Origin of the sequence: Paracoccus sp. PARArs4 (assembly GCF_947311865.1) — a bacterium.
Classification (GTDB): domain Bacteria; phylum Pseudomonadota; class Alphaproteobacteria; order Rhodobacterales; family Rhodobacteraceae; genus Paracoccus; species Paracoccus zeaxanthinifaciens.
The window spans coordinates 56772-166391 of the sequence record NZ_CAMZMW010000002.1 but is presented as its reverse complement, the minus strand read 5'-3'; the positions used below and the strand labels follow the sequence as shown (position 1 = coordinate 166391).

115 protein-coding genes, 1 tRNA gene and 1 pseudogene (2 of these 117 running past the window's edge) are annotated in these 109620 nt (G+C 68.1%); 49 read left to right on the top strand and 68 right to left on the bottom strand.

The annotated features are described in order from the left end of the window. Positions 1 to 298: the 3' portion of an NAD+ synthase gene (locus QMZ16_RS02315; protein ID WP_282601962.1), read on the top strand. Its footprint begins 1361 nt before the window's first position; the window shows 298 of its 1659 coding nt (coding positions 1362–1659); the start codon falls outside the window, past its left edge; its stop codon occupies positions 296 to 298. A 45-nt stretch (positions 299 to 343) separates the two neighbouring features. Beyond that, on the top strand, positions 344 to 1267 hold the full coding sequence (locus QMZ16_RS02310; protein ID WP_282601961.1) for an HNH endonuclease: 924 nt from the start codon (positions 344 to 346) through the stop codon (positions 1265 to 1267). A 4-nt stretch (positions 1268 to 1271) separates the two neighbouring features. On the opposite strand, the gene QMZ16_RS02305 is transcribed toward QMZ16_RS02310, so the two are convergent. Further along, a complete protein-coding gene (locus tag QMZ16_RS02305; RefSeq protein WP_282601960.1) occupies positions 1272 to 2915 on the bottom strand; it encodes an MFS transporter in 1644 nt (547 codons plus the stop codon). A gap of 384 nt (positions 2916 to 3299) precedes the next feature. Here QMZ16_RS02305 and QMZ16_RS02300 point away from each other — a divergent pair. The 3 genes and pseudogenes from QMZ16_RS02300 to QMZ16_RS02290 form a co-directional block, all read left to right on the top strand. Then, positions 3300 to 3980 (top strand): annotated as a pseudogene (locus QMZ16_RS02300) (L,D-transpeptidase); the annotation flags it as partial. A gap of 413 nt (positions 3981 to 4393) precedes the next feature. Next, positions 4394 to 5248 (top strand): hypothetical protein, encoded by an 855-nt coding sequence (locus QMZ16_RS02295; RefSeq protein WP_282601959.1) that lies wholly within the window; start codon positions 4394 to 4396, stop codon positions 5246 to 5248. A gap of 31 nt (positions 5249 to 5279) precedes the next feature. Next, a complete protein-coding gene (locus QMZ16_RS02290; protein WP_022705890.1) occupies positions 5280 to 6218 on the top strand; it encodes a lytic transglycosylase domain-containing protein in 939 nt (312 codons plus the stop codon). Positions 6219 to 6234: 16 nt separating this feature from the next. Here the strand turns inward: QMZ16_RS02290 and QMZ16_RS02285 are convergent, their stop codons facing one another. Continuing rightward, positions 6235 to 8436: a primosomal protein N' gene (locus tag QMZ16_RS02285; RefSeq protein ID WP_282601958.1), complete on the bottom strand. Its 2202-nt coding sequence runs from the start codon at positions 8434 to 8436 to the stop codon at positions 6235 to 6237. A gap of 111 nt (positions 8437 to 8547) precedes the next feature. Between QMZ16_RS02285 and fsa the strand changes: the two genes are divergently transcribed. The 5 genes from fsa to QMZ16_RS02260 all read left to right on the top strand — a co-directional run bounded on the left by fsa (position 8548) and on the right by QMZ16_RS02260 (position 12374). Continuing rightward, positions 8548 to 9201, top strand: coding sequence for a fructose-6-phosphate aldolase (gene fsa / locus QMZ16_RS02280; protein ID WP_028725463.1), 654 nt, complete (start codon positions 8548 to 8550; stop codon positions 9199 to 9201). A gap of 66 nt (positions 9202 to 9267) precedes the next feature. Continuing rightward, complete coding sequence (locus QMZ16_RS02275) at positions 9268 to 9951, top strand: DUF484 family protein (protein ID WP_282601957.1); 684 nt, start codon at positions 9268 to 9270, stop codon at positions 9949 to 9951. Then, on the top strand, positions 9948 to 10877 hold the full coding sequence (locus QMZ16_RS02270) for a tyrosine recombinase XerC (RefSeq protein ID WP_282601956.1): 930 nt from the start codon (positions 9948 to 9950) through the stop codon (positions 10875 to 10877). Before QMZ16_RS02275 ends, QMZ16_RS02270 begins: the two co-directional genes overlap by 4 nt. Before the next feature lie 55 nt (positions 10878 to 10932). Next, a complete protein-coding gene (gene msrA, locus QMZ16_RS02265; protein WP_282601955.1) occupies positions 10933 to 11508 on the top strand; it encodes a peptide-methionine (S)-S-oxide reductase MsrA in 576 nt (191 codons plus the stop codon). After that, positions 11508 to 12374 (top strand): 50S ribosomal protein L11 methyltransferase, encoded by an 867-nt coding sequence (locus tag QMZ16_RS02260; protein ID WP_022705896.1) that lies wholly within the window; start codon positions 11508 to 11510, stop codon positions 12372 to 12374. Before msrA (QMZ16_RS02265) ends, QMZ16_RS02260 begins: the two co-directional genes overlap by 1 nt. Positions 12375 to 12456: 82 nt before the next feature. Here the strand turns inward: QMZ16_RS02260 and QMZ16_RS02255 are convergent, their stop codons facing one another. Both QMZ16_RS02255 and QMZ16_RS02250 read right to left on the bottom strand, forming a co-directional pair. Then, positions 12457 to 12663 (bottom strand): DUF1127 domain-containing protein, encoded by a 207-nt coding sequence (locus tag QMZ16_RS02255; RefSeq protein ID WP_022705897.1) that lies wholly within the window; start codon positions 12661 to 12663, stop codon positions 12457 to 12459. A 177-nt stretch (positions 12664 to 12840) separates the two neighbouring features. Then, positions 12841 to 13566 carry a 16S rRNA (uracil(1498)-N(3))-methyltransferase gene (locus QMZ16_RS02250; RefSeq protein WP_282601954.1) on the bottom strand — a complete coding sequence of 242 codons (726 nt, stop codon included), beginning with the start codon at positions 13564 to 13566 and terminating at the stop codon, positions 12841 to 12843. A gap of 14 nt (positions 13567 to 13580) precedes the next feature. Between QMZ16_RS02250 and ubiA the strand changes: the two genes are divergently transcribed. Genes ubiA through QMZ16_RS02235 form a run of 3 tightly spaced genes read left to right on the top strand, consistent with a single transcriptional unit; the run spans position 13581 to position 17098 of the window. Beyond that, positions 13581 to 14519: a 4-hydroxybenzoate octaprenyltransferase gene (ubiA, locus tag QMZ16_RS02245; protein WP_282601953.1), complete on the top strand. Its 939-nt coding sequence runs from the start codon at positions 13581 to 13583 to the stop codon at positions 14517 to 14519. Between the two features lie 60 nt (positions 14520 to 14579). After that, complete coding sequence (locus QMZ16_RS02240) at positions 14580 to 16772, top strand: OmpA family protein (RefSeq protein WP_282601952.1); 2193 nt, start codon at positions 14580 to 14582, stop codon at positions 16770 to 16772. Then, positions 16769 to 17098, top strand: coding sequence for a hypothetical protein (locus QMZ16_RS02235; RefSeq protein ID WP_022705901.1), 330 nt, complete (start codon positions 16769 to 16771; stop codon positions 17096 to 17098). The genes QMZ16_RS02240 and QMZ16_RS02235 overlap by 4 nt, the downstream gene beginning before the upstream one ends. A gap of 58 nt (positions 17099 to 17156) precedes the next feature. On the opposite strand, the gene QMZ16_RS02230 is transcribed toward QMZ16_RS02235, so the two are convergent. The 3 genes from QMZ16_RS02230 to smpB form a co-directional block, all read right to left on the bottom strand. Continuing rightward, a complete protein-coding gene (locus QMZ16_RS02230) occupies positions 17157 to 18338 on the bottom strand; it encodes an amino acid aminotransferase (RefSeq protein ID WP_282601951.1) in 1182 nt (393 codons plus the stop codon). A gap of 1 nt (position 18339) precedes the next feature. Beyond that, positions 18340 to 19194, bottom strand: coding sequence for a 3-mercaptopyruvate sulfurtransferase (gene sseA, locus QMZ16_RS02225; protein WP_282601950.1), 855 nt, complete (start codon positions 19192 to 19194; stop codon positions 18340 to 18342). Between the two features lie 68 nt (positions 19195 to 19262). Beyond that, positions 19263 to 19736, bottom strand: coding sequence for an SsrA-binding protein SmpB (gene smpB, locus QMZ16_RS02220; protein WP_022705904.1), 474 nt, complete (start codon positions 19734 to 19736; stop codon positions 19263 to 19265). A 72-nt stretch (positions 19737 to 19808) separates the two neighbouring features. Here smpB and QMZ16_RS02215 point away from each other — a divergent pair, with 72 nt between their 5' ends. Both QMZ16_RS02215 and QMZ16_RS02210 read left to right on the top strand, forming a co-directional pair. Next, positions 19809 to 20252, top strand: coding sequence for an ion channel (locus tag QMZ16_RS02215; protein WP_282601949.1), 444 nt, complete (start codon positions 19809 to 19811; stop codon positions 20250 to 20252). After that, positions 20249 to 21238: a P1 family peptidase gene (locus QMZ16_RS02210; RefSeq protein ID WP_282601948.1), complete on the top strand. Its 990-nt coding sequence runs from the start codon at positions 20249 to 20251 to the stop codon at positions 21236 to 21238. The genes QMZ16_RS02215 and QMZ16_RS02210 overlap by 4 nt, the downstream gene beginning before the upstream one ends. 58 nt (positions 21239 to 21296) lie before the next feature. Here QMZ16_RS02210 and QMZ16_RS02205 read toward each other — a convergent pair whose 3' ends face one another. Then, entirely contained in the window at positions 21297 to 21971 is a 675-nt protein-coding gene (locus QMZ16_RS02205) for a DUF1236 domain-containing protein (protein WP_282601947.1), read from the bottom strand. A 184-nt stretch (positions 21972 to 22155) separates the two neighbouring features. Here QMZ16_RS02205 and QMZ16_RS02200 point away from each other — a divergent pair, with 184 nt between their 5' ends. After that, positions 22156 to 23628 (top strand): NAD-dependent succinate-semialdehyde dehydrogenase, encoded by a 1473-nt coding sequence (locus QMZ16_RS02200; RefSeq protein ID WP_282601946.1) that lies wholly within the window; start codon positions 22156 to 22158, stop codon positions 23626 to 23628. Positions 23629 to 23720: 92 nt separating this feature from the next. Next, positions 23721 to 23975, top strand: a complete 255-nt coding sequence (locus QMZ16_RS02195; protein WP_022705909.1) for a GlsB/YeaQ/YmgE family stress response membrane protein — start codon at positions 23721 to 23723, stop codon at positions 23973 to 23975. Positions 23976 to 24053: 78 nt separating this feature from the next. Here the strand turns inward: QMZ16_RS02195 and QMZ16_RS02190 are convergent, their stop codons facing one another. Further along, positions 24054 to 24800, bottom strand: a complete 747-nt coding sequence (locus QMZ16_RS02190) for a cell cycle transcriptional regulator TrcR (RefSeq protein ID WP_022705910.1) — start codon at positions 24798 to 24800, stop codon at positions 24054 to 24056. A gap of 196 nt (positions 24801 to 24996) precedes the next feature. On the opposite strand from QMZ16_RS02190, the gene QMZ16_RS02185 reads away from it, so the two are divergent. Beyond that, positions 24997 to 25620 carry a ribonuclease T2 gene (locus QMZ16_RS02185; RefSeq protein ID WP_348984648.1) on the top strand — a complete coding sequence of 208 codons (624 nt, stop codon included), beginning with the start codon at positions 24997 to 24999 and terminating at the stop codon, positions 25618 to 25620. Here the strand turns inward: QMZ16_RS02185 and QMZ16_RS02180 are convergent. Both QMZ16_RS02180 and QMZ16_RS02175 read right to left on the bottom strand, forming a co-directional pair. Next, entirely contained in the window at positions 25617 to 26603 is a 987-nt protein-coding gene (locus tag QMZ16_RS02180) for an NAD(P)H-quinone oxidoreductase (RefSeq protein ID WP_282601944.1), read from the bottom strand. The two genes, QMZ16_RS02185 and QMZ16_RS02180, sit on opposite strands and share 4 nt — an antisense overlap. Positions 26604 to 26629: 26 nt before the next feature. Continuing rightward, positions 26630 to 27283: a COQ9 family protein gene (locus QMZ16_RS02175; protein WP_282601943.1), complete on the bottom strand. Its 654-nt coding sequence runs from the start codon at positions 27281 to 27283 to the stop codon at positions 26630 to 26632. A 105-nt stretch (positions 27284 to 27388) separates the two neighbouring features. Between QMZ16_RS02175 and rpsU the strand changes: the two genes are divergently transcribed. Continuing rightward, on the top strand, positions 27389 to 27595 hold the full coding sequence (gene rpsU / locus QMZ16_RS02170) for a 30S ribosomal protein S21 (protein ID WP_022705914.1): 207 nt from the start codon (positions 27389 to 27391) through the stop codon (positions 27593 to 27595). A 73-nt stretch (positions 27596 to 27668) separates the two neighbouring features. Here rpsU and QMZ16_RS02165 read toward each other — a convergent pair whose 3' ends face one another. Both QMZ16_RS02165 and QMZ16_RS02160 read right to left on the bottom strand, forming a co-directional pair. After that, positions 27669 to 28424: a hypothetical protein gene (locus tag QMZ16_RS02165; protein ID WP_282601942.1), complete on the bottom strand. Its 756-nt coding sequence runs from the start codon at positions 28422 to 28424 to the stop codon at positions 27669 to 27671. Positions 28425 to 28526: 102 nt separating this feature from the next. Next, positions 28527 to 28988 (bottom strand): Lrp/AsnC family transcriptional regulator, encoded by a 462-nt coding sequence (locus tag QMZ16_RS02160; protein WP_028725467.1) that lies wholly within the window; start codon positions 28986 to 28988, stop codon positions 28527 to 28529. Here QMZ16_RS02160 and QMZ16_RS02155 point away from each other — a divergent pair. Then, the gene (locus QMZ16_RS02155) at positions 28896 to 29129 is read left to right on the top strand and encodes a hypothetical protein (RefSeq protein ID WP_282602053.1); all 234 of its coding nucleotides are present in this window, start codon (positions 28896 to 28898) and stop codon (positions 29127 to 29129) included. The two genes, QMZ16_RS02160 and QMZ16_RS02155, sit on opposite strands and share 93 nt — an antisense overlap. After that, positions 29126 to 30244, top strand: a complete 1119-nt coding sequence (gene ald, locus QMZ16_RS02150; protein ID WP_282601941.1) for an alanine dehydrogenase — start codon at positions 29126 to 29128, stop codon at positions 30242 to 30244. The genes QMZ16_RS02155 and ald overlap by 4 nt, the downstream gene beginning before the upstream one ends. A gap of 36 nt (positions 30245 to 30280) precedes the next feature. Here ald and mscL read toward each other — a convergent pair whose 3' ends face one another. From mscL to QMZ16_RS02135, 3 genes are all read right to left on the bottom strand, one after another. Then, positions 30281 to 30712, bottom strand: a complete 432-nt coding sequence (gene mscL, locus QMZ16_RS02145) for a large conductance mechanosensitive channel protein MscL (protein WP_022705918.1) — start codon at positions 30710 to 30712, stop codon at positions 30281 to 30283. A gap of 112 nt (positions 30713 to 30824) precedes the next feature. Then, a complete protein-coding gene (locus QMZ16_RS02140; protein ID WP_282601940.1) occupies positions 30825 to 31427 on the bottom strand; it encodes a DsbA family protein in 603 nt (200 codons plus the stop codon). A 13-nt stretch (positions 31428 to 31440) separates the two neighbouring features. Next, entirely contained in the window at positions 31441 to 31968 is a 528-nt protein-coding gene (locus QMZ16_RS02135; protein ID WP_022705919.1) for a DUF721 domain-containing protein, read from the bottom strand. Positions 31969 to 32053: 85 nt separating this feature from the next. On the opposite strand from QMZ16_RS02135, the gene mutY reads away from it, so the two are divergent. Then, complete coding sequence (gene mutY / locus QMZ16_RS02130; RefSeq protein WP_282601939.1) at positions 32054 to 33079, top strand: A/G-specific adenine glycosylase; 1026 nt, start codon at positions 32054 to 32056, stop codon at positions 33077 to 33079. 10 nt (positions 33080 to 33089) lie between these two features. Beyond that, positions 33090 to 34226, top strand: coding sequence for an alkane 1-monooxygenase (locus tag QMZ16_RS02125; protein WP_282601938.1), 1137 nt, complete (start codon positions 33090 to 33092; stop codon positions 34224 to 34226). Between the two features lie 93 nt (positions 34227 to 34319). Here the strand turns inward: QMZ16_RS02125 and QMZ16_RS02120 are convergent, their stop codons facing one another. From QMZ16_RS02120 to QMZ16_RS02100, 5 genes are all read right to left on the bottom strand, one after another. Then, positions 34320 to 35450: a site-specific DNA-methyltransferase gene (locus tag QMZ16_RS02120; RefSeq protein WP_282601937.1), complete on the bottom strand. Its 1131-nt coding sequence runs from the start codon at positions 35448 to 35450 to the stop codon at positions 34320 to 34322. Between the two features lie 107 nt (positions 35451 to 35557). Then, on the bottom strand, positions 35558 to 36172 hold the full coding sequence (locus QMZ16_RS02115) for a ribonuclease HII (RefSeq protein WP_282601936.1): 615 nt from the start codon (positions 36170 to 36172) through the stop codon (positions 35558 to 35560). Next, the gene (locus tag QMZ16_RS02110) at positions 36169 to 36648 is read right to left on the bottom strand and encodes an ureidoglycolate lyase (RefSeq protein ID WP_282601935.1); all 480 of its coding nucleotides are present in this window, start codon (positions 36646 to 36648) and stop codon (positions 36169 to 36171) included. The genes QMZ16_RS02115 and QMZ16_RS02110 overlap by 4 nt, the downstream gene beginning before the upstream one ends. 9 nt (positions 36649 to 36657) lie before the next feature. Next, entirely contained in the window at positions 36658 to 38343 is a 1686-nt protein-coding gene (locus QMZ16_RS02105) for a glycosyl transferase family 90 (protein WP_282601934.1), read from the bottom strand. 3 nt (positions 38344 to 38346) lie between these two features. Further along, positions 38347 to 39534: an MFS transporter gene (locus tag QMZ16_RS02100; protein WP_282602047.1), complete on the bottom strand. Its 1188-nt coding sequence runs from the start codon at positions 39532 to 39534 to the stop codon at positions 38347 to 38349. A gap of 197 nt (positions 39535 to 39731) precedes the next feature. Here QMZ16_RS02100 and QMZ16_RS02095 point away from each other — a divergent pair, with 197 nt between their 5' ends. Further along, positions 39732 to 40436 (top strand): GntR family transcriptional regulator, encoded by a 705-nt coding sequence (locus tag QMZ16_RS02095; protein ID WP_022705927.1) that lies wholly within the window; start codon positions 39732 to 39734, stop codon positions 40434 to 40436. A gap of 4 nt (positions 40437 to 40440) precedes the next feature. Here QMZ16_RS02095 and QMZ16_RS02090 read toward each other — a convergent pair whose 3' ends face one another. Genes QMZ16_RS02090 through QMZ16_RS02040 form a run of 11 tightly spaced genes read right to left on the bottom strand, consistent with a single transcriptional unit; the run spans position 40441 to position 52340 of the window. Beyond that, positions 40441 to 41958 (bottom strand): class I adenylate-forming enzyme family protein, encoded by a 1518-nt coding sequence (locus tag QMZ16_RS02090; RefSeq protein WP_282601933.1) that lies wholly within the window; start codon positions 41956 to 41958, stop codon positions 40441 to 40443. Continuing rightward, positions 41955 to 42767, bottom strand: a complete 813-nt coding sequence (locus tag QMZ16_RS02085) for an enoyl-CoA hydratase family protein (RefSeq protein ID WP_282601932.1) — start codon at positions 42765 to 42767, stop codon at positions 41955 to 41957. The genes QMZ16_RS02090 and QMZ16_RS02085 overlap by 4 nt, the downstream gene beginning before the upstream one ends. Further along, complete coding sequence (locus QMZ16_RS02080) at positions 42767 to 43168, bottom strand: PaaI family thioesterase (protein WP_282601931.1); 402 nt, start codon at positions 43166 to 43168, stop codon at positions 42767 to 42769. The genes QMZ16_RS02085 and QMZ16_RS02080 overlap by 1 nt, the downstream gene beginning before the upstream one ends. Continuing rightward, a complete protein-coding gene (locus QMZ16_RS02075) occupies positions 43159 to 44154 on the bottom strand; it encodes an acyl-CoA dehydrogenase (RefSeq protein WP_282601930.1) in 996 nt (331 codons plus the stop codon). Before QMZ16_RS02075 ends, QMZ16_RS02080 begins: the two co-directional genes overlap by 10 nt. A 4-nt stretch (positions 44155 to 44158) precedes the next feature. Next, positions 44159 to 45346: an acyl-CoA dehydrogenase family protein gene (locus tag QMZ16_RS02070; protein ID WP_282601929.1), complete on the bottom strand. Its 1188-nt coding sequence runs from the start codon at positions 45344 to 45346 to the stop codon at positions 44159 to 44161. Next, positions 45346 to 46521, bottom strand: coding sequence for an acetyl-CoA C-acyltransferase (locus QMZ16_RS02065; RefSeq protein WP_282601928.1), 1176 nt, complete (start codon positions 46519 to 46521; stop codon positions 45346 to 45348). The genes QMZ16_RS02070 and QMZ16_RS02065 overlap by 1 nt, the downstream gene beginning before the upstream one ends. Next, positions 46518 to 48602, bottom strand: coding sequence for a 3-hydroxyacyl-CoA dehydrogenase NAD-binding domain-containing protein (locus tag QMZ16_RS02060; protein WP_282601927.1), 2085 nt, complete (start codon positions 48600 to 48602; stop codon positions 46518 to 46520). Before QMZ16_RS02060 ends, QMZ16_RS02065 begins: the two co-directional genes overlap by 4 nt. A gap of 10 nt (positions 48603 to 48612) precedes the next feature. Further along, positions 48613 to 49443, bottom strand: coding sequence for an IclR family transcriptional regulator (locus QMZ16_RS02055; protein WP_022705935.1), 831 nt, complete (start codon positions 49441 to 49443; stop codon positions 48613 to 48615). Continuing rightward, positions 49443 to 50771, bottom strand: a complete 1329-nt coding sequence (locus QMZ16_RS02050; RefSeq protein ID WP_282601926.1) for a TRAP transporter large permease — start codon at positions 50769 to 50771, stop codon at positions 49443 to 49445. Before QMZ16_RS02050 ends, QMZ16_RS02055 begins: the two co-directional genes overlap by 1 nt. Then, positions 50771 to 51277: a TRAP transporter small permease gene (locus tag QMZ16_RS02045; RefSeq protein WP_022705937.1), complete on the bottom strand. Its 507-nt coding sequence runs from the start codon at positions 51275 to 51277 to the stop codon at positions 50771 to 50773. The genes QMZ16_RS02050 and QMZ16_RS02045 overlap by 1 nt, the downstream gene beginning before the upstream one ends. A 4-nt stretch (positions 51278 to 51281) precedes the next feature. Next, positions 51282 to 52340, bottom strand: a complete 1059-nt coding sequence (locus QMZ16_RS02040) for a C4-dicarboxylate TRAP transporter substrate-binding protein (RefSeq protein ID WP_282601925.1) — start codon at positions 52338 to 52340, stop codon at positions 51282 to 51284. 184 nt (positions 52341 to 52524) lie between these two features. Between QMZ16_RS02040 and QMZ16_RS02035 the strand changes: the two genes are divergently transcribed. Next, the gene (locus QMZ16_RS02035) at positions 52525 to 53787 is read left to right on the top strand and encodes a L,D-transpeptidase (protein WP_282601924.1); all 1263 of its coding nucleotides are present in this window, start codon (positions 52525 to 52527) and stop codon (positions 53785 to 53787) included. After that, positions 53784 to 54386 (top strand): extensin family protein, encoded by a 603-nt coding sequence (locus QMZ16_RS02030; RefSeq protein WP_282601923.1) that lies wholly within the window; start codon positions 53784 to 53786, stop codon positions 54384 to 54386. The genes QMZ16_RS02035 and QMZ16_RS02030 overlap by 4 nt, the downstream gene beginning before the upstream one ends. Here QMZ16_RS02030 and QMZ16_RS02025 read toward each other — a convergent pair whose 3' ends face one another. Further along, positions 54387 to 55118 (bottom strand): Crp/Fnr family transcriptional regulator, encoded by a 732-nt coding sequence (locus QMZ16_RS02025; protein WP_282601922.1) that lies wholly within the window; start codon positions 55116 to 55118, stop codon positions 54387 to 54389. An 87-nt stretch (positions 55119 to 55205) separates the two neighbouring features. Next, entirely contained in the window at positions 55206 to 56528 is a 1323-nt protein-coding gene (locus QMZ16_RS02020; RefSeq protein ID WP_282601921.1) for a FliI/YscN family ATPase, read from the bottom strand. An 89-nt stretch (positions 56529 to 56617) separates the two neighbouring features. Between QMZ16_RS02020 and QMZ16_RS02015 the strand changes: the two genes are divergently transcribed. From QMZ16_RS02015 to QMZ16_RS01970, 10 genes are read left to right on the top strand one after another with little or no spacing between them, the layout of a single operon-like run. After that, complete coding sequence (locus tag QMZ16_RS02015; RefSeq protein WP_022705943.1) at positions 56618 to 56998, top strand: FlgB family protein; 381 nt, start codon at positions 56618 to 56620, stop codon at positions 56996 to 56998. A gap of 17 nt (positions 56999 to 57015) precedes the next feature. After that, positions 57016 to 57408 (top strand): flagellar basal body rod protein FlgC, encoded by a 393-nt coding sequence (flgC, locus tag QMZ16_RS02010; protein WP_282601920.1) that lies wholly within the window; start codon positions 57016 to 57018, stop codon positions 57406 to 57408. A gap of 10 nt (positions 57409 to 57418) precedes the next feature. Continuing rightward, positions 57419 to 57703: a flagellar hook-basal body complex protein FliE gene (locus QMZ16_RS02005; RefSeq protein WP_282601919.1), complete on the top strand. Its 285-nt coding sequence runs from the start codon at positions 57419 to 57421 to the stop codon at positions 57701 to 57703. Further along, entirely contained in the window at positions 57703 to 57969 is a 267-nt protein-coding gene (locus QMZ16_RS02000; RefSeq protein WP_022705946.1) for a flagellar biosynthetic protein FliQ, read from the top strand. Before QMZ16_RS02005 ends, QMZ16_RS02000 begins: the two co-directional genes overlap by 1 nt. Positions 57970 to 57972: 3 nt before the next feature. Further along, positions 57973 to 58689: a flagellar hook-basal body complex protein gene (locus QMZ16_RS01995; protein ID WP_282601918.1), complete on the top strand. Its 717-nt coding sequence runs from the start codon at positions 57973 to 57975 to the stop codon at positions 58687 to 58689. 9 nt (positions 58690 to 58698) lie between these two features. Then, positions 58699 to 59484, top strand: coding sequence for a flagellar basal-body rod protein FlgG (flgG, locus tag QMZ16_RS01990; protein ID WP_282601917.1), 786 nt, complete (start codon positions 58699 to 58701; stop codon positions 59482 to 59484). Further along, positions 59484 to 59897 (top strand): flagellar basal body P-ring formation chaperone FlgA, encoded by a 414-nt coding sequence (flgA, locus tag QMZ16_RS01985; RefSeq protein ID WP_022705949.1) that lies wholly within the window; start codon positions 59484 to 59486, stop codon positions 59895 to 59897. Before flgG ends, flgA begins: the two co-directional genes overlap by 1 nt. A gap of 21 nt (positions 59898 to 59918) precedes the next feature. After that, positions 59919 to 60650, top strand: a complete 732-nt coding sequence (gene flgH, locus QMZ16_RS01980) for a flagellar basal body L-ring protein FlgH (protein ID WP_022705950.1) — start codon at positions 59919 to 59921, stop codon at positions 60648 to 60650. A gap of 9 nt (positions 60651 to 60659) precedes the next feature. Continuing rightward, the gene (locus QMZ16_RS01975) at positions 60660 to 61121 is read left to right on the top strand and encodes a flagellar basal body-associated FliL family protein (RefSeq protein WP_282601916.1); all 462 of its coding nucleotides are present in this window, start codon (positions 60660 to 60662) and stop codon (positions 61119 to 61121) included. An 11-nt stretch (positions 61122 to 61132) separates the two neighbouring features. Then, positions 61133 to 62152 (top strand): glycosyltransferase, encoded by a 1020-nt coding sequence (locus QMZ16_RS01970; RefSeq protein ID WP_282601915.1) that lies wholly within the window; start codon positions 61133 to 61135, stop codon positions 62150 to 62152. Positions 62153 to 62155: 3 nt separating this feature from the next. Here QMZ16_RS01970 and QMZ16_RS01965 read toward each other — a convergent pair whose 3' ends face one another. The 12 genes from QMZ16_RS01965 to QMZ16_RS01910 form a co-directional block, all read right to left on the bottom strand. Further along, complete coding sequence (locus tag QMZ16_RS01965) at positions 62156 to 63250, bottom strand: flagellar basal body P-ring protein FlgI (RefSeq protein ID WP_282602046.1); 1095 nt, start codon at positions 63248 to 63250, stop codon at positions 62156 to 62158. Between the two features lie 5 nt (positions 63251 to 63255). Then, positions 63256 to 64263 (bottom strand): hypothetical protein, encoded by a 1008-nt coding sequence (locus tag QMZ16_RS01960; protein ID WP_282601914.1) that lies wholly within the window; start codon positions 64261 to 64263, stop codon positions 63256 to 63258. 2 nt (positions 64264 to 64265) lie between these two features. Then, positions 64266 to 65681: a flagellar hook-associated protein FlgK gene (flgK, locus tag QMZ16_RS01955; protein WP_282601913.1), complete on the bottom strand. Its 1416-nt coding sequence runs from the start codon at positions 65679 to 65681 to the stop codon at positions 64266 to 64268. A 25-nt stretch (positions 65682 to 65706) separates the two neighbouring features. Then, positions 65707 to 67008 (bottom strand): flagellar hook-basal body complex protein, encoded by a 1302-nt coding sequence (locus QMZ16_RS01950; protein ID WP_282601912.1) that lies wholly within the window; start codon positions 67006 to 67008, stop codon positions 65707 to 65709. A gap of 84 nt (positions 67009 to 67092) precedes the next feature. Continuing rightward, entirely contained in the window at positions 67093 to 67863 is a 771-nt protein-coding gene (locus QMZ16_RS01945; RefSeq protein WP_282601911.1) for a flagellar motor protein MotB, read from the bottom strand. An 84-nt stretch (positions 67864 to 67947) separates the two neighbouring features. Beyond that, positions 67948 to 69162 (bottom strand): phenylacetate--CoA ligase family protein, encoded by a 1215-nt coding sequence (locus tag QMZ16_RS01940; protein ID WP_282601910.1) that lies wholly within the window; start codon positions 69160 to 69162, stop codon positions 67948 to 67950. Positions 69163 to 69173: 11 nt separating this feature from the next. Beyond that, complete coding sequence (locus QMZ16_RS01935; protein ID WP_022705959.1) at positions 69174 to 69995, bottom strand: ABC transporter ATP-binding protein; 822 nt, start codon at positions 69993 to 69995, stop codon at positions 69174 to 69176. A 56-nt stretch (positions 69996 to 70051) separates the two neighbouring features. After that, positions 70052 to 71335 carry an ABC transporter substrate-binding protein gene (locus tag QMZ16_RS01930; RefSeq protein WP_282601909.1) on the bottom strand — a complete coding sequence of 428 codons (1284 nt, stop codon included), beginning with the start codon at positions 71333 to 71335 and terminating at the stop codon, positions 70052 to 70054. A 57-nt stretch (positions 71336 to 71392) separates the two neighbouring features. After that, positions 71393 to 72469 (bottom strand): branched-chain amino acid ABC transporter permease, encoded by a 1077-nt coding sequence (locus tag QMZ16_RS01925; protein ID WP_282601908.1) that lies wholly within the window; start codon positions 72467 to 72469, stop codon positions 71393 to 71395. 46 nt (positions 72470 to 72515) lie between these two features. Then, on the bottom strand, positions 72516 to 73502 hold the full coding sequence (locus QMZ16_RS01920) for a branched-chain amino acid ABC transporter permease (protein ID WP_028725479.1): 987 nt from the start codon (positions 73500 to 73502) through the stop codon (positions 72516 to 72518). 30 nt (positions 73503 to 73532) lie between these two features. Further along, positions 73533 to 74351: an ABC transporter ATP-binding protein gene (locus QMZ16_RS01915; protein ID WP_022705963.1), complete on the bottom strand. Its 819-nt coding sequence runs from the start codon at positions 74349 to 74351 to the stop codon at positions 73533 to 73535. After that, positions 74348 to 76324, bottom strand: coding sequence for an AMP-binding protein (locus tag QMZ16_RS01910; protein WP_282601907.1), 1977 nt, complete (start codon positions 76322 to 76324; stop codon positions 74348 to 74350). The genes QMZ16_RS01915 and QMZ16_RS01910 overlap by 4 nt, the downstream gene beginning before the upstream one ends. 223 nt (positions 76325 to 76547) lie before the next feature. On the opposite strand from QMZ16_RS01910, the gene QMZ16_RS01905 reads away from it, so the two are divergent. Together QMZ16_RS01905 and QMZ16_RS01900 are read left to right on the top strand one after the other, a co-directional pair. Further along, complete coding sequence (locus tag QMZ16_RS01905; protein ID WP_282602045.1) at positions 76548 to 78413, top strand: PAS-domain containing protein; 1866 nt, start codon at positions 76548 to 76550, stop codon at positions 78411 to 78413. Next, the gene (locus QMZ16_RS01900) at positions 78410 to 79111 is read left to right on the top strand and encodes a response regulator transcription factor (RefSeq protein ID WP_282601906.1); all 702 of its coding nucleotides are present in this window, start codon (positions 78410 to 78412) and stop codon (positions 79109 to 79111) included. Before QMZ16_RS01905 ends, QMZ16_RS01900 begins: the two co-directional genes overlap by 4 nt. A 6-nt stretch (positions 79112 to 79117) precedes the next feature. Here QMZ16_RS01900 and QMZ16_RS01895 read toward each other — a convergent pair whose 3' ends face one another. The 10 genes from QMZ16_RS01895 to QMZ16_RS01850 all read right to left on the bottom strand — a co-directional run bounded on the left by QMZ16_RS01895 (position 79118) and on the right by QMZ16_RS01850 (position 87257). Further along, complete coding sequence (locus tag QMZ16_RS01895) at positions 79118 to 80560, bottom strand: aldehyde dehydrogenase family protein (protein ID WP_282602044.1); 1443 nt, start codon at positions 80558 to 80560, stop codon at positions 79118 to 79120. A 74-nt stretch (positions 80561 to 80634) separates the two neighbouring features. Continuing rightward, positions 80635 to 81468, bottom strand: a complete 834-nt coding sequence (locus tag QMZ16_RS01890) for a glycosyltransferase family 2 protein (RefSeq protein ID WP_282601905.1) — start codon at positions 81466 to 81468, stop codon at positions 80635 to 80637. Further along, positions 81465 to 82247 carry a hypothetical protein gene (locus QMZ16_RS01885; protein ID WP_282601904.1) on the bottom strand — a complete coding sequence of 261 codons (783 nt, stop codon included), beginning with the start codon at positions 82245 to 82247 and terminating at the stop codon, positions 81465 to 81467. Before QMZ16_RS01885 ends, QMZ16_RS01890 begins: the two co-directional genes overlap by 4 nt. A 34-nt stretch (positions 82248 to 82281) precedes the next feature. Next, positions 82282 to 83127: a hypothetical protein gene (locus tag QMZ16_RS01880; protein ID WP_282601903.1), complete on the bottom strand. Its 846-nt coding sequence runs from the start codon at positions 83125 to 83127 to the stop codon at positions 82282 to 82284. 109 nt (positions 83128 to 83236) lie between these two features. Continuing rightward, on the bottom strand, positions 83237 to 85375 hold the full coding sequence (gene pnp, locus QMZ16_RS01875; protein WP_282601902.1) for a polyribonucleotide nucleotidyltransferase: 2139 nt from the start codon (positions 85373 to 85375) through the stop codon (positions 83237 to 83239). Positions 85376 to 85605: 230 nt separating this feature from the next. After that, on the bottom strand, positions 85606 to 85875 hold the full coding sequence (gene rpsO / locus QMZ16_RS01870; protein WP_022705972.1) for a 30S ribosomal protein S15: 270 nt from the start codon (positions 85873 to 85875) through the stop codon (positions 85606 to 85608). A gap of 141 nt (positions 85876 to 86016) precedes the next feature. Then, complete coding sequence (locus QMZ16_RS01865; protein WP_282601901.1) at positions 86017 to 86616, bottom strand: calcium-binding protein; 600 nt, start codon at positions 86614 to 86616, stop codon at positions 86017 to 86019. Between the two features lie 26 nt (positions 86617 to 86642). Next, positions 86643 to 86786, bottom strand: coding sequence for a hypothetical protein (locus QMZ16_RS01860; protein WP_282601900.1), 144 nt, complete (start codon positions 86784 to 86786; stop codon positions 86643 to 86645). 188 nt (positions 86787 to 86974) lie between these two features. Further along, complete coding sequence (gene ykgO, locus QMZ16_RS01855; protein ID WP_028725484.1) at positions 86975 to 87100, bottom strand: type B 50S ribosomal protein L36; 126 nt, start codon at positions 87098 to 87100, stop codon at positions 86975 to 86977. Positions 87101 to 87182: 82 nt separating this feature from the next. Next, positions 87183 to 87257: transfer RNA gene (locus QMZ16_RS01850), tRNA-Val, on the bottom strand. Positions 87258 to 87390: 133 nt separating this feature from the next. Between QMZ16_RS01850 and QMZ16_RS01845 the strand changes: the two genes are divergently transcribed. Next, complete coding sequence (locus tag QMZ16_RS01845) at positions 87391 to 88254, top strand: N-formylglutamate amidohydrolase (RefSeq protein ID WP_282601899.1); 864 nt, start codon at positions 87391 to 87393, stop codon at positions 88252 to 88254. Further along, positions 88232 to 88696 (top strand): NUDIX hydrolase, encoded by a 465-nt coding sequence (locus QMZ16_RS01840; RefSeq protein WP_282601898.1) that lies wholly within the window; start codon positions 88232 to 88234, stop codon positions 88694 to 88696. The genes QMZ16_RS01845 and QMZ16_RS01840 overlap by 23 nt, the downstream gene beginning before the upstream one ends. On the opposite strand, the gene QMZ16_RS01835 is transcribed toward QMZ16_RS01840, so the two are convergent. Then, positions 88635 to 89342 carry a hypothetical protein gene (locus QMZ16_RS01835; protein ID WP_282601897.1) on the bottom strand — a complete coding sequence of 236 codons (708 nt, stop codon included), beginning with the start codon at positions 89340 to 89342 and terminating at the stop codon, positions 88635 to 88637. The genes QMZ16_RS01840 and QMZ16_RS01835 overlap by 62 nt on opposite strands. A gap of 48 nt (positions 89343 to 89390) precedes the next feature. Continuing rightward, a complete protein-coding gene (gene pyrF, locus QMZ16_RS01830) occupies positions 89391 to 90077 on the bottom strand; it encodes an orotidine-5'-phosphate decarboxylase (protein ID WP_282601896.1) in 687 nt (228 codons plus the stop codon). 160 nt (positions 90078 to 90237) lie between these two features. On the opposite strand from pyrF, the gene clpB reads away from it, so the two are divergent. From clpB to msrA (QMZ16_RS01810), 4 genes are all read left to right on the top strand, one after another. Next, positions 90238 to 92871 (top strand): ATP-dependent chaperone ClpB, encoded by a 2634-nt coding sequence (gene clpB / locus QMZ16_RS01825; protein ID WP_282601895.1) that lies wholly within the window; start codon positions 90238 to 90240, stop codon positions 92869 to 92871. Between the two features lie 120 nt (positions 92872 to 92991). Continuing rightward, on the top strand, positions 92992 to 93957 hold the full coding sequence (locus QMZ16_RS01820) for a nitronate monooxygenase family protein (RefSeq protein ID WP_282601894.1): 966 nt from the start codon (positions 92992 to 92994) through the stop codon (positions 93955 to 93957). Between the two features lie 69 nt (positions 93958 to 94026). Continuing rightward, positions 94027 to 94476: a peptide-methionine (R)-S-oxide reductase MsrB gene (gene msrB / locus QMZ16_RS01815; RefSeq protein WP_282601893.1), complete on the top strand. Its 450-nt coding sequence runs from the start codon at positions 94027 to 94029 to the stop codon at positions 94474 to 94476. Then, positions 94469 to 94975: a peptide-methionine (S)-S-oxide reductase MsrA gene (gene msrA / locus QMZ16_RS01810; protein ID WP_282601892.1), complete on the top strand. Its 507-nt coding sequence runs from the start codon at positions 94469 to 94471 to the stop codon at positions 94973 to 94975. The genes msrB and msrA (QMZ16_RS01810) overlap by 8 nt, the downstream gene beginning before the upstream one ends. 58 nt (positions 94976 to 95033) lie before the next feature. Here the strand turns inward: msrA (QMZ16_RS01810) and QMZ16_RS01805 are convergent, their stop codons facing one another. The 6 genes from QMZ16_RS01805 to kynU all read right to left on the bottom strand — a co-directional run bounded on the left by QMZ16_RS01805 (position 95034) and on the right by kynU (position 103130). Then, positions 95034 to 95723: a hypothetical protein gene (locus QMZ16_RS01805; protein WP_282601891.1), complete on the bottom strand. Its 690-nt coding sequence runs from the start codon at positions 95721 to 95723 to the stop codon at positions 95034 to 95036. 143 nt (positions 95724 to 95866) lie between these two features. Continuing rightward, the gene (locus QMZ16_RS01800) at positions 95867 to 96259 is read right to left on the bottom strand and encodes a hypothetical protein (protein WP_282601890.1); all 393 of its coding nucleotides are present in this window, start codon (positions 96257 to 96259) and stop codon (positions 95867 to 95869) included. Between the two features lie 411 nt (positions 96260 to 96670). Then, the gene (locus QMZ16_RS01795; RefSeq protein ID WP_282601889.1) at positions 96671 to 99709 is read right to left on the bottom strand and encodes an efflux RND transporter permease subunit; all 3039 of its coding nucleotides are present in this window, start codon (positions 99707 to 99709) and stop codon (positions 96671 to 96673) included. Further along, positions 99706 to 100803: an efflux RND transporter periplasmic adaptor subunit gene (locus QMZ16_RS01790; RefSeq protein ID WP_282601888.1), complete on the bottom strand. Its 1098-nt coding sequence runs from the start codon at positions 100801 to 100803 to the stop codon at positions 99706 to 99708. The genes QMZ16_RS01795 and QMZ16_RS01790 overlap by 4 nt, the downstream gene beginning before the upstream one ends. Then, positions 100800 to 101870, bottom strand: coding sequence for an efflux RND transporter periplasmic adaptor subunit (locus QMZ16_RS01785; RefSeq protein ID WP_282601887.1), 1071 nt, complete (start codon positions 101868 to 101870; stop codon positions 100800 to 100802). The genes QMZ16_RS01790 and QMZ16_RS01785 overlap by 4 nt, the downstream gene beginning before the upstream one ends. A gap of 72 nt (positions 101871 to 101942) precedes the next feature. Further along, a complete protein-coding gene (gene kynU / locus QMZ16_RS01780) occupies positions 101943 to 103130 on the bottom strand; it encodes a kynureninase (protein ID WP_282601886.1) in 1188 nt (395 codons plus the stop codon). A gap of 65 nt (positions 103131 to 103195) precedes the next feature. On the opposite strand from kynU, the gene QMZ16_RS01775 reads away from it, so the two are divergent. Further along, positions 103196 to 103981, top strand: a complete 786-nt coding sequence (locus QMZ16_RS01775; RefSeq protein WP_282601885.1) for an alpha/beta hydrolase — start codon at positions 103196 to 103198, stop codon at positions 103979 to 103981. On the opposite strand, the gene QMZ16_RS01770 is transcribed toward QMZ16_RS01775, so the two are convergent. Then, a complete protein-coding gene (locus QMZ16_RS01770; protein ID WP_282601884.1) occupies positions 103963 to 104799 on the bottom strand; it encodes an aldo/keto reductase in 837 nt (278 codons plus the stop codon). The two genes, QMZ16_RS01775 and QMZ16_RS01770, sit on opposite strands and share 19 nt — an antisense overlap. A gap of 139 nt (positions 104800 to 104938) precedes the next feature. Between QMZ16_RS01770 and QMZ16_RS01765 the strand changes: the two genes are divergently transcribed. From QMZ16_RS01765 to QMZ16_RS01750, 4 genes are all read left to right on the top strand, one after another. Continuing rightward, the gene (locus QMZ16_RS01765) at positions 104939 to 105268 is read left to right on the top strand and encodes a hypothetical protein (protein WP_040595457.1); all 330 of its coding nucleotides are present in this window, start codon (positions 104939 to 104941) and stop codon (positions 105266 to 105268) included. A gap of 87 nt (positions 105269 to 105355) precedes the next feature. Further along, a complete protein-coding gene (locus tag QMZ16_RS01760; RefSeq protein ID WP_282601883.1) occupies positions 105356 to 106615 on the top strand; it encodes a lytic murein transglycosylase in 1260 nt (419 codons plus the stop codon). Further along, entirely contained in the window at positions 106612 to 107298 is a 687-nt protein-coding gene (gene bluB / locus QMZ16_RS01755; protein WP_282601882.1) for a 5,6-dimethylbenzimidazole synthase, read from the top strand. The genes QMZ16_RS01760 and bluB overlap by 4 nt, the downstream gene beginning before the upstream one ends. 114 nt (positions 107299 to 107412) lie before the next feature. Next, the gene (locus QMZ16_RS01750) at positions 107413 to 107649 is read left to right on the top strand and encodes a hypothetical protein (protein ID WP_282601881.1); all 237 of its coding nucleotides are present in this window, start codon (positions 107413 to 107415) and stop codon (positions 107647 to 107649) included. A gap of 42 nt (positions 107650 to 107691) precedes the next feature. On the opposite strand, the gene QMZ16_RS01745 is transcribed toward QMZ16_RS01750, so the two are convergent. The 3 genes in view from QMZ16_RS01745 to QMZ16_RS01735 are tightly spaced (at most 16 nt apart) and all read right to left on the bottom strand, a layout consistent with a single transcriptional unit that may run on beyond the window. Continuing rightward, positions 107692 to 108180 carry an RNA pyrophosphohydrolase gene (locus QMZ16_RS01745; protein WP_028725489.1) on the bottom strand — a complete coding sequence of 163 codons (489 nt, stop codon included), beginning with the start codon at positions 108178 to 108180 and terminating at the stop codon, positions 107692 to 107694. Position 108181: 1 nt separating this feature from the next. Then, entirely contained in the window at positions 108182 to 109579 is a 1398-nt protein-coding gene (locus QMZ16_RS01740) for a S41 family peptidase (protein WP_022705994.1), read from the bottom strand. Between the two features lie 16 nt (positions 109580 to 109595). Next, a protein-coding gene (locus tag QMZ16_RS01735) for a peptidoglycan DD-metalloendopeptidase family protein (protein WP_282601880.1) crosses the window boundary here: on the bottom strand, positions 109596 to 109620 show its 3' portion. The gene runs 1145 nt beyond the window's last position; the window shows 25 of its 1170 coding nt (coding positions 1146–1170); its start codon lies off the right edge, out of view; its stop codon occupies positions 109596 to 109598.

Sequence of the window (109620 nt, the reverse complement as noted above, 5' to 3'; positions counted from 1 at the left end):
GCGCATCATCTCGAAGCCCCCCTCGGCCGAGCTGCGCCCCGACCAGAAGGACGAGGACAGCCTGCCCCCCTACGAGGTGCTGGACGCGATCCTGGAGGGGCTGGTCGAGAAGGATCTGGCCCTTGCGGACCTCGTCGCGCAGGGCTTCGACGAGGAGACCGTCCGGCGCGTCGAGAAGCTGCTGTATATCAGCGAATGGAAACGGTACCAGGCCGCGCCCGGTCCCCGCATCTCGACCCGCGCCTTCTGGCTGGACCGCCGCTATCCCCTGGTGAACCGCTGGCGCGACAAGATCTAGGGGGATCGCGCTTGCATTTTCCGGCGCCCGGGGTTTCCTGGGCGCATGGTGAAACTGGTTCTGCTGCACAAAGCCTGCTCGATCTATGACGACATCCCCGATGTCGAATACGATTTCCCGCGCAGTTACCTGAAGGCCGTGACCGAGGCCGTGGGCGACTGGATCGTCTATTACGAACCGGTCAAGGCGGGGCCGCGCGGCTATCATGCCGTGGCGCGCATCGAAGGGGTGGTTCCCAACCCCCGCGCCCCCGGCAGGTATCTGGCACGGATCGCACCGGACAGTTTCCTGCGCTTCGTGGACGATGTCCCCCGCCTTCGGGATGGCAGGCCGCTGGAATCGGCGCTGACCCATCCTGACGGCACACCCCGCAGCGGCGGTATCGTGCAATCCGCCGTGCGCCGCCTGCCCGACCGCGAATTCGCCCGCATCGTCAATCTTGGCCTGCCGCAGGACCTGGAACGGATCGAGGCCACCCGCTATGACCCCGCGACCCGGCAGCTGGACGAGGGTGCGGCCCTGTTCGAACGTCCCGTGCTGGAGCGCCTGACCCGCCGCCCCTATCGCGACGCGGCCTTCCGCCGGAAGGTGCGCGAGGCATATGGCTATCGCTGCGCGATGTCGGGCCTGCGGCTGCGAAATGGCGGCGGCCGCCCCGAGGTTCAGGCCGCCCATATCCGCCCCGTGGAACATCGGGGCAGCGATTCCGTGCGGAACGGGCTTGCCTTGTCAGGGACCCTTCACTGGATGTTCGACCGGGGCCTGATCTCGGTCGCCGACGACAACAGTACCATCCTGATATCGCACAACAAGGTGCCCGGCGACGTGGTCGGACGCCTGATCGCTCCGGGCGGCAGACTGATTGCGCCGGACGACCCGAGGGACTGCCCCCATCCCGAGAACCTGCGCTGGCACCGTGAAAACGTTTTCGGGCGATCGCTCGGGGACGAGGTCGCGCCCTGGGACTAGACCGTCACGGCACCTCGATCTTGCCGACCAGCGGCACGTCGTCCTGCGGGGTGACGTTGTGGCGCTCGATCATGCGGTGGACGGCGGGATCGCCCTCGCCTCGGTGAAGCGCGTGCAGGGCGGTCGTCACCTCGGCGTCGGATTTCGTGCGGCGCAGGTTGTGGCGGACATATTCGTCCCAGGTCGCGATGTGATAGCTTTCGCTCCAGCGGTCGGGATGTTCCAGATCGCGCAGCAGCGCCCAGTTGCGCGCCCCGTCGCGGCGGCGGATCGCGCGGCGCTGGCGCATCAGGCGCAGGAACTCGGGGACATCGGCTTGGTCGATCTGATAGTCCACCATGACCATGATCGGGCCCGACCGCCCCCTCAGGTCCAGCCGCAGCGCCGGTTCGCGAAAGCGGTTCACCGGGTCCAGATCGGCCGTGCCGAATTCCGGCGCGCGCAGCCAGGCGCCGATCGCCGCGCCGAACAGCAGCAGCAGCCCCGCCGCGATCAGCGCGCGATCCAGCCCGTGCTGCCCCGCGACCCCGCCCCAGGCCCAGGACCCCGCGGCCATCCCCCCGAACGTCGCTGTCTGATACAGCGCGAGCGCCCGCGCCACGACCCAACGCGGCGTCGACAGCTGCACCGTCACGTTGAACAGCGACAGCGCCATCACCCAGGACGCGCCCGCAGGCAGCAGGGCCAGCGCCTGCAGCCAGACGATATCGGTCAGCCCCAGGGCCAGCGCCGCGACGGCGAACCCCGTGAAGGCCAGCCGCACGACCTGCTCGTTGTCGAAGCGGGCGCGGATGCGCGGGTTCAGCAGCGCCCCCGCGATCGCGCCGATGCCGTAACAACCCAGCAGCAACCCGAACAGGAACGAGCCCCCCTCGGGGTGGCTCTTGGCGACCAGCGGCAGCAGGGCCAGCACGGCGATCGCGGCAAAGCCGAACAGCGCGCCGCGCAGGATCACCCGCATCAGGTTCGGCGACAGCGCGACATAGCGCAGGCCCGCGCCGATCGCGGGCAGGAAGGGCTCGGGGGTGGTCGTGCGGGGCGCGATCCGGGGACGCCAGCGCGCCATGGCCCCCATCAGCGGCAGATAGCTGAGCGCGTTGACGGCGAAGGCCGCCGCCGCACCGAAGGCCGCCACGATCAGGCCGCCCGCGGCGGGGCCCACGCTGCGCATCATGTTGAACCCGACCGAGTTCAGGCTGACCGCCGCGGGCAGGTCGCGCCGTTCGACCAGATCGCCCATGCTGGCCTGCCAAGGCGGGTTGTAGACCGCCTGCCCCGCCCCCAGCAGGAAGGTGAAGGCCAGGAGCATCCAGGGCGTCAGCCAACCCGCGAAGGCCGCGCCCGCCAGCAGAAGCGACATCACCGACATGAAGCACAGCGCCCCGATCAGCAGGGTCTTGCGGTCGAAGATGTCGGCCAGTGCGCCCGAGGCCAGGGCCAGCAGCATGATCGGCAGGGTGTTCGACGCCTGCACCAGCGCGATCAGCGTCGCGCTGTCGGTCAGCTGCGTCATCAGCCAGGCCGCACCCACCGCCTGCACCAGCCCGCCGAAATTCGACACCAGCGTCGCGGCCCACAACCTGCGGAAATCGGGATAGCCGAAGGGCGCTAGCGCCCCCTCGCGGCGGTTCGTCCTGCCCTGTGTCACGTCCAGCCGTCCCCGTCCCTTGCGCCCTGCGGGGCCACGCTAGGCCCGCCCGCGATCACGTGCAACGCAACAGGGCATTTCCGGCACGAAGATGCCGCAAGACGGCACATTCGCGCGATTGCCATGAAACCGAAACACACGCCAAGTTGTTCCATCGACGCGGAAAGTTGATGACGTTGAAGCGCCCATGCCACATGAGCGGCGCGGGGCGGGGCGATATCTCGGCGATCCGCGGCTAAGCCTTGACGCCGCGCGCCGACAGGCCTCATGCAATCAGGTACGAATCGCGCACGGACCCTTCGGGACCGGCGTGCGACAGACGAAATGCTGCCTCGGTTCGCGCCGCCTCAGGCCGGTCCGAAGATGAACAAGGAATGTGACAAGATGCGCCTCGCTCCCCTCTTCGCGGCGGTTGCCCTTGGGCTGGCGGCCTGCGCGCCGACCGAACAGGCCACCGCCCCCGCCGTGCAACAGCCGACCACGATCCCCGACATCTACCGCGCCCGCACCGATGCCGGCCCGAACGGCGGCACGATCGAGATCCCGGCCGTCCGCGCCGCATATCTGACCGAACGCAACCGCCGCCAGCTGGTCCCCTATAACGGGTCGGAACCGGCAGGCACGATCGTCGTCGATCCCTATGCGCGCGTGCTGTACCACGTCCAGGAAGGCGGTCAGGCGATGCGTTACGGCGTGGCCGTTGGCCGTGCCGGCACCGGCTTCGAGGGTCGCGCGACCATCGCCCGCAAGGCGGCATGGCCCAGCTGGCGCCCGACCGACAACATGCTGCGCACCCAGCCCGAGCTGTACGGCCAGTTCGCCGGCGGCCTGCAGGGCGGCCCGAACAACCCGCTCGGGTCGCGCGCGCTCTATCTCTATCAGGGCAGCCGCGACACCTATTACCGCATCCACGGCACGATGGACCCCAGCTCGATCGGCAAGGCGACCTCGGCGGGCTGCATCCGCCTGTTCAACCAGGACGTCATCGACCTGTTCGAAAGCGTGCCGACCGGGACCGAGGTGATCGTGCGCTCGCCCTCGGACAGCCTGCGCATGGAAGGCCGCCTGGTCGAGACGCCGGAAGGCTATGTCGTGCCGGCAGCCGAACTGCAGCAGGCCGCCGATCCGGCGGCTGCGGGCGCCGTCTCGACCGCGGTCGCGGCCGGGGCCGAGCCTGTGGCCCAAGCCCCTGCACCCACGCAGGTCGCCGCCGCGACGACCGCCGCCAGCCTGCCGAACGACCCCTATTCGGGCTTCGGCCAGCCCGCGCAGACCACCACGGTCACCGACCCCTTCGCGACCGAAGCCAGCTTCGTCTCGCCCGTCGAAAGCGCGGTGCCGGGCTATTGATCGTCCGCGTACGAACCTGACGCACCCATGGGGGCCGGAGCGATCCGGCCCCCTTTCCGTTTGCAAAAGCGCTGGAAACCGCGCCATTCTGCTGCCAGAACGTCGCTGTCCGCTGTAAGGGTGCTTCGATGCCGAACTATGCCAAGCAGGAACGCGAACTGCTGACGCCCGACCAGCTTGCGCTGGCCGAGGAGAGCCGCCAGCCCCGGCTGGGCAAGCTGAGCGCCACGCGACTGCGCCAGCTGATCGCCGCGATCGAGAAGGCCCGCCTGACCGCATCCGACGAGGTCGCGGAGACCGGGGCCAGCCCCGCCAGCCTGCTGCGTGCCGCCGGTCGCCGCGCCGAGGCCGAGCGCCGCAAGCGCGGCGCAGCCGCAGCCGCGCCCGTCGCGGCCCCCGCCCCCCGCAGCGCCAAGACCTCCAAGGCGCGCCCCGTCAATGGTCGCACGCCCGCCAAGCCGCGCAAGACCGACCAGCGGACGGAACCGCATCGGATCCCGCGCCCGGCCTCGAAGCCGGCAAGCTCGCCGGGGCATGCGCCGGAAACCACAACCAAGGCCGATACAGGAACAGACGCGATGCAGACCACCGAAGCCGAGAAGCAGGCACGCCAGGCAGCCCGCAAGGCCGAGAAGGAAGCGGCGAAGGAAGCCGAGAAGAACATCGCCCGCGAAGCCCGCCGGGCCGAGCGTCAGGCGCAGAAGCAGGCCGAGAAGGACGCCGCCCGCGAGGAACGCCGCGCCGCCCGCAAGGCCGCCAACCAGGCCGAGAAGGATGCAGCCAAGGCGGCCCGCAAGGCCGAGAACAAGGCCGCCCGCAAGGCCGAGCGCAAGTCGAACAGCGCCGAGGAACTGGCCGCCGAGGCCCGTGAACTGGCCGCCGCAGCCGAGGCGAAGGCGCCCGAGGCGCTGGCCGCTGCGGCAGCCGTTCTGGGTGGCGATGCCGACAAGCCGCGCAAGAAGAAAAAGAAGAAGGACGCCTGACCGGGCGCAAGGGGACGGAAGGCGCGATCAGATGAACGCAATTCGGACGATCCGCCGGGTGGCCGCGCTGGCATTCGCCACGCTGATGGCCGCCCAGCCCGCGCTGTCCTATCCCGCGATCGACGCGGTGGCGGGTCGCCGACCGCCCCCGCAATCCGACGATATCCGCTGTTCTGCAGACGGGCGCGACTGCATCCGCAAGGACCACTATGTCGCGGATGTCTGCAAGCTGATCGAACGCAGCGCGACCGAGCAGGACCTCGACCCCGCCTTCCTTGCGCGCCTTCTGTGGAAGGAAAGCCGGTTCGAACCGTCCGCCGTCAGCCCCGCCGGTGCGCTTGGCATCGCGCAGTTCATGCCGGGGACGGCGGACCTGTACTGGCTGGACGACCCGTTCAACCCCGCGCAGGCGATCCGCAAGGCGGCGTGGTACCTGGCCCAGCTGTCCGACCGCTTCGGCAATATCGGCATGGCCGCCGTCGCCTATAACGGCGGCGAGAACCGCGCCGCCCGGTTCCGCGCGCAGCAGACGACCCTGCCCTACGAGACCGTCGATTACGTCGAGGCCATCACCGGCTTCAGCGCGCATCGCTGGCGCGACAACCCGCCCGGCGCGGATGAACTGAAGCTGGCCCTGGCCGAGGATACCGCCTTCCGCCCCGCCTGCGAGGAGATGGCCGGGAACCGCAGCCTGCGCGAATTCTCGACCCAGCCGCCGGTCATGCCCTGGGGCGTGATCGTGGCCAGCCATCCCAGCCAGGCAGGCGCGGCGCAGCAGGTCGCGCGGCTGAACCGCACGCTGCGCCCGATCCTGAACGGCGCGCAGGTCGGATATGTCCGCAAGCGCCTGAACGGGATGCCGCGCGCGGTCTATACCGCGCAGGTGGGCTATGGCAGCCGGGCCGAGGCCGCGCGCTTCTGCACCCAGTTCAAGCGCCTTGGCGGGCGCTGCATCGTCCTGCGGAACTGATCCCTCACAGGAATAGTCACAGAAAGCTCTGCGGGTCGATATCGACCGACAGGCGCATGTTCGTCGGCAGCTTGATCCCCTCCAGCCAATCCGCGATGGCCTGCTGCAACGGGGCCTGTCGCGGCGCGCGGATCAGCATGCGCATGCGGAACCGGCCCCGCACGCGGGCGATGGGCGCGGGCGCGGGCCCCCACAGATCGGCGCCGATCTGCCCCAGGGGCAGCGCGCGTTCCGCCAGGTGCCGCGCGAAATCCGCGACGGCCGCCTGGTCGGGATGGGACAGGATGATCCCCGCCAGCCTTGCGAAGGGCGGCATGCCCGCCGCCTGGCGGCCCGCGGCCTCGGCATCCCAGAAGGTCTCGTCCTGGCCCGACAGGATCGCGCGGATCACGGCGTGATCGGGCTGGTGGGTCTGCAGCAGCGCCACCCCCGGCGCGGCCCCCGATTGCCGTCCGGCACGGCCCGCGACCTGCCGCATCAGCTGAAAGCTGCGTTCCGCCGCGCGCAGGTCGGCCCCCTGCAGCCCCAGATCCGCGTCGATCACGCCGACCAGCGTCAGCTTCGGGAAATTGTGCCCCTTGGCCACGATCTGCGTGCCGATGATGATGTCGGCAGCCCCGTCCGAGATGCGCGCGATGCTTTCCTTCAGCGCGCGGGCCGACTGGAACAGGTCCGAGGACAGGATCTCGGCCCGCGCATCGGGAAAGCGGGCGGCGACCTCTTCGGCGATGCGTTCCACGCCGGGGCCGACGGGGGCCAGCTTGCCCTCGACCCCGCAGGACGGGCATGCGGGGGGGATGGGGCGGGTCTCGCCGCATTGGTGGCAGACGAGGCGGTTCTGGAAGCGATGTTCCACCATGCGTGCATCGCATTGGTGGCAGCCGATCTGTTCGCCGCAGGCACGGCAGACGGTGACGGGCGCGAAGCCGCGCCGGTTGAGGAACAGCAGCGACTGCTCCCCCTTTGCCAGCCGCTCCTCGACCGCGCGGGCCAGCGTGGGCGAGATCCAGCGCCCCTGCTCCATCGCCTCGGAGCGCAGGTCGATCGCGGCCATGTCGGGCAGCTCGGCCGCGCCGTATCGCGACCGCAGGTCCAGTCGGGCGTATTTGCCCGCCCCCGCGTTCACCCAGCTTTCCAGGCTTGGCGTCGCCGAGGCCAGCACCACCTGCGCCTTGTTCATTGACGCGCGCAGCACCGCCATGTCGCGGGCGCTGTAGAAGACGACATCCTCCTGCTTGTAGCTGCCGTCATGTTCCTCGTCGACGACGATCAGGCCAAGGTCGCGGAAGGGCAGGAACAGCGCCGATCTGGCGCCGACGACCAGCCCGACCTCTCCTCGGCCGGCCATGTGCCACAGGCGCCTGCGTTCGGTGCGGGTGATGCCGCTGTGCCATTCGCCGGGGCGCGCGCCGAAGCGGGCCTCGACCCGGTCGAGGAATTCGGATGACAGCGCGATCTCGGGCAGCAGGACCAGCGCCTGCCGACCGGCGCGCAGGGTCTCGGCCACGGCCTCGAGGTAGACCTCGGTCTTGCCGGATCCGGTGACGCCGCGCAGCAGGGTCGTGCCGTATCCGCCCGCCCGGATGCGAGCGCACAGATCGTCCGCCGCGACCTGCTGGTCGGCGCCCAGTTCCTTGCCCGGAAGGTCGGGGTCCAGCCGCGGATAGGGCAGATCGCGCGGGGCCTCGATTTCCGCAAGCGCGCCCTGGGCCACCAGCCCCTTGACCACCGACGTGCCCACGCCCGCCAGCTGCGCCAGTTCGGACGGCGCGAAGCTGGCCCCTCCGTGATCGGCCACGACCTGCATCACGCGGGTTCGGGCCTCGGTCATGCGCTGCGGCTGCGCATCGCCCGGCACGATCACGCGCCGCGCCGCGGGCGGCTGGTCCAGGTCGGGCGCGCGCGTCGCCATGCGCAGCATCAGGGGCGGCGGCGTCAGGGTGTAATCGGCGGCGCGGGTCAGGAATTCCAGGAATCCCGGATCGAAGGGCTGGGCGTCCAGCACCCGCACGACCTGCCGCAGCTTGGCCAGGTCGAAATCGCCCATGCCCGGGCCCCACACCACCCCGAGCGTCCGGCGCGGCCCGAGCGGCACGAGGACCAGCGCGCCCAAGCGCACGCCTTCGTCCGGGGCAAGGTAATCCAGCACCCCCACCGGTTCGGTCGTCAGGACCGCGATGCGCGCGCGTGGCGGAAGGAATTCGGGAAGCTTCGACATTGCACCTGCATGAATACCCGCACGGGGTCGGCTGACAAGACCATCCCGACCCTTTCGGGCGGGATGCTTCTGCGCTATCACCATGCCGAACCGCATCTGAGGGAGCAGGTCATGAAATTCTTCGTCGATACCGCCGATGTCGCCGCCATCAAGGAACTCAACGATCTGGGCATGGTGGACGGCGTCACCACGAACCCGTCGCTGATCCTGAAATCGGGCCGCGACATCGCGGAAGTCACCAAGGAGATCTGCGATCTGGTCGACGGCCCCGTCAGCGCCGAGGTCGTCGCCGAGAAGGCCGAGGACATGATCCGCGAAGGCCGTCACCTTGCCAAGATCGCCGAGAACATCACCGTCAAGGTCCCGCTGACCTGGGACGGCCTGAAGGCCTGCCGCGTGCTGTCGGACGAAGGCCACATGGTCAACGTCACGCTGTGCTTCAGCGCGGCGCAGGCGCTGCTGGCCGCCAAGGCGGGCGCGACCTTCATCAGCCCGTTCATCGGCCGCCTGGACGACATCAACCTGGACGGCATGGACCTGATCGCCGACATCCGCGAGATCTATGACAATTACGGCTTCGAGACCGAGATCCTCGCGGCCTCGATCCGCAGCGTCAGCCACATCACCGATGCCGCCAAGATCGGCGCGGACGTGATCACCGCGCCCCCCGCCGTCATCAAGGCGATGGCGAACCACGTCTTGACCGACAAGGGTCTGGCACAGTTCAATGCCGACTGGGCGCAGACCGGTCAGAAGATCGTCTGAGCCTTCGCGAACACGGCCCGCGCCCCGCATGACGGGGCCGGGCGACACAGGCGCAAGGGGGCCGCGATGGAGGCAGGGCTGGATCCGGAAACGAAGGCGAAGCTGATCGCCAGCCCCGAGGCCATCCTGTCCGACCGCGACCTGATGCGCGCCCTGGTCGACGCCCGAGAGGCCGATCTGGGCGACAACGTCATTGACATCCGAGGCCGCGCCATGGAGGCGCTGGAATCCCGGCTGGACCGCCTGGAATCCGCGCACGAGACCGTCATCGCCGCCGCCTATGACAACCAGTCCGGCACCGCGGTCGTGCATCGCGCCGTGCTGGGCCTGCTGGAATGCACCGACCTGTCCGATCTTGTCGGCGCGCTGCAATCCCACATCGCCCCCCTTCTGCGCATCGAGACGCTGCGCCTGCTGGTCGAACACGGCCCCGGCCTGCCCCGCATGCCCGAGGATGTGATCGTCCTGCCCGAAGGCGCGGTCGAGCTGGCCCTGGCCGCGGGCCGACGCGCGCCGCGGGGCGAGGATATCCAGCTGCGCCGCGCCGCCATCGTCACCGAACCCGCCCATGGCCGCCGCGTCGCCTCCGAGGCGCTGATTCCGCTGGACCTGGGCCAGGGCCGTCCGCCCGCGCTGATCCTGATGGGCAGCGCCGACCCCTCGCGGTTCCAGCCCGCCCATGGCACCGACTTGCTGCGGTTCTTCGCGCAGGTCTTCCGGCTGGTCCTGCTGGACCGGCTGCGGGCATGACCGGCCAGCCCCTCGCGCTGTCGCCCGCGACCAGCGACGCGCTGAAACGCTGGCTGGAAACCGAGGCCTCGACCCGCGACCGCTCGGACCATACCATCACCGCCTATCGCGGCGACCTGCTGACCTTCTTGCAGTTCATCGGCAGCCATTGGGGCGAGGCTCCGGCGCCCCGCGCGCTGGAACGCCTGACGCAATCGGACATGCGCGCCTTCGCGGCCTCGGAACGGGCGCGGGGCCTGGGGGCGCGGTCGCTGGCGCGCAGGCAGTCGGCGGTGCGCAGCTTCCTGCGCTGGATCTCGGACCGAGAGGAGATGGACCTGTCCCCCGCGCTGTCGGCCCGCAGCCCGAAATACGCGCGATCCCTGCCCCGCCCGCTGACGCCCGAACAGGCCCAGGCCACGCTGGACCGCGCGTCGCTGCACGAGGTGGACTGGATCGCCGCGCGCGACACCGCCGTGCTGACGCTGATGTGGGGGTCCGGCCTGCGCGTGGGCGAGGTGCTGGCCATGACCGGGCGCGACTGGCCCATGGGCGATGCGCTGACGATCCGCGGCAAGGGCAACAAGGAACGCCGCGTGCCGATCCTTCCGGTGACGCAGCAGGCCGTCGCGGAATACGTGCGGCTGTGCCCGTGGCAGGTGGCGCCCGACCTGCCGCTGTTCCGCGCCGTGCGCGGCGGCGCGCTGTCCCATGCGGCGGTGTCCAAGGTGATGCGGGATGCGCGCGCCTCGCTCGGGCTGCCCGCCAGCGCCACGCCCCACGCGATGCGCCACAGCTTCGCCACGCATCTGCTGGCCGAAGGCGGCGATCTGCGCACCATCCAGGAATTGCTGGGCCATTCCAGCCTGTCGACCACGCAGGTCTATACCGGGGTGGATGACGCCCGGCTGATGGCGGTCTATCGTGCCGCCCATCCGCGCGGCTGAACCGCGACCCCGCCCCATGCGTTCCGGACCGAAAACAGCACGAACAGGCAGATCCATGACCGAACACGCGATATTCCACCGCCCCCTTGGCGCCAACCCGCCCGCCGGCCACGAACAGGCGATCTTCGGCATGGGCTGCTACTGGGGGGTCGAGCGGCTGTTCTGGAAGCAGGAAGGCGTCTGGCTGACCGAGGTCGGCTTTGCCGGCGGTGACGTCCAGAACCCGACCTATGACCAGGTCAAGCGCGGCGATACCGGCCATGCCGAGGTCGTGCGCATCGTCTTTGACCCGGCGCTGATCAGCTATGACCACCTGCTGCAGCTGTTCTGGGAAAACCACGACCCGACGCAGGGCGACCGGCAGGGCAACGACGTGGGCCCCCAGTATCGCAGCCTGATCATGACCTTCAGCGATCACCAGCGCGCCGCCGCCGAGGCCGCGAAGGTCGATTTCGACAACCGCCTTGCCGTGCAGGGCTTCGGTGCCATCACCACGCAGATCGTCGATGCCGGCCCCTTCTGGCCCGCCCACGAGGCCCATCAGCAGTATCTGCACAAGAACCCCGAAGGTTATTGCGGGCTCAAGGGCACCGGAGTAGAGGCAAGCCTTCCCAACCCGGACGCGATCTGATGCCCACCTATACCGCACTGACCCACACCAAGGGCCGCGAGGCCGCCGAGGCGCTGGCCGAGGCCTGCGAGGACCTGACCCCCGAACCCGTCGGCACCGGCGTCTTCGAGATCGAGGACGGGTCCGACCGGTGGGAGGTCGGTGCCTATTTCACCGAGACCCCGGACGAGATCTCGCTGGCGCTGCTGGCGGCGGCGCATGGGGCCAACCCCTTCGTCGTGTCGGAACTGCCCGAGGTGGACTGGGTGGCCCATGTGCGCCGCGAACTGACACCGGTCAGCGCGGGGCGCTTCTACGTCCATGGCAGCCACGACGCCGAGAACGTCCCCGAAGGCGTCGAGGCCCTGTGCATCGAGGCCGCTATGGCCTTCGGCACCGGTCACCACAACACCACCAAGGGCTGCCTCGAGGCCGTGGACCGGCTGGCGAATGACGGGTTCGCGCCGCACCGCATCGCCGATATCGGCTGCGGCACCGCCGTTCTGGCCATGGGCGCCGCGCGTGTCTGGCCGGTGACCGTGCTTGCCAGCGACATCGACCCGGTCGCCGTGGACACCGCCGCGGCGAACGTGATCGCGAACGGGCTGGACGGTCGCGTCGTCTGCCTGGAGGCCGCGGGCTTCGATCACCCGACCCTGCACGAGGCCGCGCCCTATGACCTGGTGCTTGCCAACATCCTGAAGCAGCCGCTGATCGATCTGTCTGGCGACATGGCGAAACATGTGGCCGAAGGCGGGCGCATCGTCATGTCGGGCATCCTGACCACGCAGGCCGACGAGGTCGTCGCCGCCTACGAGGCTGCGGGCTTTGCACTGATCCGCCGCGACGACCTGGTGGAATGGTCCACGCTGGTGATGGGCCGCTGAAGGCCCTCACCGTATCGCCGGACATGAAAAAACCCCCGCGCAATCCTGCCGGGGGTTTCGTTCATCCGTCGGGTCGATGGGCTCAGTGGCCGCGTGCAATGCGCTCGATGTCGCCGCGGGACAGGCCGATATCGTCCAGCTCGCGGTCGGACAGGCGGCTCAGCTCCTTGCGGGTCTGGCGGGTTTCGCGCCAGCCGACAAAGGCCGAGACAATCGACGCGACGACATTGCCCACGCCCCAGCCAGCCACGCCAGCGGTCATGCTGCGGTTCGTTTCGATCGTCGCCATCTGTATCACCTGTTTTCAGACTGCCCCTTCCTGGGGCAATGTTGCGGATGCCGGGGATATATTTCGGGCAGTCCGAAAACAGTAGGCGTCAAAGCCTCAACCCCGCCATGCAGTTTTTGCAGGCGAAAATGACGGATCGGCCATCATTTTGTCATGAAGGATCGGCGAACCGACCGATCAGCCCCCGCCCCAGTCCCCAAGCGCCGCCTGCCACAGGGCCATCGCGGCCACCGCTGCCGTGTCGGCGCGCAGGATGCGCGGCCCCAGGCTGACCGGAACGACGTGCGCAAGATCCGCCAGCTGCCGACGCTCGTTCCCCGAGAACCCGCCTTCGGGGCCGATCAGGATGGCCCAGGGGCCCGCCGGCAGGCCCGCCAGCGTCTCGGCCACCCCCACGCGCGATTCGTCGGCCCAGAGGATGCGCCGCGACGGATCCCAGTCCGACAGCATGCGCTGCAGGGGCTGGAGGTCGGTCACCTCGGGGACGAAGGTGCCGCCGCATTGCTCGGCGGCCTCGACGGCATGGGCCTGAAGCCGGTCCTGCCGGATGCGTTCGGAATTGGTGTGATCGGTCTGGACCGGCATGATGCGGGCGGCGCCCATCTCGGCGGCCTTCTCGACGATGAAGTCGGTGCGGGCCTTCTTGATCGGCGCGAAGACCAGCCACAGGTCGGGTGGGTCCTGCTGCGGGGCCGATTGCGCGACGGGCATCAGCGTGCCCTCGCGCTTGGCCAGCCGGTCGATGCGCGCGGTCCATTCGCCGTCGCGCCCGTTGAAGACGGCGACCTCGGCCCCTTCGCGCTGGCGCATGACGCCCGACAGGTAATGCGCCTGACCCTGATCCAGCGGGACGGGTTGTCCCGCGGCAAGGGGGTGATCTATGAACAATCGTATCTTCGCCATGATGGGCAGACGCTATGCAAAGCAGCACGGAAAGACCAGACGCGGTCGTCGACGCGCCGAAGGGAAACTGGGTCGATGAGATCGCCCCGCCATGGTCGCGCCCCTGGTTGCGGCTCAGCCGCGCGGACCGGCCCATCGGGACATGGCTGCTGCTGCTGCCCTGCTGGTGGGGGATCGGGCTGGCGATGATGGCCGACGGGCCGCGCTGGTTCGATGCGTGGATCGCGCTGGCCTGCACCATCGGCGCCTTCGTCATGCGGGGCGCGGGCTGCACCTGGAACGACATCACCGACCGCCGGATCGACGCGCAGGTCGCGCGCACGCGGTCGCGTCCGCTGCCAAGCGGACAGGTCACGCTGAGGGGCGCCTATGGCTGGCTGATCGCGCAAGGGCTGATCGGGCTGGCGATCCTGCTGACCCTGGGGCAGGCGGCGATCTGGATGGGCGTCGCCTCGCTGGCGCTGGTCGCGATCTATCCCTTCGCGAAACGCTTCACCTGGTGGCCGCAGATCTTCCTGGGGCTGGCCTTCAACTGGGGCGTCATGCTGGCCTATGCCGCACATGCGGGCCGTGTCGATGCGGCCCCTGTCGTGGCATGGGTGGCGGCCATCGCCTGGACGATCTTCTACGACACCATCTATGCCCACCAGGACGCCGAGGACGACGCCCTGATCGGGGTGAAATCCACCGCGCGGCTGTTCGGCGACAAAAGCCCGCGCATCCTTGCGGGATTCGCCCTGAGCGCGGTCCTGGTGCTGATGTTGGCCACCGCGCTGCCCGGTCGCAATCTGTTGATTGCCTGGGCGGGCGTCGCGGGTTTTGGCCTGCACCTGGGCTGGCAGCTTCGCAAATTCCAGCCGGATCAGGGCGATACCTGCCTGCGCCTGTTCCGCTCCAACCGCGATGCGGGGCTGATCCTTGCGCTGTTTCTTGCCGTGGCGGGCCTCGCATGATTGCGTGACGGGGTTCGCGTGGCTATCGGTTCGACGCTGGAAACAAGTCAAGGCTGAGCAATGGCGCGCAAGCGATCCCGCATATCGACCTCTATGGCCACCGTCCTGCTGCTGGGGGCGGCCGGGGGGCTTGCATGGGCGGGGGCCGAGGCCGCTTCCAGCTTCATCGAGAAACGCTCGGCCCAGGACGTGACCCGCGCGCTGCAGCTGTCCGGCCACGACTGGGCCGACGTCACCACCGACGGGCTGCAGGTGCGCCTGACCGGCACCGCCCCGACCGAGGTGGACCGCTTCCGCGCGATGACCGACGCCTCGACCGCGGTGGATGCCAGCCGCGTCATCGACGACATGACCGTCGCCGCCATCGACGCGCTCAGCCCCCCCGAATTCGAGATCGAGCTGCTTCGCAACGACCAGGGCCTGTCGCTGATCGGGCTGGTGCCCGCCGCGCTGGACCGTGCCTCGCTGCTGGCGGGTCTGGAGACGGGCGGCCTGCCGGTCACCGACCTTCTGGAGAGCGCGGACTATCCGGTGCCCGACGGCTGGGACGCCGCGCTGCGCTTCGGGATCGAGGCCGCGCGCCTTGCGCCCCAGGCCAAGATCTCGATCGCGCCGGGCAAGGTCGCGGTCGCGGCGCTTGCCGACAGCCGCCAGGACAAGGGCCGGATGGAGACCGCGCTGCAGCGCGCGCGACCGCAGGGCGTGACGCTGGACGCCACCATCTCGGCCCCGCGCCCGGTCATCGCGCCCTTCACGCTGCGCTATGTCATGGACGGCACCGGCCCGCGCTTCGACGCCTGCGCCGCCGAGACCGAGGATGCGCGCACGCTGATCACCGATGCCGCGCGCAAGGCGGGTCTTGCGGGGCCTGCGAACTGCACCCTGGGGCTGGGTGCGCCCACCCCGGAATGGGGCGAGGCCGCCGCCGCCGCGATCGAGACGGTCGCAGCCCTCGGACAGGGCGATGTCACGCTGTCGGATGCCGATGTCGCGCTGGTCGCGCCCGCGGGCGTGGACCCCGCCCTGTTCGAGCAGGCGGTCGCGCGGCTGGAACAGCGCCTGCCCGCCGTCTTCTCGCTGGATGCGACGCTGGAACAGGCCGAGCCGCGCGCCGCCGCCCCGATCGAGTTCCTGGCGACCCTGACCGACCAGGGCACGCTGTCGATGCGTGGCCGCATGGCCGACGAACAGATGCGGCAGGCCGTCTCCAGCTTCGCCGCCAGCCGCTTCGACATCGCCGAAAGCGGCCTTCGCGACGACGAGACCGTGCCGGGCGGCTGGACCGTCCGCGTGATCGCCGCGCTCGAGGCGATGGACGCGCTGGAATCGGGCAGCACCCGCGTCACCCCCGACATGGTCGCGCTGACCGGCATGTCCGGCGACCCGAGCGCGACCGATCGCGCCGCCGCCATCCTGTCGCGAAGGCTGGGCGCGGGTGCGCGCTATCAGCTGGCCATCCGCTATGACCGCAGGCTTGACCCGGCACTGGGCCTGCCCGACGGCGAGGAATGCGTGGCCCAGCTGAACCGCATCATGAGCGAGAGCGAGATCGGCTTCGAGCCAAGCAAGTCCACCATCGCGGGCGATCCCGCCTCCACGCTGGCGCTGCTGTCGGACGTGATGGCCGATTGCGCCGACTTCCAGATCGAGGCGGGCGGGCATACCGACAGCCAGGGGTCCGAGGGCTTCAACGCCGAACTGTCGCGGGGCCGCGCGCAGGCCATCGTGCAGGCCATGTCGGATGCCGGGATCAACACCGCCAATATGACTTCTCGCGGCTATGGCGAAAGCCAGCCCATCGACACGAACGAGACCGAGGCCGGCCGCGAGGCGAACCGCCGGATCGAGTTCCGCCTACTGACCCCGCGCCCCGTGCAGACCGACGCGCTGGAACCGCCCGTCACCATCTCGGGCGTGACCTCGGCGCCCGACGAACCCGACGATGCGCCTGCGGACGATGCCGCGATGCAGGGACCGCAGCTGCCGCCCGTCTTCGGCCCCGACCTGCCCCGCCACGGCATGATGCCCCCGCAGATGCAGGGCCCCCAGCTGCCCCATGCCTCCGAGGCGGCGGGCATGGTCCCCATGACCGTCGGCGTCAGCGAAGAGTTCGAGACGCTGGACGAACGCGAGGAAAACATTAGGGTGCCGGTGCTGACCCCGGACGAGGACACGCCGCGCCCCGGCGCGCGCCCTGCAAGCGTCTCGGACCGGGCGGATGCGGAACCGACCGACGAGACCCCTGCCGAATGAACCGATCCGAATTCATCGCCGTAACCGCCATCATCCTGTTCGGGGCCTTTCTTCTGGGCTGGCTCTGCAGTTGGCTGGTCCATCGCTTCACCCGCCCCGCGCAGGCCGACATGTCCGACCTGGACCGCATGGCCCAGTCCCTGCACGAGGCCGAGGAAGAGCGCGACGCGGCCATCGCCCTGCTGGAGGAACGCGAGGCCGTGCTGGCATCCCGCGTCGCCGGGGCCGAGGCCGAGCTGCGCGCCGCGATGGAGGGCCTGCGCGACAGCCGCTCCGAGGTCGAGGAGCTGCGCGACTATATCGAACAGCGGCTGGCCACGCGCTGAGCCATGAAAAAAGGGGGGCGCCGCGGCACCCCCCTTTCGACATTCGCGTCACAGGCGTTCAGACGCCGGCGTCGATGATCGCGCGCGCCAGGACCGGCACGGTGTCGCTGTTCAGGCCCGCGATGTTCAGGCGCGAATCGCCCACCATGTAGATGCCGGCCTCGCGCTTCATCGTCTCGACCTGTTCCTGCGAGGCGCCCAGCCGCGAGAACATCCCGCGATGGCGCGCGATGAAGTCGAAGCGGTCGCTGCCCGAAAGGTCGCGCAGTTCGGATGCCAGCTGATCGCGCAGACCCAGCATGGTGTTGCGCACCTCTTCCAGTTCGGCCTGCCAGTCGGCCCGCAGCGCCTGATCGTCGAGGATGGTCGAAACGATCCGCGCGCCATGATCGGGCGGGAAGCTGTAGGTCTGGCGGTTCAGATAGGCCATCGAGCCCTGCGCCAGGTCGCGCGCCGCGCCGTTCTCGGCCAGCGCCATCAGGATGCCGGTGCGTTCGCGATAGATGCCGAAATTCTTGCTGCAGGATGCCGCGATCAGCACCTCGGGCAGGCTGCGGGCGACAAGACGCGTGGCCTGCGCATCGGCGTCCAGACCGTCGCCGAAGCCCTGATAGGCAAGGTCGATCAGCGGGATGGCCCCGGTCTTCTCCAGGATCGCCACGACCTCGGCCCACTGGTCCATGGTCAGGTTCGCGCCGGTCGGGTTGTGGCAGCAGCCGTGCAGCAGCACCACGTCGCCCTTCTTGGCGCGCGCGATGTCTTCCTTCATGGCGTCGAAATCGACGCCGCGGCTGTCATTGTCGAAATAGCGGTATTCGACGAAGGGCAGGCCCATGAACTTCATGATCGACAGGTGGTTCGGCCAGGTCGGGTCCGAGACATGCACCGTCAGGTCCGGGTTCGCCATGCGGGCCAGTTCCAGCGCCTGGCGCACGGCACCCGTGCCGCCGACCGTGGCAACCGATGCCAGGCGGTCGGTCGGAACCTCGTCCAGAACCAGGCGGGCCATGGCGGCGCGGTATTCGGGTTCGCCCGCCAGACCGGTATAGGTCTTGGTGGTCTGGGTTTCCCAGATGCGGCTCTCGGCGGCCTTGACGGCGCGCATGACCGGGGTGACGCCCTGCGGGTCCTTGTAGACGCCGACGCCCAGGTCGACCTTGCCCTGTCGGGTGTCGGCCTTGTATTCCTCGATCAGCATCAGGATCTTGTCGGCGGCTTGCGGTTTGAGGTTGGACAGCATCTCAGGCGTCTCCGGTTGCGATGTTCAGGTCGGCGAAGCTGCCCCATTCGGACCAGCTGCCGTCATAGAGCGAATGGTTGCGATGGCCGATCCGCTCCAGCGCCAGCGACAGGATCGCGGCGGTCACGCCGCTGCCGCAGGTGGTGATCGCGGGCTTGGACAGGTCCACGCCCGCATCCTCGAAGGCGGCGCGCAGGGCGCCCTCGTCCTTCATGGTTCCGTCGTCGTTCAACAGCCGCGCGAAGGGCAGGTTCCGCGATCCGGGAATATGGCCGCTGCGCATGCCGGGGCGCGGCTCGTCCGCCTCGCCGCGGAAACGCCCGGGGGCGCGGGCGTCGATGATCTCGTGGTCGCGCAGCTTCGAGGCCGATGCGACCTGCGTCACGTCGCGCACCAGCCCGGCCTGCCGCTGCACCGTGATGTGGCGGTCGCGCATGACGGGGGGCATGTCCTCGGTCGGGCGCCCCTCGGCCAGCCATTTGGGCAGGCCGCCATCCAGGACGGCCACGTCCTTCTTGCCCATCAGGCGGAAGGTCCACCAGACGCGGGCGGCGCTGTGCACGTCGGAATTGTCGTAGATGACCACCTGGTGCCCGTCGCCCACGCCCATCGCGCGCATGCGGCTGATGAACATCTCGGGCGGGGGGGCCATGTGGGGCAGCGCGCTGCGGCGATCGCTGATCGCGTCGATGTCGAAGAACCGCGCGCCGGTGATGTGGGCGCCGTCATATTCGGCACGCGCATCGCGCCCCGATGCGGGCATGTGCCAGCTGGCATCGATGATGCGAAGGTCGGGGTCGCCCAGATGGGCGGCCAGCCAATCGGTCGAGACAAGCGTCCTCGGGTCGTCCTGCATGTGCCCCCCTTCGCTGATGCAGTCCTGACTTACAGACCGCGGCGCGGGGGCGCAATGGCGCAGCCGCGTCAGCCCTGCTTGAGCAGGCGCTGTTTCTGGCGGTTCCAGTCGCGCTTGGCGCTGGTTTCGCGCTTGTCGGCGACCTTCTTGCCCTTGGCGACGCCGATCTTCAGCTTCACCAGGCCCTTGTGGTTGAAATACATGACCAGCGGCACGAGGGTCATCCCCTCGCGGCCGACGGCCTGCCACAGGCGGGCCAGTTCGCGGCGATTGACCAGCAGCTTGCGCCTGCGGCGTTCGTCATGCCCGAAGACGCCCGCATTCAGCAGCGTGGCGATATAGCCGTTGATCAGCCACAATTCGCCATCCTCGATGCTGGCATAGCTTTCGGCGATGTTCGACTGCCCCGTGCGAAGGGACTTCACCTCGGAGCCGGTCAGCACGATGCCCACCTCGAGATCGCTCTCGATGAAATAGTCGAAGCGTGCGCGCCGGTTCTCGGCGATCACCTTGTAGTTCTTGTTTTCCGGTTCCTTGGCCATGACGATGTCAGATAGGTGCGCGCGCGGGTCCTGTAAAGATGCGCCGCGCTGTTGCGGATCGGGAGGGCGGTCATGACGGGACAGATCGCGTTGGGCTCGATGCTGATGCTGGGCAGCATCGCCATCGCGGGCCTGTGGATGTGGCTTCTGGAATGGGCCTATGCCCGCTACGAGGGTTGGCTGCTGCGCGCGCCCCATCGGCCCAAGCTGATCCTGATCGTCGGCGCGTCCAGCCTTGCCGTGCTTGCGATGGTGACCATTTCGGTCTGGCTCTGGGCGGTGGCGTTCCATCTTCTGGGCATCTTCGCGGGCTTCGAGGAGGCGATGTACTTCACGCTGGTGAGCTTCACGACCCTTGGCTACGGTGACGTGCTGATGCCGCGCGAATGGCGCATCCTGGGCGGGCTGGCGGCGGCGAACGGGCTGCTCAGCTTCGGGCTGATGACCGCGCTGATGGTCGAATCGCTGCGCCATGTGCGGGTCAGGCAGATCGCATTCACGAAGGAACGCAGATGAGACCCGGCCCCCTGAACCTGATCACCGACGTCGCGGGCCTGAAGGTCGGGCAGGCGCATGATCACGCGCTGAAATCGGGCGTCAGCGTGCTGACCGCAGATGCGCCCTTCGCCGCCGCCGTCCACGTCATGGGCGGCGCCCCCGGATCGCGAGAGACCGAGCTTCTGGCCCCCGACAAGCTGGTCCCCGCCGTCGATGCGCTGGTCCTGTCGGGCGGCTCGGCCTTCGGGCTGGCGGCCTGCGACGGCGTGATGGAGGCCGCGCGCGCGGCGGGGCGCGGCTTTGCCATCGGCCCTGCCCGTGTGCCCATCGTGCCGGGGGCGATCCTGTTCGACCTGATCAACGGGGGCGACAAGGACTGGGATGCCAACCCCTATCCCGCGCTTGGGGCGCAGGCATGGCGGGCGGCGGATACGCGCTTCGACCTGGGCACGGCGGGTGCGGGATATGGCGCGATGACGGGCAACCTGCGCGGGGGCCTGGGATCCGCCAGCGCGGTCCTGGAAAACGGCGCGACGGTGGGCGCGCTGGTGGCGGTCAACGCGCTCGGGTCCGCGACGGTGGGCGACGGGCGGCAGTTCTGGGCGGCGCCGTGGGAACTGGACGGCGAATTCGGCGGCATGGGCCTGCCCCGCGACTTTCCCGCAGCACACGAACCGCCTCCGGCGAAGCGCATGGGCGAGGCCACGACCATCGCCATCGTCGCGACCGACATGGCGCTGGACAAGGCGGGCCTGACCCGGATGGCGACGGTCGCGCATGACGGCATGGCCCGCGCGCTGGTGCCCAGCCATACGCCGCTGGACGGGGACCTGGTCTTCGCGGCCTCGACCGGGCGCGTGCCTGTGGGCGATCCGCTGGCCGATGCCTATGCGCTGTCCCATGCCGCGGCCTGCGTGCTTGCGCGCGCCATCGCGCGGGGGGTCCATGCCGCGACCGCCCTGCCCGGCGACCTGCAACCAGCCTGGCAAACCCGCTTCGCATAAGGAAAAGGCGGTGCGCACATGACGCACCGCCCCATCAGAGATCGCCAAGAGGGACAGCTTAGCGATAGATGTAAACGATCTGGCGGTCGTTTGGATCCACAAGAACCGTCTGCCCGTTGATCTGGGCATAGCGATATTCCGGTGCCTCGGGGATGTCGTAGATGTTCACCGTCTCGGGGACGCCCGCCCCGACGACGACCTCGCCCTCCAGATAGACCGGATCGACGCTGTTCGAGGTGACATAGGTCGTGACCTCGGCCTCGGGTTCCACGCTGGCCGCGGCACCCGCGCCGCCACCGATCGCGGCACCTGCCACCGCACCGACCGGACCGCCGATCAGCGCGCCCATCGCCGCGCCGCCGACGCCGCCGACGGCGGTGTTCTGGCCGCTGTTGTCGGGCTGGGCCGGGGCCTCGATCACCGTCACGCCGATATCCTGCCGGTTCGGATAGAGGCTGACGATCTCGTCGCCTGCGGTGACGTTCAGGTAATCGCCATAGGCCCAGCCGTCGATCGTGTCGGAATTGACCTCGCACCAGTTGGCGCTGTCGATGCAGCCGACGACGTTCACCTCGTCGCCCGCGGGGATCGAGCCGATCACCTCGTGTTGTACGCCGGGCCCTTGGCGCACGTTCAGATCGGTAGCGGCGGTCGCGGTGGTCGCCTGCGCGAATGCGGCACCCGACAGGCCCAGCAGGGCCACGGCACTGGTCGTCATGATCTTCGTCATCATCGCGTTCATCCTTGTCCAAGCGGCCCTTGGCGGGGCCGGAATGGGCAGGAAACATTCCGCCCGACCTCCGCGTTCCACACGGGTCCATCACTTAAGATTTTCCCTTGGGCACGGAACCCGAACCCAGTTTTGACAAGCGACCGGCGCCGTGCTCAGGTGACGCCACGTCCCCGAAGGAGCGACCATGACCAAGCAATCCACCGATCTGAAATCCCTGCTGCGCGACCCCTCGCTGCTGGAGACACGCGCCTTCGTGGCGGGCGAATGGGTCGATGCCGATGACGGCGCGACCTTCGAGGTCACGAACCCCGCGCGGGGCGACGTGATCGCGCATGTGGCGGACGTGTCGCGCGCCGAATGCGCCCGCGCCATCGACGCCGCCGAGGCCGCGATGAACGGCTGGGCCGCCCGCACCGCCAAGAAACGCGCGCAGGTCATGCGCAAGTGGTACGACCTGATGATCGAGGCCCAGGACGACCTCGGCACCATCCTGACCGCCGAACAGGGCAAGCCGCTGGCCGAGGCCAAGGGCGAGATCGCCTATGGCGCCAGCTTCATCGAGTGGTTCGGCGAAGAGGCCAAGCGCGTCTATGGCGAGACGATCCCCGGCCACCAGCCCGACAAGCGCATCAGCGTGATCCGCCAGCCGATCGGGGTCGTGGGCTCCATCACGCCGTGGAACTTCCCGAACGCGATGATCGCGCGCAAGGCCGGTCCCGCGCTGGCCGTGGGCTGCGGCTTCGTCGCGCGCCCTGCCGCCGAAACGCCCCTGTCGGCGCTGGCGATGGCGGTCCTGGGCGAACGCGCGGGCCTGCCCAAGGGCATCCTGTCGGTCATCCCCTCGACCCGCAGCAGCGATATCGGCAAGGAATTCTGCGAGAACCACAAGGTCCGCAAGCTGACCTTCACCGGCTCGACCGAGGTGGGGCGCATCCTGCTGCGCCAGGCCGCCGACCAGGTGATGAAATGCAGCATGGAACTGGGCGGCAACGCGCCCTTCATCGTCTTCGACGACGCCGATCTGGATGCCGCGGTCGAGGGCGCGATGGCCTCGAAATTCCGCAACAACGGCCAGACCTGCGTCTGCGCGAACCGCATCTATGTCCAATCCGGGGTCTATGACGCCTTCGCCGAGAAGCTGGCCGCTGCCGTGTCCAAGCTGAAGGTCGGTGACGGGCTGGAGGACGGAACCACCACCGGCCCCCTGATCAACGAGGACGCCGTCGGCAAGGTGCAGGAACATATCCGCGACGTGACCGAGAATGGCGGGCAGGTCCTGACCGGCGGCAAGGCCAAGGACGGGCTGTTCTTCGAGCCGACGGTCGTCACGGGCGTCACCTCGGACATGAAGGTCGCCACCGAGGAAACCTTCGGCCCGCTGGCCCCGCTGTTCCGCTTCGAGACCGAGGACGAGGCCGTCGAAGCCGCGAATGCCACGATCTTCGGGCTGGCATCCTATTTCTATGCCCGCGACGTGGGCCGCATCACCCGCGTCCAGGAGGGGCTGGAATACGGCATCGTCGGCGTGAACACGGGGATCATCTCGACCGAGGTGGCGCCCTTCGGCGGCGTCAAGCAGTCGGGCCTGGGCCGCGAGGGCAGCCATCACGGCCTGGATGACTATCTGGAGATGAAATACATCTGCCTGTCGGTCTGATCGACAGCTGCGGAACCCCTGCCCGCGACCCACGTTCACCCTGCAGCGGTCGCGGGCGCTTCCAGCCCGCGACATCACACTAGGAGGCTGATATGGGCTGGCTTGCAGCAATCATCGTGGGCGGCATCGCAGGATGGCTTGCCGAGAAATTCATGAAGTCCGACATGGGCCTGTTGATGAACATCCTTCTGGGGATCATCGGCGCGGTCCTGTTCAATTTCATCTTCGGCTCGGTTCTGGGCCTCTATGCGGCGGGGGCCAGCTTCAGCCTGGGCTACCTGCTGGCGGGCTTCGTGGGCGCGTGCATCCTGATCTTCATTGCGCGGGCCGTCCGCGGACGCACCTGAGCGGCACATGCCACGACACGAACGGGAAAGGCCGGCGTCACCGCCGGCCTTTTCGTTTCTTCGCGGTCGGGGACGGGATCAGCGATCCTCGTCCTCGTCGTCATCCGAGCTGTCGGGCAGGTTGAAGAAGCTGTCCGCGTCGATCTCGGGCTCGGGCTTCTCGTCCTCGTCGCGGCTGAGCGAGAAGTTCTCGAGGCCCGCGATCGAGCTGGGCAGGCGCGGCTCGTCCGTCATCGACAGCGAGGTCTCGGTGCTGACCAGCTTGCGACGTTCGTCATCCGACATCACGCCGCCTTCCGCGCCGCCCTTCTTGGCGGCCTTCTGCACGGCCGCGTCCAGTTCGGTCTGGCGGCACAGGCCAAGCGCGACCGGGTCGATCGGCTGCATGTTCTGGATGTTCCAGTGCGTGCGCTCGCGGATCGAGTTGATCGTGGGCTTGGTGGTGCCGACCAGCTTGGCGATCTGCGCGTCGGCCAGTTCCGGGTGGAACTTGACCAGCCACAGGATCGCGTTCGGACGGTCCTGGCGCTTGGACAGCGGGGTGTAGCGCGGGCCACGGCGCTTTTCCTCGCCATCGGCGGCGGGGTTGTGCTTCAGGCGCAGCTTGTAGGTGGGGCTGCCCTCGGCGCGCTTGATCTCCTCGGCGTCCAGCTGGTTCGAGGCGACGGGGTCGTAACCCTTCACGCCCGCGGCCACGTCGCCATCGGCGATGCCCTGAACCTCCAGCTCGTGCAGACCGCAGAAATCGCCGATCTGCTTGAAGCTGAGCGTGGTGTTGTCCACCAGCCAGACGGCGGTGGCCTTGGCCATCAGCGGCTTGCTCATGTCAGTCTCCTTCGCAACTTGGTCCCGAACATGGGGGGCTTGGCCGGAAAAACGGCTTTCGGCTCGCGCCATTCCTCGTTTTCGGGGGGGAATTGCGGTGGGATATAGCGTTTTCGGGGGCCGGGGAAAAGAGGATTCGCGCGGCATGGGGCATGGACAGGCGCGCGGGTGCGGCTAATCTGTTCCCATGCGCAAGATGATGACCCTGCTTGCGGCCCTTGCCGCGCCCCTTCCCGCCACGGCAGACGTGGCCGGCGATTTCGATTACTACGTGCTGGCGGTGTCCTGGCAGCCGACATGGTGTTCGACCACCGGCGACGATCGCGACGCCCCCGAATGCAGGGGCGGAACGGGCCGCGATTTCAGCGTCCACGGGCTCTGGCCGCAATACGAGGATGGCTGGCCGGAATATTGCAACACCCGCGAACGCGACCCGTCCCGGCGCGAAAGCCAGGCGATGGCCGACGTGATGGGGTCCGGCGGCCTTGCCTGGTACCAGTGGCAGAAGCACGGGCGCTGCACGGGGCTGTCCTCTCGCGATTACTATGACGCGACACGGCAGGCCTACGAATCGCTGACCATCCCCGAGGTGTTCGACGATCTGGGCCGCGACATCACCCTGCCCCCCGCCGTCGTCGAAGAGGCGTTCCTGGAGGTCAATCCGGATATCGGCCCCGACGGGCTGACCGTGGCCTGCCGCGACGGTGCCCTGACCGAGCTGAAGATCTGCATGACCAAGGACCTGCAGTTCCGCGACTGCGCCCCGGATGTCCGGCGCGACTGCAGCCGCGCCAGCATCCTGATGGAGGCCGTGCGTTAAGCGCCGACCTTCAGGACGATCTTGCCGATATGCTCGCTCGTCTCCATCCGGCGATGGGCCTCGGCGGCATCGGCCAGGGCGAATTCTCTGTCGATGGTCACGCCGACCGAACCCGCCGCGATCATCGGCCACAGCTGCTTGCGCAGCTGGTCCGCGATCTCGGCCTTGGCGACATCGGATTGCGGGCGCAGGGTCGAGCCGGTGACGGTCAGGCGGTTCACCATGATCTGCGCGAAGTTCAGATCGACCTTGGGACCTTCGAGGAAGGCGATCATCACCAGCCGCCCGTCCTGCGCCAACGCCTTGATGTTGCGCGGGATATAGCTGCCGCCGACCATGTCGAGGATCAGGTCCGCGCCGCCCGCCTCGCGCAGGATCTTGACGAAATCCTGTTCGCGGTAATTGATCGCCGTCGCGCCCAGGGCCTCGATCGCGCGGCACTTGTCATCGCTGCCTGCCGTCGCGAAGACCCGCGCCCCAAGTGCGCGCGCCGTCTGGATCGCCATCATGCCGATCCCCGAGGTGCCGCCATGCACCAGGAACCGCTCGCCCCCGGTCAGGCCGCCGCGCTGGACGACGTTCGACCAGACGGTGAAGGCGGTTTCGGGGATGGCCGCGGCCTCGGCCATGGACAGTCCTTCGGGAATGCGCAGCGCGTGATCGGCATGGCAGACGGCATATTCGGCATAGCCGCCGCCGGGCAGAAGCGCACAGACCTTCTCGCCCTTGCGCCAGCGCGTGACGCCCGCGCCGACGGCCACGATCTCGCCGGAACATTCCAGTCCCGGCAGGTCGGATGCGCCCGCGGGCGGATCATAGGCGCCTGCCCGCTGCAGCACGTCGGGACGGTTCACGCCCGCATGGTCGATGCGGATCAGGATCTGGTCATGGGTCGGCACGGGCACCGGACGCGTCGTCACGCGAAGCTGGTCGGCCGCGCCGGGGGACGCGATCTCGACCGCGGTCATGCTGTCAGGGAACATCTTCTCTCCTTGGCTTCTGGCGGGGCTCAGCGGGTCTTGCCGGGCAGCGGATGGTTGCGCGGCGCACGGACCCAGCCGAAGGCACCGCGCGTCACGGCGGAAACGCCCGGCAGCCGCGACAGTTTCGCCTTCACCCCCTCGAAGCGCATCACGCCTTCGATCCGACGGTTCAGGAATTCGCGCGTGTCGGCCCGCCCCTCGGATTCGTCGCCCAGCCAGAACAGCACCGTGGCCGAGATCACCGCCGACAGCGTTGCCCGCTTGGAATACCAGTTCACATCGTCCGAGCTGTCGCCGAGCCCCGTCCAGATCGCATCGGCGGTTTCCCAGACCAGTCGCGCGGCCAGCCCCGCGTTCTGCGGCATGGCCAGCGTCGCGGCCCCTGCCCTGACCAGTTCGGGATCGACCAGATCCAGCCGCGCCCAGACCGAATCGGCCACGCGGTCGCGGAAACGCCCCTGCGGCGGGTCCGTCGCCAGCCTGTCGCGCAGCGCCGCATCAGCCCGCCGGTGATAAGCCGCTGCAAGATCCGCGCCCCCACGCGGGAAATGCACCGCGATCAGGTCGGCAGCCATGCCGATGTCGCGCGCGCCCGCACGCAGGGCGGCGTCGTTCATCCCCTCGAAGGGGACGTGGATGAGCGCGGCATCCAGCAGCGCATCGCGGTCGGTCTGGGTCATCATTCGCCTCGTCTGCCGCCAGTCTGGACAAGAAGCCGCCCGTCTGGTATCGGGACGCTTCCTGCAATTCTATCAACTCTAACCTAGGAAGGTGGTGACAACCACATGCAGGTCAATGTTCGCGACAACAACGTCGAACAGGCGCTCCGTGCTCTGAAGAAGAAACTTCAGCGCGAAGGTGTCTTCCGCGAAATGAAGCTTCGGCAGCATTTCGAGAAGCCGTCGGTCAAGAAAGCCCGTGAAAAGGCCGAGGCCGTCCGTCGTGCCCGCAAGCTGGCCCGTAAAAAGGCACAGCGCGAAGGCGCACTGTAAGACGACGCGAGCCCGCGTTGAAAAAGGCCCCGCGACGCCATGTCGCGGGGCCTTTCCTTTTGCAGGGACGGGATCAGCTGTTGCTGTCGCCCCCATCCGAACCGCCGTCCGAACCGCCATCGGACCCACCGTCCGATCCGCTGTCCGAGCCGCTGTCCGATTCGCCGCCCGCATCGCTGCCGGTGTCGCCACCGGAATCACTACCGCCATCGGCGTCCGAGCCGTCCTGGCTGCCCGTATCGCTGCCGGTATCGCCCGCATCGCCACCATCCGTGGCATCGGTGCCCTCGGTCGTGTCGCCCATGTCGCCCGCGTCGGGGGTCGCGTCCGCGTCATCGGTCATCGAGTCATCGGTCGCACCATCCGTCACCGCATCGTCGGCGCTTTCATCATCCGGCGTGCCTTCGGTCAGGCCCGGCTGCATCGTGTCGTTATTGGCCGAGCTGGGATCCGCATCCGCCCGCGTCTCGACCCCGTCGACCGAGACGAGGCGACCGTTCGCGGTGCTGTAGACCAGCTCGATCGGGACGCCCGCGCGCTGTGCCGTGACCGTCAGCATCGGGCCTTCGCGGCTGATCAGCACGTCGCTGTAGCCCTGGGCGATCAGCGTCTCGGCGATCAGTTCGTTGTTCTCGACGCTTTCCAGCATGGGATAGTCGCTCTCGACGACGAACCCTTCCGAGGGCGAGGTCTCCAGCGCGGCCTCGGGGACAATGACCGTGCGGCCCTCGGGGGTGTCGATCTCGGCCGTCTGCGCGATCGCGCCGGTGGCCAGCAGCGTCGCGGTCGCAACGCCCGTCATCAGTGTCTTGAGAGGATTGTTCAGCATGTCTTCTCTCCGCAATCAGATTGCGGCGACAACGTCCGGCAGTGCCATACGGGTTCCGTCGATGCCGATCACATTGCCATCACGCGGCGACCAGAAGTGGCATCAGACCGGGATCGCGGTAGTGCGGAACACGGTGCGCAGCGCGAAGCTGGAATGCATCTGCGCCACGCCCGGCAGGCGCGACAGGTGCTGGCGATGGATGCGCGCGAAATCGTCGGTATCCTCGACCACGATCTTCAGCAGGTAATCCGCCGTCCCCGCCATCAGGTGACATTCGAGCACGTCAGGGATCTGGGCCACGCCACGCTCGAACGCGTCCAGAACCTCGTCCGCCTGGCCCGACAGCGTGATCTCGACGAAGACCGTGGTCTGGCGGCGCAGCGCGCGTGCGTCCAGCAGCGCGACATAGCCCGAGATGACGCCCGCCTCTTCCAGCCGCTGCACGCGGCGGTGACAGGCCGAGGGCGACAGATGCACCCGCAGCGCCAGCTCGGCATTGCTGATTCGGCCCTCTTTCTGAAGAAGGCCAAGGATACGGCGGTCTATTGCGTCAAGGTCCTGCATGGCCGCAGATTCTTCGAAAACATGCGCCCGCGCCAGCGCTTTCTGCACCGCCCGCCCAAGCGCGGCCTGCATCTTCGCAGCACCTTCGCGCGTTCGGCTGGCATCATCGAAACATCAAGCATTCTGGGAGGAGCGCGATGAAGATCGGATGCCCAAAAGAGATCAAGCCGCAGGAATTCCGCGTGGGCCTGACACCCGCCGCCGCGACCGAGGCCATCGGACGCGGCCACGAGGTCATGGTCGAGACCGGCGCGGGCTTGGGCGCGGGATATGACGACGACGATTATGCCGCCGCGGGCGCAAGGATCGCCCCGGACGCGGCCAGCCTGTTCGACTGGGCGGAACTGGTGATCAAGGTCAAGGAACCGCAGGCCGCCGAACGCAAGATGCTGCGCAAGGGGCAGGTGCTGTTCACCTATCTGCACCTTGCGCCCGATCCCGACCAGACGCGCGACCTGCTGGCATCGGGCGTCACCGCCATCGCCTACGAGACCGTGACGGATGCGCGGGGCGGCCTGCCCCTGCTGGCCCCCATGTCCGAGGTCGCGGGCCGGCTTGCCCCGCAGGTCGGGTCATGGGCGCTGCAGAAGGCCAATGGCGGGCGCGGCGTGCTGATGGGCGGCGTGCCGGGCGTGCGTCCGGCGAATGTCGTGGTGATCGGCGGCGGGGTCGTGGGAACGGCGGCCGCGCGGGTCGCGGTCGGCATGGGCGCGAACGTGACCGTGCTGGACCGCTCCATCCCGCGGCTGTCCTATCTGGACGACGTGTTCATGGGGCGCCTGACGACGCAATTCGCCAGCGCCGCCGCGACGGCAGAGCTAATCCGCAGCGCGGACATGGTGATCGGCGCGGTGCTGATCCCGGGCGCGGCGGCCCCGAAGCTTGTCAGCCGCGAACAGCTGTCCACCATGCCGCAGGGGTCGGTCCTCGTGGATGTGGCCATCGACCAGGGCGGCTGCTTCGAGACCTCGAAGGCCACGACGCATCAGGACCCGATCTACGAGGTGGACGGCATCGTGCATTACTGCGTGGCGAACATGCCGGGCGCGGTCGCGCGCAGTTCGACCCAGGCGCTGTCGAACGCGACCATGCCGCATCTGCTGGCACTGGCGGACAAGGGCTGGCGCAGGGCCGTCACCGAGGATGCGCATCTGCGCGCGGGGCTGTCGGTGCATGAAGGGCAGCTGACCTCGCCCCCGGTGGGCGAGGCGCTGAGCCTGGACGCCGTCACCCCCGAGGTCCTGCTGGGCCTGTGACGGCAAGGGCCCCGGCGCGATGCCGGGGCCGTATCGTCAGACGGTCGGGCTGCGATCGGCCAGCAGATCGCGGATCTGGGCCAGAAGCTCTTCCTGGCTGGGGCCGGCGGGGGCCTCTTCCTTGGCTTCTTCCTTGGGCTTCATGTGGTTGACGGCCTTGACCAGCATGAAGACGACCCACGCGATGATGAGGAAGTTGATCACCGCCATCACGAACGACCCATAGGCAAAGATCGCCGCCCCGGATTCGCGCGCAACCTCCAGGCTGACACCTTCGGGCACGTCGCCCGACAGGACGAAATACTTGTCCGTGAAATCGACGCCGCCGGTGGCCAGGCCGATGATCGGGTTGATCAGGTCGGCCACGAGCGAGTTGACGATCGCGGTGAAGGCCGCGCCGATGATGATGCCGACGGCAAGATCGATCACGTTGCCGCGCTGGATGAATGTCTTGAATTCCTGAATCATTGAACCTGTCCCTTGCTGAATGCGGCACGCCGCTTGGGGGACAGGTTGCGCCGTCCGGGCACGAAGTTCAACATTTCGTGTTCACCGGACGGCGACGGTCGCGAAGTGCCGCTTACTCGGCCGCTTCCAGCTTGGCGTCGATGACCTCCTTCAGGTCCTCCCACGGCTGGTTGGCCACCTTCTCGCCCTCGATGACGAAGGTGGGCGTCGCGTCGATGCCATCGGCGGTGGCGTTCGCCTGGAAGGTGGCGATCAGCTGTTCGACCTTGGCGGTGTCGTTCCAGCAGGCGGTCATCTGTTCCTCGGTCATGCCGGCCTTCAGGCCGATGCGGCGCAGCTGGGCCGCGATCTCGTCGCCCGAACCGCCCGAGAGCCATTCCGACTGCTCGTCGAAGAGCATGTCCGCCACGGGATAGAATTTCTCGTCGCCGGTGCAGCGCGCCAGCACCCCGGCCCACAGGCCCGGCTGGTCGAAATAGATGTCGCGCTGGACGAACTTGACCTTGCCGGTGTCGATATATTCGGCCTTCAGGTCCGGAAAGACGTTCTCGTGGAAATTGGCGCAATGCCCGCAGGTGAAGCTGGCATATTCGATCACGGTGACGGGCGCGTCAGCGTCGCCCAGCACGACATCGGGAAGGGTCTCGGCCTCTTGCGCGGCGGCGGGGACGGCAAGGCTCAGCGCGAAGGCGGTCGCGGCGGAACGAAGAAACATGGGACGGATCCTTTCAGGTCTTGCGTGTGGCAATGTTGAGGGCAAGCCGCTGGATCGCGGCGGCCAATGTCGGGTCCTCGAACCCCTGGGCCGCGCGCGTCGCCGCGCGTTCAGCCTCGGGCGAGGGGGGCACGGGTGCGGCCTTGGGCGCCCCCGCGAAGCTGGCCTGCCCCTCGGCGAAGCCGGTCGCGGCGGTCTGGGTCAGGCTGATCCGCTGCACGGCGTTGTAGCCATAGCAGGCGTTCACCCTGTCGCGCAGTTGCGGCAGCTGCATTTCCACCATCGGGGCCATGGGGCCGGTCGTCAGCAGCGTCAACGTCGCACCGAAGGCCCCGCGCGAATGGCTGATGCGCACGGGCCGCGTTACGGCGGCCAACTGGGGGCCCGCGATCTCGGGCCAGTTGGTCAGCAGGCGCGACACCGCGAATCCGCGCCCTTCGGCGGCCTTCTGCACCCGCTGCGTCAGCAGCAGCGACGCCGCCTGAAAGCCGCGGCTGCGACGACGGGGACGTGCCTTGGTGCTGTCGGACGGCTGGGACATCTCGGCCTTTGCTGGTAACACGTCCCAATCCTTAGCCAGCCACCGCCCCGGATGAAAGCGGGCCAGTCAGTAGAAGGCCACATAATTGCGTGACAATGGGGTGATCGCCCGCGACCTGCTGCAATGGTACGACCGCCATGCCCGCGACCTGCCCTGGCGCATGCCGCCGGGCGGCGCGACCGCCGATCCCTATCGCGTCTGGCTGTCCGAGGTGATGCTGCAGCAGACCACCGTGGCGGCGGTGAAGGCCTATTTCCTGCGCTTCACCGAATTGTGGCCCACGGTCGGGGAGCTTGCCGCGGCCGAGGACGCCCGCGTCATGGCCGAATGGGCGGGGCTTGGATATTATGCCCGCGCGCGCAACCTGCTGGCCTGCGCCCGCGCCGTCGCTGAAATGGGCGGATTCCCCGACACGCGCGAGGGGCTGGCCGCGCTGCCGGGGATCGGGCCCTATACTTCGGCTGCGATCGCATCCATCGCGTTCCAGCGCCCCGAGACCGTGGTGGACGGCAACGTGGAACGCGTCGTCTCGCGGCTGTTCGCGGTGGAAACGCCCCTGCCCCGCGCCAAGCCCGAGCTGACGGCCCTTGCGGGCACGATCACCCCGCAGGAACGCCCCGGCGATTACGCGCAGGCGATGATGGACCTGGGCGCGACGATCTGCACCCCGCGCAAGCCCGCCTGCGCGATCTGCCCGCTGGTGGACCACTGCGCCGCGCGTAAGGCGGGCATCGCGGCGGACCTGCCCCGCAAGACGCCCAAGGCCCCCAAGCCCGAACGCCGCGGCACGGCATGGGTCGCGCGATCCGGCGATGCGGTGCTGCTGGAACATCGCCCCGCCAAGGGGCTGCTGGGGGGTACGCTGGCCTTTCCCTCGGCCGGGTGGGACGGGCGCGACCTGCCCCCGCCGGGGCCCGCCGAATGGCGCGATGTCGGCACCGTGCGCCATGTCTTCACGCATTTCACGCTGGAGCTGACGGTCATGACCGGCGAGCTGACCGGCAACCCCGAACGCGGCGAACTGATCCCCCTGCGGCAGATCGACCGGGACGCCCTGCCGGGGCTGATGCGCAAGGTCTGGGATGTGGCGCGGCCGATCCTGACGGCGTAAGCTTCGGGGCATGAGCGACTCGTCCCATGCCCGCATCCCCGCCGCAGCGCCCTTCTGGCTGTCGGTCGCACTGATCCCGCTGGTCGCGCTGGCCGCGTGGCTGGGCGGCTGGTGGTGGGCGATCGTGCCGTTCTATGCCTGGTACCTGTCCACTGCGCTGGACGGCATCCTGGGCCTGAACGAGGACAATCCCGACCCCGAGACCGCGACCGAGCAGCTGTTCTGGCACCGCGCCGTCACCATCGTCTGGTTCCCGCTGCAATTCGCGATGATCTTCGGCGCGATCTGGTGGACCGGCGCGGGGCAGCTGTCGGGCTGGGAAGGTCTGGGGCTGTTCTTCGCCATCGGCATCGTGTCGGGGACCATCGGCATCGTCTATGCCCACGAGCTGCTGCACCAGAAATCGCCGCTGGAACGCTGGCTGGGCGACCTTCTGCTGGCCAGCGTCATGTATTCGCATTTCCGGACCGAGCATCTGCTGGTCCATCATTCCTGGGTCTCGACCCCGCGCGACGCCGTTTCCGCGCGATATAACGAGGGGTTCCACCGCTTCTTCTGGCGCGTCCTGACCGATGGCCCGCGCAGCGCGTGGCGGGCCGAGACCGGGTTCCTGAAACGCGCGCGCCGCGGGCCGTTCGACCGGCGCAACCCCTTCTGGCGCTATGCGGCGCTGCAAGGCGGGATGCTGGCGCTGGCGGCGCTGCTGGGCGGCTGGGCCGGGATCGGCCTGTTCCTGTTCCAGGCCTTCGTCGCCGTGTGGCAGCTGGAACTGGTGAACTATGTCGAGCACTACGGCCTGTCGCGCAAACATCTGGGCGAGGGTCGGTACGAGCCCGTGCGCCCGCGCCACAGCTGGAACGCCAGCCACAAGGCCACGAACTGGCTGCTGATCAACCTGCAGCGTCATTCGGACCACCACACCAAACCCGACCGCCGCTTTCCCCTGCTGCAGACCTATGGCGCCGACGAGGCCCCGCAGCTGCCGATGGGATACCCGGCGATGACCTTCCTTGCGATGGTGCCGCCCTTGTGGCGTCGCCGGATGAACCCGCGCGTCCGCGCCTGGCGCAAGCAGTTCTATCCCGAGATCACGGACTGGGCGCCCTATAACAAGGGCCAGCTGCCCATGCCCCGCAACGCGCTGTGACGCCATGAAAAAGCCCCGCCATGCAAGGATGGCGGGGCAAGGTGCCCTTCGGCGGCCATGCGGCCTGCCGGTTCGGGTGAAGCAGGGCGGAATTCAGTTCGGACGGGCGTTCTCGCCCTCCATCTCGGCGCGGATCTGCTGGCGCAGGATGTCCAGCGGGATCATCTTGCCCTCGCGGCGGAAATGCCAATAGGTCCATCCGTTGCACGAGGGCGCACCTTCAAGCGCAGCCCCCACCTGGTGGATGCTGCCCTTGACGTCGCGGCCGATCAGGCTGCCATCGGCGCGGACCTTGGCCTTGTGGCGGTTGCCGATGGAATACAGCTCCTCTCCGGGGCGCAGCATGCCGCGTTCGATGACCTGCCCGAAGGGGATGCGCGGCTCGGCCCGCTTGGGGCGCGTCGTGGCGATGGCATCGGCGTCCAGCCTGCGCACCCGCGCCAGCCTGCGCGTCGCCACCTCGCGATAGGCTTCCTCGCGCTCGATCCCGATATAGTCGCGGCCCAGCATCTTGGCGACCGCGCCCGTCGTGCCGGTCCCGAAGAACGGGTCAAGGATCACGTCGCCGGGATTGGTCGTGCCCACGATCACGCGATGCAGCAGGGATTCCGGCTTCTGCGTGGGATGGGCCTTGTCGCCGGCCGCGTCCTTCAGGCGCTCGCCTCCGGTGCAGATCGGCAGCACCCAGTCGCTGCGCATCTGCGTGCCCTCGTTCAGCGACTTCAGCGCCTCGTAGTTGAAGGTCGTCTTGCTGGCTTCGGATTTCGCGGCCCAGATCAGCGTCTCGTGGGCGTTGGTCAGCCGCTTGCCGCGAAAGTTCGGCATCGGGTTCGACTTGCGCCAGATCACGTCGTTCATGATCCAGAAACCCTGGTTCTGCAGTTCGCTGCCCACGCGGAAGATGTTGTGATAGCTGCCGATGACCCAGATCGCGCCGTTCGGCTTCAGAATCCGGCGCGCAGCCCCCAGCCATGCGCGCGTGAATTCGTCATAGGCCGCAAAGCCCGCGAACTGGTCCCAGTGATCGTCCACCGCATCGACGCGACTGTTGTCGGGCCGGTGCAGGTCGCCGCGCAGTTGCAGGTTGTAGGGCGGATCCGCGAAGACCAGATCCACGCTGCCTTCCGGCAGGCCGTTCATCAGATCGATGCAGTCGCCCGCAAGGATCTGGTTCAACGGCAATGGGCGCGCGGAATCCGCGCGTGGTTCCTTGGTCTTCGTCATTATCTGCCTCTGGGGAGAGCCGGCTTCGGCCGGTCTGGTATCCCCTAAAAATGATTCAGACCCGATTCGTCGTCAATTCGTTTTTTGGAACAATCCCTTGTCAAGTGCTATTTACACAACATCTTGTGGACGGGGGCGAAGCTTTTCCGATGATGTGGTGTCACCCCAAGGCGCTGCAACGCCTCCTTGTGGGCGGGGGTGGGGTATCCCGCATTGCCGTCCCAGCCATAGCCCGGATGCTGTTGCGCCAAATCCACCATCACGCGGTCGCGTTCGACCTTGGCCAGGATGGACGCCGCCGCGATCGAGACGCTGCGCGCGTCGCCCTTGACCACGGCCTCGGCGGGGCAATCCAGGCCCTGCGGGATCAGGTTTCCGTCGATCAGCGCGTGGCAGGGACGCTGGCGCAATGCGGCGACCGCGCGGACCATCGCAAGCTGGCTGGCGCGCAGGATGTTCAGGCGGTCGATCTCGTCCACGTCCACATGGATGACGGCCCAGTCGCAATTCGCGCGGATCCATTCGTCCAGCGCCTCGCGCCGCCTGGCCGTCAGCTTCTTGCTGTCGTTCAGGCCGGGCGGCAGGTCGCCCTGCGGCAGGATCACGGCGGCGGCGGTGACGGGACCGGCCAGCGGACCGCGCCCGACCTCGTCCACGCCCGCGACCAATTTCGCACCGCGCGCCTGTGCCGCCAGTTCGAAGGACAGGTCAGGCCCGCTCATCGTGCGATCCTGACAGTCGGGATGGTAACCTCCTGCAGGTTCGTGCCCTGCCCCTCGCGGTCGATCACCAGAAAATCGGCCGCGCGATCCAGCGGCGTCAGCACCCCGTGCCACACGCCTGCGCGCAGGTTCAGCCCCACCCCCGGCGGCACGAGGAACGCCAGCGGCCGCCCCGGCACCCCGTCCACGTCATGCGCCACGACCGACAGCCACGCATCGGGGCCAAGCGGCATGAAGGCCTGGCTGCCGAAGGGGTGGCGCTCCAGAAGGTCGCAATCATACGGCAGCGCGACCGGTTCGGACCGGAAGATCGAGATGATCGCCTCGCCCCCGCCGCGCTCGACCGTGGCCAGAGCGTGATGGCGTTCGCAGCGACCGCGATTGATCATGCGGTCGGGGGCGGGTTTCGGGGTCAGCACCTCGCCGAAGGGGGCGAAGGCTTCGGGCGTCAGGGGCGCGATGCGAATGGTGTCCATGCCCCTGCCTTATCGCGCCCTTGCGATCCCGTCGAGGATCAGGCGCATGATCTGCTGCCGCGCCTCGGGGTCGCGCAGGCTGCGCAATTCGGTCCGGGCGGCGCGCGACATCTCGCGGCAGCGGTCGGGATTGGCCCGCGCCCAGTCCAGCTTCTGCCGGATGTCGGTCATGTTCCGAGCGACCGGGATGAAGTGTCGCCAGGGCCGGAACCTGCCGGAATAGAACACCTCCCAGCCGTCATCCTCGGCCAGAAGGACGCCGTTGCCGTCCAGCGCCTGGATGAAGTTCGACCCGTGGTCATAGCCGGTCATGCACAGCTGGTACCGGAAGCGGCGGAAATCGTGCAGGTCCATCCGGGGGCGCAGGAAGGGCGCGATCAGCGGGTCCGAGGCGAATTGCCGGAACCCCCAGGCCAGCACGACGCCGATATCGAAATCCGGATCGTCGATGAAGCGCGTGACGAAGCTCAGCCGGTTGGTGTTGCGCAGCCGCTCCCATGCCTCGTCGCGCAGCGCCGGATCGGCCAGCTGCGACAGCAGCACATGCGCGGCGGCACCGGGCTTCACGCCTTCGGTCATCTCGGACCCCGAGATCATGCCCCGCCAGACGAGGCGATCCTCCTTGGCGTCCCAGGGGATGTCGTCGGGCGGCGTTTCGGGATCGAAGCCCGGCAGGCCGATCGCATGCTGGTCGGGCAAGGGCCACAGGACCGCGTTCACGGCCCCCACGCGGCGGTTGTGGCAGATGACGGGCCGGTCCAGCGCATCGCCCTGCGGACTGCCGAACCAGCGCGAATCCTCCATGTCGATGCGGACGGGATCGCGGCGGTCCAGTGCAAGGATGTCGTTCACCACGCCCTCGGCGCGGAGCAGCTTGAAATGGCGGTCGGGTTCCGGAACGGCGACCGCGCCGTCCGGCCCCTGCGCCACGGCCAGCCTGCGCCCGCGCCCCTCGGGCGTCGCAAAGCCCTGGCCGTCCCAGTCGCAGGCATGCCGCGAAAGGCCCGCATTACCGCCCTGCCCCCGGCGCAGATCGCCCAGGCAGAAACGGGCCACGTCCTCGGCCCAGCCGGGCGGGGCCACGGGCGGCTCGGGTCGCGCCATCAGGCGGGCGGCACCGATCGCGGGCCGCGACGGGGCGGGCCATTCCGCGAAGGGCGGCGGCCCCATCGGCAGGATCGCCCCCAGCCTTTGCGCGAATTCGGCAGGCCCCTCGGCTGTGGGGTCCAGCCGGATCAGGCGGGGATCGTCACCGAACAGGTCCTCCAGCCGCGCGCGGTGTTCCTCGAGCTGTTCGTCCCACAGGCCCGGCAGCGTGGCGTCGGGCAGCCCCGTCCGCCGTCGCCAGCATGCCAGCGCATCGCCCCGCCCCGCCCGCCACAGCGACCAGCGGGGGTCCGGCTCGATCATCAGGAAATGCGCATGGGGCAGGCTGTCACGCAGGAACCGCAGACAGCGCCACGCCTCCAGCGGGGGGCGCCAGATCGGCGCATGACGATAGAGGCCCGCGAAGAACCGCGCATCCGGCCAGCGGCGCAGCGGCGGGCGATTTCGCGCCATGGCATGGAACACATCCTCGGCCAGGGCGCCCTTCTGATGCAGCAGCGCCTGATGGCCGCTTTCGCGGAACATCCGCACCACCGCGTACTCGAGCGGACCCTCGGGGCCGACATGGATCACGACGGGCTGCGTCATGGATCAGCCCGCGACCGGCCTGCGCGGCAGGAAGATCGCCAGCACCCCAAGCACGGGCAGCACCGAACACAGCCCGAAGACCCACTCGATCCCCTGGCTGTCGGCCAGCACGCCAAGCGCCGCGGCGGCGATCCCGCCCATGCCGAAGGCAAAGCCGAAGAACAGCCCCGCGATCATGCCGGTCCGCCCCGGCACCAGTTCCTGCGCGAAGACCACGATGGCCGGAAACGCCGATGCCAGGATCAGCCCGATGGCGAAAGCCAGCGCGCCCGTCGGCACCAGCCCCACATGCGGCAGCGCCAGCGTCAGCGGCAGCACCCCCAGGATCGAGAACCAGATCACCCGCAGCGGTCCGATCCGGTCGCCGATGACGCCGCCCATCATCACGCCCCCCGCCATGCCCAGCATGAACAGGAACAGCATGATCTGCGCGCCCTGCGCCCCCAGGCCGAACTTCTCGATGGTGAAGAAGGTGAAATAGCTCGCCATCGAGGCGGTATAGATGTTCTTGGTGAAGGTCAGCACGGCCAAGACCGCGATGGCGCGGATGATGGTGGCGCGCGGGAACGGCAGGCTGCGGTCGGGCATCGCGGCCCCCGCGCGGCGGCGCGTCTCGGCCCAGGCGCCGACCCGCCACAGGATCGCCACCCCAAGCGCCGCCGCCACCGCGAACCACGCGACCGCGGGCCGCCCGAGCGGGACGACGATGAAGGCCGCCAGCAGCGGGCCCATCGACTGGCCGAAATTCCCGCCCAGCTGGAACAGCGACTGCGCCGTCCCGAACCGCCCGCCCGATGCCAGCCGCGCCACGCGCGAGCTTTCGGGATGGAACACCGCCGAGCCGACGCCGATCATCATCGCCCCCGCCAGCAGCATCGCGTAATGCTGCGCGGTGGCCAGCATCAGCACCCCGCCCAGGGTCGAGATCATCCCGAAGGGCAGCGAACGGGGCTGCGGATGACGGTCCGTCGCCATCCCGATCAGCGGTTGCAGCAGCGATGCCGTGACCTGGAACGCGAAGGTCATCACCCCGATCTGGGCATAGCTCAGCGCGAATTCCGCGCGCAGCAGCGGATAGATCGCCGACAGCAGCGACTGCATCACGTCGTTGACCATGTGGCACAGGCTGATGGCCGTCAGCACCCCCCACGAGGTGGCCATTCCGCGCGTCGCCGCGCCTGCGGGGTTCATCGCCAGGTTGATCGACACGCCAGTCCCTCGCTTCGAAATCTTGCACATCGTGCACTTATGACATTGGAAAGTAAAGGAAAACGTCGTGATTCAGCCATTTTTGTCCATTCCGACAGGTGCGCCTTCGGGTTAAACTTACCTAACCTGAACCAAAGCATCGGAGGTGCGGACGGGTGAAGATCGGGAATGAAGGCGGAATGGTGACGCGACCTCGGGTCCACAGCTGGCAGTCGATCCGGGAGCATGTGCTCGACCGGATCCGATCCGGCGAATGGGCCCCCGGCGATCTCATCCCGACCGAGCAGGAGCTTGCGCAGCAGATGGGCTGCGCAAGGGCGACGGTGAACCGCGCGCTGCGCGAACTGGCCGAAAGCGGCATCGTGCAACGCCGCCGCAAGGTCGGCACGCGCGTCGCCGCCACACCGGTCCGCCGGATGACCCTGCGCATGCCCCTCATCCGCGACGAGGTCGAGGCCATGCGCGCCGCCTATCGCTACGAGATGACCGGCTGCGAGCATCGCGTCGCCACGCCCCGCGCCGCAGCCGCCCTGTGCCACGGCATGCCCGAGGAACTGGTGATGGTCCGCACCCGTCACTTGGCGGATGACAAGCCGCATTGTTGCGAGGCCGTCTGGCTGCATCCGGGCCATCTGGACCTGCCCGATCCGCAGCATTTCGGCGACGAGGCCCCGCATGACTGGCTGAACCGCAGCCATGCCGTCACCCAGACGCGCTTTGCCATCCTGTCGGAAGGCGCCAGCGGATCCTGCGCGGTCAACCTGGGGCTGCCCGACGGCACGCCGGTGCTGGCGATCGAACGGACCAGCCTGGTCGATGGCGTGCCGGTTTCGTTCGCGCGCCAGTTCTATCCCCCGGACCACAGGCTGGTCTTCGACGACTAGGCCCTCAGGCGGGGCTGTTCAGCAGGTCCGCGAAATGCTCGATCAGGCGGTGCTTCAGGATCTTGCCCGTCGCCGCCGCCGGCAGCGGGCCGCAGATCACGATGCGACCGGGCCGCTTGTAGGGCGACAGGCGCTCGGCCGCGTGACGGGCCAGCTCGTCGCAAGTGACCTCCGCATGGCCGGACAGTTGGCAGAAGGCCAGGATCTCCTCGTCGCCGCCCTCCAGCTTGCGCCCGATGACGGCTGCCTGCAGCACGGCGGGATGGTCGTTCAGCGCGGCCTCGACCTCGGGCGGATAGACGTTGAAGCCGCCACGGATGATCAGCTCCTTGCTGCGGCCGACGATATGCAGCCGCCCCTGCGGGTCCAGCCGCCCCAGATCGCCCGTGCGCAGCCACCCATCGGCGGACAGCACCTGCGCGGTGGCCTGTTCGTTGCGGAAATATCCGCGCATGACATGCGGGCCGCGGGTCAGCACCTCGCCGGTGCCGGGTTCGCGTCCGACGGATTCGTCCAGCGCGATCTCTGCCCCCGGCAGCGGAATCCCCGCCGAGGGGTCGGGATCGCCCTTCTCGTTCACCGTGATGGTCACGCCCGCCGTCGTCTCGGTCATGCCGTATCCGTTCTGCAGGGCGATGCCGTAGAATTCCTCGGCGCGGCGCTTCCAGTCGGGGTCCAGCGGCGCGGCACCGCTGCTGACATAGCGCAACGGCCCCTCCAGCCGCGTCATGCCGCGCGAGCGGGCCTCGGCCATGATGGCGGCGTGCATCTGCGGAACGGCGGGCAGGACGGTCACGCCCCCCACCAGCGCATCCAGCACCGCGCCCGCGCTGAAGCGCGGCACCAGCATCAGATGCGCCCCCGAGGACAGCCCCGCGCAGGCCATCGAGGTCAGCCCGAACACATGCGTCATCGGCAGCGCGCCATAGATCCGGTCCTCGGGCACGATGCCGCGCAGCCTGGCCGAGGAGCCGCCCCCGAAGATCAGGTTGCCATGGGTCAGCATGACGCCCTTGGGCGTGCCCGTCGTCCCGGTGGTATAGAGGATCACCGCCGTCATGCCGGCATCATCCTCGACCGTCTCGGGGTCGACATCGAACGGGCCCTCGACGTGAAGCGACGCATCGGCCAGGTCGACCGGGCGCGCGCCCGCGGCGGCTGCATGGTCGCGGGCGGGCTCGCTGACATCGGACAGGTACAGCGTCAGCCGGGGACGGGTATGGTCCGCGATCTTGCGCAGCTCGGGGCCGGTCATGCGCGCGTTCACGGGAACGGCCACCGCGTCCATGCGGCTGGCGGCCAGCAGCAGGACGGGCACCGTCGCCGCGTTCTCGGACAGGACCAGCAGGCGGTCGCCCGCGCGCAGGCCCAGCCCCCGAAGGTCATCGACCGTCCGCAGCACCAGCTGCTGCAATTCATGGTAATCGAACGTCCGACCCGTCCAGTCGGTGATGGCGGGCCGGTGCGGATGCGCATGGGCCGCGCGATCGAACAGCTGATGGATGCGGACGTCTTCGGTCATGATTCCTCGCGCAATCTTCGGAAGTCGGGTTTGCGTTTTTCCAGGAAGGCGCCGATCCCCTCGGCGGCTTCGGGTGCGGCAAGCGCATGGGCCATCGCGTCGCGTTCGGCGACCAGCTGCGCCTCGAAGGCGATCTCTCGCCAGCCGGTCAGCAGGCGCTTGATCGCGGCCTGGGCCTCGGCAGGGCCGGCGGCCAGACGGTCCGCCAAGGCCATCGCGGCCATGATCGCCTCGCCCGGTTCGGTCAGCTCGTTGACGACGCCAAGCGCGTGCAGCCGCTCGGCCCCCAGGGGCAGGCCCGTCAGCGCCATCTGCGCCGCGACCTGCGGCGGCAGGGCGGCGCCCATCGCGGCGGTCAGCCCCCCGTCGGGCACCAGGCCCGCATTCACATAGGCCGCCGTGAACTGCGCGTTCCGCGCGGCGATCACCATGTCGCAGGCCAGCGCAAGGGACATGCCCGCCCCTGCCGCGCCACCTTCCACCACGGCGATGACCGGACGGGGGCAGTTCACGACCGCGCGGATCAGCGCGTTCAGCGCGTCGATGCGGGCGCGGCGTTCCTCGTCGGACAGGTGCTGCGCGGTGATGAGCGAGTTGAGATCGCCCCCCGCGCAGAAGAAATCCCCCTCGCCCATCAGGATGACCGAGCCGATGCGGGGGTTGTCCGCGGCCAGCGTCAGCGCGTGGTGCAGCCCCTCGTAGAATTCGGGCGTCAGGGCGTTGCGGCGACCGGCGTTGCGGTTCTCGACCACGAGGCGATCGCCAAGATCGCTGATCTCGCAATGGGGGTTGGTGAGGGGCGTGGACATCAGGGCTCCTGTCGGGACTTGCGGAAGACGCCGGTCGCCGTGGCGATCAGCGTTCCGTCCTGATGCCGCAACGCGCCCTCGATGAACAGGGTGCTGCGACCGCCGCCGGTGATGCGGCCCCGCGCCTCGACGATGCCGGGGCGACCGGGCGCGACATAGTTCACCGTCAGCGACAGCGTGGTGAAGGGATGGCGCCCCGACGGATCGACCGTCAGGCTGCCGGTCGTGCCCATCGCGCTGTCCAGCAGCGTCGCGGCCAGCCCGCCATGCAGCATCCCCTGCCGGTTCAGGTGCCGGTCGTCCAGGTCCAGGCGGCAGGCGGCGGTGCCGTCGCCCGCGCCGATATCGACGACATAGCCGATCAGCCGCTGCGTCCCGGTCTCGTCCAGGATCAGGTCCATGCGGCCTCGCCATTGGCAAAGCGTTCGAGGTGGTAATCCGCATCCCCCATCGCGGTATCGCCCGCGATCAGGCGGCGGATCATGCCCGCCAGCGCGTATTCCTCGGTCATGCCGATGCCGCCATGCAGCTGGACGGATTCCTCGGCGACCAGACGGGCGACGCGGCCCACGGTGACCTTGCAGGCCTGGACATGGCGGTCGCGCAGATGCGGTTTGGCATCCAGATGCGCGGCAAGGTTCACGACGGCGGATCGCGCCTGTTCGCGTTCGACCGTCAGCTCGGCCGCACGATGGGCCAGCGCCTGGAAGTCGAACAGCGCACGCCCGAACTGCTTGCGGGTGCGCAGATAGTCCAGCGTCAGATCGACCGCGGCCTCGATCTCGCCCAGGGTGCGGGCGGCATGGGCCAGCGCGGCGCGGGACAGGACCGCGCCGAAATCGGACAGGCTGCCCAGCCGCTGCGCAGGGGTTTCCGCGAATTCCAGGTCGGCGCCGCGCTGGCCGTCCATCATCGGGAACGCGGTCAGGGCCAGACCCTCGGCGCGGGCGGCGACCAGCCACAGCGCGTCGGCGGTGGTGACGATCAGGTGGGTCGCATCCTCGGCCCCCGCCACCATCGTCTTGCGGCCCGTCAGGCGGTCGCCATCGGCGCGGATGGCCACCCCGCGATCGGCGCGCGTGCCGGGTTCGGCATCGGCAAAGGCCGCGCGGGCCTCATCGTCGGGCATGCCCGCCTGCGCCAGCGCGGCGCGCCCGATCATGGTGCCGATCAGCGGCAGCGCGGCGCCCGCGCGGCCCAGCTCCTCGAAGACCAGGGCCACGGCGGCACCCGATCCGTCGAAGCCGCCCTCGTCCTCGGTCAGCAGGGCCTCGATGACGCCGGCCTCCAGCAGGGGGGCCATCGCGTCGTCGCCCGTGTGGCGGTTCAGGATGCCGCGCAGGCTGTCCTGCAGCATGCGGTGTTCGTCCGAAAGGCTGAAATCCATGCCCTTACCCCCGTGCCAATGCGCCGGCGATGATGCCGCGCTGGATCTCGTTCGAGCCGCCATAGATCGACAGCTTGCGGTTGTTCAGCCAGGTCGCGCTGGCGGCCAGCGCCTCGTCGGCGCCAAGGGGCTGCCCCTCGTTGCCGCCCTCGGACGGCAGCGCCATCGCCCAGCCGCCATAGGCGCGGCGCGTCAGCGCATCCAGCCGCTGGCGGATCTGCGTGCCCTTGATCTTGAGCATGCTGCTCTCGATGCCCGGAGCCTGGCCCTGGGCCGCGGCGGACAGCATGCGCAGGTTGGTGGTGGACATGGCCATCAGCTCGATCTCGACCTCGGCCATCTGCGCGGCAAAGACGGGGTCCTGCGACAGCGGGCGGCCACGGTGGATCTGGGCCCCCGCCACGCGGCGCAGGTTGTCCAGCGCGGCGGTCGCGAAGCCCACCCCCGCGATGTTGGTGCGTTCATGCGTCAGCAGGTATTTCGCATAGGTCCAGCCCTTGTTCTCCTCTCCGACCAGGTTCTCGGCGGGGACCTTCACCTCGTCGAAGAAGACCTCGTTCACCTCGGCGGTGCCATCCAGCAGGACGATGGGGCGGACGGTGACGCCGGGCGTCTCCATGTCGATCAGAAGGAAGCTGATCCCCTCCTGCTTCTTGCCCTCGGACGAGGTGCGCACGAGGCAGAAGATCATGTTCGCGTGCTGCCCGAGCGTGGTCCAGGTCTTCTGGCCGTTCACGACGTAATGGTCGCCCTGCCGTTCGGCGCGGCAGCGCAGGCCCGCAAGGTCGCTGCCCGCGCCCGGTTCGGAATAGCCCTGGCACCACCAGTCGTCGCCGTTCAGGATGCGCGGCAGCCAGTGGTCCTGCTGCGCCTTCGACCCGAACTGCTGCAGCACCGGACCCAGCATGGCGATGCCGAAGGGCACGACGCGGGGCGCATGGGCGCGGGCGGATTCCTCTTCGAAGATATGGCGCTGGATCGCGGTCCAGCCCGCGCCGCCGAATTCGACGGGCCAGTTCCCCGCCAGCCAGCCGCGCGAGTTCAGCTTGGCGTGCCAGCCCTCCATCTCGGCCTTGGTCAGGGGCTGGTGCAGGCGCACCTTGTCTGCCAGCTCGGGCGACAGCTCGGATTGCAGGAAGCCCCGCACGTCGTCGCGAAAGGCATTTTCCTCGGGGGTGAAACGCATATCCATCAGAAGATCTCCAGAAGTCCGGCAGCGCCCTGGCCGCCGCCCACGCACATGGTGACGACGCCCCATTTCGCGCCGCGCCTGCGGCCCTCGCGCAGCAGGTGCCCCGCCGCGCGCGCCCCGGTCATCCCGAACGGATGCCCGATGGAAATGGCGCCGCCATTGACGTTGTACTTGGCGGGATCGATCCCGAGCGTGTCGCGGCAATAGAGACACTGGCTGGCGAAGGCCTCGTTCAGTTCCCACAGGTCGATATCGTCCACCGTCAGGCCCGCGCGTTCCAGAAGGCGCGGCACCGCGAAGACGGGGCCGATGCCCATCTCGTCGGGGCCGCAGCCCGCGACCGCAAAGCCGCGGAACGCCCCGAGCGGGCTCAGCCCCTCGGATGCGGCGATATCGGCATCCATGACCAGCAGCGCCGCCGCGCCGTCCGACAACTGCGAGGCGTTGCCGGCGGTGACGAACTGGCCCTGCCCGCGCACGGGCTCCAGCCGGGACAGCGCCTCCAGCGTGGTGCCGGGGCGGTTGCCCTCGTCGCCCGCGATGGTCGTCTCGCGTTCGGATGTCTCGCCGGTGGCCTTGTCGGTCACGGACATGGTGACGGTCATCGGGATGATCTCGTCCGAGAACAGCCCCGCATCCTGCGCGGCGGCGGTCCGGGCCTGGGACTGGACGGCATATTCGTCCTGCGCCTCGCGGGTGACGCCATAGCGGGCGGCGACGATGTCGGCGGTCTCGATCATGGGCAGGTACAGGTCGGGGCGGTTGGCCTCGATCCAGGCCTCGCGGGAATGGCGGACGGGCGGCTGCACCATCGAGATGCTTTCCACCCCGCCGACCAGCACGGCGCGCGCGCCGTCATGGGCCACCATCTGCGCCCCCATCGCCAGCGCCTGCAGGCCCGATGCGCAGAAGCGGTTCACCGTGGCGCCCGCGATGCTGTCGGGCAGGCCCGCACGGATCACCGTCTGGCGGGCGATGTTCCCGCCCGTGACGTATTCGGGATAACCGCAGCCCCAGATGCTGTCCTCGATCAGGGAGGGGTCGATGCCGGAACGGTCGATGACGGCGCGGGCGGTGGCGGCGGTCATGACCGCGCCATGGGTCATGTTGAACGCGCCGCGCTTGGCCTTGCCGATGCCGGTGCGTGCGGCCTCCACGATGACAGCCTGTCTCATGCGCGGGTCTCCTTGTTCAGTTCGGCAAGCGGCGATCCGATGGCCGCCATGCGGCACAAGAGCGCTGCGGGTTGCCAGAAATGGTCGTCGTCCTTGGAAAAGCGGTGGATGTCGTCCAGGACCGATTTCACCCCGACCGTGTCGGCCCAGTGCATCGGCCCGCCCCGCCAGCGCGGAAAGCCATAGCCGTTGAGCATCACCACATCGACATCCAGCGGGCGCAGGGCGGTGCCGTCCTCGACCGTGCGGGCGGCCTCGTTGACCATCGCGGCCATGGTGCGGGCGACGATCTCGTCATCGGTGAAGTCGCGCGGCACGATGCCCAGATCGGCGCGGACCTGCGCCAGCAGGGGGGCCAGCTCGGGATCCTCCTGCGGGCCGTCATCGCCATAGATATAATAGCCGCGCCCCGTCTTGCGGCCCAGGCGGCCCAGTTCGTACAGCCTGTCGGCAAAGACCGGGACGCGGTCGCGCGGGTGACGGTCCGCGGCCTTGCGCTGCCGCGTCATGTAGCCGATGTCCAGCCCCGCAAGGTCGCTGACCGCATAAGGCCCCATCGCGAAGCCGAAACCGGTCAACGCGCGATCCACCTGATAGGGCGAGGCCCCGTCCAGCACCATCGCATCCACCGCCGCGCGGTAATGCGACAGGATGCGGTTGCCGATGAACCCGTCGCAGACCCCTGCCCTGACGGCAATCTTCTTCAGCCGCCGCGCCAGCGCGAAGCCGGTCGCGGTGACCTCGGGGGCGGTGCGGTCGGCCACGACCACCTCCAGCAGGCGCATCACATGCGCGGGCGAGAAGAAGTGCAGCCCGATCACGTCGCCCGGACGACCGGTGGCCTGCGCGATGCGGTTCACGTCCAGATAGGAGGTGTTCGTCGCCAGCACGCAGCCGGGCTTGGCCACGCGGTCCAGTTCGGCGAAGACCTGTTCCTTGACCTCCATGGATTCGAAGACGGCCTCGATCACCATGTCGGCCTGCGACAGCGCGTCATAGGCGGTGTCGGTGCGGAAGGCATCCGACAGGATCGCGTCGCGACGCTCGGCCTTCAGCTTGCCGCGCTTGACCGCGCCCCCCAGCAGCTTGGCGACGGTGGCGCGGGCCTTGTCGGCGGCCGCGTCGTCACGCTCGATCAGGGTCACGTCCAGCCCCGCGATCAACGAGGCGACCGCGATGCCCGCGCCCATCGTGCCGCCGCCGATCACGCCCAGCCGGTCCAGGGGACGCGGATCGACGCCCGCGATCTCGGGCAGGTGCCCGACCGCGCGTTCGGCGAAGAAGGCGTGGATCAGCGCCGCGCGTTGCGGGCTGTCCATCAGGTCCATGAAGGCGCGGCGTTCCAGCGCCATGCCGTCCGCGAAGGGCAGCGCCATCCCCTGCACCACCGTATCCACCGCGCGGGCCTGCGCGATCTGGCCGGGGACGCGGCGCGCAAGATCGGCCTTCATCGCCTCGGCCAGGTCCACGCCCTGCTCGGGGGCGGGCAGATCGCCGGTGCGGCGGGGGGCGTGTCCCGCCAGCTCCGCGGCCAGCGCCATGGCGGCATCGGTCAGGTCGCCCTCCGCAAGGCGGTCGATCAGGCCCAGATCCGCGGCCTCGGGGGCGGGCATCTGGCGGGCCGAGGTGATCATCTTCAGCGCGGGCTCCAGCCCGATCAGGCGCGGCAGGCGCTGCGTGCCGCCCGCGCCCGGCAGCAGGCCGAGCGTCACCTCGGGCAGGCCCATCCGGGCCGAGGGCGCGGCGACGCGGGCATGGGCGCCCATCGCCAGTTCCAGCCCGCCGCCAAGCGCGGTGCCGTGGATCGCGGCGACGACCGGCTTATCCAGCGCCTCGATCCGGGCGATCACGTCGGGCAGGAAGGGTTCGCGCGGCGGCTTGCCGAATTCCGAGATGTCGGCCCCCGCGACCCAGGTGCGGCCCGCCGCCAGCATGACGCAGGCGCGCGCGCCGTCATCGGCGGCGAATTCGTCGGCGGCGCGGACCAGCCCGTCGCGCACGGCATGTGACAGGGCGTTCACGGGCGGGTTGTCGATGGTGATGACGCCGATCTCGCCCTCGCGGCGATAGGTGACGGTCATGATGTCTCCTTCAATCGTTCGGGCTGCCGGGCCAGGCGGGATTGCCTTGCTGCCCGATCAGGATCTGCAGGCGGGCCACGGTCTGTTGCAGACGCGGGCCGACCTCGGAATGGATGCGGTCCAGCGGCAGCACGTCGTCCAGCGCACCGCAGGAAAAGGCCACCGGCCCCGCCAGCCGCGACGACCGGAACGGCACCGACACGGCCGAGATATTGCGCGAATAGCGCTGTTCCTTGCGCACGACGGTATAGCCATTGGCCATCAGCTGGTCGCGCGCCTCGAGGCGCAGCGTCTCGTAGTCGGATCCGTCCAGCGGGCTGTCGGGGCGGTCGCCCAGAAGCCAGCCGAATTCCTCGCGCGTGGTGGCGCCCAGCACCGCCATCCCCGAGGACGACGCGCCGATGGGCAGGCGGTGCCCGACCTCCAGCCAGATCGAGGCCGCCTGCTGCGGACGCCAGGTCCGCATCAGCGCGACCTTGTCGCGGTCGCGCACCGCGAACAGCACCAGCGTTCCGGTCAGGTCCGCCAACTGCTGCATCATCTCCTCGGCCGGGTCGAGGAAGGCCAGCGAGGACGCCGCCACATGGCCCATCGCCAGCAGCGTGGGCCCCGGGCGATAGCGGTCGTTGCGCTGCGGCTGGGTCAGGTACCCAAGGCAGCCCAGGGTGAATGTCAGCCGCGACACGGTGGATTTCGGCAGCCCCGTCCGTTCCGCGATCTGCGCGTTGGTCAGCCCGTCATCGCCCGTCCGGAAGGCGCGCAGCACCGACAGGCCCCGCGCAAGCGTCGTCGCGAAGTTGCGGTCGGCTTCGTAATCCGGACGGGGTGCGTTCAGGTCCATCACATCGATCCCGGTATCAGGGTCGAGATGATCGGGAACAGGATCAGCAGCACCAGCACCAGCAGGTCCACGAACAGGAACCGACTGACCCCCGAGAAGATCTGCCCGATGCCGACATCGCGCGTCACGTTGCCGACCACGAAGACGTTCAGCCCGACGGGCGGCGTGATCAGACCGATCTCCAGCAGCTTGACCACGATGACGCCGAACCAGATCAGGTTCAGGCCATAACCCTCGATCAGCGGCACCATGAAGGGCAGCGTCAGCACCATGATCCCGATCGGATCGAGGAACATCCCCAGCACCAGGTAGATCAGCACCAGGACCAGCATCAGCGTCAGGAAGGACAGCTGCGCATCCTCGACCATGCCGACGACGGCACCGGCGATGCCGGTCAGCGCGACGAAGCTGACGAAGATCTTGGCGGCCCCCGCGATCAGGAAGATGGCGGCGGTCTGGGTCAGGCTCTCGCGGATGGCCATGATGAAATGGGTGAAGGTCAGGCGGCGCTGGACGACGCCGATCAGCGTGGTCAGCACGACGCAGACGGCGGCGGCCTCGGTCGCGGTGAAGATGCCGCCATAGATGCCGCCGACGATGACGACGAACAGCAGGACGGCGGGCCATGCGGCGATCGCGGCCTCGGTCCGGCTGGCGCCGTCGCGGGCGGCCTTGGGCGCGGCTGCGGGATCGCGACCCACCCACCAGGCGATGACCAGCAGCATCCCCGCCAGCGACAGCAGCCCCGGCAGGATGCCCGCAAGGAACAGCTGCGCGATCGAGGTCTCGGTGAAGATGCCATAGAGGATGAACAGGACCGAGGGCGGGATCAGCGACCCCAGCGTGCCGCCCACCGCGACCGATGCGGTCGCAAGGCGCGGGTCGTAGCCCATGCGCATCATCTCGGGGACGCAGATGCGGCCCATGGTCGATGCACAGGCGATGGACGACCCCGAGATCGCGCTGAAGCCGCCGCAGCCCATGACCGAGGCCATCGCGACGCCGCCGGGCAGCGGGCGCAGCCAGACCGCCGCCGCATCATAGATGCGCGTGGTGATCCCGGCATAGAAGGCGATGTTGCCCAGTGCCACGAACAGCGGGACCATCGACAGGTCGTAGCTGTGCACCAGGTCGAAGAAATTCGCGAACACGACCGAGCTGGTCGGGTTCAGCGCCCGTTCCGGCATCCAGCCCCCGGTCCGGGTCGCATAGACGAGGAAGGTGCCGACGCTGGCCACCGCCGCCAGCGTGAAGGCGATGGGCACGCGCATGGCCAGCAGCACCAGCACCACCGCCAGCGCCACGAGGCCGATCGTCATCGGGTCCATCAGCTCACCTCGCTTCCGTTGTCGTCGCGGATCACACCGCCCCGTGCCAGCTGGCCGATATCGCCCAGCAGCATCACGACCAGCCGCAGCCACATCAGCGCCAGTCCCAGCAGGAACAGCGCGACGCCCGGCCAGCGCGGCAGGTTCAGATCGCCATAGTAGAACTCGCCCGAGGTCCAGACCTGCGAGGTCACGCGCCAGGCGGCGAAGATCAGCGGGATCAGCGCCAGGACACCGACCAGGTGTCCCAGCACGACCAGCCTGCCCCGCAGGGCGACGGGCATCCGGTCGCTGAAGAAGGTGACGGCGACATGGCCTCGCGCGGCCGTCGCCGCCGCCATCGGCAGGATCACGGCGGCGACCATCAGCTCGCGCACCAGGATGATGGCATCGGGCAGCCCCGAGCCGCCCAGCCAGCGCATTCCGACATTGACGAAGATCACGCCGGCAAGCGCGATCAGCGCCAGGACCGCAAGGTCCAGCAGGGTCCGCTCGATCACCCGCATCGGATCAGCCGCGTTCCCAGGGATAGCCCTGCGTCTCGGCCTCGTCCGCATAGCGCGAGATCAGCCCGCGATATTCGTCCAGCAGCGCCGCGCCATCCAGCCCCGAGGCATTCGCGCGTTCGACCCATTCGTCCAGGTATTTCTGCCCGGCCTCGGCCATCTTGGCGCGATCCTCGTCGGACATGCGGACGATCTCCTTGCCCTGCTCTTCCAGCATGGCGACGGATTCCTCGTTCGCGGCCTCGATGATGCGGCCGAACTCGTCGGCAAGGCCCTCGCCCGCGGTCATGATGGCGTCCTGCTGCGCAGGCTCCAGCGCGTCGAACATCGACTTGTTCATCATGATGCCCAGGGCACCGATCTGCCCCCAGTCGATGAAGGTGTAGCTGTCGAAGACCTCGTCGAACTTCAGCGACTTGACCAGGTAGGAATAGGTCTGCGTGCAGTCGATCAGCCCGCTTTCCAGGCCCTGGTAGGCCTCGTAGACGGTCATGTCGACCAGCGTGGCGCCCAGGTCGCGGAAGGTCTGGCCATAGGCCCCGACGCCCCGGACCTTCTTGCCCGCGATGTCGTCCACCGATGCGACCGCATCGCCCTTGCAGCCCATCTGCACCGCCGAGGTCGTGTAGGTGCCGACATAGACCAGGTTCTGCTGCGCGAGATTCGCCTGGATCTGCTCGTTCGTGCGCATCAGCGTGTCGGTGGCCTTCATGCCCACCCAGGGGTCGGGGTTGTTCACCGGCAGATCGGCGATGCCATAGGCGACCATCTCTTGCGGGAAATAGACGCCGATGACGCTGCCCAGATCCGCGACCCCGTCGCGCAGCGACTGGACGGCGGCCTTTTCCGAGAACAGCGCCCCCCCCCAGGTGATATCGAGCTTCAGGTCACCCTCGGTCAGGCGCTCGACCTCCTGGGCGAACCATTGGGTCGCCTCGGATCTTGCGCCGCGATTGGGGCCGGGTTCTCCGTAGATCAGCGTGGTCTGCGACAGCGCAGGCGCGGCCACAAGGCTGCAAAGCCCCGCCGCAACCAGCGCAGTCCGGTAAGACTGCGTGGACATGAATGAAACCTCCTCCGTTTCAACTGGCAGGATTGCATTCCGCATAGTGGAAATCAACGGTGAAAATTTGCAGATCGTGCAGGACATTAATGTTTCATTGACCGGATCGTGACCGGCGGGGTATCTGGCGGATTTCCGCCCAACCGCCATAATCGCCCCGCCCGATACCGGAGTTTTCCACCCCATGCCGACCAAGCTGGCCCCCGCCCTTCTTGCGCTTGCCCTGACCGCGACCATGGTCCAGGCGCAGGACGCCCCCCTGACCGCCGAGGCCATCGAGGCCGCACAGTTCGGTGGCGGCGACCTGCCCGGCGGGCGCTCTGCGCTGACGGCCAAGGTGCAGATCCTGCTGGACCGCTCGGGCACCTCGCCCGGCGTCATCGACGGCTACAAGGGAGAGATGAGCCGCAGCGCGCTGATGGCGTTCGAGCGTCGCGCCAGCCTGCCCATGGACGGGGTGCTGGACCCGCATGTCTGGAACCTGCTGCAGGCCTATGCCGAACGTCCGGCGACGCAGGACTATACCATCACCGAAGCCGACGCGCAGGGGCTGGTCGATGCCATCCCCACCGATTACGCCGAGAAGGCGCAGATGACGGCCATGGCCCATACCAGCGTGGCCGAACGCCTGGCCGAGCGTTTCCACATGGACGAACGCTTCATCGCGATCCTGAACCCCGGCGCGACCTTCACCCCCGGAGAGGTGATCCGCGTCATGGCCCCCAACCCGCCGATCCGCGGGCGCGTGGCGCGCATCCTGATCGACAAGGCGACCCGCCGCGTCGCGGGATACGATGCGAACGGCAACATGGTCGTGGACTATCCCGCCACCATCGGCTCGTCGGCGACGCCCTCGCCCGAAGGGGCGCATGACGTGCGGACGGTGGCGGTGAACCCGAACTATACCTACAACCCGAACGTCAACTTCCGGCAGGGCGACAACGACAAGCCGCTGATCGTGCCGCCGGGGCCGAACGGTCCGGTCGGCTCGGTCTGGATCGGGCTGTCGAAGCCGACCTACGGGATCCACGGCACGCCGACGCCGTCGCAGCTGTTCCACAACGCCTCGAACGGGTGCGTGCGGCTGACGAACTGGGATGCCGAGGAACTGGCCAAGCTGGTCTCCATCGGCGGCACCTCGGTCGAGTTCCTGCCCACGGGCACCACCATCGCCGATGCGCTGAACCGGGGCGTGCCCGCCACCGACATGCCGGTGGACACGCCCCTGAGCCTGCCCGCCGAGACGCAGCCGACCCCGGCCGCACCCGTGCCCGCGCAGCCGCTGACCCTGCCCGCCGATCCGGTCCAGCCTCAGCAGATCCACGAGGACACGCGCGAGGAACTGGCACCCCAGCCGGATCCCCAGGCCGATCCGCTGACCGATGCGCTGGACAGCGTGCTGCCCGAGGGCTTCGTCGTGCCGCCGCTGGATCAGGCCACCGAATGAGGGTCCTGCCGGTCATCGTCGCCATCTGGTCGGCGCTGGCCGGCGCCGCTGCCGCTGGCGATGCCTGCGACCTGGCCCTGCTGTATTTCGGGGCGCGATACGAAAAGCTGGAACCGCAGGGCGAAGGCGACTGCGCGGTTCCCGACCCCGTCCGCCTGATGCGCCTGTCCCCCGAGATCGCGCTGCCCGCCAAGCCCGTCCTGCAATGCGACACGGCCCGCGCGCTTGCGCTGTGGGCAGACCGCGCGCTGAAGCCCGCCGCCGCCGCGCTGCCCGGCGCGCCCCGCCTGACGCAGCTGGACACCGGCCCCGGCCATGTCTGCCGCGACCGCGTCGGTACCGGCAAGGACGACCCCAAACCCTCGGAACACTCGACCGGCAGCGCGATCGACATCACCCGCTTCGTCTTCGACGACGGCACCGCGATCGACATCGAACCACGAGAGGGGGACCTGGCGATGGCCTTCCAGCGCAGCGCGCGGGCCTCGGCCTGCCTGTATTTCACGACCGTTCTGGGTCCGGGCGCGAACGCGGCGCATGACGATCACCTGCACCTGGATCTGGCGCGGCGCAACGGCGACTGGCGGCTGTGCCAGTGATCAGCGCCCGTGGCGTTCGAGGTCCAGGTAGGTCGGATCGAACCGCGCCAGCGCCGCCAGCCCCGGCCAGTCGAGGATCGTGATCTCGGTCCCGGTCCAGCGGATCAGCCCCCGGTCGCGCAGGTCGCGCACGGCCCGGTTCACATGGATCGGGGAATATCCCAGGATCTCGGCCAGTTCGCGCTGCAGAAGCGGCAGGAAGAACTGGTTCTGCGATGCCGCGCCGACGGCGTTCAGGCGGGTGTAGATCTCGCACAGAAGATGCGCCAGATGCGCGCTGGACCGCAGGCTGGCCGCCGCGACCAGCCATTGGCGGTGGATCGCCGCGTCGATCAGCGTGGCCATCCACAGAAGGCGGGTCAGGTGCGGGAAATTCTCGGTGATCTCGGACAGCTCGGCATGGTCGATGAACTCGACCTCGGCATGGCCCACGGCCACGACCGAATGTTCCAGCCCCGCAAGGACGAACCCGTGCAGGTCCACGAAATCGCCCGGCACGTGCAGCGCCGTGATCACGCGGTCGTCGGGACGCCCGACCAGCTGATGGGACCGCGCGGACATGCCGCGCAGCATCATGCAGCTGCGATGGGCGTTCCGTTCGCGCGGAACGATCACCTCTCCGGGGCCATAGCTGACATGGGTGGTCTGGATCGCCCTCAGGCGTTCCAGATCACGTTCGCTCAGGATGTCGCGCCGCTGGAGAAAGCGGATGAAGTACTCTGTTATCGCCATGTCTGCCGCTCCTTTCCGCGACGGCGGAAAACTGGCAAATCAAGTTGTTAGGTTCAATGCTTCGACAGCCTTTCTAACATTCATCAATCAGCCGCGGTTCCGTGGTCCTGGGGAAATTCGCAGCGCCCGGTCCAGCGCGGCAAAGCTTTCGTCGATGCCCGCGCTGCGCATCGCGGCGAATTCGTCCAGCTGCGGTTGCAGCTTCACCGCCTCGTCCAGCCGCGGATCCGAGCCGGGCGCATGCAGGCCCGCGCGAATCATCAGCTCGGATTCGGCGAATGACCCGAGCGCGGCGCGCGCCCGCGCGATCCGGGCGTTCTGTTCGGCCGTCGCCGCATCCGGCAGCGACCGAGAGACCGATCGCACGATGTCGATGGCCGGAAAGCGCCCCCGTTCGGCGATGGCCCGGTCCAGCACGACGTGACCGTCCAGCGTGCCGCGCAGGATGTCGGCCACCGGCTCCTCCATGTCCGAACCGGCGACGAGGACGCTGAAGATGGCGGTGATGTCGCCCGCCCCTTCCGGCCCCGGCCCCGCGCGTTCGGCCAGCGCCATGATCAGGTTCGAGACCGAGGGCGGAAAGCCGCGATAGCTGGCAGGCTCTCCGGCGGCCAGCGCGATCTCGCGATGCGCCTCGGCGAAGCGGGTGATGGAATCGGCCAGGAACAGGACGTGCCGGCCCTGGTCGCGGAAATGTTCGGCCACAGCCATAGCGGCCCAGGCGCAGCGACGGCGCAGCAGCGGCGAGCGGTCCGACGTGGCCGCGACGATCACGGCACGGGCCATCCCCTCGGGGCCGAGCGTGCGTTCGACAAATTCGCGCAGCTCGCGCCCGCGTTCGCCGATCATCGCGATCACCACGACATCGGCCTGCACGCCCCGCGCCATCTGCGACAGCAGCGTGGACTTGCCCACACCCGACCCCGCGAACAGGCCGATCCGCTGCCCCGCGACCAGGGGCAGCAGCGTGTCGAAGACCGCAAGCCCCGTCGCCAGCCGCCCGCCAAGGCGCTTGCGGCCCGCAGCCGGGGGCGGATCGGCGCGAAATTCGCGGGTCGAGCCGCCCTGCATCAGCGGGCGCCCGTCCAGCGGCAGCCCGAACGGGTCGATGATCCGCCCGATCCAGGCATCGCAGGGCGCGATCCGGGGCGCGGGCAGCAGTTCCGCATCCGCCCCCACGGCCAGCCCCTCGGTCGGGCCTTCGGGCAGCACATGGGCGTGGCGCGGCCCAAGGCCCACCACCTCGCCCTCCAGCGGGCGCGAGTCGCGCGCCATCGCCACGCGATCCCCGACCGAGGCGCGCAGCCCCTCGACCGAGACGAGGCCGCCATGCACCTGCCTGACGCGCCCGTGATGCCGCAGCACCGGCATCTGCGCGATGCGCGCGGCGATCGAGTGAAGTCTGTCCATTCCGTCCCCGCCGATTTTCCCGGTTCACGAAACGTTTTCTAAACGACTCGGGGTTAAGACCGGGTTTATCGAGACAGAGGAGAAGCCTCATGTTTGAGAATATCCAGATGATGCGGATGGCCCGCGCCCTGACCGCCCATGCGGCGGACCGGCATGTCGCCACCGCCCGCAACATCGCCAATGCGGACACGCCCGGATACCGCGCGACGGACCTGGGCGAGTTCGAGGAAAGCTTCGCGCAGGGAACCGCGCTGCGCGTCAGCGATCCGCGCCACCTGCCCGCGCCCGACTGGACGCCCGGCGCCGCGCGCCTTGCCGAAACCGCGACGCCCATGTCGCCCAACGGCAATTCCGTCTCGCTCGAGGAGGAGCTGGTCCGCGCGGCCGACGTGAAGCGTCAGCACGACCTGTCGCTGGCCGTCTATCGGTCGGGCCTGGACCTGATGCGCAGCGGCCTCGGCCGGAACTGAACCAAGGGAAGATCAGAATGAGCGAACCCATCTCGCCCCTGCGCCTTGCGGCCTCGGGGATGCGGGCGCAGTCCGAACGTCTGCGTCACAGCGCCGAAAACATCGCGAATGCCGACACGCCGGGTTACCGCCGCAAGCTGGTCGCATTCGAACAGGCCGTCGCCATGGGCCGCCCCACGGGCGAGGTCGCGGCAGGCCGGGTCCAGTTGGACCGCAGCGCCCTGCCCCGCATCCACGACCCCGCACATCCGATGGCCGATGCCCAGGGCTATTACGACGGCTCGAACGTGGACCTCGTGATCGAGCTGGCCGACGCCCGCGAAGCCGGGCGCAGCTACGAAGCCAACCTGCGCATGTTCGAGCAGAGCCGCGAGATGAGCGGCGCACTTCTGGACCTGATCCGCCGCTGAGGAGAACCCCATGATCACCGCAATGAATGCCGCCAGCGCCTACAGCGCCGCCCGCGCCGCCGTCGCCCCCGACGCGACCGCGGCGCCCCTTGCCCGCGCCGGACAGGCCGCCGAGGAATTCGCCGCCCAGATGGCGCAGGTCGACCAGGCCGCGACCGCCGCGATGACCGGCCAGGGCAGCACGCACCAGCTGGTCCAGACCATCGCCGAGGCCGAGCTGGCGATGCAGACCGTCACCGCCATCCGCGACAAGGTCGTCGAGGCCTATCAGGAAATCCTGAGGATGCCGGTCTGATGGGCGACGCGATCCTGTTCGACATGCTGCGCCAGGCGCTGCTGATCGCGGTGCGCATCTCGGCCCCGCTGCTGGGCGTCGCGCTGGTCGCGGGCGTCGTCATCGGCCTGTTCCAGGCGCTGACCTCGGTCCAGGAGATGACGCTAACCTTCGTGCCCAAGGTGGGCCTGATGCTGGTCGTCTTCTGGGTTTCGATGAGCTTCATGACCACCGCACTTGCCGATTTCTACCTGGGCGAGGTCATCCCCTTGGTCGCGGGAAGCTGAGCCATGGACAACGCGATCTATGCCGGGCTGACGCGCCAATCGGGACTTCTGGCCGAAATGCGGGTGGTGGCCAACAACATCGCGAATGCGAACACCGCGGGTTTCCGCCGCGAGGGCGTGATCTTCGCGGAACATCTGTCCGCCGTGGACGGGCGCGGCGACACGCTGTCGATGGCCCATGCGCGCGGCAGGCTTCTGGACCTGCAGCAGGGCGTCCTGACGCAGACCGGCAACAAGATGGACCTTGCGATAGAAGGTGACGGCTTCTTCATGGTCGAAACCCCCGAGGGGCTGCGCCTGACGCGCGCGGGCGCCTTCACCCCCTCGCCCGAGGGAGAGCTGATGACCTCGGACGGGCACCGCCTGATGGACGAGGGGCAGGCCCCGATCATCCTGCCCGCCGGGGCCGCGAATGTCGTGGTGGGTGCGGACGGAACGCTGTCCTCGAACGGGGTGCCCTTCGGCCGCGTGGGCGTCTTCGCCGCGCCCGATCCGCAGGACCTGACACGCCAGGGCGGCACGTCCTTCGCCTTCGCAGGCAACCCCGAACCCGCCGAGGATGCCCGCATCCGCCAGGGCTTCCTCGAGGAATCGAACGTCGATCCCGTCTTCGAGATCACCCGCATGATCGAGGTCCAGCGCGCCTACGAGCTGGGCCAGAGCCTTCTGGACCGCGAGGATCAGCGCATCCGCGGCGCGATCACCGCCATGACCCGTTAAGGAACCCCCATGAGAGCCCTTCAGATCGCCGCCACCGGCATGAGCGCGCAGCAGACCCGCGTCGAGGTCATCTCGAACAACCTCGCGAACATGTCCACCACCGGCTACAACGCCCGCCGCGCCGAATTCGCGGACCTGCATTACCAGCAGGCGGCCCGCCCCGGCAGCGTGACCGCCGCCGACGGGACCGTGATCCCCGTGGGCGTCCAGCTGGGCCTGGGCGTGCGCGCCACCGCCGTCAGCGTCAATTTGCAACAGGGCGGGCTGGCCCAGACCGGCGGCGATCTGGACGTCGCCATCGAGGGCGGCGGATACCTCGAGGTGACGCTGCCGTCCGGCATCTCGGGCTATACCCGCGACGGGGGGCTGAAGCGGTCCGCGGACGGGCTGATCGTCACCTCGGACGGCTATCCCCTCGTGCCGAACATCACGATACCGGACGACGCGCGCGCCGTCGCGATCAATGCCGGGGGCGAGGTGCATGCCTATTTCGCCGACCGGGTCGAACCCGAACTTCTGGGCCAGATCACCCTTGCGGGGTTTTCCAACGAGAAGGGCCTCGAGGCGATCGGATCGAACCTGTTCATCGAGACCGCGGCATCCGGCGGCGCGCAGGTCGTCAATCCGGGCGAGGAGGGCCTGGGCACCCTGCGGCAGGGCTATCTGGAAGAAAGCTCGGTCGATGCGGTGCGCGAGATCACCGAACTGATCAAGGCGCAGCGCGGATACGAGCTGAACGCCAAGGTCATCACCGCCGCCGACCAGATGCTGGGCGCCACGGTGCAGGTGCGCTGATGCGGGGCCTGTTCATCGCATTGGCGCTGATGCCCGGCATCGCCTGCGCGGGGGGCCTGGGCGCGGCGCGCACCCTGCCCGCCGGCACCGTCGTCACCGCGGCCGATTTGCGCGTGATCGACACAGACCGCCCGGGGCTGACCGATCCCTCGGCCGCGATCGGGATGCAGACGCGCATCACCGTCTACGAGGGACGCCCGCTGCATGCCAACATGCTGCAGGCACCCCGCCTGATCGGGCGCAACCAGATCGTCCGGCTCAGCTTCCAGCGCGGATCGCTGCGCATCGACACCGAGGCCCGCGCCCTGTCCGACGGCGCCGAGGGAGAGCTGATCCGCGCCATGAACCTTGCCTCGAAAACCCAGATCACCGCGCAGGTCATGCCCGACGGCAGCCTGTCCGTCCCGCGCTGACCCCATCCGAAGGAAGACAGAATGTCCGTGAAACCCGCCCATTTCCTTGCGCTGGCCCTGACGCTGACCGCCTGCGGTCGCGCGGCCCAGGTCGGCCAGGCACCCGAACTGACCCCGATCCACCAGACCGAGGAATTCATGGCGATGACGAACCCGCCGCTGGACCTGCCGGTCGATTCCGGCCGCCCCGAGGCTGCGGCCTCGTTGTGGGCGGGGGGCGGGTCGTCGCTGATCAGCGACCGGCGCGCGGCGATCCGCGGCGACATCCTGACCGTCGTGATCGAGATCGACGACAGCGCCGAGCTGTCCAACAGCAGCGGTCGCAACCGGACCTCGAAGGACAGCGTGTCGATCCCGCAGATGGCCGGCATCCCGCAGCGCCTGGACCGCAAGCTGCCCGAGGGGGCCAGCATGGACGAACTGGCCGATGCGTCCTCGTCCTCGACCTATCGCGGCAGCGGCAACATCTCGCGGCGCGATCGGCTGACGCTGCGGGTCGCCGCGACCGTCATCGACACGCTGCCCAACGGCACCCTGCAGATCGAGGGCACCCAGGAGGTGCGCGTGAACTTCGAGTTGCGCGAGCTGACCGTCAGCGGCTTCGTCCGGCCCGGCGACATCGACCGCCAGAACGAGATCGCCTATGACCGCATCGCGGGCGCGCGCATCAGCTATGGCGGGCGCGGGCAGATCACCGACGTGCAGCAGCCGCGCTACGGCCAGCAGATCGCCGACATCCTGCTTCCCTATTGAGGTGACCCGATGATCAAGAAGCTTCTGCCGATCGCCTTGCCGCTGATCGCCCTTGTGGGGGGGGCGATGGCGGGCGACATGCTGCGCCCCGCCCCGCCCGAGGGCGACCCGCCCCATGCCGAGGCCAAGCCGAGCGAGGACCCGAAGGCCGAGACCTATTTCACCTTCCCCTCGCAGTTCTTCGTGCCGCTGGTGCGTCGCGGGACCATGAACGACATCATGGTGCTGACGCTGACGCTGCGGACCGGGGCCGAGACGATCGAGGCCGTCGAGAAGAAGGAACATTCGCTGCGCGACGCGCTTCTGCGGCAGCTGATGATCCATGCGAATACCGGCGGGTTCGACGGCAACTACACGGTGGATCGCAACCTCGCGCAGCTTCGCGACGACCTGCTGAAGGCCGCCCGGGGCGTGACCGACCTGCCCATCGACGCCGTCCTGATCGAGGACATCGCCCGCCAGCAGGGCTGATCCCGACCGGCATGATGCCGCGCCCCACCACGGGGCGCGGCCTTGTCATGTCCAGCCGCCCGCGCCACAAGCGATGCAACCAGCGCATCCGGTCGGGACACATGCCGCAGCACATCACCATCCTACTTGCCACCTATCGCGGGGCCGAGCATCTGCCGCGGCAGCTTGCCAGCATCGCGGCGCAGACGCATTGCGACTGGTCGCTGGTCATCTCGGATGACGGATCGACCGATGCGACGCCGCGCATCGCCGCCGACTTTGCCGCTTCGCGTCCAGCGGGCCAGGTCCGCATCCGGCGCGGGCCGCGCCAGGGCGCAACGATGAACTTCCTGTCGATGATCGACGAGGTTCCCCAAGGCGCCGCGATGGCCTTCTGCGATCAGGACGATCACTGGTTTCCGGACAAGCTGGCGCGCGCGGCAACCCATGTGGCGACCGATGCGCCCGTCCATTACGCCGCGCGCACGATCATCGCGGACCAGGACCTGCATCCGCTGACGGGATCGCGGTATTTCCGCAGGCCGCTCGGGTTCCGGAACGCGCTGGTGCAGGCGATCATGGCGGGGAACGCCTCGGTCTTCTCGGCGGATGCAGTCCGCCTGCTGCGCATTGCCGCGCCTTCGGCCATCCGCGCGCAGGTTCCCTCGCATGACTGGTGGGCGTATCAGGTCACCTCGGGTGCAGGCGCTCGGCTGATCCATGATCCGAAGCCCTGCCTTCTATATCGCCAGCATGGCCGGTCCGAGGTCGGCCGGAACGATACGGCGCTGGCGATGGCATTGCGGTTGCGCAAGCTGATGTCGGGAGATTACGGCGACTGGCTTCGGGCCAACCGCGACGCGATCGCCCCTGTCGCGGATCTTCTGACCCCTGCGAACCGGCGCGTGTTCGAAACCTTCTGCGATGCCCTGACGGCCAACGGCCCGCGCTGCGCGACATTGCTGCGGCAGGCGGGCCTCTATCGACAAACGAGGGCGGGGACGACCGCGCTCTATGCCTCGGCGGTGGCGGGGGCCTGGCGCCCCCGCTAGGGGTCACTCGACGATCAGGTCGGCATGAAGCGCGCCGGCGGCATGGATCGACTTGAGGATGTCGATCATGTCCCGCGGACGGACCCCCAACGCGTTCAGCCCCGCGACCAGGTCCGACAGGTTCGTCTCGCCCGCGACCTCGACGAAGCCGAGGCCCGGTTCCTGCTGCAGATCGACGGCGGTGCGGGGCACCGTCACGGTTTCGCCCTGCGCGAACGGGTTCGGCTGCGAGACGACGGGTGCCTCGGCCACGCGCAGCGTCAGGTTCCCCTGCGACACCGCCACCCTGGAAATCCGCACGCGTTCGCCCACGACGATGGTGCCCGACTTGTGGTCGATGACGACCTTGGCGCGATCCTCGGGCTCGATCGTCAGGTTCTCGATCCGCCCGAGGACGCGCGCCGGGTTCACATCGCCCAGGTTGCGGAAGTTCACGACGATCGTCCCGCTGTCCTGGGTGATCGCAAGTTGCCGGTCGAAATCGCGGTTGATCGCGTCCTCGACCCGCGTGGCGGTCGTGAAATCCGCGTTGCGCAGCGCGATGCGGATGTTGTCGATACCGGCAAAGTCGAACTCGACCTCACGCTCGACCCGGCCGCCGACGGGGATCTTGCCGGTGGTCGGCACCCCCTCGACCACGCGCGCCGCGTCGCCCGCAGCCGCAGCGCCCCCGGCAATGATCGACCCCTGCGCCACGGCATAGATGTTGCCATCCGCGGCCTTCAGCGGGGTCATCACCAGCGTTCCGCCCAGCAGGCTGCCCGCATCTCCGATGGCCGACACGTTCACGTCGATCCGGCTGCCCGACCGCGCGAAGGGCGGAAGGGTCGCCGTGACGATCACCGCAGCGACGTTCTTGGACCGCAACGCGTCATCGGTCACGTTCACGCCCAGCCGCTCCAGCAGGCCGGCCAGCATCTCTTCGGTGAAGGGGGCGTTGCGGAAGCCGTCGCCCGTCCCGTCGAGGCCCACCACAAGGCCGTAGCCGACCAGGTCGTTGCCGCGCACCCCGTCGAAATCCGCCAGATCCTTGATGCGGACCGGCACCGCCGCGACGGAGCCGGCCAGCGTCAGCCAGATCAGGATCGCCGAAACCAGCCCCCTCACCGCAGGTAGTCCACAAGGCTGAGGCGCGACAGCCGTGCCGTCACCGCATAGAGCGCCTCGAGCTGGCCCTCGACCTCGGTCAGGGCGGCGGCGGTCTCGAAGGCGTCGGCGCCACGGATATCGGTGCGCGCGATCTCGAATGTGGAAATTGCCGCGGTATTCGTCACGCGGGCGCGTTCGACGACCTCCTGCTTCAGGCCGATGCTGCCCATCTCGGTCAGGATGGCGGTGTCGGCGGCGATCATCGCCTGCCCACCCGCGCGCACCAGTTCGCCCTGTGCGGCCCTGTCGCCCGCCAGCACGCCGCGATCCATCAGCGCGATCATGGCAAGGCCCTTCAGCAGGTCGCGAACCCCCTGGCTGGCCGCATTCGTCGTGATCGCGACCTCGACCCCTTCGGATACCGGGATCGTCCGCGCATCCGTATTCCCGCGATAGGCGCTGTCGCTGAACCCGCCCGCGGGCGCGTCGAACCAGCCCGACACCGCCGCCTGCACCGAGGCCGCATCCGTCGCGCCGCCGACCACGATCATCAGCTGGTCCAGCATTTCCTGCGCAGAGGCCAGCGGCCGCGTGTCCGTTGCGGTCCCCGACATCTGGAAACGGCCCGCATTCATGCCGTTCAGCTGCTGGACGACGGTCTCGAAGGTGGTCGCCACCTGCCCGATCCGCGTCTGCAACGAGAAGCCTCCCTCCAGCAGCGGATCCGAGACCAGCTCGATCCCCAGGTTGCCCGTGCCAAGCCGCACGGCCTCGAAGATGTTCTGCAGCCCCTCCAGCTGGTTCGCGGCCTCGCTGGCGTTCTGCTGCAGCTGCCGCGTCCCCGCCAGCCGGGTCTCGATATCGTTCAGCGTGCGCGTATTGCCCTGGACGCGCTGCCCCAGATCCGCGACCTGCCCCGAGGCCACCTCCTGGGTCAGGGTGTTCATCGTCGCCTTCAGCCGGTTCGTCGACAGCTGCAATGCATAGGCGCGGGCCTGATCGCCGGTTCCCGTCACGGTCATGGTCACATCCTCAGGATCTGGTCGAGCATTTCGTCGATGGCCACGAGGACGCGGGCATTGGCGGCATAGCTCTGTTCGTATTGAAGCAGTTTCTGCATTTCGGCATCGGTATCGACCCCATCGGCCAGCAGGCTGCCCGAGATCGTCTCGACCCGGCTCTGCCGGATCGCGAGATCGCCCTCGGCCTCGATCCGGCGGGTCGAGACGCGGGCCTCGACCGTGCCGAAGCGATCGGCCAGCGTCGCCCGCCCCGACAGGCCAGCGCTGCCTGCGGGATCCGCGGCATCCTCCAGCGCGGCGATCATGCCGCCGATGCGGCTGCCATCGCCTGCCGCATTGGCAGGACCACCGCCGAAGCCGTCGCGCAGCCATGCCGGATTTCCGCTGGCACGCGTGTCCGCCAGCGGGTTCAGCGCGATCCGGCCCGCCATCCCGACCGGATCGCCGCCGATCGGATCGACGAAGACCTCGTCGCCATTCGCCGCCTGCAACCGGTCGCGCAGGTCCATCGCAAGCGCATCCAGTTCGGCCTGCATCTGGGGGGCAAGCTGGTCGCGGATCTCGAACTGCGCCGAAAGCGAGCCGCCCGCGAACAGCTTCATCTGACCCTCTTCCAGCGGCTTGCCGTTGAAGGTCGGAAGGTTCAGCCCTGCCCCCAACGACTGGTCGGCCGTGACCTGACCGTCGCCCTGGAAGCCGAAGGTGGCGGGCAGGTTCCCGTCCAGCAGCACCGCACCGCCCGCCGTGAACAATGCGACCTTGCCGCCCTCGCGCGCGACCTCCTGCACGGGGACGATCCCCGCGATGCGATCGATCGCAACCTGCCGTTCGTCCCGCAGGGTCGAGGCATCGGTCCCGTCGGCGTCCAGCGCAGCGATCCGCGTGTTCAGATAGGCCACCCGCGAAAGGGACGCGTTCAGCGTCTCGATATCGGCGGCGATCGCGGTCTGCGCGGCCCCGCGCGCCGCCTGCACCGCATCCGATGCGCCGTTCAGCCGCCCCGCCAGGGCCGAGGCCGCGCTGGCCAGCTGCGTCAGCCGGATCTCGTCATCCGGGCGCGTCGCGGCCGAGGCCAGCGCCGTCTGGAAATCGCTTAGCGCGGTGCTTAGGGCCGCAGGCTCTCCGGGCAGGCCGATGCGGGTTTCCATCGCGCCCTGGAAGGCCGAGATGACGCGCGCCTCGTTGCTGGCCGACGACGCGATCCGGCTTTCGTTCAGCAGGGTCGCGTTCACGATCCGCGCGATGCCGTCCACGCGCACCCCGCCCGCGCCGCCCTGCGTCTGCGCGCTGACGACGGTCTCGCGCCGGGCATAGCCGGGCGTCATGGCGTTGGCCAGGTTGGCGGCCACCGTCTCGGTTCCACGTGCGGTGGCGGTCAAACCCGACATCGCGCTGGAAATGGCCTGTGCAATGCTCATCCCGTATCTCCTGCGCGGGTTGCGGTCAGCGTTTGATGTTCGTGGTTTCCTGCAGCATCTCGTCCACGGTCTGGATGATCTTCGCGTTCGAGGAATAGGCCCGCTGCGTGGTGATCAGATAGGTCAGTTCCTGCGCGATATCCGTGGTCGAGCTTTCGCGTGCATAGCCGGTGATCGTGCCGGTCGGCCCGTCGCCGCTGTCCCACAGGTAGAAGCCGCCGGATTCGGGCGATGCGATGAACGCCTGCCCTTCCTGCGCCACCAGCCCGTTGGGGTTCGGCACATCCACCACCGGCACCTTGTAGAGCGACTTGACCGCGCCGGTGTCATAGGTCGCCATCAGGAAGCCCTGCTCGTCCAGTTCGACATTCACCAGCTTGCCCACGGGTGATCCGTTCTTCGCGATATTCGAGGGCGAGAACCCTGCCGCCAACTGCTTCAGCCCGCCGCTGCTGGTCGGGGTGCCGACGAACAGGTCGATCTGGCCGCCGCCGACCGTCAGCGGGATCGTCCCCGAAGCCGCGTCGTATGCCGCGCCCGAGGTCGCGACGACCGACTGGATCGCGCCGCCATTCGCCTGGCTGGAATCGAAGGTGACGGTGAAGGTCGCGATCGGGTTGGTGGCGGATTGGCTGTCGTCGATCTCGACGGTCCAGGTGTTCGACATGCCGTCGGGATTGGACTGGACGGGGGTGAAGCGGATGTCCAGCGACTCGGTCGTGCCGAGATTGCCGAAATACTCGACCCTCAGCGGAAGGGCGGCGGTGCTGCCATCGGGGCGGGTCTCGGTCGCGGGCAGGTTCAGGCCCAGGGACACCTCGGTCGTCGGGTCGCCGACGGGCGTGTTCGCGTCGATGCGGATCGGCTGCAGCGTCGCTGCCGTGTCGCGCGACACGGCCCCGGTATCGCCATCCGCAGTCGTGGGCCATCCCATCAGCACCAGCCCGTTCGCGGTCCGCAGGACGCCGTTCGCATCGGGCGCGAAGGATCCCGTGCGCGTCATCATCATGCCGGGCGTGCCGCCATTGGTCACGTCCGTGATGCTGGTCACGGGCAGCATGCCCCGCCCCGACATCGCAAGATCCAGCGCGCTGGAGGAGGTGACGATCGCACCTTCCTGATCGACGATGCGCTGCGTGCTGGCCCTGACGCCGCCCGCCGTGTACTGCCCCGCGCCGCTGCCCACGACCATCGAGTCGAATTCGGTCGTGACCCGCTTGTAGCCGAAGGTGGAGGCATTCGCGATATTGTCGGAAATCGTTCCCAGGCGGGACGAGTTCGCCGACAGGCCCGCGACGCTGGCATTCATGGCAGAGGACATGGACATGGACGGCAATCCTTATGAAACGCTGTTGCCGTCAGCTTGCCGTCCAAGATTCAAGATTCGGTTAATCCCGGGGCGCCCGCAGGTTCATCTCAGTAAAATCACCTCGATCCGGTTGTTCCCGGGGTCCATCGGGTTCGACGACCGGTTCCGCCGGTCGGCATAGCCGGTGACCCGCTCGAACCGGTCGGGATCGAAGCCGCGCCCCTCCATCAGGTTGCGCATCGCGTGCGCGCGCGCGTCAGACAGCGCCCAGACGGGCGACGCGACAAGCATCTCGGGATAGGAACGGACATGCCCCGCAACACCCAGCTGGTTGCGCGTATGGTCCAGCACCCGCGACAGAACGCCCGCCAGCGCCATCAGCGTGGGCGTGGGCTGGGCCGTATCCTCGATGAACAGCGGCGCGGCGGTCAGGTCGCCGACCTCGATCACCAGCCCCTCGTCGGTCATGCGGGTCACGACATGCTTCAGCAGGTTCGCCATCTGCATGGATTCCGCGCCCGTTCCGGTCAGCGCATCCTGCACCGCCTTCGCCGTCTCCTCGAAATCGCCCGCCTTCTCGCTGTCGGGCAGCGGGGCCTCGACCGCGTGGCGGACGCCGTGCTCGGTCCCCTCGCCCGACATGCCGCTGCCCGCGCCCGGCGTCTTCGTCACCGAGGGCGAGAAATACTGCGCCAGCCCGTTGCGCTGTTCCTCGGTCGTGGCGTTCAGCAGCCACATCAGCAGGAAGAAGGCCATCATCGCTGTCACGAAATCGGCATAGGCCACCTTCCATGCGCCGCCGTGATGGCCCGCCTCGGCCGCGCCCTCGACGCGCTTGATGATGATGGACGACGCTTTCCGTCCCGCAGCCATGACACACCCCGATCTGATCCGATGCCCCAGATTGGCCGAAGGGACGCATCGCGCAAGGCGGTCGGTCAAATGCCCCGCATTCGGTCAGTCGTAGTTGCGCCGATCCTCGATGACGCGGCCGTCATTGGGCAGGCTGCCGGGGGCCATCAGCTGGACCTGGCCGCGCAGCTTCAGCGTGTCCATGATCGTGGCGTCGTAATCGCCCCCCTGCGCGGCGGTCTCGAGCTGCACGGTCATCACGTCCATCTCTCCTTGCCGGTCGGCGATGACGCGGGCGCGCGCGATCTCGGGGTGGCGGGCGACAAGCGCCGCGACCTGCTCGGGGCGCACGAACATGCCCTTGATCTTGGTCGTCTGGTCGGCGCGACCCATCCACCCCTTGATGCGCATGTTTGTCCGCCCGCAGGGGCTGTCGCCCGGCATCACCGCCGACAGATCGCCCGTCGCGAAGCGGATCAGCGGATAGTCGGGGTTCAGCGTCGTGACCACGACCTCGCCCACCTCGCCATCGGGGACGGGATCGCCGGTGCCGGGGCGCACGATCTCGACGATGACGCCCTCGTCCACGATCATCCCCTCGAGCGCCTCGGATTCGTAGGCGATGTTGCCCAGATCGGCCGTGGCATAGCATTGCCGCGTGACGATCCCCCGGTCCGCGTAAAGCTCGCGCAGCGACGGGAACAGCGCACCGCCCCCGACCACGGCACGGGTGAAGGACAGGCGCTCGTTCATCTGGTCGGCACGGTCCAGGATCACCTTCAGGAAATCGGGCGTGCCCGCATAGCAGGTCGTTCCGATATCGACGGCGGCGCGGACCTGCAGCTCGGTCTGGCCGACGCCCGCGGGCAGGACCGCGGCATCGACCGCACGCGCGCCGCTCTCGAACATCATGCCGGCAGGCGTCAGGTGGTACCCGAAGCAGTTCTGCACGATGTCGCCGCGCCCCACGCCCGATGCGTGCAGGAACCGGCCCAGCCGCCACCAGTCGCCGTCGCGCCTGCCCGGTTCATAGATGGGGCCGGGGCTCTGGAAGACATGGTCGAATTCCGACGGCAACCGCGTGGTGAAGCCGCCGAAGGGGGGCTGGCGCTTCTGCGCGGCCGACAGCTCGGACTTGCGGATGACCGGCAGGCGGGCCAGCGCGTCGCGATCCGTCACCTGGGCCGGATCGACATCGCGCAGCAGCCGCGCAAGCGCCGGAGCGGTCCTGGCACGCCCGATCGCGGCCGGCAAAACGGTCGCAAGGGCCTCGGCCCGTGCCGCATGGTCACGGGTCTCCTGGTCGTCGTAATGGCTCATGGCTTCGTCCTTCAGGCCAGCCAGCGCTTGCGCCGGCGATAGCTGCGCACGTCGCGGAAGGACTTTCGCCCCTCGTCCGACATGCCCAGGTAGAATTCCTTGACGTCGGGGTTCTCGCGCAACTGGGCGGCGGGGCCGTCCATGACGATGCGCCCGTTTTCCAGGATGTATCCGTAATGGGCGTATCGCAGCGCGACGTTGGTGTTCTGCTCGGCCAGAAGGAAGGTCGTCCCCTCGCCTTCGTTCACGGCCTTCACGATCTCGAAGATCTGCTCGACCAGCTGCGGGGCCAGCCCCATCGAGGGCTCGTCCAGCAGGATCATCTCGGGGCGCGACATCAGCGCGCGACCCATCGCGCACATCTGCTGTTCCCCGCCCGAGGTGTATCCCGCCTGGCTGCGCCGCCTTTCGCGCAGGCGCGGGAAATAGTCGTAGACCATCTCGAGGTCGCGCTTGACCGCCGCCGCCCCGTCGCTGCGGGTATAGGCGCCGGTCAGCAGGTTCTCCTCGACGGTCAGGTGCTCGAAGCAGTGGCGGCCCTCCATCACCTGGATGACGCCGCGCTTGACCAGCGCCGCCGGGTTCAGGTCGGACACGCGATCCCCGCGATAGCTGATCGACCCCTTCGTCACCTCGCCGCGTTCGCTGGCCAGAAGGTTCGAGATGGCCTTGAGCGTGGTCGTCTTGCCCGCCCCGTTGCCGCCCAGCAGCGCGGTGATCCCGCCCTTGGGGACCGACAGGCTGACGCCCTTCAGCACCAGGATGACGTGGTTGTAGATGACCTCGACGTTGTTCACCTCGAGCAGGCTCTCTTGTGGTTCGGCGTCGAACATGGGCGTCCCTTTCCCGCGTGGCGGACCGGCGGATCGACCGCCGGCCCGGTGTCGCATCAGTTGCAGCGCGGCTCGATGCCGGCTTCCTGGGCATAGGCGGTGCTGTCCTCGTCGATCAGCGGCTGCAGGATCTCGGCATCCGGCTCGATCCAGTCGGTGATCAGGCTCCATTCGCCCGCGCCCGCATCCCATTGCTGGATGCGCGCAAGGCCCGCCCCGCCGTGGTTGTCGCAGCTCAGCGCGATGGGCTGGCCGAAATCGGGCAGGCCCAGCTCGGCCATGCGCTCGGGGGTGATCTCCAGCGCCTCGAAGCCGTCGCGCAGCTGTGCGCCGTCGATCTCGGGGGTGCCGGCAAGTTCCTGCGCCTTGGCGATGGCCTCGGCGATCACGAGGGCCGCATAGACGCCGCGGGAATAGATCACATTGCCCATCTGGTCGCCCGCGCCCGCGGCCTTGCCCGCGTCGATCACATGCGTGCGCAGATCGTCATAGAGCGGATAGTCCTGCCCCACGCCGTGGAAGGTCAGCGACTTGTAGCCGTCGGCCCCCGCGCCCGCAGGCGTCACGTCGTTCTCGGACCCCGACCACCAGATGCCGATGAACTTGTCCATCGGAAAGCGGATGTTCACGGCCTCCTGGATGGCGACCTGGTTCATGACGCCCCAGGCATACATGATGACGTAATCCGGCTTCTCGCGGCGGATCTGCAGCCATTGCGACTTCTGTTCCTGGCCGGGCGCGTCGACCGGGATCTCCAGCAGGTCGAAGCCGTGCTTCTCGGACAGGCCCTGCAGGGTGCGGATCGGCTCCTTGCCATAGGCGCTGTTGTGATAGACCAGCGCGACCTTCTTGCCGGACAGGTCGCCGCCTTCCTGGTCCAGGATGTGGCTGACCGCGACCGAGGCCCCGTCCCAGTAGTTCGCGGGCGCGTTGAAGACCCATTCGAACACCTCGCCGTTCTTGGCCGAGGTCCGCCCGTAGCCCGGCGTGTACAGCACGATGTCATCGACCGAGACCTTCGGGATCAGCTGGTAGGTGATGCCCGTGGACAGCGGGTTCAGCACCAGCGGGTCCTGCGATTTCAGCGACTCGTAGCACTCGACCCCCTTCTCGGTGTTGTAGGCCGTCTCGCATTCGGGGACCTGGATCAGCTGCCCGCCGATGCCGCCGTCGCGTTCGTTCAGCAGCGTGAAGTAATCCGCGAACCCGTCGGCATAGGGGATGCCGTTCGCCGCATAGGGCCCGGTGCGATAGGACATGTTCGGCACCACCAGGTCGGCCATGACCGGGCTTGCGGCCATCAGCATCGCGGCGGCCAGTGCGGGGACAGTCGTCTTCATCGGTTTTCTCCTCCCAGAGATGTTCTGCCGGTTGCCCGGTCTTCGAAGGCGGTCGGTTCAGTGCGGGAACGGCCAGAGACGCAGCTTCTCCTTGGCCAGCTGCCACAGCCGCGCAAGGCCGTGGGGTTCGACGATGAGGAAGGTCACGATCAGCGCCCCCACCACCATCAGCTCGATATGGGCGGCAAGGTCGGTGGGCCATCCGAAGCCGCCGACCAGCGTGTTCTTCAGCAGCACCGGCAGCAGCACCAGGAAGGCCGCGCCCGCGAAGCTGCCGAAGATGCTGCCCAGCCCCCCGATGATGATCATGAACAGCACGAGGAAGCTCTTGTTGATGCCGAAGGCCTCTCCGACCTCGGCCGCGCCCAGGTAGACGGCGAACAGAAGCGCGCCCGCGATGCCGATGAAGAAGCTGCTGACCGCGAAGGCCGACAGTTTCGCGGCCAGGGGGTTCACGCCGATGATCTCGGCGGCGATGTCCATGTCGCGGATGGCCATCCACTTGCGCCCGATGGTGCCGCGCGTCAGGTTCCGCGCGACCCATGCCAGCGCCACCACGAAGACGAGGCAGGTCAGGTATTTCGCGGGCGCCGTCGCCGTCGGGCCGGTCACCGCGATGTCCAGGACCGTGCGCGTCGGCGCCGTGATCTGCCCCGAGGCCGAGTTGTTGTAGAACCACGGCACCTTGTTGAACAGCCACACCAGGAAGAACTGCGCGGCCAGCGTCGCCACCGCAAGATAGAAGCCCTTGATGCGCAGGCTGGGCAGGCCGAACAGCACGCCGACCCCCGCGGTGATCCCCCCCGCCAGCAGGATGTGGATCATGACGTTGATGTCGGGAAATGCCGTCATCAGCTTGTAGACCGCATAGGCGCCGACGGCCATGAAGCCCCCGGTCCCCAGGCTGACCTGACCCGCATATCCGGTCAGGATGTTTAGCCCCAGTGCCGCGATCGCATAAATCAGGAACGGCACGAAGACCGCGTTCGCCCAGTAGTCGTCGATGACGAAGGGAAGCACCCCGAAGGCCACCGCCAGCACCGCGTAATATCCCCACCGGTCCAGCCGGATCGGGAAGGTCTGCCCGTCCGAGCGGTAGCTCGTCTTGAAGTCGCCAGCCTCGCGATAGATCATGCCGATGCCCCTTCGATCATCCGGGTTTCGTTGATGTCAGCCATTGTCACACCCGCTCGATGATGCGTTCGCCGAACAGGCCCTGCGGACGGAAGACCAGGAACAGCAGTGCCAGCACATAGGCGAACCAGTTCTCGGTCGCGCCGCCCACCATGGGGCCGATCAGGAACTCGAACAGTTTCTCGCCCACGCCGATGATCAGCCCGCCGACGATGGCGCCGGGGATCGAGGTGAAGCCCCCCAGCATCAGCACCGGCAGCGCCTTGAGCGCGATCAGCGACAGGCTGAACTGCACCCCCGACTTGGTGCCCCACATGATGCCCGCGACCAGCGCCACGAAGCCCGCGATGGACCAGACCATCACCCAGATGAAGCGCAGGCTGATGCCGACCGACAGCGCGGCCTGGTGGTCGTCGGCCACCGCCCGCATCGCGCGCCCCTGCTTGGTGTATTGCGAGAAGGCCACCAGCGCCGCGACCAGCGCCGCCGCGATGACCGTGGCCCAGATGTCCAGCCGGTCGATGAAGAAGCCATAGCCGAACCAGTTCGCGGTCGTGGACTCGATGGCGTCGGAAATGCCCTGCGGCAGCCCCACGTCCAGCGTCTTGATGTCCGCGCCCCACATCACGTCGCCCAGGCCTTCCAGGAAATAGGCAAGCCCGATCGTCGCCATGAACAGGATGATGGGTTCCTGGCCCACCAGATGCTTCAGGACCAGCTTCTCGATCAGGAAGGCCAGAAGCACCATCACGCCGGCGGTCAGCGCGATGGCGAGGACCGCGGGAACGGTCCAGCCGAAATGGTGCAGGCTGGTGCCGAAGGCCGCGTTGATCAGGTGGGCGAAGGGTATCTGCCCCTGCTGGATGCCCACCAGCGTCAGCGCCGCGAACAGCGCCAGCACCCCCTGGGCATAGTTGAACACCCCCGAGGCCTTGAAGATCAGAACGAAGCCCAGCGCCACCAGCGCGTACATGACGCCGGTCATCAGCCCGTTCAGGAAGACCTCTCCGGCAAAGATAAGCTGGTCCATCAGATGCGTCCTTTCGGGGCCGGGAAGAAGCGGTCAGTCATGGGCCACCCCCAGATAGGCGTCGATGACGTCCTGGTTGTTGCGCACCTCGTCGGGGGTGCCGTCGCCGATCTTGCGGCCGTAATCCATGACGACCACGCGGTCGGACAGGTCCATGACCACGCCCATGTCGTGTTCGATCAGGCAGATCGTGGTGCCGAACTCGTCGTTCACGTCCAGGATGAAGCGGGACATGTCCTCCTTCTCCTCGACATTCATGCCGGCCATCGGCTCGTCCAGCAGCAGCAGCTGCGGTTCGGCGGCCAGCGCGCGGGCCAGCTCGACCCGCTTCTTCAGGCCATAGGGCAGCCGCCCCACCGGCGTCTTGCGGATGTTCTGGATCTCGAGGAAGTCGATGATCTTCTCGACCGCCTCGCGATGCTCGATCTCCTCGCGCTCGGCGCGGCCCCACCACATCGCCTGCGACAGGAAGCCCGACTTCATGCGGTTCAGGCGCCCGGTCATGATGTTGTCCAGAACGCTCATCCCGTCGAACAGGGCGATGTTCTGGAAGGTGCGGGCGATGCCCAGCCGCGCCACCTGGTAGGGCTTCATCGGCCCCCGGCGATAGCCCTTGAACCAGACCTCGCCTTCCTGGGGGACATAGAACCCCGAGATGACGTTCAGCATCGAGGACTTGCCCGCCCCGTTCGGGCCGATGATCGCGCGGATCTCTCCCTGGCGGATGTCGAAGCTGATGTCCTTGATCGCCACCACGCCGCCGAAGCGCAGGGTGATGTTGCGCAGGTCCATGACGGTCCCGCCGATGCGGCGGCCGTCCTCGGTCACGTATTCGTCGGTCATGCTGTTCATTCCGCCGCCACCTTCCGTGCGCTGGCCTGACCGAAGACGGGAACGTCCTCGATCCGCAGCACGGCCTTGATGCTGCCCTTGCGGCCGTCCTCGTAGGTGACCTCGGTTTCGGTACGGACCTCGGCGCTGCCGTCATAGAGCGCGTCGACCAAGTCGTGGAACTTCTCGTTGATGACGGCGCGACGGACCTTGCGGGTGCGCGTCATCTCTCCGTCGTCGGGGTCCAGTTCCTTGTGCAGGATCAGGAAGCGGTGGATCTGGCAGCCCGACAGCATCGGGTCGTCGGCCACGGAGCGGTTCACCGCCTCGACATGCTCGCGCAGCGTCGCATAGACCTGCGGATGACCCGCAAGCTCCTGGTAGCTGGCATAGGCGATGTTGTTGCGTTCCGCCCAGTTGCCCACCGCCGTCAGGTCGATGTTCAGCATCGCCGTGCAGAAGTCGCGCCCGTTGCCGATCACCACCGCCTCGAGGATCGCCGGATAGAACTTCAGCTTGTTCTCGACATATTTGGGCGCGAACATCGACCCGTCGGCCATCTTGCCCACGTCCTTGGCGCGGTCGATGATCCGCAGATGGCCGCTGCCGTCCTCGAAGAAGCCCGCATCGCCCGTGGCGACCCAGCCCTGCGCGTCCTTGGTGGATGCGGTGCTGTCGGGGTTGTCGAAATATTCGACGAAGGTGCCGGGGCTGCGATAGAAGACCTCTCCGCTGTCCGCGATGCGGACCTCGACGCCGGGGCTGGGCACGCCGACCGTATCGGAGCGCACCTGCCCGTCGGGCTGCTGGGTGATGAAGACCGATGCCTCGGTCTGGCCATAGAGCTGCTTCAGGTTGATCCCGAGGCTGCGGTAGAAATCGAAGATCTCGGGACCGATCGCCTCGCCCGCGGTGTAACCCACGCGGATCCGGCTGTAGCCCAGGGTGTTCTTCAGCGGTCCGAAGACCAGCAGGTTCCCCAGCCCGTAGGCGATGCGGTCGCCGATCCCCACCCGCTGCCCGTCCAGAAGCTGCGGCCCCACGCGGCGGGCGACCTTCATGAAGCGTTCGAACATGGCGCGCTTCAGGCGGCCCGCATCCTCCATGCGGATCATCACGCTGGTCAGCTGCCCCTCGAAGACGCGGGGCGGCGCGAAGAAATAGGTCGGGCCGATCTCGCGCAGGTCGGTCATCATCGTATGCGCCCCCTCGGGGCAGTTCACGGTGAAGCCGCACCACATGGCCTGCCCCATCGAGAAGATGAAATCGCCCACCCATGCCATCGGCAGATAGGCGACGATCTCCTCTCTCCGGTCCAGCCGGTCGAAATCGGCGCTGTTCTTCGCGGTCTCGATGATGTTGCGGTTGGACAGGACCACGCCCTTGGGCTTGCCCGTCGTCCCGCTGGTATAGAGCATGACGCAGGTCGCGTCGTAATCCAGCGCAGCGATGCGCGCGTCCAGCTCGCCCTGCAGGCGCTGCTTCGCGGCCCGGCCCTCGGCCTGGACATCGGCCAGCGCGTTCATCTGCGAATGGTCGTATTTCCGCATCCCCCGCTTGTCGGTATAGAGGATCTGCTCGATCCCCTCGACGGTGCGGGCGACCTCGAGGACCTTGTCCACCTGTTCCTGGTCGCCGCAGATCACGAAGCGCGCGCGGCAATGGCCCAGCACATAGGCCATCTCCTCGGCGACGGCATCCTGGTACAGCGGAACGGGCACGGCGCCGCACATCTGCGCCGCGACCATGCCCCAGTAATGCGCGGGCCGGTTGCGACCGATGATGGCGACATGATCGCCCGGACGCAGCCCCAGCCCCAGCAGCCCCAGTGCAAGGGCGCGGATCTCGTCGGCGGCCTCGGACCATGTCCAGCTCTGCCAGATGCCGTATTCCTTCTCGCGATAGGCCGGCCTGTGGCCGAAGCGGGCCACGTTCCGCGCCAGAAGCGCGGGTATGGAACGCAATTCGCCCGCAGGCGCCTGGCTTTCCGTCATGTCTCCTCCCTCGGTGCGCGGAACGCGCCTGTCGCCACGGGCCTCCCCTGCCCATGACGACGTTCCGCCACTGTCTGCAGCAATCATTGCCGCAGTTTTTCGGAATTCCAACGAAATGTTACGGCGCTTCCGCAGCCTGACGGGGGGTGCTAACCGTTGGATCGGGGGCCCGTGGATCGGGGGGATGGACATGACGCGAAGGGACCTGCGCGACCCGCTGACGATGGCCAGCATCGACAGCGACCTGGTCGCATCCGGGCTGAACATGATCGGACAGGCGCTGTCGATCTTCGACGACGACCTGCGGCTGCGCGTGGGCAACATGCAGTACCAGCGCATGTTCGGCCTGCCGCCCGAGCTGACCCGTCCCGGCGCCAGCTTCGAGGACACGATCCGCTTCCTGGTGCTGCGCGGCGAATACGGACCGCAGGACGATCCCGACGATGCCGTGGCCTTCCGCGTGGCGCAGGCCCGCACCTTCCAGCCGCATTACTTCGAGCGCCGCCGCGCCGACGGGCGCTGGATCGCGGTCGAGGGGGCGCCCCTGTCGCAGGGCGGCTGGGTCACCGTCTATACCGACATCACGCATATCAAGGAACAGGAACGCCTGCTGCGCGCGCGTTCCGACGCGCTGTCGGACCAGGTGCTGCTGAACGCGGAACGGCTGGCCGCGGCCAACCGCGAACTGGCCGCCACCAACGCGGCCCTGTCCGAGGCGCAGCGCGTCCTGACCCGCACCGAGGCCCGCACCCGGCAGGTGACCCAGATGGTCCCCGCCCATATCGCGCATATGGACGCGAATTTCCGCTATACCTTCTCGAACCGCAGGCTGGCCGCGATCTTTCCGGGCGCCGCGCAGGACATCGTCGGGCTGACGCTGGAACAGGCCCTGGGGCGGGAGACCTGCGCGACGCTGCTGCCCTACATGGCCCGCGCGCTGGAGGGCGACGCGCAGGTCTTCGAGATCACGCATCCCGGATCGGGGCGGCGCATCCGCATCGCGCTGACGCCCGACCATGACGGGCATGGCGTCTACATCCTGTCCACCGACGTCTCGGCCGAGGTTCAGGCCCGCGAGGCGCTGGCCCATGCGGGCAAGCGCACCTTGGCCGCGCAGATGACGGCGGGCATGGCGCATGATTTCGGGAACCTGCTGACGATCATCCTGGGGCTGCAGGGGCGGCTGGCGGCGCGCGACCTGCCCCCCGACGCCCAGGACGACGTGCAGGGCACGCTGGCCGCCGCCCGTCGCGGGGCGGCGCTGCTGGACCGGCTGGCGCGCATCTCGGGGCCGCGCGACCCGGTGCAGGAACCCGCCGACCCCGCCGCCCTGCTGACCGAGGTGGCGCAGCTGGCCCGCCCCGCCCTGTCCGAGGGGGCCGAGCTGCGGCTGGTCCTGGACCTGCCCCCCGGCAAGCAGATGCTGGACGCGGGCGCGCTGCAGGACGCGGTGCTGAACCTGATCCTGAACGCCGATGCAGCGATGCCCGGCGGTGGCAGGATCACGCTGGACGCGCATCGCACGGGCGACTGGCTGGCGATCGAGGTCGCGGACCAGGGCACCGGCTTCGCCCCCGAGGCGCTGTCCCGCGCGACCGAGCCGTTCTTCACCACCAAGAAGGGCCAGGGGTCGGGGCTGGGGCTGTCGATGGTCTATGACATGGCCAAGCTGTCGGGCGGCACGCTGCGCATCGGCAACGACCCCTCGGGCGGCGCGCGCGTCGTGCTGCGGCTGCCCTGGCGGCCCGTGGCGCCCCGCATGATCCTGCTGGTCGAGGATGACGACCAGATCCGCGCGCAGGTCCGCGACCAGCTGACCTCGCTCGGGCATTCCGTGATCGAGGCCGCCAGCCTGTCCGAGGCCCGCGCCCTGTCCGACCTGCCGGGCCTCGATGCGGTGCTGACCGACATCCAGCTGGGCGACGGGCTGGGGCTGGACCTTGCGGGCGCGCACCCGATGGTCGCCATGACATCGCTGCCGCCGGGCCACCCGCTGCGCGACGGCGCGGATTGCGCGGTCCTGACCAAGCCCTTCACCACCGCGCGGCTGGCCGCGACCCTTCTTCACGCCATACCGGATGCCCCATGACCGACACGCCGCTGATCGCCATCCTGGACGACGAACCCGAGATCCGCCGCCTTCTGTCGCAGGCGCTGGAGCAGTCGGGCTTTCGCACGCAGTCCTTTTCCCGCGCGACCGAGTTCGAGGCCGCCCTGCGCCGCATCACCCCCGATGCCTGCCTGATCGACCTGGGCCTGCCCGATCGCGACGGGCTGGCGCTGGTGCACCGGCTGGCCAGCGAATCCGGGGCGGCGATCATCATCATCTCGGGGCGGGCGCAGGTGCAGGATCGCGTCACGGGGCTGGAGCTGGGCGCGGACGATTACATCATCAAGCCCTTCGAACCCGCCGAGGTCGTGGCCCGCATCCGTGCACGCCTGCGCCGCCCCGCCCGCGACGCGACCGCCCGCGCGCAGACCCTGCGCTTCGCGGGCTGGACCGCCGATTTCGACCGCTACGTGCTGATGTCGCCCGAAGGCGTCGAAACGCCGCTCAGCCATGCCGAGGCCGAGGTGCTGCGGCTGTTCACCGACAATCCCCGCCGCCTGATCACGCGGGCACAGATGCTGGAGACGCTTGGGGGTGCGGCGGGCGACAGCTTCGACCGGGCGATGGACGTGAGGATCTCTCGGCTGCGCACCAAGCTGGGCGAGGATCCGAAGAACCCGCGCCTGATCAAGACGATCTATGGCGCGGGTTACATCTTTCTTGCGGAACTGGACTGACGCCGATCAGGCGTCGTTGTCCCAGGCGCTGATGGCCTTGCTGTCCATGAACTCTTCCAGGCCCATGATCCCGCCCTCGCGCGCGCGGCCGGACATCTTGACCCCACCGAAGGCCGAACCGGCACCGCGGGATTCGCCGTTCATCTCGACCATGCCCGAGCGCAGCTGACGTGCCACGCGGTTGCGCCGCGCGCCGTCCTGCGACTGGACATAGTTGGTCAGGCCGTAAGGCGTGTCGTTCGCGATGCGGACGGCCTCTTCCTCGGTGTCGAAGGGAATGATCGACAGGACCGGGCCGAAGATCTCCTGCTGGGCGATCGTCATGTCGTTCGACACGTCGGCAAAGACCGTGGGACGCACGAAATACCCGCGGTTGACGCCTTCGGGCAGGCCGGTGCCGCCCGCGACCAGGCGCGCGCCCTCGTCGATGCCCTGCTGGATCAGGTCTTGGATCTTGTCCCACTGCGCCTTGCTGACCACGGGGCCGATATGGCGCCCGGGCTGGTGGGCGGTGGCGACGGCGGTCTCGGTCGCGACGCGGGCCGCGGTCTCGACCGCAGCGTCATAGACCGAGCGTTCGACCAGCATCCGGGTCGGCGCGTTGCAGGACTGGCCGGTATTGTTGAAGCAATGCGCGGCTCCGCGCGCGACGGCCTGCTCATCGGCATCGGCGAAGACGATGTTCGCGCCCTTGCCGCCCAGTTCCAGCACGACCTTCTTCAGGCTGTCGGCCGCCGCCTTGGTGATGGCGATGCCCGCGCGGGTCGACCCGGTAAAACTGATCATCTCGACATCGGGATGGGTGGACAGCTGGCTGCCGACGCCCATGCCGTCGCCATTGACCAGGTTGAACACGCCCGCGGGCACGCCCGCCTCGTCCATGATCTCGGCGAACAGATGCGAGGACAGCGGCGCGATCTCGGAGGGTTTCAGCACGCAGGTGTTGCCCGCCAGGATCGCCGGGATCACCTTCAGCGTGACCTGGTTCATCGGCCAGTTCCAGGGCGTGATCAGCCCCACGACGCCGACCGGCTCCCACGTGGTGACCGAGGTCGGCGCATGCGGCCCGAGCGGACGCACGAACTCGAACTCGCGGAAGGCGTCGATGAAGTTCTGGATGTGCCAGCTGCCCGCCGACGCCTGTGAATTCAGCGACATGTCCTGCGGCGCGCCCATTTCCAGGCTGATCGCACGGGCCATGTCCTCGATCCGGGATTCGTAGACCTTCAGCACCTTCTCGACCACGGCCAGCCGCTTGGCGGGCGGGGTCGCGGACCATTCCGGGAAGGCACGCTTGGCCGCCGCGACCGCGCGGTCGGTATCGGCCTGATCCCCCAGGGATATCACGGCCACGGCCTCTTCGGTCGAGGGGTCGATCACCTCGAGATCGCGGGCGGCGGCGGGATCGGCCCACGCACCGTCGATATAGAACTGACGCTTGTCCAGCAGATCGGACATCTTGCCCTCCTTTGGCTTTCGGGGCGCAGCCTGACACCGCGTCCCGCAAGCCGCAAGGGCGCGGGTCAGTCTTCGACGCCGCCGGGCCAGCCATAGCGGGCGATCATGGCCGCGATCGCGCGGTCGTTACCCGATCCAGACTGCGTGTTGGCCTGTCGCAGGCAGCTGTCCTGGCTGCCCTCCCATTCCAGGATGCGCTGCCGTCCGCCGATCTTGCGCGCCTCGACCCCGTTCATGCGGTGCATCCAGTACAGCCACACATCGTCGGAACTGGGCGCAAGATCGGTGAACAGATCGGCCCGCAGCGCGTCGGGATGCAGCGCCCCGGGGGCATAGATGACGCCCGACACGCCGGTCAGGAAGACCTGCGGCCCGGTTTCTGGGGCGTCGATGTTGTGCGACCAGCGATCATAGGGCGCAGGCGTTTCCGGCCCGGCCATCGCGATCCGGTGTGCCCGGTTGCAGGCCACCCGTGCGCCGTCGCGCGCGGCATCTACCAGCCCTGCCAGCCAGCCCTGCGGATAGAAGACGTCGTCATCCGCCGTCACGATATAGGCGTCGGGATAGTGATGCAGGCTGGGCACGATCTTCTTGTAGGATCGCAGGTCGGGACAGGCCCGGACCTGCAATCCCGGCAGCGCGGGAATATCGGCGGGCAGCTTGGGCAGGTCGTCCTCGGCCAGCCACAGGACGACGGCATCGGGGCGCACGTCCTGGCGCAGGATGGATTGCAGCGTCGGCTTCAGGGTCGCGAATCGCGCGCAATAGCTGGTCAGCGACACGACCAGCGGTGCGGGCAGCCCGTGCGGACGCGGCTGGGGCGCGGGGCGCGACAGCTCGGCCAGTGCGCGCGCGGTGCGGCGGCGATGCTTCAGGCGGCGGAACGCGGCCGAGATCATTTCGCCTGCCAGGCGTCGCGCAGCCAGTCGATCCGACCGATCCGGCGGTACCACTTGTGCCCGCGCCCGGCAAAGACGTCCTCCATCTTTGGCGCTCCGGCGAAGAGGACGATCCGCGCACCCTCGGGCAGTTCGGGATCGCGGAGATAGCTTTGCAGCGAGGGCGCCACGCAGTCGTTCTTGAAGCTGACGCACCAGCCCTTCGGCCAGTAATGCAGATCGCCATGCGCGGCCAGCTGGGCGGACTGGAACTGCTGGCTGATCTCGTAGTCCCGGGTCGCGGCGGCCGGATCGGCCAGATAGGCATCTAGGATGTAGGCATGTTCGCCGATGCGGAACCGGAACACGCTGGAATTGCCGACGCTGTGCAGGAAGCGGTCGCGCGCGGGGTTCAGGCGGCGCAGGGGCTTGGGGCGGAACAGGTCGTCGTCGCGGATGATGCGGAAATCGCCGGGCAGATCGAAGAACGGGTCCAGGTCGTCCACGACCACAAGGTCGATATCCAGGAACAGCGCCGTGCCCGACAGCCCCGCCAGGTCGGGGCGGAAGATGGCCAGCTTGCGCCAACGCGTGTCGCCATGCCCCTCGGGCAGGCCCAGCTCGGGCAGGTCCATCGCCTCGACCCCGGCATCCAGCCCGCGCGCATCGTCGGTGAAGCAGATGAAGCGATGCGGCCGCGACAGATGCCGCCGCACCTGGCGCGCCAGTCGGTTCACGTCCTCGGCTCCATAGAGCGTGCCCCATTTCATCGTCAGGATCAGGACCGGCTGGTCAGTCATTCGCAGGTGCCCCCAAATGTCTTGCCGTCTGGAATCACGGGCGCAGGTCTGCGGCCCCGGGATCGGAATTGCTTATCTGCGCTTGTGGCCCGGATGAGGGTGCGCAGGCAAGCAGGCTGTCGATCGGGCGCCCCGTCACGCGGGCGATCGCCCGCAAGACGTTCGGCCCAAGCGTCACGTTCATGCCACGCGATATCGCGGCCGCGACGTCTTTGGCCAGGATGGCGGCCTCGGCCTCTGGGTCGTGATGTCCGGCGGCAGCGACGCGGCTGCGCGCCGCCTCGTCGGTGGCCACGGCATCGTCATATCCCGCGATATAGCGGGTCGAGAAGAAGGTGAAGCCCGCGATGGCCAACTCGGCCACGGGCATGTCCAGCATGACGGACGCGGCCACCAGGCCGGAACTGGGGCTGGCCCCGCCCAACCTGCGCGACAGGCTGCGGTACCGCTCCAGCGGGATGCGCACCACGGGGACACCTCGCAGGCGTTTCTTCTGGATCAGGGTGTTCAGAAGCGCGCTGCGCGTGGCGGTCCGGTGGACGATGCAGCGAACACCCGCACGGTCCAGCTTGTCCGGCGTCACCGGACGGGCATCGCCTGTCAGCGAATGAAACAGCAGGTCGCAACGCAGCGCGTCATGCCCACGAAGCTGCACGGGCGTGTCCAGCCCGTTGTTGAACCGCACCAGCAGATCGTAACGGGCGCAGTCCAGTGCGCCCAGATCCTCGGCCAGACACGAGGCCGAGCCCATGATCAGCACCCGCCTGCCCCGCAGCATCTCGGGATCGAGGTCCAGATTGCGGGTCAAAAGCTGCAGCAGCGGCCCCCGCAGGACGGGCGGCAGGCGCGACAGGATTGCGTGTTCCAGGCTCATCGGCATGCAGCCAGTTCTGCGGGATCGCATGCAGGATGCCAATGCACATCAGCGTGGGCCCGGAACGAAGAAGGGCCCCGCAATCGCGGGGCCCCTGTCCGGAAAGACGATCCGATCACTCGGTCGCTTCTTCCTTCTTCTCGACGATTTCCTCGCCGGTTTCCTGGTCGACCATCTTCATGCCCAGGCGGACCTTGCCGCGATCGTCGAAGCCCAGCAGCTTGACCTTCACTTCCTGGCCTTCCTTCAGCAGCTCGGACGGGTGGCCCAGGCGCTTGTTGGCGATCTGGGACACGTGCACCAGGCCGTCGCGCTTGCCGAAGAAGTTCACGAAGGCGCCGAAATCGACCAGCTTCACGACCTTGCCCGTATAGACCTTGCCCTCTTCGGGTTCGGCCACGATCGAGTAGATCATGTCATAGGCCTTCTGGATCGCATCGCCGTTCGAGGACGCGATCTTGATCGTGCCGTCGTCGTTGATGTCGACCTTGGCGCCCGAGACCTCGACGATCTCGCGGATGACCTTGCCGCCCGAACCGATCACTTCGCGGATCTTGTCGGTCGGGATCTGCATCGTCTCGATGCGCGGGGCATGGGCCGAGAAGCTGCCGGCCTCGCTGATGGCCTTCGACATCTCGGACAGGATGTGCATCCGGCCGTCCTTGGCCTGTGCCAGCGCCTGTTCCATGATCGCGGGCGTGATGCCCTGGACCTTGATGTCCATCTGCAGGCTGGTGATGCCCGCTTCGGTGCCGGCGACCTTGAAGTCCATGTCGCCGAGGTGATCCTCGTCGCCCAGGATGTCGGTCAGGACGGCGAAGCGGCCGTCATCTTCCAGGATCAGGCCCATCGCGACGCCCGCGACCGGTGCCTTCAGCGGGACGCCCGCATCCATCATCGACAGCGAACCGCCGCAGACCGAAGCCATCGAGGACGAACCGTTCGATTCGGTGATCTCGGAGACGACGCGGATCGTGTAGGGGAAATCGGTCGCGGCGGGCAGCACGGCCTGAAGCGCGCGCCATGCCAGCTTGCCGTGGCCGATCTCGCGGCGACCGGGCGAACCGACGCGGCCAACCTCGCCGACCGAATAGGGCGGGAAGTTGTAGTGCAGCAGGAAGTTCGAGCGGAAGTTGCCGTGCAGCGCGTCGATGATCTGTTCGTCATCGCCGGTGCCGAGCGTGGTCACGACCAGGGCCTGGGTCTCGCCGCGGGTGAACAGCGACGAACCGTGGGTGCGCGGCAGGACGCCGACCTGGCTTTCGATGCTGCGGACGGTCTTGGTGTCGCGACCGTCGATGCGGGCGCCACCGTCGATGATGTCACCGCGCAGGATGCCCGATTCCAGCTTCTTCAGGGCCGAACCCAGGTTGGCATCGGCCAGTTCTTCCTCGGTCAGCTGTTCCTTGACCTTCGCCTTGGCGGCGGCGATGGCGTCCTGACGGTCCGACTTGTCACGGATCGCATAGGCGGCACGCATCTCGGCCTCGCCCAAGGATTTCACGCGGGCATAGAGCGCGCTGTAATCCGGCGACTGGAAGTCGAACGGCTCCTTGGCGGCAGCCTCGGCCAGGTCGATGATCAGGTCCAGGACCGGCTGCATGGCGTCATGGCCGAACTTGACCGCGCCCAGCATCTCTTCCTCGGTCAGCTCGTAGGCTTCCGATTCGACCATCATCACGGCGTCCTTGGTCCCGGCGACGACCAGGTCCAGACGCTGTTCGGGGTTGTTGCGCAGCTGATCCATGTCCGAGACTTCGGGGTTCAGCACGTATTCGCCATCCGAGAAGCCGACGCGGGCTGCGCCGATCGGGCCCATGAAGGGCACGCCCGAGATGGTCAGCGCGGCCGAGGCGGCGATCATGGCAACGATGTCGGGATCGTTGACCAGGTCGTGGCTCAGCACGGTGCACATCACCAGGACTTCGTGCTTGAAGCCGGGGGCGAACAGCGGACGGATGGGTCGGTCGATCAGGCGGGCGGTCAGCGTCTCTTTTTCGGACGGACGAGCCTCACGCTTGAAGAAGCCGCCGGGCACCTTGCCCGCGGCATAGTATTTTTCCTGGTAGTGGACCGTCAGCGGGAAGAAGTCCTGCCCGGGCTTCGGTTCCTTCGCGAAGGTCACGTTGGCCATCACGCTGGTCTCGCCAAGGGTGGCGATGACGCTGCCGTCGGCCTGACGGGCAACCTTGCCCGTTTCCAGCGTGAGCGTTTCCTGGCCCCACTGGATCGATTTCGTCACGACATCAAACATCTGGTTTCCTCTTGGGACCGACCGGCCCTCCGGTGATCCCGTGTCATATGGCGGCCCCATTGCCGCCGCCCCGATCCTTATCGCATGCGCCCCGGGGCCGGGCCTCACGTCTCAGATTTCGCGGCCATACAGGAAAACCGGCGATTTGAAAAGACGCGGCAAGGCACGAGAAAACGCCCGTGACCGGCCGGTCACGGGCGCCATTTGCCATCGAAAGGCAGGCCGTCGTCTTAGCGACGCAGGCCCAGCTTGGCGATGATCACGTTGTAGCGAGCTTCTTCCTTGCCCTTCAGGTAGTCCAGCAGCTTGCGGCGCTGAGCGACGAGCTTCAGCAGGCCACGACGGCTGTGGTTGTCCTTCTTGTGCGTCTTGAAGTGCTCGGTCAGCGTGACGATGCGCGAGGTCAGGATCGCGATCTGGACTTCTGCGCTGCCGGTGTCGCCTTCGGTCTTGCCGAATTCCTTGATGACGCGGGCTTTTTCTTCTGCGGTGATCGACATCGGGATCTCCTTTCGGATTAGGGTGACGGCGCAGGCCGGGATGTCGTCCAGCACGGGCCCATGAATCGCCCGCCGGGCCGTGACCCAAGCGGATGCGCGCAACTAGACGAAATGCAGCCGTTTGGAAACCCCTTTCGGGGATCAGCCGCCCGCGATCATGCGGATATGCGACAGTTCCAGCCCGCCACGCTGCAGCAGGCGCCCCACGGCCTGGTCGTTCACCTCGATGACGGTGGTGCCGTCCTCGTCCTCGCGAATCGACAGGCGCGCACCCTCGATCATGTCCTGGGGGACATGCAGCAGGATCTCGTCCTCGGCCGCGTCGAAATCGGCGATGATCGGCACGTCTTGATGCAGGCCCCGCAGTTCGAACAGGTCGGCCCCCGCATTGCCGGACGCGAAATCGCCCGCGCCGGGCATCAGCGTGTCGTCGCCCTCGCCCCCGTTCATCCAGACGGTGTCGGGATCGTCGTCCCCGATCAGGATGTCGTCGCCCGCGCCGCCGTCCAGATCGTCAGCCCCTCCGCCCGAGACGAGCAGATCGTCGCCGTCATTCCCCGACAGCCAGTCGTTGCCCGTGCCGCCGAAAAGCGAATCGTTCCCCTCGCCGCCAAGGATGGTGTCGTCCCCCTCGTCCCCGAAGACCAGGTCGTCGCCTCCCTGCCCGGTCAGCGAATCATCGCCCGCGCCGCCATGGACCGTGTCGCCGCTGCCCGGACCATAGGGCAGATCGCCCTGCACCCAGTCGTCGCCCGCACCGGCCTCGATCAGGTCGGCGGCAGCGCATCGTCCGATTCGGGGGGATCCGGGGGCAGATCGTCGTCATCCACCTCGGACCGGGTGGCCAGGCTGGTCACGTCGACCATCATGCCGGCCACGAGAATGCTGATGACACCGCCGATGATGAACATGATACGATCCCGCAAGCCCGGCCCCCTGCCGGTCCCGCAAGGATAACCTGCAATCGCCGGGCGCAGAACGGAAAACTTGCCAATTCGTTAACGCCCGCGCGCAGGCATGAAAAAACCCGCCTCGAAGGGCGGGTTCATTCGCGTTTTCCATGACTTGCCGGGATGTTCCGGCGCAAGCCTTCCGTCGATCAGCCCTGGCGGGCCTTGAAGCGGCGGTTGGTCTTGTTGATCACGTAGATACGGCCCTTGCGGCGCACGATCTGACAATCGCGATGCCGGCTCTTGAGCGAGCGGAGCGAGTTGCGAACCTTCATAGGTCTTCTCCATCATCGCGGCGCGTCGCAGCCGCTTGGAAAACAAATGCCCCCGACTTGCGGCCGGGGGCGGCGAAAAATATGGTGGGCGGTACTGGGATCGAACCAGTGGCCACTACGATGTCAACGTAGTGCTCTACCGCTGAGCTAACCGCCCGTTCCTCGACTTCGCGTCTCCGCTTCGTCTTGGTTCGCGATCCTATATAAGGGCGCTTCGGGGGATTCAAGACCTATCAGCAGCAGTTTTTTCAGGTTTATATGCGAATGTCGTTTCTGCACGGGAAATCCACGTGTCACTGATCGAACAACCCTTCCGACTCGTGCGTCCCGCGGCCTGGTCCAGCGGGGTCATCTTCGCCTCGCCGCATTCGGGCTGCGAATATCCCGAATGGTTCCTGGCCGACACGAATCTGTCGATCGACGAATTGCGCTCGTCCGAGGATGCCTTCGTGGACCGCTTCATCGAGGCCGCGCCCCATTACGGGGCCGTCGCGCTGTCATCGCCCATCCCGCGCAGCATCGTCGATCTGAACCGCGCCGCCGACGAGATCGACCCCCTGCTGGTGCGCGGCGTTCCGCGCCATCCGCTGAACCAGCGCACGATGGCGGGGCTGGGGGTGATTCCCCGCGTCGTGTCGCAGGGGCGGGCCATCCACCGCCGCCAGATGGAACGCGCCGAGGCCGAGCGCCGGATCGAGGCCTGCTGGCGCCCCTATCACCAGCAGCTGGACGCGCTGATCCGCGAGGCCCGCGCCCGATTCGGGCAGGCGATCCTGATCGACATGCATTCGATGCCCCATGACGCGCTGTCGCATCTGCAGGGGCCGCGCCCCGACATGGTGCTTGGCAACCGCCACGGCCTCTCCGCTGCGGCCCGCATTTCCGAGGCCGTCTGCGAGGCGATCGAGGACGAGGGCTGGCGCATCCGCCGCAACTCGCCGTTCTCGGGGGCCTATATCTGCAGCGCCTACGGGCGGCCCGCCCAGAACATCCACGTCGTCCAGCTCGAGATCGACCGCTCGCTCTACATGGACGAGGCGACGATCACGCCGCGCGCCGATTTCGACGGCTTCGCGAAGCGGATGGAGCGTGTGGTCGCGCGGCTTTCGACATTGGGCGCGGATCGCGGCAATGGCCAGATCGCCGCAGAGTGACGCCTTCAACGGTGCCAAGCTGCTGCTGCGCCGCGAATCGTCGATGCTGACGCTGCTGCGCGACGATTTCCCCGGCCTGCCCTTTCCTGGTCACTGGGATCTGCCCGGCGGCGGACGCGAGGGAGGCGAATCGCCCCTGCGCTGCGCCCTGCGCGAACTGTCCGAGGAAGTCGGCCTGTCGCTGAGCCCGGATCGCCTGACAGGGCATGCCTTCCCGTCGCAGTCGCGCCCGGGCATGACCTCGTGGCTGTTCACGGGCCAGATCACCGCATCCGAGATCGCCTCCCTGCGGTTGGGCGACGAAGGTCAGGCATGGGCGATGATGCCGGTGGCGGATTACCTGGCCCATCCGCTGTCGATCCCGCATTTCCGCGACTGGATCAGGGCCGTTCTGCCCCCCGCGCCATGTTGCGCACCAGCGGGCGCAGGCTGTCGCCCTTGACCGCCCAGCTGGTCGCGAAGGCGAAGCAGGCGACGCTCTCCAGCCAGAAGACGGGGCGCAGGATGGCCAGTGCGTCATCCAGCCCGGTCGCAGCCATCACGCCGATCACGGCGATGCAGCCGATGATCGTCCAGCCGCAGATGCGATAGATCCGGTTCGAGGCCCGCTTCTCGGGGCTGTCCTCGTCGCCCTTCACGAACAGCACCAGGCAGAAGACGGCAAGCGCGCCGAAGAACAGCGCCGCCGCCGCGAAATGCAGCATCGCCGCCCTGCCCGGCCCCAGCAGGCATTGCAGCGCGGTGCAGTCCACCTCGGGACCATAGGTCGGGGCCAGCGCGACGATGGCCGCCGATACCGCCGCCAGCCGCGCCATGCGGCGGTCGGTGATCAGGTCGCCCGCGCGCGGGCGGAACCCCTCGTAGGACCACAGGAAGACGGCCTGCGCGAACAGCGTGCCCACGAAGACCTCGCGCATCGAGCTGTAATAGTAGGACGAGATGCTGGTCCGCAGCCCGCCCTGCATGAAGGGCGCCGACAGAAGCAGGATCACGGGCAGGAAGAAGCCCAGTGCCCCGATCGCCCGCCTGACGGACAGGAAGGACAGAACCAGTTCGTTATGGGCCTTTTCGGATGCACCCTGCGACATGACAGCCCCCGCCTTTGCGGGGAATGGTGGCCGCAGGGGCGATTCGCGTCAATGCACGCGCAGCTCGGACAGAATCGCCTCGGCCGCGGCGCGCGGATCGGCGGCCTTCCAGACGGGACGCCCGACGACGATGTGATCGGCCCCGGCGGCAATGGCGCTGGAGGGGGTCTCGACCCGCTTCTGATCGCCAAGCGCGCTGCCCGTCGGGCGCACGCCCGGCGTCACGATCAGGCGCGAATTCGGCAGGGCGCGGATGTCGGCGGCCTCGCGCGGGGAACAGATGATGCCGTCGGCACCGGCCTCGAAGGCGCGGGCGGCACGTTCCACGGTGATCTGGTGCAGATCGCCCGGCTGGATCATCCCCGCATCCAGATCCGCGCGGTCCAGCGAGGTCAGGATGGTCACGCCCAGGATCTTGAGGCCGGTCCCGGCGGCGCCCTCCTTGGCGGCGCGGACCACATGCGGATCGCCGTGCACGGTCAGGAAGTCCAGGTCGAACTGCGCCAGCCCGCGGACCGCGGCCTCGACCGTGGCGCCGATGTCGAACAGCTTCATGTCCAGGAAGATGCGCTTGCCATGCTCCTGCTTCAGCTCGTTCGCCAGGGCCAGCCCGCCGCCGGTCAGCATCCCCAGGCCGATCTTGTAGAAGCCCACCGCATCGCCCAGCTTGCCCGCCAGGTCCAGCCCCGCGACCGCATTCGGCACGTCCATCGCCACGATCAGCCTGTCATCCATCCCGAAACATCCCCTGCGCATGAAATCGGCGCGTTATGTCACGATAACCCGCAGCTTGAAAGCTTCGGGCGGCTCTCTATCTCTTTTCCATGACCCGGACCGGGGGCGTGCCGCAACAGGGCGCCCGCAAACCGGGGGCTTTGCACAAGGAGAAGTACCGATGAACATGGAGAAGTTCACGGAGCGGTCGCGCGGCTTCATCCAGGCCGCCCAGACCATCGCGATCCGCGAGAACCAGCAGCGCGTGGTGCCCGAGCATCTGCTGAAGGCGCTGATGGATGACGACCAGGGGCTGGCCGCGAACCTGATCACCCGCGCGGGCGGGGATGCGGGCGCGGTGCGCAACGCGGTCGACCAGGCCGTAGCCAAGCTGACCCGCGTGACGGGCGGCGGGGGCCAGGTCTATGTCGATCCCAGCCTGGTGCGCGTTCTGGACGAGGCCGAGCAGGTCGCGAAGAAGGCGGGCGACAGCTTCGTGCCGGTCGAACGGCTGCTGATGGCGCTAGCCATGGTCAACACCAATGCCCGCGACGCCCTCTCGGCGGGCCAGGTGAACGCGCAGGCGCTGAACGCCGCGATTTCCGACATCCGCAAGGGCCGCACCGCCGACACGGCATCGGCCGAGGACAGCTACGAGGCGCTGGAGAAATACGCCCGCGACCTGACCGCCGCCGCCCGCGACGGCAAGATCGACCCCATCATCGGCCGCGACGAGGAGATCCGCCGCGCCATGCAGGTCCTGTCGCGCCGCACCAAGAACAACCCCGTCCTGATCGGCGAGCCCGGCGTCGGCAAGACCGCCATCGCCGAGGGGCTGGCCCTGCGCATCGTCGACGGCGATGTCCCCGAATCCCTGCGCGACAAGCGGCTGATGGCGCTGGATATGGGCGCGCTGATCGCCGGCGCGAAATATCGCGGCGATTTCGAGGAGCGCCTGAAATCCATCCTCAAGGAGATCGAGACCGCCGCGGGCGAGATCGTGCTGTTCATCGACGAGCTGCACACCCTCGTGGGCGCGGGCAAGACCGATGGCGCGATGGATGCCGCGAACCTGATCAAGCCCGCCCTTGCCCGTGGCGAGCTGCATTGCGTCGGGGCCACCACGCTGGACGAATACCGCAAGTATATCGAGAAGGACGCGGCCCTTGCCCGCCGGTTCCAGCCGGTGATGGTCGAGGAACCGACCGTGGACGACACCATCAGCATCCTGCGCGGGATCAAGGAGAAGTACGAGCTTCACCACGGCGTGCGCATCAGCGACGCCGCGCTGGTGGCGGCAGCCCAGCTGTCGAACCGCTACATCACCGACCGCTTCCTGCCCGACAAGGCCATCGACCTTGTCGACGAGGCCGCGTCCCGCCTGCGGATGGAGGTCGACAGCAAGCCCGAGGAACTGGACGCGCTGGACCGCCAGATCCTGCAGATGCAGATCGAGGCCGAGGCCCTCAAGAAAGAGGACGACGCCGCCAGCCGCGACCGGCTGGAGCGGCTGGAGAAGGACCTGTCGAACCTGCAGGACCGCAGTGCCGAGATGACCGCCCGCTGGCAGGCCGAACGCGACAAGATGGAGGGTTCGCGCAACCTGCAGGAACAGCTGGACCGCGCACGGGCCGAGTTGGACCAGGCCAAGCGAGAGGGCAACCTCGCCCGCGCCGGAGAGCTGTCCTATGGCATCATCCCCGGCCTGGAAAAACAGCTGGCCGAGGCTGACGACGCCGAAGGCCCGATGGTCGAGGAGGCCGTCCGCCCCGAGCAGATCGCCGAGGTGGTCGAACGCTGGACCGGCATCCCCACCGCCAAGATGCTGGAGGGCGAACGCGACAAGCTGCTGCGCATGGAGGAGGAGATCGGCCGCCGCGTGATCGGCCAGTCCGAGGCCGTCACCGCCGTCAGCAACGCCGTCCGCCGCGCCCGCGCGGGCCTGAACGACGAGAACCGCCCCCTCGGGTCGTTCCTGTTCCTTGGCCCCACCGGCGTCGGCAAGACCGAGCTGACCAAGGCGCTGGCCGAATACATGTTCGACGATGACAGCGCGATGGTCCGCATCGACATGTCCGAGTTCATGGAGAAGCACTCGGTCGCCCGCCTGATCGGCGCGCCTCCGGGCTATGTCGGCTATGACGAGGGCGGCGTCCTGACCGAGGCCGTGCGTCGGCGCCCCTACCAGGTGATACTGTTCGACGAGGTCGAGAAAGCGCATCCCGACGTCTTCAACGTGCTGCTGCAGGTGCTGGACGACGGGCAGCTGACCGACGGCCAGGGCCGGACGGTGGATTTCAAGCAGACGCTGATCATCCTGACCTCGAACCTGGGATCGCAGGCGCTGTCCACCCTGCCCGAGGATGCGGATGCCACCGATGCCCGCCAGCAGGTCATGGAGGCCGTGCGCGCGCATTTCCGCCCCGAGTTCCTGAACCGCCTGGACGAGTTGATCATCTTCCGCCGCCTGACGCGGGACAACATGGACGGGATCGTCACCATCCAGCTGGCGCGTCTTGGCGCGCGGCTGGCGGGGCGCAAGATCGCGCTGGAGCTGGACGACGACGCCCGCAAGTGGCTGGCCGATCAGGGATACGACCCGGTCTTCGGCGCGCGCCCGCTGAAGCGCGTGATCCAGCGCGCGCTGCAGGACCCGCTGGCCGAGCTGCTGCTGTCGGGCGAGGTTCTGGACGGGCAGACCCTGCACGTGACGGCCGGCCCCGAGGGGTTGCTGGTGGGGGACCGCGTCGGCCGGTCGGGACCGCGCCTTGGCGCGGTCGGCGAAGGCCCCCGCCCCGACGCCCCCATCCACTGAGGCGACGGACCCGAACAAAGAAGGCCCCGGCAGATCGCCGGGGCCTTTCTCATGTCGCCGCGTCAGGGTTGCCGCCCGCGTAAACCCTTGGCATCGTTCGCCCACATCAGGGAGGAATTGATGCTGCCACAGATCCTGCGCAACCTGCGCATCCCCGTCGTCGCCTCGCCCATGTTCATCGTGTCGGGGCCCGAACTGGTCATCGCGCAATGCAAGGCGGGCATCGTCGGCAGCTTTCCGGCGCTGAACGCGCGTGAGAAGGACGGAGAGCCGCCATTGCTGGATGCATGGCTGACCCGCATCACCGAGGAACTGGACCGCCACAACCAGGCCAATCCCGACAAGCCCGCGGCGCCCTTCGCGGTGAACCAGATCGTCCATCGCAGCAATGCGCGGCTGGAACGCGATCTCGAGATCTGCAACCGCCACAAGGTGCCGATCTGGATCACCTCGCTTGGCGCACGCCCCGAGGTGAACGAGGCCGCCCATGATTGCGGCGGCATCGCGCTGCACGACGTGATCAACAACGTCTTCGCCAAGAAGGCGATCGAGAAGGGCGCCGACGGACTGATCGCGGTCGCGGCGGGTGCGGGCGGCCATGCGGGGCCGCAATCGCCCTTCGCCCTGATCCAGGAAATCCGCGAATGGTTCGACGGGCCGCTGCTGCTGTCGGGGTCCATCGCGACGGGCGGTGCGGTGCTGGCGGCGCGGGCGATGGGGGCGGATCTCGCCTATATCGGCAGCCCGTTCATCGCCACGGACGAGGCGAACGCACAGGCCGAGTACAAGCAGATGATCGTCGATTCGGGCGCGATGGACATCGTGACCAGTTCGCTTTTCACCGGGGTGTCGGGGAACTATCTTGCGCCGTCGATCCGGAACGCGGGGCTGGACCCGGACAACCTGGCATCGGCCGATGTCAGCGCCATGAACTTCGGCGGGGGATCCTCGAAACCCAAGGCCTGGAGCCAGATCTGGGGCGCGGGCCAGGGCATCGGCGCGGTCAAGTCGGTCGGTCCCGTGGCCTCGCTGGTCGACCGGCTGGCCCGCGAATACGACGCGGCCCGTCGCGACATCATGGCCTGAACCTTTGCGAAGCGGGGTGGCAATGCCCATATGTGGGCACGGAAGCCACCCCATTTCCCGGAGGATCAATTGGCATACGAGAAATCGCAGGACGCGATCGACAGGCTGACGCCCGAGCAGTATCGCGTCACGCAGGAAAACGGCACCGAACGGGCCTTCACCGGCGAATACGACCACCATTTCGAACCCGGCATCTATGTCGACATCGTGTCGGGCGAACCGCTGTTCGCGTCGGGGGCGAAGTACAATTCCGGCTGCGGCTGGCCCGCCTTCACCAAGCCGATCGAGCAGAACGTGACCGAGCATCACGACGCCTCGCACGGGATGGTCCGGGTCGAGGTCCGTTCGAAGCATGGCGACAGCCATCTGGGCCACGTCTTTCCCGACGGCCCGCGCGAGGCGGGCGGTCTGCGCTACTGCATCAACTCAGCATCGTTGCGGTTCGTGCCGAAGGACCGGATGGAGGCTGAGGGCTACGGCGAATACCTGGATCAGGTCGGCGAGGTGACCCATGGCTGAGCGCGCGGTTCTGGCGGGTGGCTGCTTCTGGGGCATGCAGGATCTGATCCGCAAGCTGCCGGGCGTGCTGTCGACCCGCGTGGGGTATTCGGGCGGCGACGTCCCGAACGCGACCTATCGCAATCACGGCACCCATGCCGAGGCCATCGAGATCGTCTTCGATCCCGACATGACCACCTATCGCCACCTGCTGGAGTTCTTCTTCCAGATCCACGATCCGACCACGCCGAACCGGCAGGGCAACGATATCGGGATGAGCTATCGCTCGGCGATCTACTACGTCTCCGAGGAACAGCGGCTGGTGGTGCTGGACACGATCGCGGATGTCGAGGCGTCGAGCCTCTGGCCGGGCAAGGTCGTGACCGAGGTGGAGCCGGTGGGCGACTTCTGGGAGGCCGAGCCCGAGCACCAGGATTACTTGGAGCGGTTCCCGAACGGCTATACCTGCCACTTCCCCCGCCCCGACTGGGTGCTGCCCAAGCGCGAAGCGGCCGAGTGAACACGAAGACGAGGAGGGGGCGATGTCCCCTCCCGTTGTCATGGCAGCAACTTTCCCGTCAGCGTGCCAACTGCGTTCTGCAGAATGCGGCGACCTGCTCGTCGCTGAATGGCGCCCCCGAACGCTTGCGTGCGACGATGCGATCGTCCGCGCGCCGCGAGCAGCTGACGTAACGCGCGATGGACACGGTCTGTGCTGCGGCAGGCGCGGGCGTCGGCGCCGCCCGGCTGGCTGCCGCCAACGAATTTGTCCGCCGCACGCGCTCCGAGCGGGAACATTGGCTGGTCGCCGGGATCGTTCCGACCTGGCGCAGGGCCTTGCAGGCCTCTTCGTCGCGCCGCGCGATCATAATCAGCGCGGCTTGCCCCTGACCCATCTGTGCCAGAAGGCACGCGTCATCGACCCGGTTCAGACCTGCCGCCGCGCCGCCGCCGATCAGCGATATGCCTATGCTTCCCCCCAAGGCGCACGGATGTCCCGACCCCATCGAGGGCGGCTGGACCGAAGGCGCGGATCTGACCGTGTATTTGCCGCTGTAACTGTGCTGCGTGCTCAGCGACGACGGACCGCGCTGATCCAGATATATCTGCGCATTCGAATTGCCGCCCGACGCATTTGCGGATGCCGCGCTCTCGACATCGGTCGAGCTCGACGAGCTGGAATTCGCGCCGCTTTCGGAAGATTGCGCATTAACCGCATAAGGCCACCCGATGGTGACCATAGCCGCCATAGCCGCAACCGCGATCATGGTTATTCTTTTTTCGTGACACATGACTTACTCCCCCCTCTTGAAACGTAAATTGGTTAAAGCGCTGAATTACATATTCAGCACGGGTTGAAGGCATATTGCTCCGGGCCACGCGAATGCGGCCCGGAGTGGTGTCATGTCGCTCAGAACGACGTGCCGAAGCCGCCGAAGCCGCCCGCGCTGCTACCATTCCCGCCGCTGTAGCTCCCGGAACCCAGGGCACCGCCGAAGCCGAACGAACTGGTCGTCGAGGTATTGCCAGCCGCGCCGGTAGCAGTGGTGGCAGTTGTCGTACCCGACACTGCACCACCAAACCCCAGGCTCGTGGTTGCCACCGCCGAACCGGTCGAGCTGAGGCCCATCGACGTCGCGTTCGAACCGCTCGAAACGCCGCCGAAGGTGCCGGCGCTGGAGGAACCGGAATACATGGTTCCGCTTTCGGATCCCGACCAGGTGCCCGTGCCCAGAACGGTCTGAGCCGAAGCCGCGCCGCCGAAAGCGGTCGCTGCGATAACTGCGATCATCATTTTCTTCATTTCTCCACTCCTCGTTACATCGGGCATTTTGCCCGCATTAAGCCAAAAAGGACCTTTCCGAGATCCCTCCCCCTGGAAGCGACTTATTCGCCGCCTCGAATTAAAGTTACTCCTCATTAGTAATTAATCAAGAATATTATTAAATTATATGTATGCTGTTAATACTATATCGAGGTAAAATAAATTGGTAATTTCTACCTAAGGTTTATGTAATTTCACTATGCGCAGGATAATTAAATGGATGTTCATTAATTTAATACCTTATCGCGCCATTTATTCCCGCAAGAATGCGGTCCGATTCCCCGGAAGGGAATCGGGGTTGCACGATGTAGCGAACAGGCAGGGGGGCATGATGGCGGCGTAATCAGGTTCGGCGCGCGCCCTGCCGCGCCGAACCTTGGGCAGGAATGCTCAGCGCGGCGGCTTCACCCCGAAGACCACGCAGTACAGCGCGGGCACGAAGACCAGCGTGATCAGCGTGCCGGCGATGATGCCGCCCATCATCGCGAAGGCCATCGGCCCCCAGAACACCTGCCGAGAGATCGGGATCAGCGCCAGCGAGGCCGCGGCGGCGGTCAGCAGAATCGGGCGCGCGCGGCTGTCGGACGCCTCGAACACGGCATCCCACCGGCTGCGGCCCTGATGCAGCAGTTCCTGGATCTCGTGGACCAGGATGACCGAGTTGCGGATCAGGATGCCGACCAGCGCCAGGATCCCCAGGATCGCGACGAAGCCCATCGGCACGCCGAAGGGCACCAGCACCGCCACCACGCCGATCAGGCCCAGGGGGGCGGCGGCAAAGACGATCAGCGACAGGCGGAAGCTCTGCATCTGGACCATGACCAGGAAGGCCATGACCAGCAGCATGACCGGCACCACGGCCGCGATGGGTTCCTGGCTGTCGGCCGAGCTTTCGACCGTGCCGCCCACCTCGACCCTGACCGAGGGCGGAAGGCCCGCCTGGTATTCGGCCACCCGATCGGCCAGCGCCGTCACCAGCGTGGCGGGCTGGTCGGCGGTCGCGATGGCCGCCAGCACGGTCACCGTGGGCAACCCGTCGCGCTGCATGATCAGCGGCTGTTCGGAGCCGTATTCCAGCGAGACCAGCGCCGAGAGCGGGATCGTCCGCCCATCGGCCAGGTTCAGCTGCAGGTTCCGCACCGAATCGATGCTGCTGCGGTCCGATGCCTGTCCCCGCGCGATCACGTCGATCAGGTAGATGTCGTCGCGCAGCGCGGTGATCCCCACCCCGCTGAACAGGCCCGACAGCGCATCCGAGATGTCGGCGCTGGTCACCCCCAGCCTGCGGGCCTGGTCCTGGTCGACCTCCAGCCGCACGACGCGGGCGGGCTCGTTCCAGTCCAGCGCGATGTCGCGCAGGCGCGGCTCGTCCGACAGCACCGTCGCCAGGCCGCGCGCCGCGTCGCGCGCATCGTCCGCGTCGGGCGCGGAGACGCGATACTGCACCGGCTTGCCGACCGGCGGCCCGATCTCGAGGTTCTTGACGTAGATGTCGACGCCCGGGAACTGCTCGCGCGCCAGCCGGTTCAGGCGGTCCTTGACCCGGTCGCGGGCCGCAAGATCGGGGGTCTGGATGACGATCTGGCCCATATGCGGGCCGGGCGTCGGCACGTCCATTGACAGGATGAATCGCGGCGCCCCCTCGCCCACATGGGACGTCCAGAAGCTGACATCCTCGTCCCCGGCCAGCGTCGCCTCGATACGGTCCATGTCGGCGCGGGTGCGCGCGATGGACGCGTTCTGGCGTTCGGTCACGTCCACGATCACCTCGGTCCGGTCCGAGGTCGGGAAGAACTGCTGTTCGACGAAGCGCATGCCCCAGACCGAGACGATGAACAGGCCGAAGGTCACCGCGACGGTCAGCCACTTGGCGCGCATCGCGCCGCGCAGCAGGCGGTGGAAGCCCAAGCGCAGGCGGCCCGGCTGGTGGTCGTGATGGCCCATCTTCTCGGACAGGAAGGTCACGCCCAGAAGCGGCGCGAACAGCACGGCCACGATCCACGAGATCAGCAGCGACACCGCGATCACCACGAACAGCGAGAAGGTGAATTCCCCCGCCGCCGAACTGTTCAGCCCGATCGGGATGAAGCCCGCGACGGTGACCAGCGTGCCGGTCAGCATGGGGAACGCGATGGATTTCCAGGCATAGCTTGCGGCCGCGCCCAGGTTCTCGCCCACCTCCAGCCGCGAGATCATCGTCTCGATCGCGATCATCGCGTCATCGACCAACAGCCCCAGGGCGATGATCAGCGCCCCGAGCGAGATCCGCTGCAGCGTGATCCCGTAGAGGTCGAGGATCACGAAGGTGATCGCCAGCACCAGCGGGATGGTCAGCGTCACGACGAAGCCCGCGCGGAAGCCGAGGCTGACGAAGCTGACGATCAGGACGATGATGACCGCCTCGGCCAGGGCCTTGACGAAATGGCCGACCGCATCCTCGACCACATGGGGCTGGTCGGCGAATTTCGACATCTCGATGCCGACGGGCAGATCGGCGGCGACGCCGTCCATCAGGGCGTCCAGATCCTTGCCGAATTCGAGGATGTTGCCCCCCTCGCGCATGCCGATCTGAAGGCCGATGGCATCCTGCCCGCGATAGCGGAACAGCGAATCCGGGGGATCGCTGTATCCGCGACGGACATTGGCCACGTCGCCCACGTTGAAGAACCGCTCGCCCACGCGCAGGTTCACGGCCTCGATGGATTCGGCGTCCTCGAACTGGCCGCCCACGCGCACCAGGACACGCTCGGGGCCGACCTCGATCACCCCCGACGGAGAGATGGCGTTCTGCTGCGCCAGCGTCGCGATGACCTGCTGCTGGCCAAGGCCCAGCGATGCCAGCCGCGCGGCCGAGAATTCCAGGAAGACCTGCTCGTCCTGCTCGCCCAGCAGCTCGACCTTGCCGGCATCGTCCAGCGCGGTCACCTGCTTGCGGATATCCTCGACCCGGTCGCGCAGCTCGCGCGGGCTGAAGCCGTCGGCGGTGAAGGCATAGATGTTGCCATAGACGTCGCCGAAATTGTCGTTGAACTGGAAGCCCGCGAATTCCTGCGGGAAATCGGCGCGGATGTCGGACATCATCTCGCGGACGCGCTTCCAGGCGTCGGGCACGGCATCGCCGCGCGTGGTCGGATCCAGTTCCACATAGACGACCGCCTGCCCCGGCGTGGTGACCGAGCGGGTGAAGTCCAGGTCGTCCAGTTCCTCCAGCTTGGTCTCGATGCGGGTGGTGACCTGCTTCAGCGTCTCGTCGATGGTGGCACCCGGCAGGGCCGCGCCGATGATCATCGTCTTGATGGTGAAGTTCGGGTCCTCCTCGCGGCCCAGATTGCCATAGCTGATGGCCCCCGCGATCATCGACACGATCAGCAGGAACCACACGAAGCTGCGATGGTGCAGCGCCCAGTCCGACAGGTTGAAACGGTTCACGGCTCCAGCCTCCGGGCCACGGCCTGGCCTTCGGCCAGGGAATTCACGCCACGGACGACGATCTCGTCGCCCGCCTCCAGCCCCGAGGTGATCGAGACGCGCCCGCGATAGGGGGCGGCGGCCTCGACCTCGACGCGGGTCACATGGGCATCGCGGCCCTCGCGGTCCACGCGCCAGACGAAGCGCCCGGAATCGTCGTCGATCAGCGCCTCGATGGGCAGCGACAACATGGGCGCATCGGCGGTGCCGAAGCGCACGCGCACAAGCGCACCCAGCCGGAAGGGCTCGTCCTGCGGCAGCGCCAGGTACAGGCGGCGGGTCCGGGTCGCGCTGTCGGCGACCGGATCGATCCGGTCAAGGACGGCGGTGACCTGCAGATCCGGGTCGTTCCGGTGCCAGATGGTGAAATGCGCCCCCGGCGCGACGCCGATCAACGACTGCTCGGGCAGGTCGATCACCGCCTCGATTTCCTGCCCCCCCGACAGTTGCAGCACCGGAGAGCCCGCACCGACGACCGTGCCCGGCGTCTCGTAGACGGCGCTGATCACGCCGTCGAAGGGCGCGGTCATGCGGGCGAATCCTTCGGCATCCTCGGCCTGCAGCAGTTCCGAGCGGGCCTGCTCGACCGCGGCGGTCGCGGCGGTCGCGGCCTGCTGGGCCTGTTCCAGCTGCGCGTTCGAGGCGACGTTGCGGCGGGCCAGCGCCTGCGTCCGTTCCAGCGTGGCGGCGGCGGTGCGTTCCTGCACCTCGGCGGCCTGCACGGCGGCGCGTGCTGCGCGGGTGTTCGCGGCAAGATCCTCGGTCGACAGCAGCGCCAGCACGTCGCCCGCGGCGACCCGGTCACCCAGATCGACCCGGCGTTCGGTCATGCGGCCCAATGTCTGAAAGCCCATCTGCACCTGGTTGCGCGACTGGATCAGGCCGGGGATCCAGCCGTCATCGGCATGGCCGTCCTCGACAAGGACGCTGACGACGGGACGCGGCGGCCCGGCCTCCTGGGCCTCGGGCTTGCCCACCAGCCATTCGGGCAGCTGCAGCGCCGCCGCCGGGGTCGCGACCGCAAGCGCGGCCAGAAGGATCATCGCATGTCTCATTCCACGCCCTCCTCGGCGGCGCGCACCCTGCGCCCCGGATAGAGCAGCTGAGAGCCTTCGCCCACGACACGCTGCCCGTCCGCCAACCCCTCCGAGACATAGATCGCCCCGTCCGAGAAATGCGCGATCCGGACCGGGGTCAGGGCCACACGGTCCTCGTCGTCCACGGTCCAGATGGCCGGCCCCTCGCCCTGCCGCATCAGCGCGGCCCAGGGGACGACGACGCCATCGTCGCGCACCACGTCCAGATGCCCCCGCACCGAGGCCCCCAGCAGCGACACCGTGCTGGCGGGCATGTCGTCGATCCGCACCCGCAGCGTCACCGTGCCGGTCTCGGGATCGACCAGGGGCGCGACCTCGATCACGCGGCCCGTCATGTCGGGGCGGCTGACATCCAGCGTCTCCAGCCGGACGGACTGGCCCTGCATGTCGGCCAGCAGCGGATCGTCGGCGACGTGGAACACGGCCTCGAGCCCGTTCAGCGTGGCAAGCCCCAGCACCGGCTGCGCGGCGGCGACCACCTGCCCCGGCGCCATGTCCTTCGAGGTGACGACCGCATCCTCGGGGGCGGTCAGCACGGTATCCTCCAGCGCGCGGCGGGCCTGCTCGACCTGGGCCTCGGCCTGTTCGCGCGCACCCTGCGCCTGCGAGAGCGCCTGCTCGGCCTGGTCGCGGGCCGCGCGCGTGCCCACCCCGCGCGACAGCATGGCGCTGGCGCGTTCGCTGGCCTGGCGGGCCTGCTCCTCGCCCGCGCGGGCGGCGGTCAGGCCGGCCTCGGCGACGTTCAGCGCCTGGTCCTGCTGGACCGAGTTCACGCGCGCCAGCGCCTGCCCCGCCTTCACGCGATCGCCCTCGGAGACCGACACCTCGGTCACGCGACCGCCCTGCCGGAAGCCGAGGGCGATGCTGTCCACGGCCTCGATCGTGCCGGTCAGCTGCATGTCGATGGTCAGGGGCCGGGTCTCGGCGGTGACGATGCGCACGCGGATCGCGTCATCGTCCTGCGCATGCGCGGCATGTCCCGTCGCCGCGGCAAGAAGCGCGGCCAGAATGGTTCTTGTCAGCAAGGGTCCGTACCTTCAGGGCGGCATAGGCCCCATGTCTGGAACCAAATCCGGGCGATGGGAAGCCCCCCGCCGTCAGGTCACCGCGGCCCTGTGGTGGAAATCCGGCCTGTCCCAGCTGCCATCGCGCAATATCCGGGCAAGCACCGCCACCGCGCGGGCAACATCGTCCATGTCGTTATAGAGCGGCGCGAAGCCGAAGCGCAGCACGTCGGGGGCGCGGAAATCGCCGATCACCCCTTCGGCGATCAGCGCCTGCATCACCGCGTATGCCTGCGGGTGGCGGAAGCCCACCTGCGATCCGCGCAGGCTGGGGTCGCGCGGGGAATGCAGCACCAGTCCGGGACATTCGGCCTCGACCCCGGCGATGAAGGCTTCGGTCAGCCGGATCGACCGCGCGCGCAGATCGGCCATCGACACGCCGTCCCAGACGTCCAGCGCCGCATCCAGCGCCGCCAGCGCGATGACGGGGGGCGTGCCGACGCGCATCCGCTCGATCCCCGGGGCGGGGGCATAGGAGGCGTCGAAGGCGAAGGGGCGTTCATGCCCCATCCAGCCCTGCAGGATCGGCTGGGCGGCATCGGCCAGATCGGGCCGCGTCCAGATGAAGGCCGGCGCCCCCGGCCCGCCATTCAGGTACTTGTAGGTGCAGCCGACCGCGAAATCGGCATCCGCGCCGATCAGGTCCAGATCGACCGCCCCCGCCGAATGCGCAAGGTCCCAGACCGTCAGCGCCCCCGCCCGATGCGCCCGCGCGGTCAGGTCCGCCATGTCGTGGCGACGCCCGGTGCGGTAATCCACCTCGGTCAGCATCAGGACCGCGATGTCGTCGCCGATCGCTGCCGCCACCTCCTCGGGGGCGACGACGCGCAGGGTCGCGCCCATCGCCCGCGCCACCCCTTCGGCGACATAGAGATCCGAGGGGAAATTCCCGCTGTCCGACAGGATCACCCGCCGGTCGGGGCGCATCGCCAGCGCCGCGCTCAGCGCCTGGAAGACCTTGATCGACAGCGTGTCGCCCATGACGACCTGCCCCGCGCCCGCGCCGATCAGCCGTGCGATGCGGTCGCCCACATCGCGCGGCTGGCGATACCAGCCCGCACGGTTCCAGCCCGTGATCAGCATCTGCGACCATTCGTCGGACATCATCGCGGCCACGCGGTCGGCCGCGACGCGCGGCATCGGCCCCAACGAGTTCCCGTCCAGATAGGTCACCCCTTCGGGCAGGTGGAACGCGCGGCGCGTCGCATCGAAATCGGTCATGGTCTTTTCCCCCTCTTGCGGCGGACGCTAGCAGCGGAAATGTTTGCGCGACAGGGGGGAACGCGATGCTGTACCGGGTGACGGATTGGGACGACGCCTATGCCAATGGCGCGCATATCGCGGGGGCGGCGGATTACCCGCCCCGCTGGACGGCGGCAGCGCAGGCGTTTCGCGACCTGCATCCGCCCGTCGAAAGCGCGGGCGACCTGTTCCTGCCGGACGATCCCAAGGGGTTGATGGTCTTCATCCATGGCGGCTACTGGATGCGGTTCGGGCCACGCGACTGGTCGCATCTTGCCACCGGGGCGCTGGCGCGTGGCTGGGCCTGCCTGATGCCGCGATACGAGCTGGCCCCCAAGGCGCGGATCGCGCAGATGACGCGGCAGGTGGCGCAGGCCATCGCGGGTGCGGGCGTGGACGGCCCCATCGCCATCACCGGACATTCGGCGGGCGGACATCTTGCGGCGCGCATGGTCTGCGAGGGCGTGCTGCCCCGCGAGGTGGCCGCGCGGGTCACGGCCTGCGTGCCGATCTCTCCTCTGTCGGATCTGCGCCCGCTGATGCGGACCGCGATGAACGAGACGCTGAACATCGACCCGTCCGAGGCGCTGTCCGAAAGCCCCGCGCTGCTGACGCCCCTGCCCCTGCCCGTCACCACATGGGTCGGCGGGGCCGAGCGGCCCGAGTTCATCCGCCAGGCGCGGCTGCTGGCGGATGCATGGGCGGGGCTTGGTGCGGCGACCGAATGCGTCATCGACCCCGGTCGCCACCATTTCGACGTGATCGAGGGGCTGACCCGACCGGACAGCCCCCTGATGAACCGCCTGCTGGATCAGAGCGGCTCGCGATAGTCGAACTCGTCGGGGTGCGGGCCGGTGCGGTGGTCGTTCTCCAGCTTGTCGATGGCCGCCATCTCGTCGGCGGTCAGCTCGAAGCCCAGCACGTCGAAATTCTCGGCCAGGCGCTTCTCCTGTTCGGATTTCGGGATCACCGACAGGCCGTGCTGGATATGCCAGCGCAGGATCACCTGCGCGACGCTGCGACCGGTGCGGTCGGCGGCGGCCTTGACGGGCGCGGCCTCGAAGCTGTCGCCACGGCCAAGCGGGGTCCAGCTCTGGGTGACGATGCCGAAGCGCTTGTTCACGGCGCGCATCTCGGGCTGGTTCAACGAGGGGTGGATCTCGATCTGGTTCAGCGCCGGGGTCACGCCCGTCTCGTCGATGATGCGCTTCAGATGCGGTTCGTGGAAATTCGCCACCCCGATCGAGCGGATGCGGCCCTCGTCACGCAGGCGGATCAGCACCTTCCATGTCTCGACATACTTGTCCAGCTTGGGCAGCGGCCAGTGGATCAGGTACAGGTCCAGGTAATCCAGCCCCGTGCGCTCCATCGTCTGGTCGAAGGCGCGCAGCGCGGCGTCATGGCCATGCGCGTCGTTCCACAGCTTCGAGGTGACGAATATCTCATCGCGCGGGACGCCGGAATTGCGGATCCCCTCGCCCATGCCGCGTTCGTTGTTATAGGCGGCGGCGCCGTCGATCAGGCGGTATCCGGTCCGCAGCGCGGCATCGACCACGCCCGCCGTGTCGTCATTCGCGATCTGGAACACACCGGCCCCCAGCTGGGGCATGCGGTTGCCGTCGTTGAAGGTCATCATCGGTTGGGTCATCGCAAAGGTCCTTTCGCTGTGCCCGGCAACAACGCCCCGGTGGCGAAACCGTTTCAGCAGGGATCGCCGGGCGGGGTTGCGCTTCGGCGCGCATCATGTTTCCCCACGCGCTGAACGCAAGTCAGGAAAGGTGCGTCCCATGCAGGTCTATACGCTTCTGGTCGAGGTCGGCCGCAAACAGGATGACGGCCTGCCCGAGGGCTGCGAGGGCGCGGCGCTGCTGTGCTATACCCCCGCCCGCGACGAGGCCGAGGCCGTCCGCGAGACCGTCGCCATCCTGAAGGAGGCGGGCCTTGCGCCCCTCGACGTGTCGGGCCACGGCACCGCCGAGGACCGCGAGGAAGAGGGCCACGAGATCGGCCCCGAGGAACGCGAGCTGATGCAGCGCGCGCTGGACGACGATTCCGTCGTGATCGCGCAGATGCAGCCCTATTTCCCCGGCGCGAAGGGCGATCCCCGCGACGTCTGATCACGCGCTGCGCCCTATCCAACGGCTCACGGATTCGCTAGACTTCTTCAAAAACCAATGAAGCAGTCAACGAACAGGCGACACCCGATGAGCATCCAACGTCTTTTCCTGTCCACCGCCATGATCGCGGCGCTGGCCTCCTGCGCGGGGCCGGTCAGCCGCTCGCCCATGGCGGTCGGCAGCCCGGCAAGCAGCGTCCAGCCCAGCCCCATCCCCGCCGCCAGCCCCGGCGACGAGGCCGGCCTGCAGAACTTCGTCCAGAGCTTCCGCCCCCGCGCGCTGTCCTCGGGGATCTCGGCCTCGACCTATGACCGCGCCATGCGGATCGCGCGCTACAATCCCGACGTGATCCGGCTGGACCGCAAGCAGGCCGAATTCTCGCGTCCGGTCTGGCTGTACCTGGACAGCGCCGTGTCGGATTCCCGCATCCAGACGGGCCGAGAGAAGAACGCCCAGCTGTCGCGCACCCTGTCGGCGATCGAATCCCGCTATGGCGTCCCGCGAGAGATCGTGCTGGCCGTCTGGGGGATGGAATCGAACTTCGGCGCGAACCGCGGCAAGATGCAGATCATCCCCTCGCTGACCACGCTGGCCTATGACGGCCGCCGCGGCGAGATGTTCCAGAACCAGCTGATCGCCGCGCTGAAGATCCTGCAGGCGGGCGATACCGACCCCGAGCACATGCTGGGGTCCTGGGCGGGCGCGATGGGCCATACCCAGTTCATGCCGACCTCGTATCTGGACTATGCCGTCGATTTCACGGGCGACGGTCGCCGCGACATCTGGTCCGACGACCCGAGCGACGCGCTGGCATCGACCGCCAACTATCTTCGCCGCAACGGCTGGCAGCCGGGTCAGCCCTGGGGCGCCGAGGTGCAGCTGCCGCCGGGCTTCAACATGGGCCTGATCGGCAAGGGCACCCGCCGCGGCGACTGGGCCGCGCAGGGCGTTCGCCGCATCGGCGGCGGCGCGCTGCCCTCGGGCAACGGTTCGATCATCATGCCGGCGGGCGCACGGGGTCCGGCCTTCCTGATCCTCGACAACTTCCGGTCGATCCTGCGCTACAACAACTCGGACAATTATGCGCTTGGCGTGGCCTTCCTGGGCGAACGCATCGCGGGCCGGTCGAACATCCAGGGCGCATGGCCGCGCAACGACCGTCCGCTGTCCACCTCCGAGCGCGAGGAGATCCAGGTCCGCCTGCGCCAGCGCGGCTTCTACGACGGCGAGATCGACGGCCTGTTCGGTTCGGGCACGATGGAGGCCGTCGCGGCGTTCCAGCGTTCCATCGGCGCGACGCCCGACGGGTATCCGACCTCGATCCTGCTGGACCAGCTGCGCAAATGACAGGCGACGGCCCTGCCCCGGCGGGGCCGTTCCCGCAATCGGATCGCGCGGCGGTATATCGCGCGATCCGCCAGCGCCGCGACGTGCGCGGCCAGTTCCTGCCCGACCCGATCGACGACGCGACCCTGCGCCGCCTGCTGCAGGCGGCCCATGACGCGCCCTCGGTCGGCCTGTCGCAGCCCTGGAACTTCATCCTGATCCGCGACCCCGACCTGCGCAGGCGCGTGCACGACGCCTTCGGCACCGCCAATTCCGAGGCCGCCGCCCGGTTCCCCGACCGCAAGCCACTCTACTCCTCGTTGAAACTGGAAGGCATCCTCGATGCGCCGCTGAACCTGTGCATCACCTGCGACCGGACGCGGGGCGGTCCCGATGTGCTGGGCCGGACGCATGATCTGGACACCGATCTCTACTCCACCGTCTGCGCGGTGCAGAACCTGTGGCTGGCCGCCCGCGCCGAGGGGATCGGCGTCGGCTGGGTCAGCATCTTCCGGCAGGACGACCTGCGCGCGCTGCTGGGCCTGCCCGAACATGTTGTTCCGGTTGCCTATCTTTGCATCGGCCATGTCCGCGAACTGTACCGGGAACCCGAGCTTCAGGCGCGCGGCTGGGCGGAACGGCTGGACCTCGACAGCCTGATCTTCGAAGATGGCTGGGGCAGACAATCGGGCGACAGGGCGTAGCCTTTGGGTGCTGCGACCTATCCCGATTGCTTGCCGCATATCCTTTCGATCGGATGCGAATGCAACCCGAACGTGATTTAACTGCCCCATGTTAAGGGGTTCGGAGGTTAGACAGTGAACAAGATCGCAATTTTCTCGGTCGTGGCAGCGGGCGCATTGGCCGCCTGTTCGCCCAAGCAATTCGAAACCGCTCCTGTAACGATTGATACCCCGCAGGGACCCGTGACCTGCCAGCTTTATACCAAGGGACTGACGGACTGGGATCGCTCGATCTCTCGTCCCGATGCCCTGAGCGTCGAAGCCGCCGATACCCTCTGCAAGAACGAAGGCATTCGCCAGAAGAAGTCGTGATCGCAAACTCGGGCCCCGCAGATCGCGGGGCCCGTCTTTCATTCAGGCCAGCCGGTCGCGGAACGCGTCCAGCACCTCGGCATAGACCTGCCGCTTGAAGGGCACGATGCTGTCCAGAAGGTCCGCCCTGCTCATCCATTGCCAGCTGTCGAATTCCGGGTGATCCGTGTCGATGCGGATATCGGCATCGGTCCCGCGGAAACGCAGCAGCAGCCAGATCTGGCGCTGGCCACCGAAGCGGCCCTTCCAGGCGCGGCCCAGCAGGTCCTCGGGCAGATCGTAGAACACCCAGTCCGGCGTCTGGTCCAGAACCTCGACCAGGTCGGTCGACACGCCCGTCTCCTCGACCAGCTCGCGCAGCGCAGCCTCTTGCGGGGTCTCACCGGGATCGATCCCGCCCTGCGGCATCTGCCACGCGCCGGGGCGGTCCAGCCGCTGTCCGGCAAAGATCATGCCGCGATCGTCGATCAGCACCACCCCCGCGCAGGGGCGATAGGGCAGCCCGCCGGGGCCAAGCCGTTCCTCGGTCATGTCAGCCATCGGCATCCGCGCTGCCCTCGCCCGTGGCGGCGGGGGTCGCATCGTCCGGAACCTGTCCGGCGCTGAAGCTGACGGCGGCCAGACCCTTGAGGATGTCGACCGCATAGGCCAGCTGGTAATCCTCGTCGCGCAGGGCGGCGGTGGCCTCGACCTCGGCGGCCTCCTCCTCCATCTGCTGACGCTCCTCGTCGCTGATGTCGTTGCCAAGCGCGCCGCGCAGATCGGCCTCGGACCGGCCGAAGCTGCTCTCGGTCAGGCTCTCGTCCTCTTCCTCGGGGCGGGGGCTGGGCTGGGCGACCAGGATGTCGGGCTGGATGCCCAAGGCCTGGATCGAGCGGCCCGACGGCGTGTAGTAGCGCGCCGTGGTCAGGCGGATCGCGCTTTCGGCGGTCACGGGCATGACGGTCTGGACGCTGCCCTTGCCGAAGGACTTCTCGCCCACGACGATGGCGCGGCGGTGATCCTGCAATGCGCCGGTCACGATTTCCGACGCGCTGGCAGACCCGCCGTTGATCAGCACGACCATCGGCTTGCCCTCGGCCAGATCGCCATCCTCGGCGTTCCAGCGCTCGCTCTCTTCGGGCAGGCGGCCGCGGGTGCTGACGATCTCTCCGGCATCGAGGAAGGCATCCGACACGCTGATCGCCTGGTTCAGCAGGCCGCCCGGATTGTTGCGCAGGTCGAGCACGAAGCCCGTGACCTTGTCGATCCCGCCCGCTTCCTCGACCGCCTTGGTCAGCTCGGCCTCCAGCGTGTCATAGGTCTCGTCGTTAAAGGTGGACACGCGCAGCACGACGGCATGGCCCTCGACCCGCGACCGCACGACGGTCAGCTTGATCGTGTCGCGCGTCATGGTCAGGTCGAACGGCTCGGTCCGGCCCTCGCGCAGGATGGTCACCGTGATCTCGGACCCGACGGGGCCGCGCATCATGTCGACGGCCTCGTCCAGGGTCAGACCCAGCAGCGATTCGCCGTCCACATGCGTGATCAGGTCGCCCGACTGCACGCCCGCCTCGGCGGCGGGGGTGTCGTCGATGGGCGACACGACCTTGACCATGCCGTCTTCCTGGCTGACCTCGATGCCCAGGCCGCCGAAGCTGCCGCGCGTCTGGGTCTGCATGTCGCTGTAATCGTCGGCCGCAAGGAAGCCCGAATGCGGGTCCAGCGAGGTGAGCATGCCGTTGATCGCAGCCTCGATCAGGGCCTTGTCGTCGGGGACCTCGACGTAATCCGCGCGGATCCTCTCGAAGACGTTGCCGAACAGTTCCAGCTGCTCGTAGATCGAGCTGCCGCTGTCGGTTTCCTGCGCCAGAAGGGGTGCGGCGATCTGGGTGGTCGCAAGGAACCCTGCCAGCACGCCCCCAACCCCTGCGATCAGATAATGTCTCATGCGGCCTTTCCTTGCCTCAGTCCTGTTGCGGCTCGACGATG

What these genes read in the sequence shown, in the direction of transcription:
- QMZ16_RS02310 (WP_282601961.1), top strand. Translation starts at nt 344, where the DNA reads ATGGTGAAACTGGTTCTGCTGCACAAAGCCTGCTCGATCTATGACGAC.
- QMZ16_RS02295 (WP_282601959.1), top strand. Translation starts at nt 4,394, where the DNA reads ATGCCGAACTATGCCAAGCAGGAACGCGAACTGCTGACGCCCGACCAG.
- QMZ16_RS02290 (WP_022705890.1), top strand. Translation starts at nt 5,280, where the DNA reads ATGAACGCAATTCGGACGATCCGCCGGGTGGCCGCGCTGGCATTCGCC.
- QMZ16_RS02285 (WP_282601958.1), bottom strand. Translation starts at nt 8,436, where the DNA reads ATGTCGAAGCTTCCCGAATTCCTTCCGCCACGCGCGCGCATCGCGGTC.
- fsa (WP_028725463.1), top strand. Translation starts at nt 8,548, where the DNA reads ATGAAATTCTTCGTCGATACCGCCGATGTCGCCGCCATCAAGGAACTC.
- QMZ16_RS02275 (WP_282601957.1), top strand. Translation starts at nt 9,268, where the DNA reads ATGGAGGCAGGGCTGGATCCGGAAACGAAGGCGAAGCTGATCGCCAGC.
- QMZ16_RS02270 (WP_282601956.1), top strand. Translation starts at nt 9,948, where the DNA reads ATGACCGGCCAGCCCCTCGCGCTGTCGCCCGCGACCAGCGACGCGCTG.
- msrA (WP_282601955.1), top strand. Translation starts at nt 10,933, where the DNA reads ATGACCGAACACGCGATATTCCACCGCCCCCTTGGCGCCAACCCGCCC.
- QMZ16_RS02260 (WP_022705896.1), top strand. Translation starts at nt 11,508, where the DNA reads ATGCCCACCTATACCGCACTGACCCACACCAAGGGCCGCGAGGCCGCC.
- QMZ16_RS02255 (WP_022705897.1), bottom strand. Translation starts at nt 12,663, where the DNA reads ATGGCGACGATCGAAACGAACCGCAGCATGACCGCTGGCGTGGCTGGC.
- QMZ16_RS02250 (WP_282601954.1), bottom strand. Translation starts at nt 13,566, where the DNA reads ATGGCGAAGATACGATTGTTCATAGATCACCCCCTTGCCGCGGGACAA.
- ubiA (WP_282601953.1), top strand. Translation starts at nt 13,581, where the DNA reads ATGCAAAGCAGCACGGAAAGACCAGACGCGGTCGTCGACGCGCCGAAG.
- QMZ16_RS02240 (WP_282601952.1), top strand. Translation starts at nt 14,580, where the DNA reads ATGGCGCGCAAGCGATCCCGCATATCGACCTCTATGGCCACCGTCCTG.
- QMZ16_RS02235 (WP_022705901.1), top strand. Translation starts at nt 16,769, where the DNA reads ATGAACCGATCCGAATTCATCGCCGTAACCGCCATCATCCTGTTCGGG.
- QMZ16_RS02230 (WP_282601951.1), bottom strand. Translation starts at nt 18,338, where the DNA reads ATGCTGTCCAACCTCAAACCGCAAGCCGCCGACAAGATCCTGATGCTG.
- sseA (WP_282601950.1), bottom strand. Translation starts at nt 19,194, where the DNA reads ATGCAGGACGACCCGAGGACGCTTGTCTCGACCGATTGGCTGGCCGCC.
- smpB (WP_022705904.1), bottom strand. Translation starts at nt 19,736, where the DNA reads ATGGCCAAGGAACCGGAAAACAAGAACTACAAGGTGATCGCCGAGAAC.
- QMZ16_RS02215 (WP_282601949.1), top strand. Translation starts at nt 19,809, where the DNA reads ATGACGGGACAGATCGCGTTGGGCTCGATGCTGATGCTGGGCAGCATC.
- QMZ16_RS02210 (WP_282601948.1), top strand. Translation starts at nt 20,249, where the DNA reads ATGAGACCCGGCCCCCTGAACCTGATCACCGACGTCGCGGGCCTGAAG.
- QMZ16_RS02205 (WP_282601947.1), bottom strand. Translation starts at nt 21,971, where the DNA reads ATGATGACGAAGATCATGACGACCAGTGCCGTGGCCCTGCTGGGCCTG.
- QMZ16_RS02200 (WP_282601946.1), top strand. Translation starts at nt 22,156, where the DNA reads ATGACCAAGCAATCCACCGATCTGAAATCCCTGCTGCGCGACCCCTCG.
- QMZ16_RS02195 (WP_022705909.1), top strand. Translation starts at nt 23,721, where the DNA reads ATGGGCTGGCTTGCAGCAATCATCGTGGGCGGCATCGCAGGATGGCTT.
- QMZ16_RS02190 (WP_022705910.1), bottom strand. Translation starts at nt 24,800, where the DNA reads ATGAGCAAGCCGCTGATGGCCAAGGCCACCGCCGTCTGGCTGGTGGAC.
- QMZ16_RS02185 (WP_348984648.1), top strand. Translation starts at nt 24,997, where the DNA reads ATGATGACCCTGCTTGCGGCCCTTGCCGCGCCCCTTCCCGCCACGGCA.
- QMZ16_RS02180 (WP_282601944.1), bottom strand. Translation starts at nt 26,603, where the DNA reads ATGTTCCCTGACAGCATGACCGCGGTCGAGATCGCGTCCCCCGGCGCG.
- QMZ16_RS02175 (WP_282601943.1), bottom strand. Translation starts at nt 27,283, where the DNA reads ATGACCCAGACCGACCGCGATGCGCTGCTGGATGCCGCGCTCATCCAC.
- rpsU (WP_022705914.1), top strand. Translation starts at nt 27,389, where the DNA reads ATGCAGGTCAATGTTCGCGACAACAACGTCGAACAGGCGCTCCGTGCT.
- QMZ16_RS02165 (WP_282601942.1), bottom strand. Translation starts at nt 28,424, where the DNA reads ATGCTGAACAATCCTCTCAAGACACTGATGACGGGCGTTGCGACCGCG.
- QMZ16_RS02155 (WP_282602053.1), top strand. Translation starts at nt 28,896, where the DNA reads ATGCACCCGCAGCGCCAGCTCGGCATTGCTGATTCGGCCCTCTTTCTG.
- QMZ16_RS02160 (WP_028725467.1), bottom strand. Translation starts at nt 28,988, where the DNA reads ATGCAGGACCTTGACGCAATAGACCGCCGTATCCTTGGCCTTCTTCAG.
- ald (WP_282601941.1), top strand. Translation starts at nt 29,126, where the DNA reads ATGAAGATCGGATGCCCAAAAGAGATCAAGCCGCAGGAATTCCGCGTG.
- mscL (WP_022705918.1), bottom strand. Translation starts at nt 30,712, where the DNA reads ATGATTCAGGAATTCAAGACATTCATCCAGCGCGGCAACGTGATCGAT.
- QMZ16_RS02140 (WP_282601940.1), bottom strand. Translation starts at nt 31,427, where the DNA reads ATGTTTCTTCGTTCCGCCGCGACCGCCTTCGCGCTGAGCCTTGCCGTC.
- QMZ16_RS02135 (WP_022705919.1), bottom strand. Translation starts at nt 31,968, where the DNA reads ATGTCCCAGCCGTCCGACAGCACCAAGGCACGTCCCCGTCGTCGCAGC.
- QMZ16_RS02125 (WP_282601938.1), top strand. Translation starts at nt 33,090, where the DNA reads ATGAGCGACTCGTCCCATGCCCGCATCCCCGCCGCAGCGCCCTTCTGG.
- QMZ16_RS02120 (WP_282601937.1), bottom strand. Translation starts at nt 35,450, where the DNA reads ATGACGAAGACCAAGGAACCACGCGCGGATTCCGCGCGCCCATTGCCG.
- QMZ16_RS02115 (WP_282601936.1), bottom strand. Translation starts at nt 36,172, where the DNA reads ATGAGCGGGCCTGACCTGTCCTTCGAACTGGCGGCACAGGCGCGCGGT.
- QMZ16_RS02110 (WP_282601935.1), bottom strand. Translation starts at nt 36,648, where the DNA reads ATGGACACCATTCGCATCGCGCCCCTGACGCCCGAAGCCTTCGCCCCC.
- QMZ16_RS02105 (WP_282601934.1), bottom strand. Translation starts at nt 38,343, where the DNA reads ATGACGCAGCCCGTCGTGATCCATGTCGGCCCCGAGGGTCCGCTCGAG.
- QMZ16_RS02100 (WP_282602047.1), bottom strand. Translation starts at nt 39,534, where the DNA reads ATGAACCCCGCAGGCGCGGCGACGCGCGGAATGGCCACCTCGTGGGGG.
- QMZ16_RS02095 (WP_022705927.1), top strand. Translation starts at nt 39,732, where the DNA reads ATGGTGACGCGACCTCGGGTCCACAGCTGGCAGTCGATCCGGGAGCAT.
- QMZ16_RS02090 (WP_282601933.1), bottom strand. Translation starts at nt 41,958, where the DNA reads ATGACCGAAGACGTCCGCATCCATCAGCTGTTCGATCGCGCGGCCCAT.
- QMZ16_RS02085 (WP_282601932.1), bottom strand. Translation starts at nt 42,767, where the DNA reads ATGTCCACGCCCCTCACCAACCCCCATTGCGAGATCAGCGATCTTGGC.
- QMZ16_RS02080 (WP_282601931.1), bottom strand. Translation starts at nt 43,168, where the DNA reads ATGGACCTGATCCTGGACGAGACCGGGACGCAGCGGCTGATCGGCTAT.
- QMZ16_RS02075 (WP_282601930.1), bottom strand. Translation starts at nt 44,154, where the DNA reads ATGGATTTCAGCCTTTCGGACGAACACCGCATGCTGCAGGACAGCCTG.
- QMZ16_RS02070 (WP_282601929.1), bottom strand. Translation starts at nt 45,346, where the DNA reads ATGGATATGCGTTTCACCCCCGAGGAAAATGCCTTTCGCGACGACGTG.
- QMZ16_RS02065 (WP_282601928.1), bottom strand. Translation starts at nt 46,521, where the DNA reads ATGAGACAGGCTGTCATCGTGGAGGCCGCACGCACCGGCATCGGCAAG.
- QMZ16_RS02060 (WP_282601927.1), bottom strand. Translation starts at nt 48,602, where the DNA reads ATGACCGTCACCTATCGCCGCGAGGGCGAGATCGGCGTCATCACCATC.
- QMZ16_RS02055 (WP_022705935.1), bottom strand. Translation starts at nt 49,443, where the DNA reads ATGGACCTGAACGCACCCCGTCCGGATTACGAAGCCGACCGCAACTTC.
- QMZ16_RS02050 (WP_282601926.1), bottom strand. Translation starts at nt 50,771, where the DNA reads ATGGACCCGATGACGATCGGCCTCGTGGCGCTGGCGGTGGTGCTGGTG.
- QMZ16_RS02045 (WP_022705937.1), bottom strand. Translation starts at nt 51,277, where the DNA reads ATGCGGGTGATCGAGCGGACCCTGCTGGACCTTGCGGTCCTGGCGCTG.
- QMZ16_RS02040 (WP_282601925.1), bottom strand. Translation starts at nt 52,340, where the DNA reads ATGTCCACGCAGTCTTACCGGACTGCGCTGGTTGCGGCGGGGCTTTGC.
- QMZ16_RS02035 (WP_282601924.1), top strand. Translation starts at nt 52,525, where the DNA reads ATGCCGACCAAGCTGGCCCCCGCCCTTCTTGCGCTTGCCCTGACCGCG.
- QMZ16_RS02030 (WP_282601923.1), top strand. Translation starts at nt 53,784, where the DNA reads ATGAGGGTCCTGCCGGTCATCGTCGCCATCTGGTCGGCGCTGGCCGGC.
- QMZ16_RS02025 (WP_282601922.1), bottom strand. Translation starts at nt 55,118, where the DNA reads ATGGCGATAACAGAGTACTTCATCCGCTTTCTCCAGCGGCGCGACATC.
- QMZ16_RS02020 (WP_282601921.1), bottom strand. Translation starts at nt 56,528, where the DNA reads ATGGACAGACTTCACTCGATCGCCGCGCGCATCGCGCAGATGCCGGTG.
- QMZ16_RS02015 (WP_022705943.1), top strand. Translation starts at nt 56,618, where the DNA reads ATGTTTGAGAATATCCAGATGATGCGGATGGCCCGCGCCCTGACCGCC.
- flgC (WP_282601920.1), top strand. Translation starts at nt 57,016, where the DNA reads ATGAGCGAACCCATCTCGCCCCTGCGCCTTGCGGCCTCGGGGATGCGG.
- QMZ16_RS02005 (WP_282601919.1), top strand. Translation starts at nt 57,419, where the DNA reads ATGATCACCGCAATGAATGCCGCCAGCGCCTACAGCGCCGCCCGCGCC.
- QMZ16_RS02000 (WP_022705946.1), top strand. Translation starts at nt 57,703, where the DNA reads ATGGGCGACGCGATCCTGTTCGACATGCTGCGCCAGGCGCTGCTGATC.
- QMZ16_RS01995 (WP_282601918.1), top strand. Translation starts at nt 57,973, where the DNA reads ATGGACAACGCGATCTATGCCGGGCTGACGCGCCAATCGGGACTTCTG.
- flgG (WP_282601917.1), top strand. Translation starts at nt 58,699, where the DNA reads ATGAGAGCCCTTCAGATCGCCGCCACCGGCATGAGCGCGCAGCAGACC.
- flgA (WP_022705949.1), top strand. Translation starts at nt 59,484, where the DNA reads ATGCGGGGCCTGTTCATCGCATTGGCGCTGATGCCCGGCATCGCCTGC.
- flgH (WP_022705950.1), top strand. Translation starts at nt 59,919, where the DNA reads ATGTCCGTGAAACCCGCCCATTTCCTTGCGCTGGCCCTGACGCTGACC.
- QMZ16_RS01975 (WP_282601916.1), top strand. Translation starts at nt 60,660, where the DNA reads ATGATCAAGAAGCTTCTGCCGATCGCCTTGCCGCTGATCGCCCTTGTG.
- QMZ16_RS01970 (WP_282601915.1), top strand. Translation starts at nt 61,133, where the DNA reads ATGATGCCGCGCCCCACCACGGGGCGCGGCCTTGTCATGTCCAGCCGC.
- QMZ16_RS01960 (WP_282601914.1), bottom strand. Translation starts at nt 64,263, where the DNA reads ATGACCGTGACGGGAACCGGCGATCAGGCCCGCGCCTATGCATTGCAG.
- flgK (WP_282601913.1), bottom strand. Translation starts at nt 65,681, where the DNA reads ATGAGCATTGCACAGGCCATTTCCAGCGCGATGTCGGGTTTGACCGCC.
- QMZ16_RS01950 (WP_282601912.1), bottom strand. Translation starts at nt 67,008, where the DNA reads ATGTCCATGTCCTCTGCCATGAATGCCAGCGTCGCGGGCCTGTCGGCG.
- QMZ16_RS01945 (WP_282601911.1), bottom strand. Translation starts at nt 67,863, where the DNA reads ATGGCTGCGGGACGGAAAGCGTCGTCCATCATCATCAAGCGCGTCGAG.
- QMZ16_RS01940 (WP_282601910.1), bottom strand. Translation starts at nt 69,162, where the DNA reads ATGAGCCATTACGACGACCAGGAGACCCGTGACCATGCGGCACGGGCC.
- QMZ16_RS01935 (WP_022705959.1), bottom strand. Translation starts at nt 69,995, where the DNA reads ATGTTCGACGCCGAACCACAAGAGAGCCTGCTCGAGGTGAACAACGTC.
- QMZ16_RS01930 (WP_282601909.1), bottom strand. Translation starts at nt 71,335, where the DNA reads ATGAAGACGACTGTCCCCGCACTGGCCGCCGCGATGCTGATGGCCGCA.
- QMZ16_RS01925 (WP_282601908.1), bottom strand. Translation starts at nt 72,469, where the DNA reads ATGATCTATCGCGAGGCTGGCGACTTCAAGACGAGCTACCGCTCGGAC.
- QMZ16_RS01915 (WP_022705963.1), bottom strand. Translation starts at nt 74,351, where the DNA reads ATGAACAGCATGACCGACGAATACGTGACCGAGGACGGCCGCCGCATC.
- QMZ16_RS01910 (WP_282601907.1), bottom strand. Translation starts at nt 76,324, where the DNA reads ATGACGGAAAGCCAGGCGCCTGCGGGCGAATTGCGTTCCATACCCGCG.
- QMZ16_RS01905 (WP_282602045.1), top strand. Translation starts at nt 76,548, where the DNA reads ATGGCCAGCATCGACAGCGACCTGGTCGCATCCGGGCTGAACATGATC.
- QMZ16_RS01900 (WP_282601906.1), top strand. Translation starts at nt 78,410, where the DNA reads ATGACCGACACGCCGCTGATCGCCATCCTGGACGACGAACCCGAGATC.
- QMZ16_RS01890 (WP_282601905.1), bottom strand. Translation starts at nt 81,468, where the DNA reads ATGATCTCGGCCGCGTTCCGCCGCCTGAAGCATCGCCGCCGCACCGCG.
- QMZ16_RS01885 (WP_282601904.1), bottom strand. Translation starts at nt 82,247, where the DNA reads ATGACTGACCAGCCGGTCCTGATCCTGACGATGAAATGGGGCACGCTC.
- QMZ16_RS01880 (WP_282601903.1), bottom strand. Translation starts at nt 83,127, where the DNA reads ATGCCGATGAGCCTGGAACACGCAATCCTGTCGCGCCTGCCGCCCGTC.
- pnp (WP_282601902.1), bottom strand. Translation starts at nt 85,375, where the DNA reads ATGTTTGATGTCGTGACGAAATCGATCCAGTGGGGCCAGGAAACGCTC.
- rpsO (WP_022705972.1), bottom strand. Translation starts at nt 85,875, where the DNA reads ATGTCGATCACCGCAGAAGAAAAAGCCCGCGTCATCAAGGAATTCGGC.
- QMZ16_RS01860 (WP_282601900.1), bottom strand. Translation starts at nt 86,786, where the DNA reads ATGTTCATCATCGGCGGTGTCATCAGCATTCTCGTGGCCGGCATGATG.
- ykgO (WP_028725484.1), bottom strand. Translation starts at nt 87,100, where the DNA reads ATGAAGGTTCGCAACTCGCTCCGCTCGCTCAAGAGCCGGCATCGCGAT.
- QMZ16_RS01840 (WP_282601898.1), top strand. Translation starts at nt 88,232, where the DNA reads ATGGCCAGATCGCCGCAGAGTGACGCCTTCAACGGTGCCAAGCTGCTG.
- QMZ16_RS01835 (WP_282601897.1), bottom strand. Translation starts at nt 89,342, where the DNA reads ATGTCGCAGGGTGCATCCGAAAAGGCCCATAACGAACTGGTTCTGTCC.
- pyrF (WP_282601896.1), bottom strand. Translation starts at nt 90,077, where the DNA reads ATGGATGACAGGCTGATCGTGGCGATGGACGTGCCGAATGCGGTCGCG.
- clpB (WP_282601895.1), top strand. Translation starts at nt 90,238, where the DNA reads ATGAACATGGAGAAGTTCACGGAGCGGTCGCGCGGCTTCATCCAGGCC.
- QMZ16_RS01820 (WP_282601894.1), top strand. Translation starts at nt 92,992, where the DNA reads ATGCTGCCACAGATCCTGCGCAACCTGCGCATCCCCGTCGTCGCCTCG.
- msrA (WP_282601892.1), top strand. Translation starts at nt 94,469, where the DNA reads ATGGCTGAGCGCGCGGTTCTGGCGGGTGGCTGCTTCTGGGGCATGCAG.
- QMZ16_RS01805 (WP_282601891.1), bottom strand. Translation starts at nt 95,723, where the DNA reads ATGATCGCGGTTGCGGCTATGGCGGCTATGGTCACCATCGGGTGGCCT.
- QMZ16_RS01800 (WP_282601890.1), bottom strand. Translation starts at nt 96,259, where the DNA reads ATGAAGAAAATGATGATCGCAGTTATCGCAGCGACCGCTTTCGGCGGC.
- QMZ16_RS01790 (WP_282601888.1), bottom strand. Translation starts at nt 100,803, where the DNA reads ATGAGACATGCGATGATCCTTCTGGCCGCGCTTGCGGTCGCGACCCCG.
- kynU (WP_282601886.1), bottom strand. Translation starts at nt 103,130, where the DNA reads ATGACCGATTTCGATGCGACGCGCCGCGCGTTCCACCTGCCCGAAGGG.
- QMZ16_RS01775 (WP_282601885.1), top strand. Translation starts at nt 103,196, where the DNA reads ATGCTGTACCGGGTGACGGATTGGGACGACGCCTATGCCAATGGCGCG.
- QMZ16_RS01770 (WP_282601884.1), bottom strand. Translation starts at nt 104,799, where the DNA reads ATGACCCAACCGATGATGACCTTCAACGACGGCAACCGCATGCCCCAG.
- QMZ16_RS01765 (WP_040595457.1), top strand. Translation starts at nt 104,939, where the DNA reads ATGCAGGTCTATACGCTTCTGGTCGAGGTCGGCCGCAAACAGGATGAC.
- QMZ16_RS01760 (WP_282601883.1), top strand. Translation starts at nt 105,356, where the DNA reads ATGAGCATCCAACGTCTTTTCCTGTCCACCGCCATGATCGCGGCGCTG.
- bluB (WP_282601882.1), top strand. Translation starts at nt 106,612, where the DNA reads ATGACAGGCGACGGCCCTGCCCCGGCGGGGCCGTTCCCGCAATCGGAT.
- QMZ16_RS01745 (WP_028725489.1), bottom strand. Translation starts at nt 108,180, where the DNA reads ATGACCGAGGAACGGCTTGGCCCCGGCGGGCTGCCCTATCGCCCCTGC.
- QMZ16_RS01740 (WP_022705994.1), bottom strand. Translation starts at nt 109,579, where the DNA reads ATGAGACATTATCTGATCGCAGGGGTTGGGGGCGTGCTGGCAGGGTTC.